This is a genomic window from Synechococcus sp. Nb3U1 (assembly GCF_021533835.1).
Taxonomy (GTDB): domain Bacteria; phylum Cyanobacteriota; class Cyanobacteriia; order Thermostichales; family Thermostichaceae; genus Thermostichus.
Map to the genome: position 1 here is coordinate 627,825 of NZ_JAKFYQ010000002.1, position 115,343 is coordinate 743,167.

The window sequence follows — 115,343 nt, forward strand, 5'->3', positions numbered from 1 at the left end:
TAACCTATCAGAACCAGCCACCGAGACCGCTAAACCGAGCCGCCGCATGGGGCTTTCGCAGCCGCGCGGGATCCCGAAAAAACCCACGGGCATTGAGGGCTTCGATGACATTAGCCACGATGGCTTACCCTTGGGCCGCACCACCTTGGTCAGTGGCACCTCCGGCACCGGCAAAACCCTGTTCGCCATTCAATTCCTCTACAACGGCATCATTCAATATCAAGAGCCGGGCATCTTCGTCACCTTTGAGGAAACCCCCATCGATATTATTCGTAACGCCTCCAGTTTTGGCTGGGATCTACAGGCGTTGATCGACAAGGGGCAACTGTTTATTCTCGATGCCTCCCCCGACCCAGAAGGCTACGAAGTGAGTGGCAACTTCGATCTGTCTGCCCTGATCGAGCGCATTCAGTACGCCATCCGCAAGTACAAAGCCAAACGGGTATCCATTGACTCGGTCACCGCCATCTTTCAGCAATACGACCCTGCCGGCATAGTCCGGCGAGAACTGTTTCGCCTCACCGCCCGCCTCAAGCAGACCAACGTCACCACTGTCATGACCACAGAGCGCACCGACGAGTACGGGCCGATTGCTCGCTTTGGAGTGGAAGAATTTGTCTCCGATAACGTTGTGGTTTTGCGCAACATCCTGGAAGGGGAAAAGCGGCGGCGTACCATCGAGATCTTGAAACTGCGGGGCACCACCCACATGAAGGGGGAATACCCCTTCACCATCACCAACGACGGCATCAACATCTTCCCCTTGGGGGCCATGCAACTGACGCAGCGCTCCTCCAATGTGCGGGTATCTTCCGGCATCGAAAAGCTAGACGAAATGTGCGGGGGCGGCTTCTTCAAAGATTCGATTATCCTGGCCACCGGCGCCACCGGCACCGGCAAAACCTCGCTGGTGAGCAAGTTTCTCGAGCGGGGCTGCCTGGATGGGGAACGCTGCATTCTCTTTGCCTACGAAGAATCGCGGGCCCAGCTTTCTCGCAACGCTTCCTCCTGGGGCATCGACCTAGAAGAGTTCGAGCGGCAGGGTTTACTGAAGATCATCTGCGCCTATCCCGAGTCCGCCGGCCTAGAAGATCACCTACAGAAGATCAAAACCGAAATGATGGGGTTCAGCCCATCCCGCATCGCCATCGATTCCCTTTCGGCTCTGGCACGGGGGGTGAGCCAAAACGCCTTTCGTCAGTTTGTAATCGGGGTGACCGGCCTGGCCAAACAAGAAGAAATCACCGGCTTTTTCACCAACACCACCGACCAATTCATGGGATCCCATTCCATCACCGAATCCCACATCTCCACCATCACTGACACGATCATCCTGCTGCAGTACGTAGAGATCCGGGGCGAGATGGCCCGCGCCCTCAATGTCTTCAAAATGCGCGGCTCCTGGCACGATAAAGGCATCCGCGAATACTTGATCTCCAACACTGGCATCCAAATCCGCGACTCCTTCCGGGGCTACGAGCGCATCATCAGCGGATCCCCGACCCGCATTAACGTGGATGAGAAAAACGAGCTCTCCCGCATTGTGCAGAATGTTCAGGCTCTTGACGAAGACGGGTTTTAAACAGGCACTGAGTCCTATCGCTCCAGCAGGAGGCTTTATGGCCCCCATCCCACTTCTGAAAAAGCTGAAATGGCCTGCTCAAGCCGGGAAGCGTTGAATTTGGAAGGATCAGCGAAACAGCTTCTTGGAGAACACCGCAGTTGGGGAAGATAATTACTGGCAGGAGCAGGGAAAGGATGCCTCAGCTAATGAGGGACATAAGAGGGACATAATGAGATACACAGTGGATTCTGCTCTGAAACGAGCAAACCCTGATCCGCGCAGGACTTGAACGGGATCCCTGGCAAACATGGATCGGCTAACACAGACATTTCCCGACAGTCAATGGCGAATCGGTGGTAACCCCCGAATAAATTGGGTAGTATGCGTCTAGCAGTGGCGCAAAGGGCGGTATTTCCCGGAGTGTTTAGCTTTCTCGGCGGTTCCAAAACCCAAACCATGCTTGGGGTGGATATCAACCCTGAGCGCATCGCGGTCGCCCAACTGAAAAAGCAGGGCAATGGTCGCTATCGTCTGGCCCACTACCACAGTGTGGAAATGCCAGAAGGAGCGATGATCGAAGGGCGCATCCTCGATCCGGGCACGATTGGCTTAGCCCTCATGAATTTGCTGAACGAGAACAAAGTTCCTACCAACTTGCCGACAGCGACAGCAGTGCCTGTGCGAGAAGCGATTGTCCGTTTAATTCGCTTGCCGGCTGACCTGCCCGCAGATGAGTTGCGTCGGGTGGTACTAGAGCAAGAAGCTGAGCTGTACATCCCCTACCCTCGAGACCAAGCGGATGTAGATTACCAGCCCTTGGGCCTGGATCTTTCCCAGGACGGCATCGAACGTATCGAAGTGTTGTTGGTGGCCATTCCCAAAGAGGTGGTAGACAACTACTTAGAGGTGCTACGGGCGGCCAACCTGAAGGTGCGCTGTGTGGAGCTAGCTAGCTTTTCTCTGATTCGCACCATCCGCGAACAACTGACCCAATACGGCCCCCAAGAGGCGGTGTTGCTCAGCTCGATCGGCTACGAGAGCAGCGAGATCAGCATTTTGGTGAACGGGATCCCGCAATTTACCCGCACCGTTAATATTGGTACCATTCACATGCGGCAGGTCTTGGCCCAGTCCCTGAACTTGCCGATTAGCCGCACTGGCGATCTATTGCAGTCTCTGAAGCTACCCCTGATCAGCCCAACGGATGTGTTATCTACCGGAGAGCAGCCCATTACTGGTAACCCTGGTGTAACAGCAGTCATGCGGGTTATCTCCGATTTAGCGGATGAGATCAAGCGCTCCATTGACTTTTTCATCAATACAGAAAGCAGCGCTCCAGTCATAAAGGTGCTCCTGGCTGGCCCTGGAGCCAGCATTGGGCAAATTGATGGGTTCCTATCTCAGTCGTTGAGCATGGCGGTGGAATTGGCGGATCCCTTCGGGAACATTACCGTGCCGGATTCTTTAGAGCTGCCCTTAGAGGAACGCCCCGCCATGGGAGTAGCCCTGGGGTTGTCTCTACGGGAGTACAACAAGTAGAGCTAGCGGCCTATGGGTCAGCACAGATTACCGAGATAGATCACTGATGCAATAGTGCGCAAGGCGGTCAGGAAAGATGTACACACCGGATATTAACTTCCTTAAAGAAAGACCTGATGTCATCGACACATCTCGGACAGATGGAGGGAAAGTGCCTGGGCCTGGGGGGGGATCCCAGAACTGGATCCCGGCCATTGGCCTTGGGGCGGTGGCGGCGGCGGTGGCAATTGGGGCTTTTCTGTATTTCCAAGACAGCTTCAGCCGTCAGTTGCAAACCCTGCAAGCGGAGCAAACCCGGCTCAACAACGAATTGAGTACGGCTAATGCGGAGTTGGCCCGTCTACAGGCTCTTGACCAAGAGCTGCAAACCATTCGTGCCCAAACGGAAGGATTCCGCTCGTTCTTGGGATCTGTCCAACCTTGGTCGGCTATTCTAGAAGACTTCCGCCGTAGGGTTCCAGGTCAAGGGGTATGGATAACGGGTGTGAGTGCCTCCGGAGATACCCTCAACGTGCAGGGGGGGGCGATGGATTTTGCCCAAGTAAATGATTTCTTGCTCACCCTATTGGATTCGGATTTTGTCACGGGTGCTGTGATCAACCGCAGCGAGCGTATCGATGGCACGGATACCACCGAACCCAGTGTCAACTATGGTCTGACTGTGACGGTTCGCACCCTAGGGGATCCCGATCCAGAATTTACCCGTGAATTGGAGTTGCGGGGTGCCACTGGTTTGGTCGAGAAGATTAGAATTTTGCGCCAAGTGGAGGCGAACTAATGGCCGGACAATACCCAGTAGACAGTTATTACGATGAACAGGTTGTGGCGGCTCCGGCGGGCCCCCCAGTTTTGTTGGGAATAGAGCTGACCCCGATTCGGATTGGGTTGCTGATTGGGGCCTTGGGCATTGGTACAGCGGGGGTTTTGGCCTTTACCCAACTGCGCCCACTGATTGAGCAAGTACAAGCCGTGGAAGAGGATGTAGCCAACAAAACCACGCAACTGCAAGGGGTACAGGGTCAGATTGCCAGCCTACAGGATGTCCCCAATCAGATCGAGAGGGCTCGCGTGGAGCAGCGACAGATCAGTGCGTTGCTCTCGACTCCTGAGAATGCCGACACCCAGTTACTTGACTTAAATCGTCTGGTTCAAGGACGAATTGGCAGCGAGTTGCGCAGCTTTAACCCCTCTCCGTTAGGGCCAGCTTCTTCGGCGAATCCCGAGGTTCCAGCCATTATTGCTCCGGCCATCCAGGTGCAAACCACCCGTGTCAGCCTACGTGGCCCTTACACAGACGTAATCAACCTGATGGGGGATGTAGAGCGGTTGCGGACGCTGTTCCGGGTCAGCAATATCACATTGCAACCTATCCCTGATACCGGTGAGTTGAACAGTTCATTCGACCTAATTGCCTACATCTACAATAGTGAGATTCCTCTGGGCACTGCTCCAGCTCCTGCAGGAGGAGAAACACCGACTCCTTAGCCCCCAACAGGGTTACAGCCCTTTCTCTGGTCACCTAGCCCAGCAAATCTTACCAATCAGTTGCTCATCGCGCCAGCAGGCCGGAGGCCTTGCAGGGGACGCAAGCGCAGGCATCGTCACAGGAAACCCCGTGAAAGAGCTGTAATTGCTGACTTGGCCTAGCCGTTTGTAACTGGCAAAGGGATCCTGCGGCGGCGGGATCCCTTTTTGATGGATGGATAAAGGGTAGGAGAAAATTGGCGACAAAGCACAGGTAGCGTTGCTTAATCGAAGATCCAGGAAAAATTTTCTGTGAACTAGCTACAGATAGTGGCAAATGCCAATATTTCGGGTTTGATTAGGGAAGCACTGGGTGAACGAGTCAGAGGAGCACCCGTGGTGAGGTTAAGCAAGAACACGGTAGGGCGAACTGAGTGAGGTGTGAGGATGATGAACCGTCGAGTAGCTTATGGGTGTGCATTGAGCTTGATCCTGTCATTGCCCATGTTGGCTATGGAAAGTCGGATCGATGAAGTTGTAGCTCAACAGTTGACCTCCGCAAATCCCCAAAGCATCAGCCGTATCAAGGATATCCGCTTGGTGGCCAATGGCAACCGCATGAAACTCGAGATTGATACAGTGGGGGGAACTCGCCCGCAGGTGTTCTTTACCCAGCAAGGCCAGTCTTGGATCGGCGATATCACCAATGCTCAATTGGATATGGGTTCAGGTAGCTATCGCGAAGAGTCGCCGTTGCCGGGGGTGAGCTTTATCGAAGCCAAGCAAGTGGGCAGTGACAGTGTGCGGGTGCAAATTGCAGGCACGTCAGCAGCTCCCCAAGGACTATTGGCTCAGCGCAGCCCTACCCAATTGGTTTTCGACTTTGAAGGATTGCCCTCTGCTCAAGTGGCAGCTGCTCCGGGTCAAGCAACAATACCAGTCATGGCTCCCCAAGCTCCTGTTGCTCAACCGCCCGCGCCTCAACCTATTCAACCCATTGCCCAGAGTCCCGCCCAAACACCTCCTCAGCCCCCTGTCAGCGCTCCTGCAGCTCCTGCCTCGCCGATAATTTCTCAGGTGCCCTCAGTAGGGCAGTTGAACCAACCGCAATTGCCCCCAGGCGCTATTGATACTAATGCTTCTCAATTTCAGGGTAGAGCAATGGCTCCTCCAGCAGGAGATCTGGCTGTCGGAAGCATTATTCCTGCTCCACCTCCAATCGATTTAGGATCCAATGCCAACATTACACTGACCTTAAAAGATGCTCCAGTTGGAGATGTGTTGAGTCTATTGGTACGTCGAGCTGGATTAAATGTGGTTCTGAATGACATACCTCCTGATATGACTATTTCTCTAGATGTGGCAGACTCGCCTCTACAGGAAACCTTTAACTTCATTTTGCGACTGAAAGAGCTTCAGGCCTCTCGCTCAGGTCAGACTGTATTTATCGGCAGTGCTCTGCCTGGAGTTGGTCAGCAGATTGTAAAAACATATCGTTTGAATCAATTAAGAATAGAAGAGACGGAACAAACTTTTGACCTTAATGCTTCAGGTACAGCTGGAGGAGGAGGAACTGTAGAAATCAATGCTACACAATTAAGCATCACCCCCAGTGCAATCAGAGATAGAATCCAAGGAATTTTAGAAGCATCGAACATACCTTTAACTCAACCGTCAGCGATCCAGGCAGACCCAAGAACAAATTCACTAACTATTGTTGCCACACCTACACAACATGATGTGATTGCGGCTTATCTTGCCCAAATTGATTTGAGAAGTCGCCAGGTTTTAATTAGTGCCAGATTCATTGAGGTTAACCTCAATAATGGTTCTGATCTAGGAGTTGCACTGGGTAGTGCCTCTGGCAACTTTGCTCTAGGATCTGGAGACAACACCAACTTTGGTGGAACCCCTCTTAACCAACCCGCAGGATCTTCAGTTCCTAACGTTGGTGTTGTTCCTGCCTCAGGAACTGGGGGCTCGCTTGTGTTTAACACCCTAAATCGGTTGCAACAATCCCTAGCAGCACGCATAGATGCAGCTATTTCTTCAGGGACAGCTAAGACATTAGCTGATCCAAAGGTAATCGTTGCTAATAATACTGGTGCAGCTATTATAGTTGGCCAAGAAGTTATAACTAACAGGAGATTGCAAACAGATCCTGCTACTGGTACATCGACCGTCGTCTTTGAAAAAGGAAATGCAGGAGTTAACTTGATTATTCAAAACGTCAGAATTGATGACAATGGATATATAACATTGAATCTTCTCCCTCAGATTTCCTCTATTGACAGTCAAATTACGCTTTCTGATGGAACTGTGATTAGCTTGCTAAATCAGCGCTCTGTCGGAACCTTGCAAACTAGACTTAAAGATCGAGAAACACTGTTCGTTGGAGGGTTAATACAAGAGGAGGATCGTGTATCCGTGGATAAAGTTCCACTTCTTTCCGAGATTCCTCTGCTTGGTTCTCTTTTCCGTAGACAAAGCACGACCAATAATAGAAGTGAGGTTGTTGTTTTGATTACCCCATTTATCTTGGAAGAATAGAAGAAATATGAGTTTTTACTTGATTTTTCTTAGAGATCGATCTTAGAGATTGAGTAGATCATGAGTGATTTGTGAATCAATGCTGAGGCTAGACTCTCGCTATCGATTATGGATTAAGCTGGGATCCTTGCTGCTCAGCTTTGGGCTGGCTTTTGGATTGGCATGGGCTGGGTTGGGTTGGACTCAGCCTCAGAAATTATCTTTATCGGTACAAGGGCAGAGTTATCCGCAACTGGTAGAACAGGCTCGTCCTTTGGTTTGGCAAGCCTTGGGGCAACAGTTTCAGGCGCAATCGCAAGCGGAGCAAGTGACTCTAGAGGTGCTGGGACAAGCCGGGGAGCAGCAAGTACCCCTATTCACGGTGCGTATGCCCCGCAGTGCTTGGCAGCAAAACCTGTCTCCCTCTCAACTGGAACAATACAGCACGTTTTATCCAGATGCCTTGGCTCTTTTGCAGCCTCGTGCCCCTGTGCAGCAAGCTCAACTGGAATTTACAGCTCCTCCTCCAACGGGCATTTCTCTGGTTTCTAGCACTCCTTCTCCTGGTCAAAGAGGGATCCCGATTGATCAACGCATTCATCTGCGTTTTGATCAGCAGCTCCCAGCAGGCCTAACCAGTTTGGCTTTTGGTATTCAGCCGCCTCTCGAAGTCGCTTTTGACATTCAAGGCAATGATCTGATTTTTCAGCCGTTACAATTGCTCAGCTACAGCACCGATTACAAGGTTTTGTTGCCTGCTTCTGGGGAGCTGGATTTGCAAAAACCCGTAGAGCTAACCTTCCGCACGGAACCTCAGTACACCTATCAGCGGGATATTAAACCCTTGCTAGAAGCTAGTTGCGTGGGTTGTCATCAGCAGGCGGGTCGGATGCGACGCAGCTTGTTGGATAGCTATACAGCGGTGATGCGTTATGTGACACCCGGTTCGGCAACCAGTGAGTTGCTGAAACCCCGCTGGTTAGCGCGTCATGCTGTCATTCAACGGGCGGCAGGGATCCCTTTGAATGGAGGGGGAACAACGACGGTAGATGCCTTGAGCTTATTGTCAGAAGGAGAAGGAGGGGCTGAACCAACACCAACTGCTGACCCACAGGGGGAATCTCCGGGATCTTTTATCGGGCGCAGTGGATCCCCGGAATTGGCTTACATTCGCCGCAACGGTACTAGTGTGGATCGTCTAGGCCACCTTAGCCCTCACGAAATTCAGATATTGCGTACCTGGATTATTCAGGATCAGGCTGCTGAGACCTTCTCGGGATAGAAAGAACTGCAGGTCGTGTCGAGATCATCCTCCTCAGGCCATGAGCCAGGAATCGAGCATTGGGTTGAAGGAGGCCCCCCCGGCTTCTAGCCCTAGGGAGGATGTCAGAATGGGGATAGCTTGTCCTACGGTTGTTCACATGACCTTTAGCCTACGCCAGATAGGGGATCCGATCCTGACTCAGGTGGCAGAGCCGGTAACGGAGTTTCGGGATCCCGGCCTACAACACTTGATCGAGATCATGTTGAGCACCTTGAAGACCTCCAGCGGGGTGGGGTTAGCCGCTCCTCAGGTGGGATCCTCGCTGCAGGTGATCCTCGTTGCTTCGCGCCCAACCTTGCGCTACCCGGAGGCTCCGCAGATGGAACCTTTGGTGATGATCAACCCTCGTCCCTTGGCGGCTAGCCCCGAGCAGGTGCTGGGGTGGGAGGGCTGTTTGAGTGTACCGGATCAGCGGGGGCTGGTGGCCCGTTCCCGGGAGGTGGAAGTGGAGTACTACACCCCGCAGGGATCCCGGCAAAGGGTGGCGTGGCAGGACTTTCCGGCGCGGATTTTCCAGCATGAATACGATCATCTGATCGGTCAAGTGTTTTTGCAGCGGCATCCGCAGCAATTGCTCTCGGAAGCTGAGTATCAAGCGCAAATTTTGGGGCAACCCGCAACCGCTGCTTGAGGAGGCCGAGCATGCCGTATTTGGTCATTTACGATGGGCTGTGCAACCTCTGTGCCAACGGGGTCAAGTTTTTGGAGCAGCTGGATCGCGGGCAACGGTTTTGTTATGCCCCCATGCAAGAGACGTCCACCTTGGCTGAATGGGGGATCCAACCGGCAGACGTTGAGCTGGGCATGATTCTGATCAACCTGGAGCAGCCCGCTCAAAGGTGGCAGGGATCTGCAGCAGCGGAGAAGATCGCAGAACTGCTGCCCGGTGGAGACCTGTGGCTTTTTCTGTACCGAGGTATCCCGGGCTTGAAAACCTTGGGGGATCGGGGCTACGAACAAATCCGCGATCACCGCTACGAGTGGTTTGGCCGCCGCGACGCCCTTTACTCATCTGCCTACCCCGTCTGTGCTCACTGTCAGGATCGGGATCCCGTTTCCACATCAGACTGAACATGCTTCATTTGACCCAGCAACTGCTGCATCGCTATGCCCAGGGGGAGCGAGATTTCAAGCGATTGGACTTGAGCCAAGCAGGTTTGCGGGGAGCCGATCTGCACGAGATCAACCTGAGCGGAGCCGATCTTTCGGGGCTACGTCTGTGCGAGGCTGTGCTCTACCGGGCTGTTTTGGTGGGAACCACCCTCTGGGAAGCCAACCTGCGCCAGGCAAACCTGCAACAGGCTAATCTCTGTCGGGCTAATTTACGTCAAGCTAACCTGTGGCGAGCCCATTTGAGTCGTGCCGATTTGAGCAGTGCCCGCTTGAGTGGAGCCATCCTTTGCTGTGCCGATCTCAGCTACAGCCGCCTGGAGGGATCCCATCTGCAGGGGGCGGATTTACAGCAGGCCAACCTCAGCCATGCCGATTTGGGTAACGCCAATTTGCGCCAGGCCCATCTCAGAGGGGCTGATCTCAGCTATGCCCGTCTCACGGGTGCCGATTTGCATCAGGCCGATCTGACTGGAGCAGACTTACAGGGATCTCTGCTGCGGGGCGCTCACCTGACCCCAGAAACCCAAATAGCCGAGAAATGGCGACAGGTATGGCAAATAGTTAACCAGGATCGAGAAGTGCAACATCTGGTGGGAAAGGATCTGGCCGGGGCCAACCTGCACGGGGTCTATCTCCACTCTGCTCAACTGGATCGGGCCACCCTCACCGCAACGGACTTTAGCGGAGCCATTCTCCACACCACCTCCTTGCAAGGGGCTGACCTGAGACAAGCTCGCCTACTTCAAGTGGATCTGGAGGGATCCGATCTGCGCGGGGCCAACCTCGCCCATGCCGATTTACGCGGCGCTAACCTACGTGGATGCCACCTGGAGGGGGCCGACCTTACCGGATCCGATCTGCGGGGCGCTGACCTGGGACAAGCTATTTTGCGGGGCACTACCCTTGATACGCAAACCCAACTGGACGGCAAATCGAGGCAAGTATGGCGCATTCTCAATCGACCGCGTACCCTTTGGTCATTGCCCCAAGCCAATCTCGCGGATGTCTATTTGCGCCGCGCCTATTTGCGGCAAGCCAATCTCGCTGGGGCGGATCTGCGAGCCAGTGACCTGCGGGAGGCAGATCTAGAGGAAGCTAATTTAAGCCAAACTGACCTGCGGGGCACCAATCTGCGGGGGGCCAACCTGAGTGGGGCGCAACTGAAGGGATCCCTGTTTGACGAGTACACCATTCTTTAGCTTTACGGTGGGTGAACCGCAGGTCGTTCCCAGCCCGCACTCTATCTGAATTGGGTTTGCTCAATACCACTCTCTAGAGCTAACCGGAGCGCCGAACAGCCACAAGCTGCCGGTTGTGGTTACAGAGAGTCAATCGGCCTGGATCTGATGGATAATGGGATGCCCATCTTTGCGGGCAACCGGGTTTTTCGGGATCCCTGCTGTGTTGTTATTGGATCGCTCTCCCCTCACCTTTTCCCCTGATGAAGCGCGGGAGAAATTGCTGTATCTGCTCACCCAATTGGCCTATCGCGAGGGATCCTTTACCCTCACCTCCGGGCGACAGAGCGATTACTACATTAACTGCAAACCCGTCACCCTGCACCCGCAAGGAGCCTATTTGGTGGGATCCCTGTTGCACGGGCTGTTGCCCCCCGAAACCGAAGCAGTGGCAGGGATGACGTTGGGAGCCGATCCGATTTTGACGGCAGTGGGTTTGGCCTCTTTACAGCGGCAGCCGGCAAATCTACCCGCATTGATCGTGCGCAAGCAAGCCAAAGGGCACGGTACCCAAGCCTGGCTAGAGGGGCCACAACTGTCTCCAGGAACTCGCATCTGGGTTTTGGAGGATGTGGTCACCACCGGTGGATCGGCTCTCAAGGCAGTGGAACGGGTGCGGGAAGCAGGTTATCGGGCGGAAGGGATCCTCACCTTGGTGGATCGTTTGGAGGGGGCGGAGGCCTGCTACCAAGAGGTTGGCATCCCGTTTCGGCGCTTGCTGACCATCGCGGAAATTCGCGCCTACTACCGAGCATTGTCCAACCCAGCAGGCCATGATCCCTGTTAAGCTCTACTTGGTGTTGAGCCGGCCAATCCAACAGGCTGACATCCTACCGACGCTGTTGCTACGCATACAGCGCTGGGTTCCTCTTTCATCCAGCCGACTTGCCCAAACCAATGGCTTGATTCAGATAGGGGCCGTTCTGTCCAGAGGCGTTGATTTCCGTATGCCCTACGGTATTTATTCCAGCCAATTTTAATCCCTTCTGCAAAATGTTCCACGCTGCATTCTCATCTCTGCATCTGACAGAGCCGCAGTGGGGACAAACATGAGTGCGGGTGCTGAGCGTTTTGTGAACGGGCTGTTTGCAGTCGAAGCAATCAATCGTGGTGTTCTGGGGTGGAACAGGTTGCTGCACTTTGCCAAAGATTTGAGCGTAGTATTTCACCCAGTCCACAAACAAACTCCAGGCTGCATCGCTAATCGATTTAGCCAAGTGATGATTGCGAACCATGTTCTGCACCTGTAAATTTTCGTAGGCAATGAAGTCGCTAGACATCACCAACGCACGGGCTTGTTTCACAGGCCAGTCTTGACGCTGCCGACTTACTTTCAGGTGTTGTCGTCCCAGACGATTGATTGCTTTTCTGCCATTCTTAGATCCTTTCTGCTTCTTAGAGACTCGACGCTGCAAACGTTTCAGCTTGCGCTCCGATTTCCTCAAGAACTTAGGATTTTCTACCTCAGTTCCATCGGTTGCCTTGTAGAAATACTTCAATCCCAGGTCAATACCAACGGCTTTACCTGTGGGATGAATGGTTCCTTACTCGCCTGTCTCGCCATCGAATTAAGCTTACCTGCCCATTCAAATTCCTTGGCCAATACCGCACAGAGTTTGGAGAGATCGTACTGATTTACCCCTTTGATATCCATCCGGTGGCGCAAACACCTGTTACGAATGAATTGAGCCGTTCTAATCCCATCGTCAAGTGCTGCAAACTGAATTGGATTCCCCCTGAGCTTGGTTTCCAGAACGCTCATGAGCGACAAGACTTGAATCTTATGAGCTTACTTATGAGCTTACTTATGAGCTTATTTCACCATAACCGGGAGAACCAATGTATGTCCGATAGATTATTGTCCGGCTTCGTACCTACGCCGGACTCGCATTTATCCCAACACTATGCCTCCGGCAGGCTACGCCAGAGTGCGGGCCTTCTGCTGCATGTGGGTAATGACAGCTTGATCCAGCGATAATCATTGCAGCTCATGCGGTCTAATGTCTTGTTTGACAAGCATTCTAGGTCGCCTCAGATCCTCCGTGAAGTCGGGAAAAGCCGTATGCTATCGCCTGCTTATTCTGCTCTGCCCAACCGTGCTCCCCTGAGTTTGCCCCATGGAGCCCGGGTGGCGGTGTATGTGGTGATGAACATCGAACATTTCACCTTCGGTAAACTGGGCACAGCCATTCAACCCCATCTCACCAGCCCTCCAGAGATCGCCAATTATGGCTGGCGGGACTACGGCAATCGGGTCGGGATTTGGCGGCTATTTGAGCTGTTTGCGGAGTTGGGGATCCCGGTCACTGCCGCTTTGAATGCCGAGATGGTGGAGCTTTACCCGCCGATTATCGATGGGATCCGTCAGTACCAATGGTCGGTGATGGCCCATGGCTGGAACAACTCCACTGGGCACAGCGGCATGGCGCTGGAGGTGGAAGAGGAGCTGATCGAGCGCAGTCTAGAGCTTTTGGACAAAGTTTCTGGAGCCCGTCCTTGGGGTTGGCTGACACCGGGGTTTTCTATTACCGAGAACACCTTTGCGCTGTTGCGAGCCGCCGGGATCCGCTATACCACCGACTGGGTAAATGATGATCAACCCTACTGGTTAGAAACCGCTGCCGGCCCGCTGCTGGGGATCCCTTACACCCTAGAAACCAACGACATCAGCCTTTGTCTCAGCGCCCGCTTGCCCGGAGAAGCCTTCGCTCAAGCCCTGATCGATCAATTTGATCAACTGTGGCGAGACGGGGAACGATCCCCCCGCATTATGGCGATTGGGCTGCACCCCTTCATCGTTGGGCAACCCTTGCGCATGGGATCCCTGAAAAAAGCCCTAAAATACATCCAATCGCACCCCCACACCTGGCTCACCACCAGTGATAGCCTCCACGAGTGGTACATCCAAGCCTGCCCCGCTCCCGAACCAGTCTGACCCCATTTCAACTCCAGCTCACCCTTTGCCAGTGTGGGATCCCACCTCGCAATAGCCGAAGAAACGGCTACAGTAACCTGGAAAGCGTTCCGCTCTTTGGGTGCCATGACTCAGCAATTAACTCTCGCCGGACTGGGATCCAACTCGAACGGCGGGCCACGTCTGGGGCAGGTGATTGCCACCGATTTGCAGGGGGAGATGCAGCGCTCCTACCTAGAATATGCCATGAGCGTGATTGTGGGGCGGGCTTTGCCGGATGTGCGGGATGGCCTCAAGCCGGTGCACCGCCGCATTCTTTACGCCATGCACGAGTTGGGCCTGACGCCGGAGCGTCCCTATCGCAAGTGTGCCCGTGTGGTGGGGGATGTGCTGGGGAAATATCACCCCCACGGGGATCAGGCGGTGTATGACGCGCTGGTGCGCATGGTACAGGAGTTTTCCAGCCGTTACCCCTTGGTGGCGGGGCACGGCAACTTTGGCTCGGTGGATGACGATCCGGCGGCGGCCATGCGCTACACCGAGTGTCGGCTGGCAGAGGTGAGCCATACGGCTCTTCTGGAGCAGGTGGGGGAAGAGATCGTCGAGTTTATGCCTAATTTCGACGGATCCCAGGCGGAACCCACCGTTCTGCCCGCCCGTTTGCCGATTTTGCTTCTAAATGGCTCTTCGGGCATTGCCGTGGGCATGGCCACCAACATCCCTCCCCACAACTTGGGGGAATTGGTGGATGGCTTATTGGCGTTGATCGATAACCCCGATTTGGAGCCGGAGGCTCTGCTGCAGTGGATCCCGGGGCCAGATTTCCCCACTGGAGGCCAAATTGTCGATAGCCAGGGGATCCGCGAAGCTTACTTGACCGGACGTGGATCGATCCCGATGCGGGGGGTGGCGCAATTTGAGGAAATTCAACCGGGCAAAGGCCGGCATCGGCGGCCTGCCATCATCATCACGGAGTTTCCCTACCAGGTGAACAAAGCCGCCTGGATCGAGAAGGTGGCGGAACTGGTGAATCAGGATCGCATCGCGGGCATTGCCGATCTACGGGATGAATCGGACCGCACCGGTATTCGTGTTGTGGTAGAGCTGAAGCGGGAAGCCAACCCACAGGCGGTTCTGCAGCAGTTGTACAAACTCACCCCTCTGCAGAGCAACTTTGGGGCAATTTTGTTGGCCTTGGTCAACGGAGAACCGCAACAACTGAGCCTCAAAGGGATCCTGCAACACTTTCTGGCCTTCCGAGAAGCCACTCTGAATCGCATTTTTCGTGCCGAACTGCAGCGGGTGCAGCGCAAAGCCGAAGAGGTGGAAGGGATGTTGCTGGCCTTGGCGGATCTGGATCGGGTGATCGATTTGCTGCGCCAAGCCCCGGATGGCTCCACCGCCAAAGGACAACTGCAAACCCACCTGGGGTGTACCCCCCAGCAGGCGGATACAATTTTGGCCATGCCTCTGCGCCGCCTGACGGGATTGGAGCAGGAACGTCTGCAACAGGAACACCGCGCATTGCAGGCCCGCATCGAAGAATTACAAGGGCTACTGGATGACCGCCGTAAACTTTTGAATTACCTGAAAAAAGAGCTGCGACAGCTGAAGAAAATCCACGCGGATCCCCGGCGCACCCAGATTCTTTCCGCCGCGGAGTTGGAAGCGGAAGTGGCTCAAATTCCCACCGGCGAAGATAGCGAAGACACCCATTTCCTATTGCAATTTACCCGCAAAGGCTACGTGCGCCGCCTTCCCTTGCCCAACCGTCGCTCCCGCAGCAACCCCGCCCAACGGGAACTGGGGGAGGATGGGCTGACCGGCCTGGAGTCTGTGGCTTTGCATCAGGAAATTTTGGTGTTAACCGCCCCAGGCAGAGCCTTTACCATCCCCATCGAAGGGATCCCGCTCAGTACCGGGTCATCCCGAGGTGTACCGTTGCTGACCCTATTGCCTGCTCCGGAGCCGATTGTCGCCACCTGGACGCTGGATCCTAACCAAGTGGATGCCGCACTGGTGTTGCTCAGCCGGCAGGGACGGATCAAACAGGTGGCTTTGGCGGATTTCGTCGGCCTCACCCAACGGGGATCCACCGCCCTGAAGCTGAAAGACGACGACAAGCTAGGTTGGGCTGCCATTCACGATCCCAGACAAGACGGCTGCACGGTTATCCTGGCCACCTCAGGAGGGCGGTTGTTGCGGCTGCCCCTTAACGGCGAGCAAATTCCCCTGATGGGCCGGGTGGCGATGGGCAATCAGGCTCTACGTTTGGGCCGCAAAGAACAGATCGTCGGGATGACCCTGCTTCCTCCCGAAGGGATCCTGGTTTTAGCCAGTCAATCGGGGCACCTGAAGCGGCTGGCCCTGAGTGAGATCCCGACGATGGAGCGGGGCATGGTCGGGGTACAGGCCTTTAAGTTTGCGAGCAAAACCGATGCTTTGGTGGGACTCGTGGGCCTAACGCCAGACCCGAATCGGTCAGGGCAACCCCAGGTGGATCTCTTCACCGAGTCGGAACGGATCCACTCGTTTCTGCCGGAGGAGATCCCTTTACAAAATCGTGCTGGCGGCGGATCCCCGGTGTTGAAATCGGAGCGAGCCACCGGGCTGCACTTATTTTGGCCCCAGTGGTTACCGGAGTGATGGGTCGGTCTTGGGGATCCCAGAGGGGCTATCTGGCTATGGCTTGGATTTTTGCGTGGGCGGAGGGGAAGCAACAGTCTCATCTGGAGCAGGGGGATCCTCCGGTGCTTCTGGATGACGTACCGGCTCAGGAACGGTGCCCCCCGCTTTGAGAATGAGATATTGCAGGGTTTGATGCAGTTGTTCCAGTAGGGCGCTGATGGCGTGTCGAAAATCGCCGTGGTCTGCACTCATTCGTTCCAGTAGGGCGCGGGTGATGTCCTGAAAATCCCTCAGGATCTGCTGATGCTGGGCGATGACTTGCACCAATTGGCTTTGCTCCTTGACCAAATCCCGCAAACAAGAGCGCAACTCGTCCATCTGGTTTTGCCAAAAAGCTTGCCCTTCCCGCAATTCCATGACACTGGTACGCAAGTCGGCGGTAGAGTCTCGTAAAGCTTCACTGTGGCGGCACTCGGCTTCCAACTGTCGTTGCTGCTCTTGCTGCTGCTGGCGCAGTTCGGAGTTGGCCTGCAGATTGGCTTCCGCGGCTCTGAGCAGTTGAGCCAGTCTGACCGCGGTGGCGGCCCAGCGCTCCTCCGGCAGGAGAGGTTGACCTTGGCAAGCTCGCTTGCAGAAATACTTCACAGTTGCTATTTCCTGTATCGAATGGAACCAAAAGCTGGACACAAACCTGCAAATCGGGATCCGCCCCAGTTGTGCCCCGATCATATACCGAAGCTGAGATGGTGACGGTGCCACACCCCAGGGATCCCGACCCGCCCTTTAGGATGGAGAAGCACAATCGAGGTGAAAATGAGGTGAAAAAATGCCCTCGTTAGCCAATCAGGTGGTGTTGATCACCGGAGCCTCCGCCGGAATTGGGGAAGCCGTCGCTCTAGAAGCCGCCAAACAAGGGGCCCGATTGGTACTGGCGGCCCGTCGGGAAGGGGTGCTGCAAACCGTTAAAGATCTGGTGGTGGGGCGCGGGGCTGAAGCGCTAATCGTCCCAACAGATATGGCAGATACCAGCCAAGTGGAAACCCTGGCTCAAAAGGCCTTGGATCACTTTGGCCGGGTGGATATTCTGGTGAACAATGCCGGTTACGGTCAGATGGGACCGGTAGAAGAAGTGGATGTAGCGGCGATGCGGCGGCAATTTGAGGTGAATGTGTTTGGCCTGCATACCCTTACACGGGCTCTGTTGCCCCAAATGCGCGAACGAGGCAGTGGCCGCATCCTCAACCTCAGCTCTGTGGCCGGTCAGATGTCCATGCCCTTTAGTGGTGTTTACAACGCAACCAAATTTGCCGTTGAGGCTCTCAGCGATGCTCTGCGGGTGGAAGTGGCCCCTTTTGGCATCAAGGTGATCTTGATCGAGCCGGGGCCAGTGGCCACCGAGTTTGGCCGCGTGGCAGAAGAAGCCTTCGGAGCGGTCGTCAACCCCAATGGCCCCTACAAAGCGATTCTGGAAAATACCGCCGATATGGCCAGCTCTTTTAACAAGATGGCCTGGCCGGTGGACAAAGTGGTGGAGCCGATCATGAGGGCGATGACCGATCCCCACCCTTCCGATCGCTACACCGCCTTTACGGGGGGTAAAGTGGCTCTAGGTCTCATGCGGTTGTTGCCGGCGCCTTTGGCGGATCAAATGTGGCGGCGCATCTACAAGTTGGATCAGCTGGGATCCCCTGAATCGGCCTAGTGGCAGGCTTTTTGGGGGCATACGCTTTGGGACTGAACTCTGGCCAGGCTCCCATCGGTGCCGGGGCGGGGTTGTATCTACCTGAGTCGGCAAGTTAAGTTTGTTAAAGGACTTTTAATCGAGCGGGTGTTTCCTCATTTTATGAACAAGCCTCAATCCCCCCAGCGCTGGCTTATTGCCCTGATGCTTGGTTTTTGTCTCTGGCAGGGATCCGGACTGACGCTGCATCCTGCCCCCGCCCATGCAGCCTTGGCCTCTGCCCTCACTTATGATCGCTTTTTGCGCTATGTCGAGGAGGGGCGTGTTACAGATGTGCGCCTCACGGACAACAACCAGGTTGCGGAAGTTACGGCGGTAGATCCCCAAACCCAGAACCCTACCCGCTATCGGGTCAACCTGCTGCCCAATACCGTGCCCCAACTGGTGGAGCGCCTCACCGCCCAAGGGATCGAAGTGGGGGTGGTGCCTACCCGCGATGGGGGTGCCTTCTGGGCGATTCTCGGCAACCTGCTGATTCCGGTGCTGTTGTTGGGCGGCTTGTTCTTCTTCCTGCGGCGGGCCAGCGGGGGAGCCAGTGGCCCTGGGCAAGCGATGAACTTCGGCAAATCGCGGGCTCGCTTTCAGATGGAAGCCAAAACCGGCATTAAATTCGACGATGTGGCCGGGATCGAAGAAGCCAAAGAGGAGCTGCAGGAGGTGGTCACCTTCCTGAAGAAACCGGAACGCTTCACGGCAGTGGGAGCCAAAATTCCCAAGGGTGTCTTGCTGGTAGGCCCGCCAGGAACCGGCAAAACCCTCTTGGCCAAGGCGATCGCCGGGGAAGCAGGGGTACCTTTCTTCAGTCTCTCTGGCTCCGAATTTGTGGAGATGTTCGTCGGGGTGGGGGCTTCCCGGGTGCGCGACCTCTTTAAGAAAGCCAAAGAAAATGCTCCCTGTATCGTCTTCATCGACGAAATCGACGCTGTCGGTCGGCAGCGGGGGGCAGGCATCGGCGGTGGTAATGACGAGCGGGAACAAACCCTGAACCAGTTGCTCACGGAAATGGATGGCTTTGAGGGCAACACCGGTATCATCATCATTGCGGCCACCAACCGCCCCGATGTGTTGGATGCGGCTCTATTGCGTCCGGGGCGGTTTGACCGTCAGGTAACGGTGGATCGGCCCAGTTTCAAAGGGCGTTATGAGATCCTGCGGGTGCATGCCCGCGATAAGAAGCTGGCGGAGGATGTCAACCTAGAGGCGATTGCCCGCCGTACCCCTGGCTTTGCCGGTGCGGATCTGGCCAACCTGCTCAATGAAGCGGCAATCTTGGCGGCCCGTCGTCAGCAAATGGCGATTACCAACCAAGATATTGACGATGCCATCGACCGCATCACCATTGGCTTAACCAAACCTCCCCTGTTGGATGGCAAAAGCAAGCGCTTGATTGCCTACCACGAGTGTGGCCATGCCCTGCTCATGACCCTGCTGCCCCATGCGGATCCCTTGAATAAAGTGACGATCATCCCCCGCTCTAGTGGGGCCGGTGGTTTTGCTCAGCAACTGCCCAACGAAGAACAGATCGACTCTGGCCTCTACAGCCGTGCTTGGCTCTTGGATCGGGTTGTTGTGGGCTTTGGCGGTCGGGCCGCAGAAGAGATCGTCTTCGGCTACTCAGAGATCACCACGGGGGCCAGCAACGACCTGCAGCAAAATACTGGTTTGGTGCGACAGATGGTGACCCGCTTCGGTATGTCGGAGTTGGGGCCCGTTATGTTGGATCCCCCCAATAATGAAGTGTTTTTGGGCGGCGGCTGGACAAACCGTACCGAGTACTCAGAAGATGTGGCCTCCAAGATCGACCGGCAGGTGCGGCAACTGCTGGAGAGCTGCTACCAAAAAGCCAAGCAAATCCTGATGGAAAATCGGGCTTTGTTGGATCGGTTGGCGGATACGCTGGTGGAACGGGAAACCCTGGATGGGGATGAGTTCCGGGCGATCGTGGCGGAATATGTGCCTATTCCCGACAAGTCTGGGTTGCCCAATCCGAAGCTGGCCTAAGGGATCCCATCAAAATTGTTGGGTTGATTAACTTGGGAGGGTAGTTGTTGGGAGCTTAATCCTGGCGGCTGCCCTTCTTTTCTTGTCTTCTTTGTTCAAATTGTCGTTTTTGATTTTTGTCTCGTCAGGTTGTCTGATGCTCACCTCTCCTTCTGCTCTGCCTGTTCACCTCTACCGTTGTCTGAGCTGTGGGCAGGAAGGCTTAGCTCAATCACCGGAGCGCGAACAGGGCCAGCCGGATCGGATCTACTGCCCCAGTTGCGGTCAGATTTACCCACTACTGGCCTCTGGCGCTGTGGACTTTATCGGCAATCCACCGGATCTGCGCCTGAGCTTAGCCCAAGCGATTGCCCATTCCCCTGGGTTTGCTTGGGGTTACGACCGGCTGTGGCGGCCCTGGGCGCTGTCTCTGCTGACGGGGGAAAGTTTTGGCGCCGAACGGGAGGGCAAACTGCTGACGGAGTGGATAGGAGCAGCGAATCCTGTCCTGGATTTGGGCACCGCCGGGGGGTACTGGAGCCGGTTGATCTTGGCGGCAGATCCACAGCGGACGGTGATGGGCTTGGATAATGCGGCGGGGGTATTGGTAGAAGCTGCTCAACAGGCCCGACCCGATTGGCACCACTACAACCTAGTACGGGCTCGCGCCGAACAGTTGCCGCTAGCCTCCGGAGCCTTTGGGGCAGTGATCAGTGGGGCCAGCTTGAATGAGTTGCCACTGGATCCCTCTTTGCAGGAGATCGCGCGCATCTTGAAACCAGGGGGCGTGTTTGTATCTATGCATAGCCAACAGATTCAGGGATGGGGACAAACCCTACAGCAATGGCTTGGGGCAACAGGCTTGCGCTTTTTCTCAGAATCGGAGCTACAACAGCATTTGCTCCAGGCGGGGTTGCATCTGGAACGTTATCTCAGTTTTGGATGGGTGGCTTTTGTGCGGGCGGTGCGCTCCTGATCTGCACGCTGCTCCAGAATATGGGTAGAATTGAGCACTCCAGACTGCTATAGGGGGATCCCTTGCACGAGATTTCCATCACCTGGGCTGACTACCACCGCAAAATCGAGGAGTTGGCCGTCAAAGTTTACGAAAGCGAGTGGGAGTTTAACCAAATCGTCTGTATTGCCAAAGGGGGCTTGCGAATTGGCGATACCTTGGCAAGACTCTTCGATCTGCCACTGGCAATTCTTTCTGCTTCTTCCTACTCTGGCCCTGGCAACCGCCAACGGGGAGTCTTGACCTTCTCGCGTGACTTGGCTATGACCACCGCCAATTTGGGGAGCGAGATACTGCTGGTGGATGATTTGGCGGACTCCGGTGTGACTCTCAAGCGGGCCGTCCATTGGCTCAAACATCATTACGGCTTCTACATAGAGGAAATTCGCACGGGTGTGCTGTGGTACAAAGCAGCTTCGGTGTACCAGCCGGATTACTATGTGGATTACCTGCCGGATAACCCCTGGATCCATCAGCCCTTTGAACCCTACGAGCAACTGACCCCACAACAACTGGCGCAAGCGCTCCGGGCTTCTAGTTAATTTTCAATGAATGAGAGTCGCAATTAATTGACCAATCAACTGGATTGGCGTTGTTGGTGCAGTTCCTCGAAGGCTTGTAAAAAGTCTTCCTGTCGAATCACCAAGGTCTTGGCGTCTACGACTTCTGCTCCAGCCCGGTGACGACGAATCGCAGCAATGGCGGCTCGGTTACTCAAAAGGGCCAGATCGGCACCGCTCCAACCTTCGGTACGCTCAGCCCAATTCCCCAGATCCACATCGGGCCCCAGAGGACGGGTGCAATTGTGCACGGCCAAGACTTCCCGCCGCCCCGCTTGGTCAGGTAACTCAACGCTCAGATGTAGTTCCAGCCGACCAGCCCGGGTGAGGGCGGGATCCAAACTGGCTTTGCGGTTGGTGGCGGCCACTAGCAGTACCCCCTGACTGGGGCGGATCCCGTCCAGTTCCGAGAGCAGTTGACCCAACACCCGGTCGCTGACGCCACTGTCGCCAGAGTAGCTCCCCCGCGCCGGAGCCAGGGTATCAATTTCATCGATAAACACCACGCAGGGAGCACACTGACGGGCACGGGCAAACAGCTCTCGCACCGCTTGCTCTGAGGATCCCACCCATTTGCTGAGCAACTCTGGGCCAGATACCGCGATGAAGTTGGCTTTGGCTTGGGAGGCAATGGCTTTGGCCAATAGGGTTTTACCTGTGCCCGGTGGGCCGCTCAACAGCACTCCTTTCGGTGCTTGCGCTTGAGCCTGTTCATAAAGTTCTGGGTGCAGCAGGGATCCCTCGACGGCCTCTTGCAAAATCTGTTTGGCTTGGCCCAATCCGCCGATCTGATCCCAACTTACCTGCGGCGACTCGATCTCCACCGACCGCAACACCGCCGGTTTCACCTGTTGCAAGGCCAGTTGAAAATCTGCTGCCGAAACCGAAAGTGATTCCGGTACTGCAGAGCCCAGATCCGGTATTTGTCGCCGCAAAGCCGCATAGGCCGCCGCCTGGCACAAACCGCGCAAATCTGCCCCGACGAAACCCAGGGTTTGATCCGCTAAATTATCCAGATCGACATCCGCCTCCAGAGGCATGTCGCGGGTATGGATGGCCAGAATTTCCCGCCGTCCCTCCCGATCTGGCACCTTAAAGATCACCTCCCGGTCAAAGCGTCCCGGACGGCGTAGCGCTGGATCGATGGCATCGGGTCGATTGGTAGCGGCCAGCACCACTATGCCCTTTTGGGCAGCAAACCCATCCATCAAGCCCAGCATTTGCGCCACCAAGCGTTTTTCCACCTCCCCTTCTACCGCCGCTCGGTTCGGGACTAGGGCATCTATTTCATCAATGAACACCAAACACGGGGCTGATTTGGCGGCTTTTTCAAACACCTGCCGCAAGCGGGATTCTGCTTCACCATAGTATTTACCGATGATCTCAGGGCCAACAATGGCAATGTAATTCACCCCCAAGCTTTCGGCTAGAGCGCGGGCGGTCAGGGTTTTTCCAGTGCCAGGGGATCCCACTAGCAGTACCCCTCGGGGCGGCTCCAGGCCCAATTTGGCCAGCAGTTCCGGTCGTTTCAGGGGGATCTCCACCATCTCCCGCAGAATTTGCAGTTGTTCCTTCAACCCCCCCACATCCTTGAGGCGCGGCCTGCCATCCGAAGGGGTTGGGGCTGGACTGGGGGCCGTCGAAGCGGAAGGAGAAGAAGCTTGCTGAACTTGGGGTTCATTGCTCCAGGAGGAATCCCCCCCTCCTGTTGCTGTTTGCACACTACCGCGGCGGGGAGGAATAGAACCAGAGCGGGGAATAGAGCTGCCGAGGGAACGACTTTGAATGCGCACTTCCGTTCGCAGTTCCCCGCTTTGTTTTTTTTCATCCAGCTTCTGAGCCAGCTCGATCAACTGCTCAATGCCCTGCACAAAGTCGCTTAAATCCGCCATAGCTGGGACTTCCATCCACACAAGTTGACTTGCAATGGGATCTGCCAAAAGTTCTAGCCTCCCCCCAGTTGGGCCTGTTCAGGTTTGGTGAACGGGATCCCGGAATGGCTAGATGTTTAGTATGACACCATTCCCTCAGCCTGCTGTCAGAATTGAGGGGCAGCAAGGGCAGAACGGAGACCCTAGGCTACGAAGTCGAAGCCACCCCCGCTTCTGGAACGGCTTTTGAGGGTGAGCCCATCTGCTCTCGGATCCAGCTCAGCCAGAGATCCAATCCTTCCCCCGTTTTGGCCGATAGAGGAAAAATCGGCACGGAGGGGTTGATCTCGCGGATATTGGCCTGAATGCGATCCAGATCAACGTCTAACACGGGGGCCAGATCCACTTTGGTGATCAGCAGGCAATCCGCCGCTCGAAACATGATCGGGTACTTGAGGGGTTTGTCTTCCCCTTCCGTGACACTGAGCAGGGCGACTTTGGCGTGCTCCCCCACCTCAAACTCCGCCGGACAGACCAAGTTGCCGACATTCTCCACCAAGATCAAATCCAGCTGCCGCACGTCCAGCAGTGATGCCAATTGGTGCAGGCCCCCCGCCACCATGGCCGCATCCAAATGACAGGCCCGCCCCGTATTGATGGCAATCACCGGGATCCCGTAGCGACGCAGCCGTTCCGCATCCAGATGGGTGGTCATATCCCCCTCGATCACGGCGATGCGCAGTTGATCGGCGAGGACGGCCAAGGTTTTTTCCAACAGCGAGGTTTTGCCCGCCCCCGGCCCGCTCATGAGGTTCAGACAGGTGACTCCCCAAGTATCGAAATGCTCCCGATTGTGGTCGGCCTGGTGTTGGTTGGCGTGGAGGAGGTTAATCCCCATATCCAGCACTTGATGCATGGTAGAGCCTGTGAAAGTAGGGTTCAGAGGGAGAAAGCCCTAGGAAGAATGGGCCTGGGCCATTTCAGGAGTAGGGGTGGGGTTAGCCGAGAGTTTGCGCACCTCTGAACAGAAGGAGGCCATGCTGAACCCTCCGAACCGCTTGACCGTACTGGCCCGCAATCGCAGGTTAGGGCTGGCAAACCAAATGCGCTCTTCCGATTCGGTCATCTCATATTCGGTGTAGAGGGTGAGAGCACCATCGGATCCCATCACGTAGGTGCCCGCCACCGGCACTTTCTCGGCATAGCCCTGATCCCGCAACAGTTGCCCGCGCATCGGATCGCTCTGATCGGGGATCGGCACCAGCACCACATCCCCTTTGTACTCTTCGTTGTCCCATTCCTGTTCGCCGTTCCATTGCACACGCGCTGCCCCAACAGATCGCTGCGGATCCACCTTGAACAGCTCACAAATGCGCAAGACTGCCGGATCGTCTGCAGCAAGGGTGGCGATCTGTACCTTGGACTTGCCTCCCTCCGAGCGGCGAAAGGCAAGATGATGGCTGGTACGCTGGCTCATCCATTCCCCGGCACTCAGGGCGAAAAACTCCATAACGGTCATCATGGCCGACGCGGGATCCTCTATCGATGGAACAGGATTTGCTGATTTTAGCTTGCGTTGCAACCCAAGACTCACTCCTGCCGGTTTTGATGTTCCCGCCAGAACTGTTCTGCAAAAGCCACCGTCGGATGGATGGGAGCACGCGGATGACTCAGGAGTGGCATATTAGCTTCTTCAGGGGTGCGATTGCCCTTGCGTTGGTTACAGCGTTCACAGGCAGTGACCACGTTGTCCCAACTGTGGGATCCCCCTTTGGAAAGGGGCACCACATGATCCAGGGTGAGGTGGTTGGTGCTGCCACAGTATTGGCAACTGTGGTGATCCCGCCGCAACACTTCCCGCCGATTCACAGGGGGCACTCGCCAAGTGCGTTCTTTGCCTTTGATGGTGAGACGAATGTGCTCGGGCACCTCAATTACATGGCTAGGGGAGCGCACCTTCCACACCGGTACGTTCATCATCGATAGCGGCTCCGCCTTGCCTGTCAGCAGCAGCACAATCGCACGTCTAATGTTGACTCGGCTGATGGGCAAATAGTTTTGGGAGAAGACGACGATCGACTGTTCCAGAATGTGGGTAGCGGCAATCATGGCTTAGCTCCTCCATTTGCCGCCATTCTCCTGAGGAATCTACCGAATGGCAAGCTTTTCCCCGCATTGGAATGAACTTGCAGGAGAGGTGCCTCAACCAAGTCAAGCGGGTGTTGGATAAGTGAATGTAAATTACATTGTAGTCTTGTGTACTATAAGTGCCCAGGTCTTTGTGTTTTATCCTCTGACTTCTAGGCCAAACTCGGCATAGGGCTGGAGTGGCATAGTTACGGTGAAAGTGCTGCCCTTGCCTGGCATAGATTCAACGCTGATTTGCCCACGCATATTTTCCACAAGAGCTTTGGCAATTGTCAGGCCGAGGCCCATTCCCCCCTGCTGGCGGCTGCGGCTGGGGGAAACGGAGTGAAACCGCTCGAAAATCCGTGACTGCTGATCTAAGGGAATGCCAATGCCCTGATCTTGCACATGAAATAAGGCTTGGTCGGCGGATCTCTCTAAGCGTAGGGTAATGGGGGCACCGGGATCCGAGTAGCGAATCGCGTTGGAGATGAGGTTCAGCATCACCTGTTTGAGGCGATCCCAATCTGCTATCACCGTTAGAGGGGTAGGGGAATTTTCCACTCCAATTGGGTTGGGGCCGAGTTGTTGGGCCAAAGCGCCAATTTCCTCCAAGAACCAATCCAAACGCAAAGGTTTCAGTTGCAGGCGTGATACTCCTGCTTCTGCTCGTGCCAAATCCAGCAAATCCTTGAGCAGGCGCACCACCCGCTGCGTCTCTTCCAAAGAAAGGGTGAGGTTTTCCCGCTGGTGATCCGTGAGGTTATCCCCGCGCCGCAGGGTGCTTTCCAGGTAGCCGTGCACGATCGCCAAAGGGGTACGCAACTCATGAGAAATGTTGCTGAGCAGTTGTTTTTCCTGATCCCAAGCTGCCGAGAGACGATTCAACATACCGTTAAAAGATTCGGCCAGTTGCATGACTTCGGTAGGGGCTTTCTCCAAAATCAGACGGGCTTCCGGCAGCGTTTGGGGGGAAAGGCTGGCAGAAAGCTGGCTGATGCTGTGCAAAGGCTGTAGGGAGCGGCGGATCAACAGGGATCCCAAAAAGGCGATCAGGGTGGCGGTAGAAACCCCAGACAACACCAGTGTGCGCAAAAAGGCCAAATACACTTCGTAGGAATCGGTGACATCTGTAACGGTCGTAACCTTGAGACCATTGGGATCGCTCGGATCCAGGGGTTGCTGACAGAGGATGAAGTAGTAGTCCCGATCCCGCATCAGGGTAGGTACAGCGGGCGGAGTAATGAGCACCTGCGGCTGGCTGTCGAAATTGAGAGAGGTGGCCAAGATATCTCCGGCTGCATTGGTGACCTTAAACCAACGATCGGAACGAGTATACTTGTCGATGGTGCGTTGGATAGCCTGTGCCTCTGGGTAAAACTCTCGGTAGGTGGCCACATCCTGCTGAAAGACCATCACCGTCATCTCATGCCAACGGTTCGTCCGCACAAACAGGTCATACCGCAGACGATAAGTGGCGATCCCCCCGGTTACTCCCAAAACCGCCAGGCAAGCCCCTGTGGAAATCAACACCAACCGATTTTGCAAAGACCGCCAGAGAGAGAAGAGCACCCTGTTGCCCCACCGCGACGGATTCACTCTATCGACTGGGGCTGATGTTCGTCTGAAACTCAGATGAGAATTTACTGAATATTTTAAGAAGTTTTAAGAAAATGTTTTAGGAGATGACTGTCGAGGAGAAATCTCCACCCAGACCGGGAAATACCCCAACAATACAGGGATCCCAGACATTCCAGAGTTTCTTACGATCGGGGAAAGAAGAGATGGGCTAGTATCCGGGTGATGGTCGGATCCCGTTTGCCCCATGACCTACCCGCTCCACGTCGCCTTGATCTGGCACCAGCATCAGCCTCTTTACAAAAGTCCGGTGGCGGGAAAATATCGCATGCCCTGGGTGCGCCTGCACGGGATCAAAGATTACCTCGATCTTGTTCTGCTGTTGGAGCGGTTTCCCCGCCTGCACCAAACCGTCAATCTAGTGCCCTCCCTGATCATACAAATCGAAGAGTACGTGGCGGGTTCGGCTTTTGATCCTTACTTAGAGCTGACCCTAACCCCGACAGAAAAACTGAATACTGAGCAGTTGCGTTTTGTAATCGAGCGCTTCTTCGACAGCCACTACCCCCACATGATTGAGCCTTATCCCCGCTATCGACAGCTCTACGAGCAACGGGAATCCCAGGGGGTGAACTGGTGCCTGCAGTACTGGACTCAGCAAGACTTCAACGATCTGCTGGCCTGGCATAACCTGTCTTGGTTTGATCCCTTGTTTCAGGAGGATCCCGAGATTGAGGGCTGGATCAAGATGGGATCCGGGTTCACCCTGGCGGATCGACAACGCATCTATGCCAAGCAACAACAAATCCTCAGTGCCATCATCCCCCAGCACGCCAAAATGCAGAGCAACGGGCAACTGGAGCTGACCACCAGCCCCTATACCCACCCCATTTTGCCCCTGTTGGTGAGCGAACGATCAGCGCGGGTGGCTCGACCGGGCTTGCCCTTACCCCGCTACAGCTTCCACTGGAAACAGGATGTTCACACCCACCTAGAACGGGCTAAGCAAGTCTACCGAGAGCGTTTTGGCCGGGATCCGCGCGGGCTGTGGCCCTCAGAGCAATCCGTGAGTCCGGCGATTTTGCCGCTGATTCAAAAGCAAGGCTTCGACTGGATTATCTCTGATGAAGGGGTATTGGGCTGGAGCCTTGGGCATCCTTTTCACCGCGATGAACAGGGCCATATCCTCGAGCCGGATCAACTTTACCGGCCCTATCGCCTGGAAACCGAACTTGGGGAGCTGGCGATCATTTTTCGGGATCACCGCCTTTCGGATTTGATTGGCTTCAGCTACAGTGCTATGTCCGCCGATGCTGCTGCCAAAGATCTGATCGGGCACCTAGAAACCATTCGCAATCGTCTGCCGCAGGATCAACCCTGGCTGGTGACCATCGCCTTAGATGGAGAAAATTGCTGGGAATACTACCCCCAAGACGGTAAGCCCTTCCTAGAAAACCTCTACACTCGCCTCAGTCAGCACCCCTCCCTCCGTTTGGTGACGGTGTCTGAGTTTTTGGATCAATTTCCCCCCACCGAGTTTTTGTCGGCAGAGCAGCTACACAGCGGCTCCTGGATCGAGTCGGATTTCACCACCTGGATCGGGGATCCCGTCAAAAACCGCGCCTGGGAACTCCTCGCCCAAGCCCGTCAAGTGATTCAGGATCACCCCAACGCCAACCCGCAAGCTTGGGAAGCCCTCTGGGCCGCTGAGGGATCCGATTGGTTTTGGTGGTTTGGCATGGGCCATTCCTCCGCCCACGATGCCGTTTTCGATCAATTGTTTCGGGAACACCTACAAGCGCTCTACAGCAACCTGGGAGAAACGATCCCGACGGTGCTGTACTTCCCCCTTGAAGACCACGATGGCCTGGGGGATCGCCTGCCGCAAGGATTTATTCACCCCACCATCAATGGCCGTCCGGCGGAACGAGAATGGACCCAAGCGGGGCGAGTTGAGATCGGGGGGGCAAGGGGCACCATGCACCGCAACAGCACTGTTCGTCGCCTCTGGTACGGCTTTGACCACTTCAACTTCTATTTGCGGCTGGATTTCAGCTCGGCCATCCAACGGCCCAAACACCTGCAAGTGCTGTGTTTTTATCCCAACCGTATTACCATTAACAGCGCCATTCCCCTCCAGGCTTTGCCAGAAGAGGCTCCCCTCAACTACCACTACCGGCACCTGTTACAGCTGTTTTTGCCCCCACCCAGTACTGGCCAACATCCGACGGAGGTGTCAGTCAAGCTTTTAGAAGCAGGCGAGTACCACAGTTGGCATGCCATCGATCATCAAATTCAGGCGGTGGTGGATACTTGCCTAGAGGTGGCAGTTCCCTGGAGCAATTTGGGCACCCAGCCGGGGCAGGAAATGCAGTTCATCATTGTGGCGGCGGAACGGGATACCTTCCAGGAGGCAATCCCCCCCAAGGCGACCATTGCCCTGCGCATTCCCTGAGCCTGTTTTTCTTCGTAGGATCCCTGGCATGTTGCGCGATCTCTACCCTCCCATCCAGCCCTATGATCAGGGCATGTTGGTGGTTTCGCCCCTGCATACGCTGCACTACGAGCAATGCGGGGATCCGGCGGGTAAACCGGTCATTTTTCTCCATGGAGGGCCGGGGGGCGGCATTGACCCCGTGTATCGGCAGTATTTCGATCCCCAGCGTTGGCGGGTGGTGTTGTTCGATCAGCGCGGGTGCGGGCAAAGTCGCCCCTATGCAGAGCTCCGGGAGAATACCACCTGGGATCTGGTGGCGGATATCGAAAAGCTCCGCCAGCACCTGCAGATCGAGCGCTGGGTGGTATTTGGGGGCAGTTGGGGGAGTACCCTTGCTCTCGCCTACAGCCAAACCCATCCAGAAGCCTGTCTGGGGCTGATTTTACGGGGCATTTTTTTGCTGCGCTCGTTCGAGATTCGCTGGTTTTATCAATCAGGAGCCAGCCACCTCTTCCCAGAAGCTTGGCAGCATTACTTGGCGCCGATCCCGCCCGAAGAACGGGACGACCTCCTGGGGGCTTACCATCGTCGCTTAACCCACCCTGATCAAGAGGTGCGCTTGCAGGCAGCGCGGGCTTGGGCCATTTGGGAGGCCAGCACCAGTAAGCTAATCCCTAGCCCTGATCTAATCCAACGGTTCGGACGGGGGGAATTTGCCGAGGCCTTTGCCCGCATCGAGTGTCACTACTTTGTCCATCGAGGTTTTCTGGATCCCGAAGATCAATTGCTCAGGGGTGTGGGGCGGATCCGCCACTTGCCGGGGGTAATTGTGCAGGGTCGCTACGATGTGGTGTGCCCGCCTATTTCTGCCTGGGAGCTGCACCAGGCTTGGCCCGAAGCGGAGTTTCAGGTGATCCCGGATGCTGGACACTCCATGACCGAACCTGGGATCCGCTCCGCCCTGATCGACGCTACCGATCGATGGGCTGGCCTTTGAAACCCTGAGAGGATCCGGGACAACCTGAGTTCTGCTGGGGATCCCAAAAGATTGAAGAATTGCAACACGAATGCCAGCAAAAACCTGGGATCCAGTCCAGAAGCACGGCCAAGCCTATCGACAGTTGCCGATTTTGGGTTTATCACTGAGGGAAGGGTGGCGCCAAACTGCCCCAGTCAAGCTTTCCGCCGTCTTGATTGAGACTTGTGCGGTCTCCGAGCTCATTCTTTTTTTGCCGTTTCCAGGGTCGATCCATGCAGAAACCAACCCATCTGTTCAAGCTTGCCCTAGCCCTGCCCGCCTCCTTGTTGCTGGCAGATGCAGTTGTGGCCTACCCCTGCGACTCGGTTGGGGGTGAAGCCTACAACTCCTACAGCCCCACAGTTCAGGTCACCAGCCACAGCGCCAACGGCTTTACGGTTCAAGTGGTTCCGGCTTCCTTCACCAATGCCATCGCCAATGGTTTCATTGGCATTGCTATCGAGGCAGTGGAGGATCAGCCAGCCCAAACTGCGCTTGGCCGTCGGTTGTTGGGATCCGCTCCCACGGTTCGGGGTGTACGAGTGGTGGGGCTGCTCAATGATGGCCCTGCACAACTGGCAGGCTTAGCCCATGGAGACATTTTGATTGGGGTGGATGGCGAGCGGGTCACCTCTGTGCAGCATGTGCAGCAGATCATCCAAAATATCCCGGTTGGCCAATCGGTGCCGATTACCTTCCGCCGCGGGGGACGGGTGCTGTCTACGGTGGTGGCGGTGGGAGATGGCCGTGTGTTGCGGCCCCTGATGTTGCAGCAGCAGTGATCCCAATGATCTTGGTGATCTTGTAGATGTAGAGGTTGATCTGAGAGAAATGTGGGCGGTCTGGGTGGTTTGTGGCTTGAATGGGCTGCTTTTCATTGCCTTGATCGCTCTTGTTCCTATGGTTTGGGCCTTGAGATCGGCCCTCTTGGCCACTGCTCAGGCCATGGATGAGTGGAGCGAAGCGGCTCAAGGGGCTTTGGCTCCCACTCCCGCCGAGTTATTGCGCCTGAAGCAAAGTTTGCAAGAAAGTCGAGCTACCCTTACCCTCTGGCAGCGGCGGTTGCAGTTTTGGCAGGGGATCCGCCGGATGGTGTTTTGGGTTAAGGACAGATTTTATCCGAGATGAGCGATAGTTCGTCCCTAGCCAATCCGATCCGACTGCAGGTGATGGCCAATGCCCTGGCGGGGATCGCTGAAGAAATGGGGGCACGCCTGATTCGCGGTTCCTATTCCGCCAATATCAAAGAGCGACGAGATTGTTCCACGGCTTTGTTCGATGCTCAGGGATCCTGTATCGCTCAGGCGGCTCATATTCCGGTGCATTTGGGGGCGCTCTCGGAGGCAGTGCAGGCAGTTATCGCAGCTGATCCGCGGTCAGGGGATGTGTTCGTCCTCAACGACCCCTATCAGGGGGGATCCCATTTGCCGGATCTGACGGTGGTGACGGCTATTCCTGCCTTGGAGGCAGCCGCTGTCATTTGTGCTTACGCGGTCAATCGTGCCCATCACGCCGACATTGGCGGCATGCGTCCTGGGTCTATGCCCGCCGATTCCACAGAGATTTGGCAGGAGGGCCTGGTGATCCCGCCGGTACGGTTGGCTCGCCTGCAGGCATCGGGAGCTTTGGATTGGAACGAGGATCTGCTGCGCCTGATCTTGGCCAATGTGCGCAATGCCGAGCAGCGCCGTGGAGATTTACAGGCCCAGGTGGGAGCCAACACGATTGGCTTAAGACGGTTTCGGGAGCTGCTGGCCCAGTTTGGGGAGACAGAAGCTTGGCAGTTGATCACCGGGGTGATCGATTACAGTTGCCAGCGGATGCAGGCCCAAATTCGGGCCTTGCCGGATGGGGTCTATACGGCAGTGGATCAACTGGAGGGCTACGGGGATCCTCCAGAGCCGATCTGGATTCGCGTCCAAATTGAGGTCAAAGGAGACAGCCTGCGGGTGGATTTTGCGGGTACGGATGCGGCCACAACCGGAAACCTGAATGCCCCTTTGGCGGTAACCCGGTCGGCGGTATTGTTTGCTCTGCGCTGTTTGTTGGATCCCTCCGCCCCCAGCAATGCCGGGTTAGAAGCGCCGATCGAGATTGTTGCTCCCTCGGGCTGCCTGGTGAATGCTGAGTTTCCGGCGGCAGTGGCGGCGGGCAATGTGGAAACCTCGCAGCGCATTGCCGATATTGTGTTGCACGCCTTAGCCCCTGTGGCGGGATCCCTGAGCATTGCCCAAGGGCAGGGCACCATGAACAATTGCGTGCTAGGCAACCGCCACTTCACCTACTACGAAACCCTGGGGGGTGGACAAGGTGCCAGCTCCCTTCGGCCCGGCCCGGACGGGATCCACGTCGGCATGAGCAACACCCTCAATACCCCGATCGAGGCCCTAGAAATGGAGTATCCCCTGCGGGTGATCCGCTACGAGTTGCGCCAAGACTCCGGTGGCCATGGCCGACAGCGAGGCGGCTGGGGACTGACCCGTTCCCTGCGGGTTTTAGAAGATTGCACCCTGTCTCTGCTTACCGATCGTCGCCACCACGCCCCGCAAGGGGAAGCCGGTGGGGGTTCTGGACAGGTAGGGATCAATCTCCTCAACGGGGATCCCTTGCCCAGCAAAATTAGCCGACCTTTACAAGCGGGGGATGTGATCACACTGCACACTCCTGGGGGGGGCGCCTGGGGATCGATAGATTCCACAGCGGGGGCGGAGACTAACGGGATCCCGTGCTCAGACAGCGGAGGTGAGTGAGGAATAATTGCTCACAGCGGCGCAACACCTCATCCCGACTGGCGAAGTGCTCCAGCCTTTGCACTTCTTGACCTTTCTCAAACAAAATCAAGGTAGGCAGAGACTGCACCTGATAGCGACGAGAGAGCAAAAAATTCTCATCCACGTTCACCCGCACCACCTTAACGGCCCCCTCCCATTCGGCTGAGAGACGCTCGGTAATCGGCTGGATGAACCGGCACAACCCACACCAAGGAGCGCCGAAATCCACCAAAACCAATCCAGCACTCGTCAAAAGTTCTTGATTAAAGGTATCTAATGCGACTTGCAAGATCGCGGCTCCCAAACTAAAGAAGTTCTTTGGGATCATGCTACCAGGCAACTTGGCTGGCTGCAGACACCATTTGTGTATGGAAGGCGTAAAGAATCAATACAAAGCTGAACACACCCAGGTAGGCCCAGCGGAAAAATTCTCGCGGGCGCAGTTGCTGCCGCTGCTGTAGAATCGCCAAGCCGGGGATCACGGAGGTGCGGGCCTTGAGCTCCCGGAAGGATTGGCCATATTTCCGCTCCAGTCGGTGATCCCCGTGCCAAACCGCAAACAGATGATAAGCAATTAAACCTACTGAGGCCACCACCATAAAACTGGATCCGATCCAAAGGGAATGGGCCACACACCAAATCACTTGGCCGACCATTTGCGGGTGACGGGTGATGCGCGTGATCCCCGTCTCAAACAGATAAATTTTCGGTTTTTGAATGGCGGCAATTTCCAGCAAGTTAAAGGTGGCTGGGTACAGAAAGAAAAAAGAGAGCGCCGATAAGATCACCACGGTGGTGTGGATGCCGGGGACAGCTTGTAGATTCCACAGGATAACCCCGTCGTAGCGATGGTTAAAAAAGTAGATCAACAGCAGCAGCGCCAAACTGATGCTCACTAAAGCGAAGAGGACTCGATACAGGCGGGCTCCGATCCACTCCTCTCCCCAAGGACGCAAATAGGCCAATCCGCTGTGGGCACAGGCAAAACCCAGGATTAGGGCCAGCATCGTCCAATGGGATCCGTAGGAGGTTAGCAGGAGATCGCCGGATAGGGTGAGCTGCATGGGTGGTTTGCTCCTCTTTCGCCACTGCCTGTCTTATGCTTAAAGATAAGTTACATTGGGCTTCCCATGCTTAAAACCTTTTTTCTGCGTCTTGTTGGCCTGCTCTTATCCGTAACCCTTTTGCTGGGCTTGGTGAATCCAGAGGCTCAAGCGGCCCGCCTCACGGGCAAGTATTACGAAGACGGCATGACGATGATTCAAACCCTGCGCACCGTTCTTTCGGAAGGGGATCCCTTGATGAACCCGGAAGAGGCTCGCGCTGAGGCGATGGAGGCGATTCAAGAATTTTCTGGGCGCTATCACGGCCAACGCTACGATAAGCTGCAATCTTTCACCACCCTGCGCACCGTGTTTAATACTCTGGCTTCCCAGTACCGCATGTCTAATCGTCCGCTGAAGCCGGAGCGAATGGAGCGGGTATTGATGCAGCTGGATCGGGCAGAAGTGGCGTTGCGGCGGGAAGGCTAAGCCAGAAGCTGATGATTTTGATGAATCTGATCCCGATCACAGGCAGACTTCTCTCCCACCTCCTAGAGTGATCTTGATCAAACTGGCTCAGGAACTTCTCATCAACCCTTCAGTGCTCTTCAAGGTTCGGATCTGAAACTGAGAATCAGGAGGGCTAGACAGTTTTGCTGAGGATCCCTCGGCCTGGAGAATTTGGGAGGTTGTCATGCGCAAGACTCAATGGATGGTTCTTTCGGCGGTATTGGCTGTTGGGATCGGGTCAGCCATTCTCACTCGAGTACAAACCCCTACGGTTCAGGCCCAGACAGCGGTGATTGCCTTCGGAGTAGAGGCGGGATCCGATGGGCCTTTTTTTGCTCCTGATGGCCTGGCCATTCGGGGTTACGACCCAGTGGCGTACTTCATCGATGCGCAACCGGTACAGGGTTCTGCTGAGCACGAATGGGCATGGGGTGGAGTGACCTGGAGGTTTGCCACTGCCGACAATTTGGAGCGATTTCGCAACAACCCGGAGCGATTTGCGCCCCAGTATGGAGGATTTTGTGCTTGGGCGGTGGCCAATAACTATCTTTACCCGGTCGATCCCTTCGCTTGGCGGATTGTAGACAACAAACTCTACTTGAATGCCAATCAGCGGGTGCAGCGCAACTGGGAACGGGATATTCCGGGATTTATTGAGAAAGCCGATCTCAACTGGCCGGGCCTCCAAAATCCGTAACCCTGCGGGCTGACGATTACATTGAAGCATTTACACTGACATTGGGACGCCACTGTTTCAGGCGGTGCGCAACAGCACCTTGATCCCCACCCGGTAGATGCCGCTCTCGCAGAGTTCCAGATGGCCCCCCATCTGGCTGAACAACCGTTCGCTCACCCGCCAAGCGGCGCTGACATCCGGTTCGATCGGCACATGGCATCGTCCCTCTAGGCTCCATTCCAAGCACAGTTGCCCTTCTCGTTCGGGAGAGAGATAGGCTTGCAGGGCCATTGAGCCGTAGCGTAGGGTGCGAATGCCCCATCGACACACCCCTAACAAAGCCTGCACCAAGCCATAGGGATCCGCCCAGACCGTCAAGGTTTCAGAGAGAGGGGGTAGATCCGGGACTTGAGGTTCGGTTTCATGAACACGTGGATGCAACGCTGGCCACTCGTAGCGGATGCCCTGATCCTGTGCCTGGAGACGGGTAAGGCTATGTACATCCTGCAAGATTGGGTAGAGCGGAATGGGCTCTGGCTGTAGGGGTTGAATGGGTAGATGGTGGCGAGCAAGACGGGTGTATTCCTCCAGGAGCTGAATTAGTCGAACCACACCCTCTTTGGCACTTTGAATGTATTCCCGTTCCTCTTCCGGGGAATCACAGAGATCGGACAACACCAATTGCAGGGATCCCATTTGGCTGCTGAGGGGGTTGCGCAGCTCGTGGCCAATACTGAGGAGCAACTCCTGTTGAAAAGCCCGCATCACTTCTGATCGTTCAAAGGCAAACTGCCAATCTACTGCCTCTTTGCTAGAGGTCAGGAGGGTATCTTGGGGGCTATCCGGTTTAGAGCCAGCTGAGCGCAACGATTTCCTCACACAGAGAAGGTGACCAGGAGAGCTGAGGATCCCGCTTGTTGTCGAGTTTTGCTCTCGAACCAATCTAACCCACACGGATCCTATCCTGAATGCAGAAACCAGGCCAACGGGATCACCCTATGAACTGGGCATGAAATGGGCACTCACCACCCGCTCGATCCCCGCCAGATCCGCGTGAACTTGAATCTGCTGGTAACACCCCAGAGCTTGTAACTGCTCCACCACCCAGCAGGCTTGTCCCTGCATCACCTCCACTGCCCAAAAGGAGTTCGGGGCCAGATACTCAGGCGCTCTTTGGATCAGCACTCGCAGAGCATCCAATCCATCCGGGCCACCATCTAGGGCTTGCTGGGGTTCGTGCCAACTCACTTCCGGCATCAGGTTAGAGATTTCGCTGGAGGGAATGTAGGGTGGGTTTGAAAGTAGGCCGCGCAGCCGATTTCGCCAGGGATCCAAAGGGACAAACCAAGAACCGGACAGTAACTGCACCCGTTTCTCTAGGGTATGAGCGGCCACATTGGCTGCTGCTACTCTCAACGCCTCTGGGCTGGAATCGACCGCCAAGAGCCGCAGATCGGGGTGTTGACGGGCCAAGGCAATGGCAAGGGCTCCACTGCCGGTGCCTAGATCGACAAAATAGGATCCCTGGGGCAAAGGGTTGGCTTGCAGCCAAACAGAGGCCTGCTCCACCAGCAGTTCCGTTTCCGGGCGCGGGATCAACACCGCCGGGGTCAACTGCAGACTCAACCCCGCCCACTCAACCTGCCCCAACAGGTATTGCAGGGGGATTCGTTCTTCCAGGCGCCGTTGCCAAAGAACTTGTACTTCCTCTAAGGGATCCCAATCCCAAGCTGAATCCTGCTCCCCAAGCTTGACCACAGGAGCCTGGCCCATAAGCCGCTGCAAGGGCCCCCAGCCCAGCTTTTCCCGAAGCAGAATATCTACCTCTTCTCGGGGGATCCCAGCCGCTTGGGCTGCACCCATGGCTTGTAAACGCCACTCCTGTAGCCTGGCAACTGCCGACCCTTCCGGTAGGGATCCCATATTCATATTCAGAAGCCATCAGGGATGTTGTTGTTTGGCCTGCTGCCACAGGGCTTCTAGCTGTTCTAGGGTGCGGCCCTTGAGGACATTGGAGAAGCCTGCCCCATTATTGAGAGGTTGAGCATGGTCGGTAGGATCTGGAGGAGTTAGAGGGCCACCGGATCCCGCATCTGCCTGTTCTCGAGCCAATTCTTCCATACGCAAAAACCGATGGGCAAAGCGCAGGTTGGTTTCTGTCAAAGCTTGGGCGGCATCCAGCTCATACCAACGGCCCAAGTTGACCAGCGCAAAAAAGAGATCTCCCAGTTCCGCCTCTTGGCGAGAGGGATCCGGATTAGCCTGCCCCAGTTCTTGGCGCAACTCGGCTTCTTCCTCTCGGATTTTGGCCCAGATTCCTTCTACCTCCGGCCACTCAAACCCCGCCCCCACCACTTTACGAGAAATCTTCAGGGCAGCCATTAAAGGGGGCAAACTTTGGGCGTAGTGCAGGAGTTTTTGGCCGAGGGTTTGATCCGGTTGCTCAGTTTGCTTGATGTCTTCCCAGGTTCGGTGCAGCTCGGGTAAATCTGCGATCACAGCATCCCCAAACACATGCGGGTGACGACGGATCAACTTATCGGCAATGCCCGCAGCCACAGCTTCTAGATCAAAGTGCTTCTGCTCAGCAAAGATCTGGGACTGCAACACCACCTGCAACAGCAAATCCCCAAGCTCATCGGCAATAGCAGCGGGATCCCCGGCTCGAATGGCGGCTACCGTTTCATAGGCTTCTTCAAGAATATAGGGGGTGAGGGATTCTGGGGTTTGGGCGCGATCCCAGGGGCATCCTTCAGGGGCACGCAACTGAGCGACAATAGCAGCCAAACGGCTCATGTGCTGGACAGAAGAGCAACGCTCCAGGTAAAGATGGGTAAAACGGTCTGATGCTTGCGGATCCCAGCTTTGTAGCGTCAGTGGCCCAGCCACCACCTCTAGGTCTTCCGCGAGCAAGGTCAGAGATCGGCCAGGCGCACAAACCGACCGTAGAGCGTCACGTAGTTCAGTTGGATCTTTCCCTCCACAGCTTTTCAGCAACAGGGATCCCTGCCCAGCGATCGACCACTGCGCCAGATGGTTTTGCCAATCGGGCTGAAGACTATCCAGCGTTTGCAGCATGGTCAAAAGGGTAGGTACGGCCCAAATCCAAGAGACGGCTGAGCTGCTCGAGATCGATAAAACTCAGTTCCAAAAGGATCATCAGCAACGGCCCCTGCTGACGATGCTGCAATTTTTTGGCGAGGCTTAGTTGGGAACGGTCGATAATACCCGTTTCCAGTAGATATTCTTCAAGAGCGGGTGGGGGGATGGGATCTAGCATGGTTCTTTTGGGGTGCTGGGGAGGGGACAGGGAAGAAACTGAGAAGATAGCAAACTTATGTAATTATTCTTAACACTTTTCAAGAAATTCGGCAAAGGTCAGGCTGGCGAATGGGCCAAAGGGGAGATTGCCAAGCTCTTTGTGGGCAGTTCCCCGATAGGAACCCCCTCGAATTGCGAGGGCAAATGAGACTTCTGTATCTAGGGACACAAAAAATGGATGGGAAGGGGTCACGGAATAATAGCAGGTTTAGGGTCGATTGACAGTATCTTAAGGTGTTGCCGATTTTTTCTCTTCCGAGAAGCTACTTAGCCTTGACAAGGCGTCACTTTGTTGTTCCATCAATTCCAGAATTTGGATAAAAAATTTGCATTGACCCTTCAGGGATCTGATTCGCTGCAATCTCGAGAAACCTGATCAGCAAAGGCTTTCAGATTTTTTGCCTCACCGGCCTGGCCCCTCTGGGATCCCCTCTGATACCTTGGTTTGCTGTGGATCACGGCCCAAATATTCACAATTCTTTAATCTCAGTTAAGCTAGAGATGGTTGTGTGCGCGGAGCCGCTCATGTCAGAGGTTCAAGGTCTGCTGCCGGTGGGGGCGACGGTTCAGGTGGTGGAGATGCCCCCGTATCTGAAAACGGCTGATCCGATGCCGATGCTGCGCTCGGCCAACCTGATCCAACTGCACGAGCAAGGGGTGGTTTTACAACGGCGGCTCTTGGGTACCTACAGTGTGCAGTTTGCCAATGGCATTTTTTTGATCGATGGGAAATATCTTGCTCCAGTGGGATCCTCTTCTTGAGGCACTGCTCTCTTTTCGGGGCTGACTGGGATTTGTTGGCTGTTCTTAATCTCAAGGAACCGTAGGCCTTTCTGGAGAAGTGAGTCTTAAACTTGCCGGCGGACTTTCGCGGTAGATTAAAGTGTGCTGGTTGTGATTGAGTCAGAATCTGGCTCAATGGGTGGGAGCCACCCCGAGGCCTGTTACCCTGACCCTTTTCTCTGCATTCCGTTAGGCTAGCGTTGCTCATGCCCAAAGTTATCGTCACGGATCCCATCGATCAGGCTGGAATCGATATTCTCTCCCAAGTGGCCCAGGTGGAGGTACAAACGCAACTCACCCCCGAGCAGTTGATCGCAGCCATTCCCAACTACGATGCCATCATGGTGCGCTCCGGTACGCGGGTTACCCGGGAAGTCATCGAGGCGGGCGTCAACCTCAAGATCATCGGTCGTGCTGGGGTAGGGGTAGATAATATCGATGTGCCGGCGGCAACCAAAGCCGGGATCCTTGTCGTCAATTCCCCGGAAGGCAACACCATTGCTGCTGCCGAACACGCCATCGCCCTGATGATGGCACTCTCCCGCCATGTGCCGGATGCCAACGCCTCGCTCAAATCCGGCCTGTGGAAACGGCAAGAGTTTGTTGGGGTAGAAGTTTACAAAAAAACGCTGGGGATCGTCGGGCTGGGCCGGATCGGCTCCCATGTGGCCCAGATTGCCAAAGCCATGGGCATGAAGTTACTGGCCTTTGATCCCTACCTTTCCATGGAGCGAGCGGAGCAGTTGGGGGTGCGCTTGGTGGACTTCAAAACCCTAGTGCAAGAATCCGACTACATCACCCTGCACATTCCCAAAACCCCCGAGACCACCCATCTTTTTAATGCAGAAACCTTCAGCCTAATGAAGCCGACCGCCCGCTTGATCAACTGTGCCCGGGGCGGGTTAATTGATGAGCAAGCCCTGTACGAGGCCATTACCTCGGGTCAAATTGCTGGGGCGGCACTGGATGTGTTTGCCTCCGAACCTCTCAAAGAGTCGCCGCTATTTTCCTTGGGCAAGGAAGTGCTGCTCACTCCCCACTTGGGCGCCTCTACCGAAGAAGCGCAGGTGAATGTGGCCATTGATGTGGCGGAGCAGATCCGGGATGTGTTGTTGGGGTTGCCAGCCCGTTCGGCGGTGAATATCCCCGGTTTACAGGCGGAGGTGCTGCAAAGCCTCAGGCCCTACCTGGACTTGGCGGAAACCTTGGGCAACTTGGTCGGCCAATTGGCCGGGGATCGCGTCAGCCAGTTGGAAATCCGCTTGCAGGGGGATTTGGCGGAAAAAGATGGTCAACCAATTATCGTTGCTGCTCTAAAGGGGTTGCTCACCCTTGCCTTGCGGGAGCGGGTCAACTATGTCAATGCCTCTATCGAGGCCAAAGAGCGGGGTATTCGGGTGGTGGAAACCCGGGATCCGGCCCTCAAGGATTATTCGGGATCCCTGAGGTTAACCGCCCATGGCCCCAATGGGATCCGCTCGGTTTCCGGGGCACTCATCGGCGAACGGGAGGTGCGGGTCACTCAGATCGACGAGTTCCCGATTAACGTTCCGCCTTCTGCCAACATGCTCATGACCCTGCACCGGGATATGCCGGGGATCATCGGTCGCATCGGGGCGCTGCTGGGGGCCTACAACGTCAATATTGCCAGTATGCAGGTGGGGCGTAAGCTGATTCGGGGTGAAGCGGTAATGGTACTCAGCCTGGATGATCCGCTGCCGGATGGGATCATCGAGGAAGTACTGAAGCAACCAGGGATCCGGGATGCCTTTGTGGTCAATCTCTAATCCCCCAGATGGCTGGAGTTAGCCCACCGACTAACCTTCGCAGAGGCCAGAATGAGATCTGTATCCAGTCGGATCTGGACAAGGGATCCAACAGGGGGAGGCAGCTCTGGCCTACTGGGTAAGTCCAGTCCAGTGCTCGAAGTGGAAATTCGGGCCTTGCCAGCACGGCAACGGGAAGCTTTGGTGAAGTTGAGGAGCCTGGGGGATCTGACCGCGTGGCTGGCCCACTCGTAGGAACCCTAGTAGAAATTGATCTTAAGGAGTCAAGTCTTGTGCAAGTAGAGGTATTGGCAGAACAAGCACAAAGCTGTGCAAAACGTCTGGGGATCCATCAATTTGATCTGTACGGGGCGCAGGTGGATGAAACCAGCGTGCAGGTGGATCAAGGGGATCCCCGCCAGGTGAAAGCCTCCAATCGCTCTAGCGTGACGGTGCGGGCCTGGAATGACCAAGGGCAGGTGGGAGTAACCTCCACGACTGATGTGGATGAGGCGGGCTTAGAACTGGCTCTGCAGACGGCTTTTGAGGCCAGCCACTTTGGCCTACGGGAACATGCACCCCAATTTAGCCCCGAAGCCACCCTGCCCATTGCCCAACCCTCCAACGACAAAGCGCCACTGGCTCTGGCCAGCGACCTCTTGGAGCAATTGGTGGCCGCCGAAAAAGAATTGCTGGGATCCCATCCTGCCATTCAGGGGGTGCCCTACAATGGCTTAGCCCAGCGCCAAATTGATCGCTTTTACCTCAATAGCGAACAAGCCCTACGGCAGGAAGGCCATACCCTCACTTCGGTGTTTCTCTACAGCAAAGCCGAGCAGGAGGGCCGCAAACCCCGTAGTGGGGGAGCCCTGCGGGTCAGCCGCAGCCTAGAGGAGTTGGATATTCAGGGCTGTGTCAAGGAAGCTGCCGAGAAATTGATCAGCCACCTGGACTATGAGCGGATCCCTTCCGGCAAATATACCGTGGTCTTTTCCGGAGAGGCGTTTCTGAGTTTGCTAGGGGCGTTCTCCAATTTGTTCAATGCCCAGAGCATTTTGGATCATCAAAGCCTATCCACCCCAGAGTCTTTGGGCACTGTGGTGGCCTCACCGCTGCTCTCGGTGTGTGACGATGCGTTGCACCCAAGTAAGGTCGGGGCGATTAGTTTTGATGGGGAAGGCACCCCTACCCGCCGGATTCCCTTGATTACCAATGGTGTGCTCACCCACTTTCTCCACAGCGCTGGCACGGCCAAACGGTTGGGCGCTCAGCCGACTGGACATGCCAATATCGGCTCCAAGGTCACGGTGGGATCCCATTACTACCATGTGTTTGCTGGATCCCCGCCGGAAAGCACCTATGACCTGTCTACTGCCGAGAATGTTGTCTGGATCGATGAACTACAAGCCTTGCACGCTGGGGTCAAACCCTTGCAGGGATCCTTCTCGCTGCCTTTTCAGGGCTGGTGGGTTCGCAATGGGGAGCGCATCAGCATTGAAGCGGCCACAGTAGCAGGGGATTTTTTGCAGGTCTTGAAATCCATTGTTTATGTGGAGCCCGAGCCACAACTGACTCCAGGGGGTTTGTGCCCGCGCATCTGGGTTACCGATCTCTCCATTACTGGACAATGAAACTCACCCGTATCGATCTCAACAGTTGGCTAATCCAGACCGAAGGGCAAACCCTGCTGCTGGATCCGTGGTTGGTGGATCCCTTGGTATTCCTGGGGTTGCCCTGGTTCATCCGCATCCAGCACCGCAATCCGCCTCCTTTCACACCGGAAACCCTACCCCAAGTCGATGGCATTCTGCTCAGCCAAGCCCAGCCGGATCATTGCCACCCCCCTACCCTGCAACGCTTGGATAAACGGATCCCCGTTTTGGCCTCTCCGGCAGCGGCCAGTGTAGTGCGTGGTTTGGGCTTTGCCTCGGTACAGGCTCTGGCTCCCTGGCGGTCGGTGCAGTGGGGAGATGTGCGTATCACGGCGGTTCCTGGCGCTCCCCTGGGGCCGATCCGCGAACTGGGCTACCTGCTTGAAGAAGAGAAATCCCAGACTCGGCTTTACTACGAACCGCACCTGTCCGAGCCGGATATCCGCCAACGACTACAGCAGGAATTCCATCCCATCTATACGCTGCTTATTCCGGTGGTGGGGCAGGTTTTCCCCCTTTTGGGAGAGGTAATCATGGGGCCAGAACGGGCCTTGCAAGTGGTGGAAGCGCTGCATCCCAGACAGGTGGTGCCAACGGCGATGGGAGAGGTGGTTTACTCCGGCTGGTTTGCTTCCCAAATTCGCACCCTCGGCAGCTTAGAGGAATTTCGGGAAAGGCTGGGATCCCTAAATGCCTACGCAAGAACCTCCATCCAGTTGTGTTGCCCTGCCCCCGGAGAAACAGTGACTTTGTCCACATCCACAGAGGCGATGGCATGAGCACTTCTTCTCAAGCTAGCCCCCCCAGGGATCCCGGCCCCGATCTGCTGGTCGTTTTGCGAGAGGACTATGCCCGTTTTCCAGAAAATCAGACCTACTCTATTTATGATCCGCAGGTGTATTTCAAGGATCCCGTAAATGAATTTCGTGGCCTGAGTCGGTATCAACAGATGATTGCTTGGATGGGACGTTGGTTTCGAGATATTCGCCTCGATTTGCACGAGATTCAGCAAACCGGCGCTCAGATCCGCACCGAATGGACCTTGAGCTGGTCGCTACCTTTACCTTGGCATCCCCGTCTGCAGATCCCGGGTTGGACAGAGTTGCACATCAATGAAGCTGGGCTGATTGGATCCCATATTGACTATTGGCGCTGTTCCCGTTGGGATGTCTTGGGTCAAGTGTTCTGGCCCAGGGATCCCAGCAGATCCCGTTAGATGATCAATTCGTCTGCTAGAATCACAAAGCTGACTTTTTAGCCCTAGCTGAGTCACGCCTTTTGGAGAGATGGCCGAGTGGTCGAAGGCGCAGCACTGGAAATGCTGTGTGGGGCAACTCACCGTGGGTTCGAATCCCACTCTCTCCGTCTCTAATGGGTCGTTGCCGCAACTCACCGTGGGTCAGGCCATCCGGCCCGCTGAAGCGAACAAATCCCACTCTCTCCGGGATTAAAGTCCTGCCCCTCTTTGGTCTCGATCAAACCCACGCAACCAGAATAGGAAAGCAAGCTTGGCAGAGCTATCAGGTAGGCAAGCCTTGGGTATTTAGGGTGACCCTCCACTGGCAGGGATCCGACTGTGGAACTCTAGGCTTGTGCCCCTCTTCCATCCAGACCTCTGATAGGTGTATCCAGATTAATCTCCTCTTGTCTTGCTGCTCAAAAGCGAAGCGAAAACTGCGGTCTCCCTCGAACGCAAGCGCGGCGGATCCCTCGGCACACTCAGGTTACCTCTCTACAATGAGAAACATCCCGCAACCCATAGCAAAAACTGGGTGGTAGGGGGCTGGCGCTTTTGTTATCCTGTCGCATAAGTTCCCCCTCTAGCCCGACTCGGGATCCACAGGGGCAATTTGGCAGATTCTGCCCGGCACTCGACGCTGGCGAAACCCGCAACTACTGGCGCGAACGTGGCGTAGCTGTTATTGGCAGGCTTGGAGAGAGGATATCACCCGATGTTTACTTGGCTCTGGACGAAACAGTTTTCTCGAATGAACCAGAGGCTACAGACTTTGGAGTTAGCTCGTGAGGAAAACCTTTTATCCCCTGATCTGAGCGCTCAAACCCTGCAAGTAGCCCCTGACTTTTGGGAACGGCAACATCAAGCCTTTGTCTACGTGGATAAGCAAATTCAGAAGGTGAGCCGTCGCAGCAAGATCTGGGGGGGGATGGCGTTGCTGGCCATTTTGGCGGATGCAGCGTTGGTGGTAGCAGGCCTGACAGCGATTCAGTCTTTGCAGCAGGTGCGGGCCGACCAGAGCTTAACTCGCATTTCCCAGCAGGCGACTGTCCCGGATCCTGTTCAGCAAGCCTTTGATGATCTGGTAGCTCAACTGCCACAGATGAGCGTGGCAGAGCGGTATCGTGCCCTAGAAGCTCTAAATGCCCTCTCGGCTATCTCGATGGCTCGCAGTGGCAGTGGGTATTACTACGGCAGTTCAGGAATGTCTGTATATGGCTCTGCTCCCACAGCGGCAGCTAACCCTCTCGAGGCTCAACTGCAAACCATTTACCAACTGGGTCAAATGCGCTCGGTGGAGGCTGTGCCGGCTTTGGTGACCAAACTTTCGGATGGTGATGCGGCGGTACGGGAGGCGGCAGCTCGTGCCCTGGGGCAAATCGGGGATCCACGCGCCCTCGATCCGCTGCATAATTTGCTGGCTCAAGAGCCCAATGAATTGGTTCAAGATGCAGCGATTGGTTCGATTGCACAAATGCTCCGCTGAGGAGCGTTCTTGGGGAATAGCCGGTTGGTCGTGTAGGTTGTGTGTGGTCTGGGTTGAGGCATTGGGGATGAACATGGGTATGACAGGCAGGCTGGGTAGGCTGCTGGGAGCTGCTCTTTTGGTTTGGGGATCCGCACAACCTGTTTGGGCACAGGATCCCTTCCGCGAGGGGGCCAATGCGCGGCAGATCAGCCCAGAGGTGGCGGCGGCCTTTGAAGAGTTCTTTTGCGCGGGGCGCTATAGCCAAAGTCGGGAGAAGTTGGAAACTGCCAGAGAGGCATCTCCTGAGGAACCGATGGTCTATGCCCTGTTGGCGGCACTGGCCTATCAAGAGGGGGATATGCAGGAGTTTGCTCAGTTGGCCACCCAAACTCGGCAGGTGGCCGCAGAGCTGAAGAAAACGGATCCCCTGCGCGGCAATCTTTACGAAGGTGTGGGCTATGGGCTGGAGGCAGCCAATACGGTGGTGCGGGATGGCGTGGTGATCGGCTTGCCCAAGGCTCTGCCGACCCTGAATCAACTGTTTGCCTCCATTCGAGCAGCACAGGCGGTGGATGGCAGCGATCCGGAACTGAACCTTTTGAATGGCTATATGGATCTGTTGCTCACCTACCGGGAAAAGGCCCTGAACCAATTTCAGTTGGCGGCCCCCCAGTATATGTCCTACCGCGGGCAAGCCTTGGCCTATCGGGATATGCAGCGCTACGCAGAGGCCCTTGAGGCGGTGGATCAGGCGATTGCCACTTCCTGTGACAACCCGGAGTTGTACTATTTGAAGGCGCAAATTTTGGTCTCTCAAGGGGAGGATCGCGAGGCGGTACCCTTGTTTGACCAAGCTTTGCAAGCCTCTGCCCAATTGCCGGAGCCGCTGGTGGCTCAAATTCAGATGGAACGGGATCGCGCCGCCCAACGAGGAGGATTGACCGGTCAGTTGCCCGCTACGGCTACCCCATGAGTTTACGAATTAGTGGCAAACGAGAACTGCAAACCCCAGAGGGTTTAGCGACCCGGCCCACACCTTCTCGGGTACGTCAGGCCCTGTTCAACATTTTGCAAGGACGGGTGGAAGGCTGCCGCTGGCTGGATCTCTGCTGTGGAGCAGGTACGGTGGGGGCAGAAGCCCTGTGCCAGGGGGCTGCTTTTGTGGCCGGCATTGAAATTGCCGCTCCTGCCTGTCGGATCATCCGGGCCAACTGGGCCAAAGTGGCGCAGCCGGAGCAAGCTTTTCAAGTGATTCAGGGGGATGCCCGCAAGTTGCTCAATCGGGGGTTGGCATTGGATCCTTTCGATTACGTTTATTTTGCTCCCCCCTATGAGGCGGGGCTGTATACGCCCCTGCTGCCCCTCATCCCACCCCTGCTTAAGCCAGAACAAGGGATCTTGATTGTCGAGCATCGCACCGGTTACGAACTTCCCGAACAAGTGGGATCCCTGCTGCGGTCTGACCAGCGCACCTACGGGCAAACCACCCTGGCTTTTTACCGTGACCTTGCAGACTGGCTCTAGCTGGGGAAAGGGGTGCTGACGAAGCCAATTTCCAGCAGTTGTTGATAGGCTTGGCTCCCCAGTTCGCGGGTTGGTCCCTGGCTGCCGATCACCTGGATCAGACGTCCCACCGCTTCTTCTGGGCGTCCTGAGGCTCGGTAGACAACGGCCAAATCGTAAGCAGCTTGATCCCGTTCTTGAGCGGCAACACGGGCCAGTTCCCGCTGTTCTTCCGAAATGCGGTTTTGGATCCCGGCGAAGGCCCGCGACAGCTCCTGATGATAGTTGGAGCGCTGGTTGTAGGCATCGAACACCTGTTGTAGGAGTTCAGCAGCCCGGTCGTAGTTTTGCGCTTGCAAGGCGGCGTCGGCTTCTGCAGCCAGTTGCTCAGCTCGTAAAACGCTGAGGGTGCTGCTGGGTTGCTCTAAAGCCCGGAACTGCTGTGGATTGGGGATGAGCTGTTGCCCAGATGGGGAGGGCAATTGCTGGGCGGTAGCCCAAAAGCCGGAACCGACCCCAAGAGCAAGACCCAAGAAAAGGCCAAGGAACAGACGTGTCCAAGAACGGCGCAGAAAGTCAAACCCATGTCCAATCATTTGCAGGTAGTCCTCAAAACCTTTTTTGACCCGTTCCAATTTACCTCACTCTCATTCCCCCAGTGCTGCCTCCATCCGTATGGAGAAACCTGTTGCTCAACCCTTGACGGAGCGGGGCTGGGGGGGGATGGCGCTGCTAGGCCTAGGCATTGGCGCTGCTTTGCTGTTGGCGGTGTCACTAGCTTGAACCGCTTCAGATTCCTGGGTGGATAGGGCTACTTCCGGCAACAGCGGCAAGTTCAGGATCAGCTCATACATGTGGATGTATTCCAGCGCCGACCATTGCCAACTGAAGTTGGTGGCCATGCCCCGCTTTTGTAGCGCTTGCCAGGTCTCTTTATGCTGGAAGGCTTCCCAAGCCCGTGCCAGGCAAGTATAAAAATCCAGGGCTTCGTAGCGATCAAAACAGTAGCCGGTACCAATCCCCTTGCTGGGCACATGATGGCTAACGGTATCCACCAACCCCCCTGTGCGCCGCACAATCGGTACACAACCGTAGCGCATGGCGATCATCTGGCTGATGCCACAGGGCTCAAAGCGGCTGGGCATCAGAAAAGCATCCGCTCCCCCGTAGATCAACTGGGCCAATTTCGGTTGGTAGCCCTGCTGATAGGACATTTTATTGGGATGGCGTTCGGCCATTTCCCGAATCCGCCCTTCGTAGTAAGCTTCGCCACTGCCTAGCACCACACATTGAGCATCGCTGTAGGCCAAAAAGCGATCCAGAGCTTGAACCAACAGATCAATACCCTTTTGCTCCACCAGACGGGCTACCATCCCCAGCGTGAATACCTCTGGATTGGCCGCCAAACCCGCCTGAGCCTGTAGAGCCGCTTTATTCGCTGCTCTTCCCTGCAAATCTGAGAGGCTAAAGGTGGCGACCAGGTTGGGATCCGTACTGGGATCCACTTTGTTCAGATCAATACCATTCAAAATGCCCCGTAGGCGTTCCCCTTTCCAGGCCAGCAGATCCTGTAAACCCTCACCGTGCAGAGGGGTGCGAATCTCCATCGCATAGGTGGGAGAAACGGTATTCACCTGATCGGCGTAGAGGATCCCAGCAGCCATGGCATTGTGGGCGGAAAAATACCAGGGCAGCCAGGTCATGCGTTCCAGTTGCCAGCGCCAAGGCCCTTGATAGGCCAAGTTGTGAATGGTGAACACTGTGCCAATGTCAGAAGCTTGGTGCATCCAGGCCGGGATCATGGCTGTGTGCCAATCGTGGCAGTGAATGATATTCGGTTTCCAGGGGTAGTAGGTCCAGGCAAACTCGGCAACAGCGTTGGCAAAGAAGGTGAAGCGCCAGAACTCATCCTCGCCGTAATAAATGCGATGGGGGGCAAAAGCATAGTGACTGACCAAGTACAGTGGCACATCAGTCCCGGGCAGAACGCTCTCATAAATCTCGGCCACTTGACCCATCACTTGTTTGGCCCAAATGGGTGCTTGGGAGCGCCGGTATTGATCCGACTTCTCCCCAAATTGATCCCACAGGAAGCCATAAAACGGCATGATGATGCGTACATCCTGGCCTAACCCCCGCAAAACCGAGGGCAGGGATCCCACCACATCTGCCATGCCCCCCACCTTGGCCAGTGGTGCTGCCTCCGCCGACGCGAACAAAATCCTGGCTTGAACCACAATGACCTCCGTATTGTTCCGGATCCCAGCCCAGTTGCCTATAGCCAAAACCCTTCCCATCCTAAAACAGAAGGGATCCCTGCACCGGATGAGCAGTGGCTGGGCATAATTCTGAGATTGTGTTGCAGTTTCTTGATATTTCGTAAGATAGAAGGACGGTGACGCTCAGGGATCCTGGGCGCCGCCTGATCGCACTTCATTCGTTGTTATTCCGGAGACACTCATCTTATGACCATAGCGGTAGGACGCGTGCGTCAGGAGCGAGGATGGTTCGACATCGTCGACGACTGGCTCAAACGCGACAGATTTGTCTTTATCGGCTGGTCCGGCCTGTTGCTGTTCCCCTGCGCCTTCTTGGCCTTGGGCGGCTGGCTGACCGGCACCACCTTTGTCACCTCTTGGTACACCCACGGGTTGGCCAGCTCCTACTTGGAAGGGGCGAACTTTCTGACAGTGGCGGTTTCCTCGCCTGCCGACAGCATGGGGCACAGCCTGTTGCTGTTGTGGGGGCCAGAAGCGCAAGGGGACTTCACCCGCTGGTGCCAAATCGGGGGGTTGTGGACGTTTGTTGCCTTGCACGGGGCCTTTGGGTTGATTGGCTTCATGCTGCGGCAGTTTGAGATTGCTCGCTTGGTGGGGGTACGCCCTTACAACGCCATCGCCTTCAGCGCGCCGATTGCAGTGTTTGTGAGCGTATTTTTGATGTACCCGTTGGGGCAGAGCAGCTGGTTTTTCGCCCCCAGCTTTGGGGTAGCGGGGATCTTCCGGTTTCTGCTGTTTTTGCAAGGGTTCCACAACTGGACCTTGAACCCGTTCCACATGATGGGTGTGGCGGGTGTGCTGGGAGGGGCCTTGCTGTGTGCCATTCATGGGGCGACGGTGGAGAACACCTTGTTCCAGGATGGGGAAGGGGCGAACACCTTCCGGGCGTTTGAGCCGACGCAAGCGGAAGAGACCTATTCGATGGTGACGGCGAACCGGTTTTGGAGCCAGATTTTTGGGATTGCTTTTTCCAACAAGCGGTGGCTGCACTTTTTCATGTTGTTTGTGCCGGTGACGGGGCTGTGGATGGCCAGCATCGGGATTGTGGGGTTGGCGCTGAACCTGCGGGCGTATGACTTCATCAGTCAGGAGACGCGGGCGGCGGAGGATCCTGAGTTTGAGACGTTCTACACCAAGAACATTCTCTTGAATGAGGGGATCCGGGCCTGGATGGCGCCGCAAGACCAGCCCCATGAGCACTTTGAGTTCCCTGAAGAGGTGCTCCCCCGCGGTAATGCCCTCTAAGGTGAGCTACTAAGTTTTAAGTTTTTTGCCACGGATCCACCCCTGGCGAGCCCTGAATGGGTTTTGAATCAGTTTGAATTAGTCAAGTTTGCAATGTTTGGGGATCCTACAGACCTGCGGGCTAAGGGATCCCTGTTTTTTGGGATCAATTTGCCAAGGTAACTGCCGCTTGCACCTGCCCCCGTGCCGCGAGGGTGGATCCCTCCACCGCATCCAAAGCATCCAGAAAGGCCACCGCAAAACTGCCTGGTTGGCTTGCTCGTTCTGCCGCCAGCTCTGCTGCCACTGCAAAATGGGTATGGGCCGCCACCAAAGCCGTGAACGGATCAGAAGCTACCGCTCCATAGGCTGCAGCCAAGGCTCCCAAAGCACAGCCAGCCGCCGTGACTCGCGTCAAGAGTACATTCCCCCCGGCAATACGGACTAAGGTTGGGGTTTGGGTGGCACCAACCCGGCCCACTACGTAATCCACAGCGCCAGAGGCCGAAACTGCCCCAGCATAATCCAGTAACTTTACAGCAGAATCCATGGCGGCACTGGGATCCGCAGTGCTATCTACACCCCGCGCACCTTTTCCTAACCCTGCCAAGCCGAGGATTTCAGAAGCATTGCCACGAATCATCGCCGGATGATGCGCTAACAGCTCAAGAGCCACTCCCCCCCGCCAGGGCAACCCCCCCGCCCCAATCGGATCCAAGACCCAGGGTTTCCCTGCTTCCTGGGCTGCTGCGGCTGCCAAGCGCATTGCCTCCACCTGAGCTTGGGTAGGGGTACCTAGGTTGATCAGGACAGCATTGGCCACTCGCGCGAACAAGCCCGCCTCTTCCGGGTTGTCTACCATGGCTGGAGAAGCTCCCACCGCCAGCAAGGCATTGGCCATAAAGTTGGTGGAGACGCTATTGGTGAGGCATTGCACCAAAGGACACTGCGCTCGCAAGGCCACCTGAGCGGCGATCACATCTTGCAGGGTGGGCGCATGAGGAGTGAAAGCTGCCGAGGTCATGGGAAAGTTGTGAGTGCTGTGTATTTAGTTTAGTTAGCGGGAAGGGATCCCTTCCCGCAGACGGGCACGAATCGCTTGCCAAACCTGTTCTGCCAATTGGGGCAGACGGGTTTCCGATAGGATGGAGACCCGCACATCTGCCTGGGCATAAAAGGGCTGCCGCTGCTCCATAAGCCTGTGCAGAGTTACTTCCGGATCCGGCGTTTGCAACAGGGGGCGTTGGCCGGGATCCTTAAGCAGCCGTTCCCAAATCAGCGCGGGAGCCACATCCAGCCAAATGGTGAGGCCGTGGTGCAAGTAGCTCCAATTTTGGGGCCGTAGGACAATACCGCCTCCCGTGGCGATTACCAGCCGCGTGTAGCTGCTCAACTGGGCCAGCACCTGTGTTTCCAGATCCCGGAAAGCAGCTTCTCCTTGGTCAGCAAAAATCTGGGGAATGGGGCAACCGGCTATCTGCTCCACCAGCGCATCCGTATCGAAAAATTGAAATCCTAACTGTGTCGCCAGCTCGATCCCCAGAGTCGATTTGCCACTGGCCATCATACCAATCAAGTAGAGATTAACCCCCTGCAATCGCTCAGCTTCTTCTGGATGAATCATGATGAATCATGTGGATGAATCCTGAACACTTAGGAAAACTAAACATAGCCATGCTCGGCCAGAAATTCCAAAGAAATGGCACTTTCGGGTGAACCTAGACCCAACAATTTTTCCACATATTTGCCCAGCATATCTGCCTCCACATTCACCGGATCCCCAACTTGCAGCAGAGACAGATTGGTATTGCGGTAGGTTTGGGGAATCACAGCCACACTAAACCAGCATCCCCCCTGACGCACTTCCGCAATGGTGAGGCTTACCCCATTCACTGCCACACTGCCCTTGGGCACGATGTATCGACCGATATCGCCGGGAACCTTGAAACTCAGCTCCCAGGCATTGTTCGTTGCCACCTGATCCCACAGTTGCCCAACCCCGTCAATGTGGCCGCTGACAAAGTGCCCTCCCAGCTTATCCCCCACCCGCAGCGAAGGTTCTAGATTGACAGTGCGCTGGCCGGATCCCTGGCCCCAGATCGAGCGACGCACCGTTTCTGGAGACACATCTGCCAAAAAGCCATCAGGCAGAATCTCTACCACCGTCAGGCAGAGGCCATCCACAGCGATGCTATCTCCGTAAGCCAGTTGGGGCTGCAACTCTGGGCAGGTGATCTGTACCCGCGAAGGGCTAATCAACTGGGCTGTACCCATCCTTTGCACTAAGCCCGTAAACATTCAGATGTGCCTCCCCCTTTAGGCTTTGCTGGCTGCTTTTTTGGTTTTCTGTTTTTCCCGTTCTTTGGCACGTTTCTCAGCGGCTTTGGCAGCCTTTTCCGCAGCTATTTGTGCTTGCCGAGCCTTTTCTTTCTCTTCCTCGATTTTTTCTAGGTAGTAGTGATAATCTCCTTGATAAGAGATTAACTCGCCATCACGGATTTCTACAATTTTGTTGGCTACCTGAGAAATGAAGTAGCGATCATGAGAAACGATGATCACCGTTCCATCATAGTGCTGTAGAGCCTCCTCCAACATCTCTTTAGCTGGAATATCCAGATGATTAGTAGGCTCATCCAAAATCAGCAGGTTGGCTGGTTGCAACAACATTTTTGCCAGTGCCAAGCGAGCCTTTTCTCCTCCGCTTAAGGCTATCACTTTCTTAAAGACCGTATCACCACTGAACAAAAATCGACCCAGCAGAGTCCGCACTTCTTCGTTTTTCCAGTCGGGCACCTCGTCGTGGATCGTGTCCATGACAGTTTTGTTTAGATCTAGGGCCTCTGCTTGGTTCTGCTCAAAATAGGAGGGAATAACATTGTGCACCCCCAGCTTGACAGATCCCTCGGTAGGCTGCTCTAGGCCTGTGATCAGACGCAGAAGCGTGGATTTGCCAGCTCCATTCGGCCCTAAAAAGGCAACACGATCTCCCCGTTCAATCAACAGATTTGCCCCTAAGAAGAGGATCTTATCCCCATAGCTGTGGGTTAAATCCTTGATTTCTACCACCTCACGGCCACTGCGAGGGGCAGGCGGAAAGCGGAACTTAAGGGTGCGCACATCACCAACAGGAGCCTCGACGCGCTCGATCTTCTCCAGTTGCTTTTCACGGCTTTTGGCCTGGGTGCTGCGGGTGGCGCTGGCCCGGAAGCGATCCACAAAAGCTTGCTGCTTTTCAATTTCTTTTTGTTGCCGTTCGTAGGTAGCCTGCTGGGCTTCCCGTTGCTCGGCTTTTTGTAGAAGATATTGAGAATAGTTACCCAAGTAAGTGGTGGATACCCCTCGCTCAGTTTCAACAATTTGGGTGCAAAGTCGATCCAGGAACTCCCGATCATGAGAAACAATTACCATGGGGATAGTCAGGCTCTTCAAATAAGTTTCCAGCCACTCGATGGTTTCCAAATCTAGATGGTTGGTCGGCTCATCCAGAAGCAACAAATCCGGTTTTTGCAATAGGATTTTTCCTAAGCTCATGCGCATCTGCCAGCCCCCACTAAAGGCACTGACTAAGCGATCACCGTCTTCCGGCTCAAACCCCATTTCCGGCAAGATTTTATCAATGCGGGCATCCAGTTCATAACCATGCAAACTCTCAAATTGTCTCTGCAGGCGATCCATGCGGTGCAAGAGAGCTTCCAGCGTATCGGGATCCGCCTGTTCCATTTGCCGAGTAACTCGGGCCAGCTCCAATTGGATGCGATTTTCTTCCTCAAAAACCGTCCAAAACTCCTCCCGTACGGTGCGAGCAGGATCCACCTCAAACTCCTGGGTGAGGTAGGCAATGTGCAGGCTGGCGGGGCGAATCACTTCTCCGGCGGTGGGCTCTTCCTGACCGGAGATAATCTTGAGTTGGGTGGTTTTTCCGGCCCCGTTCACCCCCACCAAGCCGATGCGATCCCCGGGTTTCACCTCCCAGTTCACATCCCGGAGCACTTCGCCCGTCGGATAGATCTTGCTGATGTGTTCCAGTCGCAGCATGGTGTTCCTTGTGTGATCGATGTGGGATCGATGCCGATTTGGCCAAAAGCAGACAGGAGGCTCCGCCCCAACGAGAGTATGGCGTTTTCTTTACATTCCCCACCTGATCTTACGCAGTCCTGGGATCCACGTCCACGCACCGATACCCAGATCCCGCCCCATGCGCCAACCGGATCCCCTGCCACGGCAGCAGAGGAAGATGTAATCTATGTTACGATTTTTGGCAATTTTTGTTACACTCCTACTTGACGTGAAATAATAAAGAAGGCATTAAAGATAGATCGATTAGAGACAGATCAAAAACAGATTGATGATGTTCTCAAAAGCAGTTTTAATAATCAACTCACTCGTTGACTGATCTGGATACATTACCTGAAGTGGTTCTGAAGCGAGAAAAGAGCTTGTGCTCTTTCCCAGGAATCTTTGTTTTTAATTAGGGGTTATTGAGGAATTACTGGGGCTAAATAATTCTAATTTTTTGTTTTTTGTAATTAGGATGTAGGCGAAGAAGGAGTCATGCCAATATGGTAATCCCGCAAAAGATTATGGATTCCAAACTGTTTTCTAGAGCAATGATAGAGCCACAAGAAGATTCTCACTTGGAGCAATTCAAGCAAACAAAGCAAGATTTGGCAAAAAGGAATCGGGAATTACAGCTCCTCTATCAGCTATCTAGACTACGTTGGTCTACCACAACCCTGCGTCAGGCTCTTCAGTTAGGGGCAGCTCAAATTGCACAAGCAACCTCATTTCCGGTGGTAGCGATTGAGCTGTATGATGCTACTCGCCAGATGATGGTGTTTGAGGGCATGAGCGGGATCCCTGTGCCGGAGGGCATCTCGGTGTTGGAAGTGCCCGTTTCGGAGACCTATTCAGGCCCCGTGGTGCAGCAAAAACAGGCTTTTGTAAAAACCTTTTCCCCTAAAGAAGAGAAAGCCTGTGCTCACAATCGTTGGCTCAGTCAGCTGAAGATTGGCACCTTGGTCTGTATCCCAATGCTATTTGGGGAAGAAGCGATCGGCACCCTTAGTTTGGCTCATCCCGAACCGATTGCAGTGGATCAGGATCAGTTAGCTGGGTTGATCAGTCTGGCCAATTATCTAGCCCTGTTGGTGCATCATAAGCAGGTGGAAGAAAATCTGCGCCAAAGTCATGAGCGCTACTCTTTGGCTCTTCAAGCCATGAAGGGCGTTGTCTACGAATGGGATCCCCGGGCCAATTCTGTGCTGCGTGAAAAGGGTTTGTATGAGCTGCTGGGCTTTCGAGAGGAGGAGGCGGAGCCAACCAGAGATTGGTGGCTTGAGCGCATTCATCCTGAAGATTTATCTGCTTGTACGGCTGAATTTGAGCAACTTTTTGCCGGTGAACAAGATCAATTCCAGTGCAACTATCGAGTTCGTCATCGCGATGGGTCTTATATATTTGTGTTGGATCAGGGGGTAGCGCTTCGGGATTCCCGGGGGCAAGTCACCCGCATCATTGGAAATACCCAAGACATCAGCAAATGGAAACTAACTGAACAAGCCTTGCACCAACAATTGCAACAAGCCCAGCTACTTGCGGAAATATCCCAACATATCCGCGAATCATTGGATCTCGAACAAATCCTCAATAGAACAGTTTCAGAAGTGCGATCCCTGCTGGAAACGGATCGGGTTATCATCTTCCGCTTTCAGCCCGATTGGAGTGGGGATGTCATCACCGAGTCTGTGGCGGATCCCTGGCGACCGATTTTGGGATCCAACATCTACGACAATTGTTTTGCCCAGTCCTTTGTTGTGCCCTACCAGCAGGGGCGAGTCAAAGCCATCGAAGACATCGAAACCTTTGGGCTTAATCCTTGTCATGTCGAGTTGCTCCGGCAGCATCAGGTACGGGCCAACTTGGTGGTACCTATCTTGTATGAGGGATCCCTGTGGGGCCTATTGATTGCCCATCATTGTCGTGGCCCTCGGCATTGGCAAGCTCACGAAGTAGATTTACTCAAACACTTGGCAGATCAAGTGGCCATCGCCATCCATCAATCTCAGCTATATCAACAGGTACGCCAGCTTAATGGCGACTTGGAAGACATGGTGGAAGATCGCACCCAACAACTGCGGCAGGCTCTCGAATTTGAATCCTTGCTCAAAGGCATCATCGAAAAAGTACGCGACAGCTTAGATGAAGATTACATTTTGCAAACAGCAGTCGAAGAATTGGGCCGTCAACTCCAGGTTATTTGCTGTGATACCACCCTTTACAACTCCGACAGCCAATCCTCAACGATCAATCACGAATACCTAGGCTCCAATAGCGCCGGACTATTGCCTGCCGTAGGCAAAGTGATTTCCTTCCAAGACCTGCCCGACCTATACCAGCAGCTGCTGCAGGGCCAGTCGACACAATTTTGCCTGTGGTTAAGCCCTTCCTCCCGCAAACCTTCTTCAGCCCCTACAGAACGATTTACAGTGCTCAGTTGTCCTCTTCAGGATAAGAACCAAGTTTTTGGGGATATGTGGCTCTACAGACCCCCGTTGGCAACCTTTAGCGATGCAGAAGCATGGATGATTCAACAGGTGGCCAATCAATGTGCCATTGCCCTCCGCCAAGCCCGCCTCTACAAAGCCTCTTTGGCTCAAGTGCAAGAGTTGGAACGTCTGAACCAACTCAAAGATGACTTTTTGAGCACTGTTTCCCATGAATTGCGCTCTCCCATGGCAAGCATCAAAATGGCAACCAAAATGCTATCGGTAGTGCTAAATCATCTGGATCTTTCCAAGGAAAAAGTAGGGATCATCCAGCGCTATTTATCTATCCTTGACCAGGAATGTACCCGAGAAACCAACCTCATCAACGATCTCCTAGAACTCTCTCGCCTCGATGCCAATACCCAACCTATCGAATGGGATCCCCTTAACCTACAAGACTGGCTACCCCGACAGTTGGCTCCCTTCCGAGAACGCGCTACCTCCCACGCCCAAAAGCTCACTCTTCTTCTGCCAGAAAAGCTGCCCACCATCATTACTTCGGTAGGTTATCTGGAGCGAATCGTTACAGAGCTGCTCACCAATGCCTGCAAGTATACCCCAGCAGGAGAACAGATCACCGTCTCCATCACCTTCTTAGTGAATACTTGGCAACTGCAGGTGGCCAATACTGGCGTGGTCATCCCCCCAGAAGAACTGCCACGGGTATTCGACAAGTTTTATCGGGTACCCAAAAATGATCCCTGGGAACATGGGGGAACCGGTCTAGGACTGGCCTTAAGCCAAAAAGTTGCCGAACACCTCCAGGGATCCCTGTGGGTAGAAAGTGAGCAGAACGAAACTCGCTTTATTCTGGAGCTGCCTCTACAACCCGTGTGAACTTTCAGTGTGAACTTTTTCTTCACCATTAACCGGGATCCCTTCAGTGGGCAGGCTAAAATCAGCCCATTCCTCGGCTGGGATCCGCCTGGCATGAGTTCTCCTGTCCGCATTCTTATCGCCGATGATCATCCCCTCTTCCGGCTGGGGTTGAAGTTTGCTCTGCAAGCGCAAGGGTTTGAAGTGGTGGCAGAAGCCGAAACGGGATCCCAGGCAGTGAACTGTTGTCGAGAGACCCCGATTGATGTCGCCATTTTGGATGTGCGCATGCCGGATGGGGATGGCATCGCTGCCTGCCAGCAAATCACTGCATTGGGTCTACCCTTGGTGGTGCTCCTGATGACCACCTTTCAGGAACCCGCCCTCATCGAAGCTGCTCGCCGAGCGGGGGCCAAAGGCTACCTCTCCAAAGAAACCGATCCGGCAGACTTAGCCCAGATGATCCTGCAAATCCTGGCTGCACCGGAACAAGACTGGTTGCCTGCCAAACAAGAACTGCCCAAACTGACCCCCCGCGAGCTGTGTGTGCTGCAACTGATGATGGAGGGCTTAGCCAACAAACAAATCGCCCGTCGCCTGGGGTTAAGCATCGAAACCGTGAAGGAATATGCCAGCACTGCCTACCGCAAATTAGAAGCCAGCGACCGCGTGACCGCCCTATTCAAGGCACAACAACTAGGCATTTTGTAGAGCGACGTGTAGAGGGGGCTTCGGGTTCCCCCCAGAGGTGGGGATGTCTGGTGGCAATGATCACCCGCATACTGTTGCTAGTTTGGCATCTTGGCAGGGGATCCCTTGTTTTGGATGCCTTTACCCTTTTCTGTTACCTGAGATACGGCCATGCCTGCTCCTTCCACCCTGCTGCTCAAGCTCACCCTGCGGTTGCTCGGATCTTTGAAGGCGCGGGTGGACAAATCCAAAATTCGGCAGCGGGGCTTTGTCTTGCCGATTGCGATTTTAATTGTCCTTGTGCTGAGCTTGGTGACAGTCGGGCTATTGACCCGCTCTACTCAGCGAAGCGTACAAACCCAAGTTGAACGGGCTGGCCAAACCGTTAGTCGCCAGCTCAATGCAGCCATTGACCGAGCTAGGGCCAAAATCGAATTCTTAGTGCGAGACCCTCGCCTACCCAATAGTGCCCCCACCGATGCTCAGCTTTCTTCCGCGTTGATCAACGACGGGGTTCTCATTCCCGAAAACACAAATAATCCTTATATTCTGCCGGATGAGAACCAATTTGTAATTACTACAGACATTCAGGTGGAGGATCCTAACAATCCCGGAGAATTCTTGAATGTGCCGGTACGAGCACCTGCTTGGTGGTTTTTGGTGGATACCGACAACAATGGCATCAATGACTCTACAACAGTTTATACAATTCTGAGTACTCGCCGAGCGGCAGGCAATGATTTTGAAGATAACCTAACTGACACAGAACGAGCACGCCGCTTAATGATTCGCAGCGGGCCACTGCAAGGGGCGGCCCTAGAGGGGTGTAACGATAGCCCAACGGCCCAAACCGTCAACCCCAACGTAGGGGATTGGTTCCAGCTGGGCTCTGCCTTGTACAAGCCTTTTCAGGTTTATGCAGTCACTCTACCGATTCAAGGTGCTGATTCCACAACTCGCGCTATTTCCGCTTTGCAATTCCAGCAGGATCGGCGGCGGGATGTGTTGAACAAGTGGGGAGCCTTTAGCCGGGGAGATATGGAGTTTTACAACACTCCTGGCTATAACTGGAACGGAGCGATCTACGCTGGCGGCAGCCTTTTCTATCGCTACAACGCCAGTACCTTGTTCCGGGCTTTTACCATTAGCTCGGAGGGATCCTGTTTCTACCTACCTGTAGATAACTCCGAAATTAAAACCTTCGGAGAACTGGTGGCTGGAGCCATTGGCTTTGCCGGACAAGCAGCCAGTGATAATATCCGCTTTGATGCCCATCCCGGATTCATTGGTGTTGTACCTGGATTCTTCCCCAGTTTGAACAACCAGAATTTCGACTCTGTTGCCAACAGTGCCGAACCGGAAAACGTAGCCCTAGATCCTCTGGAATTGTACCTGTTTGGCCGTAATCGTAACCGAGGCACTTATGCCCAGGATCAGGCAAGTTGGAATACTTCCCCAGTGAACTCGAAGCGATCTCCGGCAGCTGGGAATCCAGGTCGAGTAGAAGCTGGGGGATTCGCATTCGGGGGGAGCCAGGTATGTCCTCCTTACGTGGATGATGTCTATCGAGCGGATAGTCGCTTTGGCCCCAAAGCCAGCTATGATCGCCCTCCCACTACGCCAGATCCGGTTACAGGTTGTGATGTGGATACCTTTGCCGAAACCTTTGGGCAAACTGCTGGTGCCCTAATTGGGGGAGGAGCAGTCAATAACCAAGGGGAATCCCTAACAACCGATAATCCACCTCCAGGGGCATTAACGGAAGTCGGGTTGGATGGCTATTGGGAACGCCGCTCTCGTCTAGAGGGTTTACGAGTCATAGTTGGGCAACGGCTGGAACTCACTCGGACAGATTCTTTGCCTCTACCTTTGGTGCCTACCCCTGCTAATGCTGATGATCCCAGCAACTTGCAGCCTATTTTCATCAGCAACGAAGCTCGCCAGCGCTTAACCCTAAGGGATAACCCCGCATCTGTACAGGCTACAGCGATTTATCACTATAGCCAAAATGACGGTCGCTTCCCGGTGGCCTGCCTAGCCACAGTGGCACATCCTGGATCCGTAGATAGTTTGAGGAGGGCTTCTACTTTTCCTACGGGCAACCAAGCCACCCAGCTGGGGATTAACTTCTTTACGGGGCAGGGCACCAACACCTGGGAATATGATCCGGCTCCGATGCAGGCTCGTCTTGAGTCGGGTACTCCTCTTTGGAATGCGCTGACTAACCTAGCCAATTTCGCCGGGGATCCACAGGGGGCTTTTCCTCCTACTCAAGAGCCAGGACGGATTCACCCAGATCCGTTTATGACGGCTTTCGGGAATTTCTCCGAGTTACGACGGATTATTGACAGTGGCGTAGCCTATGCCAACCTGAGCTTGGCCGATCAAACCACAGTTCAGACAGCGGGTTGTATGTTGGGGATGCTAGCGGATAACATTATCCGCATTGAAAATGCCGCCGCCGCTGGAGATGGCTCTGCCCAGCGCCTACTGAGTGAAATCAACGATAGCCGTAATGGATTGCCGATCAATAATGGCAGTCACCGCTTTTATCTGCCGTTACGCTATATTTTCCCGACGGCTAGCTTTGATCAAACGGATGCTTTGGAGCAGCAGCGGCGTGCGGCCTACAGCTTCTTGCCAGCTACAGTGAGCTACCTGGCTGTCACCGATTTGGCTCAGGTGGCTCTTACGCCTCGCGCCGGAATTAACAACTGGGCATTGCCCCATGCACAACAGAATTGCCCTGATGGATCGGCTGGCATTGAGCCTGGCCCCAACAGCAACCAGTTTGATCTAATCCGGATTGGTACGCAATGTCATCGAGTGCCCTTCAAGGATTCCGTCTTTTATGACGGTCGGGAGGCGATGGCGGTTCGCAACTTGAATATTGATTTGGCTTTGATTACGAACAATGTCGATGGTCAGTCGAATGGCTTAATAAGCGGAGATACCTGGCTACCCTCTGGGATCCCTGTTGCAGGTCAACCGGATCGAGAAGGGGGGATTCTTTATGCCTTCCGGGAAGATGCTCTTCGGGAAGATGCCATTGCTCGCCCAGCCTTGGGTGGTTTTGCCGGGTATTTGGCGAATTGGCAAGCCAGCACTGCCAATGGGGTGCTGGGTAGTACTGGGGTGATGAATGCTGGGCAGCCTGGTCGAGGGGTGGCCAACGGACAAACCGTTTGGGATCCCCCTATTTCCAACGTGGCTCCTGATAATACGGGCTTGAGCCCCAAACCTGTAGATTACTTTGCTGATCCGGATCGACGACCCTATGGGTTCCGGCTACGGAATGGGGCGGTGCTGCGTCGGGGAGGCTTGGATGCGGATGAAGCTGTATTTGGGATGTCCTTTATTTCCGATAATCCCGTTTACATTCAGGGTAACTTTAACCTGCACCAAGATGCCAATGGGAATCGCCTAGAAGAATTTGACGAATTGCTTACTTTTGGTGGGGATGGCCTCTACAACAATTTCTACGGGCGGGAACGGGAAGACGAGAATCCTAACTTTGCTCGCGCTGTCGGGGACTTATGGCGAGCCACCGATGTGCTAGGCGACTCGGTGAATATCCTCTCAGCCAATTTCTGCGATGGCAGCATCGAAGATGGGTTTATCCAAGACGGCACCCTGAATGGGGGTGGATCCAACTTTGTTGCAGATCGCGATTATCAGAGTGGGCGGGCTTCTTCTCCTCGGCGCAACCAATACTATGGCTGTACTGAGCCGAACTTAGGCGCCAATACCTCCTTTATTAACCAAGCCCTGGTACGGCGGGGGAACAACTGGCCAGCCAATGACCCCAACGATATAGAAGCTGGGGTGCGGCGGTTTGATAACACCAATGGCGTGCAGGAACTGGGACTCAATACTACCCGGCCTGGGCATCCAGAGGTGTTCTCCCGCGATACGGTGACCACCAGCTTCGATGGCACCAACGATAATTCCCTAGGCTTGGGTAACGGGCGAGGTGGTGGTATCAACCGCAATTTGCGACCCACAGATCCGGGATATGCATCTTTTGGCACTCGCATTTCCGCCTTGGGTCATCCGGTGGTGGATACTTCCCGTTGGCTGCAAGTTGCTGCTCAAGGCCGTTGCCCCATACCCAATGGTTCTGGATTGTTGGCGGAATACTACAATGGCTGGTTAACCAATCCTGCCTCCAGCGCTACTCTCTACAATCGGGCTACTTCTTTTACCGGGGCAGGTTCAACCACATCCGCTTTGATGACTGTTCCCGGCGTGAACTTGGGCTATCTCAGGGCAGTTCGTTGGCCAGATACGGTATATCGTGCCCAGGGGGTACCCGATGCTATTAATACGCAAGCGTGCGACCTGACTGGAACAAATAATAATGGAAACTGGGGTTGTATTAAAGATGCTGTTGTTGCCGGAAACACTACAGCTTCAGTAGGCCCCTTTGCTCGTAGCGGTGGCGCCTTCCCTAATTGGGGGGGCTTCCAGTTCGTCTTTGGGAATATCAACAGTCTTGATTCTAACTCCCCCTTCAAGCGGCGGCTCTACAACAATGTGGCCTGTAATGGTAGCCTTCTCGATGGTCTTAATCCGCTGTGTCTCAATACTGATGCTGGGCGCTTCTTCTGGATCCCTTCTTGTACTGAAACTGAGAGTTTGCCCTCTGTGCCTCTTGCGGGTTTTGATGACGCTGCAGATATTGCTCCTGACATTACAGATCCAGGTCAATTTAACTTCTTGCGGTCTTGCTGGCGCAGAAGAAACGTTTCTGGCACTGGCAACCAGCAGGGGAACAACTTCTTTGTCGTGCGTTGGGTCGGTGAACTGTTCCCGGTCTTTCCAGGACAGGTAGATTATCGCGTCACTACCGATGATGGGGTGCGGTTCTCCATCCGCAGTAACCCAGACTACTACGCCAACCCCGCCAACGATCTAACGGTTCCGACCATCACGGTATCCACCCAAGAGAGCTGGGGAGGGCCCACCGAACAAACCATATCCCCAACGTTGCAGTGTTCTCCTAACCCTAACCAATCTCCATATTTGATCGAAGTGCAAATGAATGAGAACACAGGCAATGCCTTTGCTAGGCTTTCGACTCGGCCCAAGGGAGCGCCAGATTCATCCTTAGAGTTTTATGATCTGCGCTACCTCAAACCTGTTAAGCCTGTTAACTTCCCGTGTGTTCCTAATCCAGTAGATAAGCTTACTTTTAATGATCCGCCCCTAAAAAACCAGGCCCGTTGCACCACTGATTGCATCACTATTACCCTAAAGAACACAACTCCCGCCTGTCCGGAAGCTCCTGACCGTTGTGGTCAAGTCTTGACTGGAGAGATTACCAAGCAAACAATTTGCCCTGATCCGAAGGATCCCAACAACAAAATTTGGACTACACCAAACTCTGTCACTTGTAACATTATAAACAACTGGGGCAACTTCAGCAATTGGGAGCCGCCTTGTACTGTTGCTAATGGTGGCACCAAGGTTACTCAAACTCGTTCGAGAAAAGGTGTAACCACCTGTAAAGACACTCCAATTAGCGAAACCCAAACTCAAAACGTGACCTGTCCGCCAGTGTGTAACTACACTAATTTTTCGGATTGGTCGCCTGCTTGTCCAACCTTGGCTTGCGATGAAACCCTAGATATCAACCAAACCAGAACAAGGACTCTGATTGCTGGTACCAGTTCTCCTCAGGGTTGTAAACCCACTGATACTGAATCTAAACCTATCACTTGCTATGGCCCACCCTGTGGTCCGAAGGTATTTGCCCCTCCGGGATACAATCCCAATTCGCCTTTTGGCACTCCCAATACGGTAGCTAGCCGTCCTTCTACCATTGAGCTGCGGCCCGTTTGGGAAGTAGAAGCTGATCCAGATCCGGAGACGATTTCTGTTGCTTCTGTGCAGGTGCCTGAGGTTGCTTCTGCCGCAACACTTCATATTCAGTCTGATGCCAATCAACTGACTCAAGGCTCTGAACAACCCTCCTTCAAGTGGCCTTCTTTGGGGCAAGTGGTGGGTTCTGTGTTCGACTGGGTCTTTGGCGAACCTGCCTATGCTGCCCGCCGTGGCATTCCGACAGGACTACCTACTGCAATCTCTAATCCGCAACGGGATCCAGGGATCCGTCCGGCAGAAAAGCCTGCCCAGCCCTTACCTTCTCCTTTAGCAGGAAAGGGTACAGATGCCAGAGCTATTCAGTTGCGCAGTACCTTTATGGGTTGCCCTGAGGATACACCCAGCGGCATTGATGGTGGCTTTTGGGTTCCGGGCGTATTCCGGCCTAACTTTAATACCACCTTTAAGTACACGGGCTACACAGGCGATAGCCGCCCCAGCACCCTACGGTTTGATGACCTCAACGGGGATGATCAGCTCAACTACTTAGATGCCAATGCTAACGGTGTGTTTGACGCTGGCGATACTTTGGAAACCATCATTGATCGGGATCCGCTTTTTGCTTATAACTTTAATGGCAATTTGAAAGCCAATAACTTCCCAAATCTCAGCAACCCGGTGGATATCCACCCGCAAATGCGCCTCAACCCCTACGCACGAGTTCGGGATAACAACGACCAGAGCTATAACAATCCTGCCGGGAGCAACATCACCTACCTAGATGGATATTATGTGGATGATGTGGGGCCAGATGATGCCATCCGTAACGGGCTGTGCTTCTATGTGCGGGGGAATGGTGTAGGTGGCCAGGCAGAGATCCAGATCGACCGGAATGGCAACAGTGATGGTGGCTTGGCTTGGGTAGCTGTAGAAGCTCTGACGCTTGACCTCAATGCCAACTCCACAGGTTTTGGTGGTACTAACCCGATCTTGGGTGTAGTGCTTGATGAGGTGAGTCGGCGACCGATTCCAATCCCGCTATATCAAGGACTGACTACGGAGCCTCGGCGGCGAGACAATACTGGAGCCACTAACTATCAGTTGCAGCCAGCCGTGGAATCTCGAGTCAATACCATTGCTATCAGCGGTATTGTTCCTTCTCGGCAACTCCAGCCCAATGGTGGGATCCCGAACTTCCTACGATTGAATGAGCTATGGACGGGGCAAAATCTGTTCTTCAGCGGATCGATGATCCAATTGAATTACAGCACCTACTCCACTGGCCCCTTTCTACAGCAGAGCTTCGAACCCCCTGATCGGGTAACACCAGATGCAGCTGGGGTACAGGGCTTCGACTACTACTTCCCCCCCAATCGACGCTTTGGCTATGATGTCGGCTTGCAAATTGCTCGCCGTTTCAGCCCCGTATCGGCCCGATTCCAGTTTCCCTCCAATACTCGAACAGAGTTTCTAAGAGAACTGGATCCCCAAGATCCTTACGTCCGTCGGCTGCGTTGTGCATTGCAAGATCAGACAGGCGTTACCCTGGAAGGTGCCGCTCAAATCGGAGGTTGCGGGGAGTTTAATTAATCCGGTAGCGACTCTGAGACTTGTGGGTAAAGTAAGAGTGGGTGGGTGGTTTTTGTAGAGGGTTGTTAGGGAGAATCCGGTAATGGCTCAGCATATGGGTTGGCAAAGCTTCCACCGCCGGTGGCAGTCAGGCGGGTTCTCCTTAATTGAGGTGTTGGCCTCTGTGATCATCGTGGCTATCGCTATGGCGGCTCTTGCCCCTGCACTGACCCTAGTGGCCTATCGTCGGGCGATGTCAGAGCGAGTGGAAGTAGCCAGTCAATTGGCACAGGCGGAGATCGACCGGATCCGCACTCTAGTTGACTTGGAGGTAGCGCCTAATCCCAGTGCCTTTCAAGACCCTTTTCTTCAAGCACAATTGCTCGCAAGTTTGCCAGCAATAGGTGCTGACCCTTTGGAAAACACCTCACCTCCAGCAGATATGGACAACGATGGAGGAGACTACTCCATTCGACTGGCTCAAGTTCAGTTACCGGGTCGTAATCCCGAAGAATACGTCATTCAGAGCTTCCGAAATGCTGGAGCAGACTGCATCAGTCGCCGAGATAATACGGTCATTGCTGGAGTACCCTGCACCTTCTTGATGGGGGTGCGGGTTTATCATCGCTTCTCGTTTGATCAGGGTAGCCGTCAAGCTCTCCCTGGATTGAGAACGGAAACCGTTTCTGCCAACCAAAACCTAGCCAATGCAGATGTGTGGCTATATCCTATGGCAGGTTCGATTGTTGAAATCAATTTGGCAGCCGATTTAGGTGATGTTTGCCGAGGCATTTTGGCAGTGACAGCAGACCCCACTGGCAATTGTGATGCATTCCCTTTGCCTAACCCTTGACTTGCTTGTTAACAGAAACTTCGATTGTGTTTTGTGTTTATTGATGGCGGTGCTTCTTTATGTTAAAAGTCTTTCGCCAGAGAACTAGCCGAAATTGGGGCTTCACCCTGATTGAATTACTCGTTGCTGCTTTGATGGCTTCGATATTTCTTTTGGCAACTGGCAGCATCGTCATTCAAACCATGCGTGTCGATCGGGAAGAAACAGGGCGCACTCAGGTGCAAGCTGAATTAACCCAAGTTATGCAATATATTCAGCAAGACCTAGCGGAAGCCCTCTACATTTACAACGATGCAGAACCTCCGAGTGGAGATGGGATCCCGGATTTAATCGAGAACCTCTATGATCCAGGCTGGATTAGACGTCCAGCAGGTAGTGTGCCAGTGGTTGCCTTTTGGCGGCTGAATCCTATTCCTCAAGGTTGCTACCAGGCTGGAGCAACTCTGCAACAAATCCGGGAAGGTCGCGTTAATCTTAAGGAACAGCCGACTGGCATTAACGATCCAGACTGGGAAAATATCCGCCGCCGCCGCAACGTCTATAGCTTGGTGGTCTATTACTTGCGGCGCAACTACAACAACACTGGTAACTTGGCTGATGGCTCAACCACTCCTTGGGAGGGTAATGCCCGCATTGTTCGTTTCGAGTTAAGACCTTTTGACAACAACTGTACACAGCGCAGTGAGTATTTTACACAAGATCCTGATCCATTCTTAGCTGGCTTCTTGAGCTGGCCTTCTACCGATCCACCCCAAACACAGGTCGCTACTGCTGATGCCACTGCTCCTGGTGCGCCACGAGTTTTAACGTTGGCTGCCAACATTTTTAGTAGCCGCCAAGGGAGTCCACAGGTTGCGCCGGCTTGTCCTCAGGGCTACGTATTTGGAGGAGGGAAGCCTGCAGCCGTTACATTTAGTGGTCTTGATAATGGCCAAAATGATTCGAGCTTTTATGTCTGTGTTCGCCGAAGCGCGTCAGCGAACCTACCTCAAGATGTTTTTATCAACCTCACTGCAACGTCTATGGAGCGCTCAAATCCTGGCCTGTTCCGGCGATATATTCAGAACGCAACCAGTGTTGATGCTGAGCAGGTTTCTCGATACTTGACAACGATGCAAACTCAGGTTTTGTCTCGCGGTGTGTTTAATCGGCAAGCCTGAACTACTCAATTAAGTGGGAGTAAGTGCTAATGTTTGCACCTATCAAGATGTCTAGCCTGTGTCGAACTGCTCGCGTAAGAGGCTTCACTTTAACTGAGCTTTTGGCCATCATTGTTATCGTCGGTATCTTGGCTGTCATTGCTATTCCCTCTGGAATCAACATATGGGCCCGGATCCAGCTCGATGATGCTCAGAACCGAGTGGAGCGAGCTTTGCGAACGGCTCGCAGCAATGCAAGAGCATCGCTACAGGGTAGAGCATGGGTGGTTGCTGTTGACAATTCTGATCCCAACGTACCGACACTTGTTATTGAAGATGAGAATGCCCTTTGTGATGAGCCTATCTCTTGCCAGCGAGTTCGCCTCAACAATTATGTAACAGTCACCAATAACTTTGGTGGTGGAAGAGCTGTTTTTGACTCTGAGGGTAGGGCTCGTTCCTTGGGCCGCTTTGTTGTCAGTAGCACCTACTCGCAAGGTGAAAATCGCTGTGTTGTGGTCAGTACGTTGCTTGGCTCTATTCGCAAGGATAACAACCCAGCTTGTGCCGGTGAAATGGATACGGAAGAGGCTAGTTAGGTATCACATTTAGCTATCAATTTTGTTAATTTATAATGTCAATATAATGTCAATTTAGCTCTCAATCCACTCCAAAGGGTAATGAGGGTAATGGGGTAATATAGTCAGGCAGCAGCACATCAACACTCATTGGATACTGCATGACTGGTTTCTTGGCGCTTGGGCAGGAAGACAGCCTCAAAGTGTTTCCTTGGCAAAATCATCACCCTGCTCTGCTGGTGTTAGCGGATGGCACCGTCTTTACAGGTTGGTCTTTTGGGGCGGCGGGTACCGCCATTGGTGAGGTGGTCTTCAACACGGGCATGACCGGCTACCAAGAGGTGATTACGGATCCCAGCTACCGGGGCCAACTGATCACTTTTACCTGCCCGGAATTGGGCAATACCGGTGTGAACGACCTGGATGAAGAGTCGGCGCTGCCCCAGGCTAAGGGGGTGATTGCTCGCAATGTATCCCGATGGGTCAGCTCTTGGCGAGCCACCCAGAGTCTGCCGGAGTATCTGCAACATCGCGGGATCCCGGGAATTGCTGGTGTGGATACCCGCGCTTTAGCCCGGCGGCTGCGTTCCCAAGGGGTGATGAACGGGGCGATTTCCACCGAGATTTTGGATCCGCAGGTGTTGCTGGAGCAAGTTCAGGCGGCGCCTTCTATGCAGGGGCTGAGCTTGGTAGCGGAGGTAACCACTCCTCAGCCCTACGAGTGGCTGGAACCCACCCCCGCTGACTGGGATTATGGGCGGAGCCAAGGGCTCCCTGTGCCGGCTCCACCGTTGCGAGTGGTGGCTCTGGATTTTGGCATTAAGCGGAATATCCTGCGGCGTTTGACCCGTTATGGCTGTCGGGTGATGGTGTTGCCGGCGGATGCTACGCCGGAGCAGGTGCTCAGCTACGCGCCGGATGGGGTGTTTCTTTCCAATGGGCCAGGGGATCCCGCTGCAGAAACTCAGGCCATTCGTACCGCCCAAGCGCTGCTGCAAACCCAAAAACCCCTGTTTGGCATTTGTCTGGGCCATCAGATCCTCAATTTGGCCCTAGGGGGATCCACTTTTAAGCTCAAATTTGGCCATCGCGGGCTGAACCATCCCTGTGGGTTGGAGCAGCAAGTGGAGATCACTAGCCAAAATCACGGCTTTGCAGTAGATGCCGATTCCATTCCGGCTGAGTTGGCGCAGATCAGCCATTTGAACCTGAACGACCGCACCGTGGCCGGGATCCGACACCGGCAGTTGCCCCTGTTTTCGGTGCAGTATCACCCGGAGGCTAGCCCTGGCCCCCATGATGCCGATTACCTGTTTCAGGAGTTTGTGGAGTTGATGCTGAAGCATCGTTCCCGGTCTGAGGCTCAGTGAGGGATCCCTTGCGTAGGGCAAGGGCATGGCGGGCCTCTTCGCGGTCATCAAAGTGAATTTTTTGGGTGCCGAGGATTTGATAGTCTTCATGGCCTTTGCCAGCGATCACTACTGTATCTCCCGGCTGGGCAGAGAGGATGGCCTGCTGGATGGCTTGGCGGCGATCCTTCTCGACTAATTTAGGCGATCCTGGGATCCCGGCCACAATATCTGTCAAAATCTGCTGTGGATCCTCGGTTCGCGGGTTATCGGAGGTAACAATCACTTGATCTGCCCATGTGGCGGCGATGCGGCCCATTTGCGGTCGTTTGCCCCGATCCCGATCCCCGCCACAGCCAAACACGCAGATGAGTTGCCCTTGCACCTGGGGCCGGATAGCCCGTAATAGGTTATCCAGCCCATCGGGGGTATGGGCGTAGTCCACAATCACGGTAATGTCTTGCCCCGGCACTGTTACCCGTTCCACCCGTCCCGGCACTCCGGGGAAGTGAGGCAAAGCCGCTTGGATCTGATCGGGGCGGAGGCCCAAATGGAGGGCAACTCCCACTGCTGCTAGCAAATTGGAAAGGTTGAAGGATCCCACTAGGGGGGCTTCTACCCCAAAAGCACCGATGGGAGTGTGCAACTGGGCGCGTAGCCCGGTGGCGTGTAGCTCCACATCGGTCGGCCACAATCCCGGTATTTCTGTCAGAGGTTGTAAAGAATAGGCCCAAGGCTGGAGCTCAGCCCGGCCTGTCCAGGCTGCTAACAGGCGCTCGCCACCGGCATCATCTCGGTTAATGAGAGCCCGCCCCTGGAGATACTCCGGCCTGAACAGGGTGGCCTTGGCCTGCCAGTAGTGCTCCATCGTCGGGTGAAAGTCCAGATGATCCTGCGTCAGGTTTGTCCAGGCAGCCGCCTGAAAGGGACAGCCCCACACCCGATCCTGGGCTAGGGCGTGGGAACTTACCTCCATCACCGCCACTTGTGCCCCTGCAGCGTAAGCCTCTTTTAGGCTGCGCTGTAGCTCGAGCGGGAACAGGGTAGTGTGGGGGGCCATTTGGCTATGGCCAGGCCAGCGATTGTAAAGGGTGCCCAGAAGAGCGGTGGGCTGGCCTGCTGCTTGCAGAAGATATTCGATCAAATGGGTGGTGGTGGTTTTGCCATTGGTGCCGGTGACCCCTACCAGGGTGAGATGGCGAGCGGGAAAGCCATAAAAAGCGCCAGCCAACTGAGCAATGGCCTTGGAGAGCACCCCACTGGGCAGAAGGAGGATCGGTTGTGGGAAAGATTTCTGGGAGGGCAAAGTTCCCCAGACCTCTTGGGAGATCAAGGCTGCTGTGGCCCCGGCCTGTAGAGCCGCGTGCACAAACTGACCCCCATCCACCTGAGTGCCCAATACCCCCAAAAACAGATCCCCAGCCTCCACCTGGCGAGAGTCGGTACAGAGACCCTTCACCCTCACCCCGTCTAGCGATCCCTGGGCCAAGTGCGGTTGAATCCCCGCCTGTTTGAACAAGTCCTCAAGATCGATCCCAACAGCTTTACCAACGGCTTCCATCACCCTTAGCCCCCATATCCCTGGAGCCTACGCTATCTCTTGAGTCACTCGCCTGACTAGGGGTAGTTTGCCATCCGTATCAGACTTGTGAGAAAGTGTATAACTACACGACTGAGCAACCGCAAAAACACTAGGATCCCGAAAAGCCTGATCTATAATCTGGCTAGCCTTTTGCTTTCCATCCTGTTCCCACCCTTCTGAGGAATTGAGTCATCTATGACTGGCTTTTCTCCTATTCCCGAGCCCCTCAGCGATATGACCGGATTATTGGGGGAAAGCACCGCCGGAGCCGTGGTTTCGCAGGCCAAAGAGCCCATCCCCTTGGGACAGCAGTTGGTACAGGCTGGCCTATTGACCAAGGCTCAGTTGGCCCAAGCGTTGCGTGAGCAGCAACAAACCCATCTGCGCTTTGGCGAGGTTTGCTTAGAAAAACAGTGGATTTCACCGCAGCAACTGTATCAATTCACCTCCAGCCAATCCCTCTGTTTGGGGGAAATTTTAGTGGCCCGTGGGTACCTCGAGTTTGATCAACTGCGCATCGCCCTAGCCCAACAACGACGCTATGGGCGCAAATTGGGGGAAATCCTGATCTGGAAAGGCTGGATCCAGCCGGCAGCGCTGGAGCAGATCCTGAGCGAACAAGAACAACTGCGGGGTATGTCCGGGGTCAATGCCTGGCAAGCCCTGAGCCGCTCTCTGCCGGAGGGGTTCGACCAGGTGGAAGCCGCCGAAGTGGATGACTTGGAAGAGCTGGTGGATTTGGACAGCGCCCCCCAGATGGGGGATTCCGGACGAGCAGAGTTGGTGGTTCGTGGATCCCTGGCATCTTTGGCGCCTACTCCCGAACCCGTAATCCTGCCGGAGCCAACGGAGATCCCTTTTTCTGACTTGGAGCTGGAAACGGGCACTCCCACCACCCAGTTGACGGGCTATCGCAACCGCGTCGCCGCTCTAGAACTGGAACTGGAGTTGCAGCAGCGGGAATGGGATGCCAGCATCCAGCGCATGAATGAGCAGGTGCTGGAATTTCAGCGAGCCTACCAAGAGCGCATTCAAACCCTGGAAAACCGCCTGCAGCAAGTACAACAGGAACGTTCTGAAGCGGAAGCCGAGTTGGTGCGGGTGCATCAACAGCAGGTGTTTCAGTTGCGAGAACTGCTGGCAGAACGGCAGGCGAAGTTGCAAAGTCGGCTGGATCAACAATCTCAGCAGGCTAGTGCCCATGCGGCTTTGGTGAGTAGCTATCAGCGGCGCATTCAGGAATTGGAGGCTCAGCAGGCTAAGTTGCGGCAGGAGCTTGCCCAAGGGGAGGAATCCCAGCAGATCCAGTTGGTGCAGTTGCGGCAGGCGCTAGAAAAAGAACGGGCAGCCCTGGCCGAACAGCAGCAGCAAGCTCAGCAGCAGGAGATTTTGGTGCAGCAGCTATACCGCAACATCGACGAGCTAGAAGCCAACCTGGCTCAACAGGCAGAAGCTCACGCTCAAGAGCGGCAAGCCCTACTGCAACAACATCAGGAGCAAATCAACCAACTGCAGGCCCAACTGGCGGAGCAGCAGCAGGCCAGCCAACAGGCCCAGCAAGCCCGCCAAGAAGTGGATCATCTGCGCACCCAGCTCCAGAAGCTGAGCCAAACCCTGCAACAGATGCAGCCGTTGCAGCAGCGCTACCAAGCCCTGACTCAACAGGTGCAGCCGCTGGTACAAAAGCTGAATCAAGCCAAAGCGCACATCGCCAAATTGGGGGAAGCCCTCCAACGGTCACAAACCTCGCAGCAGCACTACCAACAACTGGCTCAAAAACAGCAGGCCCAACTGCAACAGGCACAAGCCACCACCGCCCGTCTGAGCCAGGAGCTATCCGCCATTCAAAAAAAATTGGCCACCCTTTCAGAGCAGCAGCAACTGGCTCAACAGCTGCGGAATGCCCAGCAGTTGATGCAATCCTATCGCTACAGCTTGGAAACCCTACAACAGGAACTCAAGGCGGAGCAGATGCGCAATCGCTTACTGCAAGCCCAACTGGAACGTCAGCAACTGGCTTTGGCTTCCAGAGGGAGCCAAACACCCGCAGTAACGGTAAACTCTAGCGACGATGGCACTCTACAAATCGATTCGGTGACGGGATCCCTGGTGCTCACCCCCTGGGCCCGGCAACTGTTTATCCGCCTGCGCAAAGCCGACTTGATCACCCGCCAGCAGGTGCAGGAGGTGCTGGAGCTGTGGCAGCAACAGCGGGGAAAGTTGACGGATATTCTGACCTCCCACTTGGGTTTGCAAACGGCCACAATCCGGTTTTTTAGCGATGAAGGGTATGCGGCGCGGTTGGGCGGATGTCGGCGATTGGGAGAATACCTGCAGGCGGCTGGATTGGTGAGTGCCGAAGATCTGCAACAGGCTCTACAAGTTCATCGTCAAAGTGGCCTGCGTCTGGGGGAAACGCTCGTCCAGCAGGGATTGATCCGGCCCAGCACCGCCAACTATTTTGCCCATACCTTTACCCAGGCCCAACAAACCGAGCGCCCTTCCTAGAGGTCTTCAAGATTACCCAGATAGCTTGGGCCAGATCTTTTGGGTGTTTGGATTCGGATACCAGAATACAGCTTTTTCCAGCATTATCTGATATATCGGATTCAGGTCAATCCCTTGCTCCATAAGGTTTTTTGCTGAGTTCAAGAGCCTGTGTGAAGCCGGAAAAGGCTGTAGCTTCAAACCAGATTATCCAGTTGCTCCAGCAGAAAGGACTCTGTCCCGCTAACGCGACCGGGATCCGCCAATTTTTGCAGAGAAAGCCGCGCATCATCCCGCACCCCCAAGTCCGGATCGCCACTGGCGCTGGCCAACAGGTGTCCTGTCAAGGTTTGGTACAGGGTCTGATCGGCAGCGGGATCCCCATCCCCAAGGGCCTGTTTCAGCTGTTGCCCCAGGCTCCCCAAGCTCCAGGCACAATTGCCTCGCACGGGTGCAACCGGATCCCCAGCCAAGCCGCGGCAGAGAGCCATGACAATCTCAGGCAGGGCTGAGCCGGGTAATACTTGTGCTTGGGCCAGTTGTCCGAGGGCACTGGCGGCCCACAGCCGTACCGCGGTGATATCCCCTGCCAACACTTCGATCAACACCGGGTAAGCGCGGGGATCCCTAGCATTGCCCAATGCCCAAACCAAGCCTTTACGCACATAGCCGTTCCACTCCCAGCGCAAGCCCTCGATCAACACTTCCACCCCACAAGGTGCGCCAGGCTTTGGCGCACAGGGAGCCGGGTTGCGTCCCAAGGCATAGGCGGCTCCCACCCGCACCAACGGACAGGGATCCCGTACCAACGCCAACAGATGCCGGATCGCACGAGGTTCTTCAACATCACAGAAGGCGCGCGCCGCCTGCATCCGCAAATAGGGGTCGCTATCCTCCAGTTGCTGCAGCATCAACTCCACATCCACATCTGGGGGTGGATGTGGTGGCAGTTCGTCCAGCGGTTCTAGGGGGGAAAAAGCGTCTTCGTACATGAAAAGGTGCCTTTGGCAGATGAGGCCGCTGGCAGAGGGGGCAGGAGCGCTAGGCTACGGCGAAGGCCACTAAGAAACGCTGTTCCCTAACTAGGAACACCGGAGCGGCCAACCCTTGCTGCCGCCCATCATAAACTGCTGGGATCCCCAGTTTGTTGTTCTTGCGCCTGTTGAGGGGAGACTACTGCTGGAACCGTGAGCCATTCTTCCCCCTCAATCACCCGTGCAGAGCGAATTACATCTCCCACCTGCACCTTATCCACCCATTCCATCCCTTCAACGACGTAGCCAAACACGGCGTAACGCCCATCCAAAATCGGCAGGGAGGACAGGCTGATATAAAACTGAGAAGAGGCCGAATCCAGCGGGCTAGAACGGGCCATAGCCACCGCCCCCGAACGATGGGGCAACACCAACTGGCGCAAAGCGGCGGGATCCTCAATCAAGGTGTTGTAGCGAGGCTGCGGTTCCCCCTGCACTTGAATTTCCAGAGGAAGGGTACGCACATGGTTGCCCCCTGGCTCCATTGCCCCTCCTGTGCCATCCCCACGGGGATCCCCACCCTGCACCACAAAGGGTTGCGGATCTTTCTCCACCCGGTGGAAGGTGAGACCGTTGTAAAAGCCGCGCTGCACCAAATCCACAAACTGGCCGCCGGTGAGAGGGGCAGCCTCTCCGTGGATCTCGAGGGTCACCTTGCCCAACCCCGCCTGAGCGGTTTGCAGCTCCAATTCCACCACGGCTGTGCCCCGCAGTTGCGGGCGATCGGCATAGGCAACCGGGATCCCTTGTTCAGCGGGGGATCCCAGCGGTGGGGTAATGCTCCGACAACCAAGCATGCCGAGACAGAGATGCCCCAGAGCCAAGCCCAATCCCGCTCTGTTCCCGTTCATATGTGCGATCTCCCTCCCCAATGTCCGGCTGATTCAGCCGCCCCTATCATCGAGAAACCCCGATTGGGGGCGGATCCCAGCTCTCAAATCCGCTGCGTTAACCCCAATTGCAAGGTGACACTTTGGGCACCATTGCTCACCCCCACACCGTAGGGACTAATGGAGGTGACCCGCCACTCTGCCTTGACCGCCTGACCCACCGGCACCTGCCGCACCACATTGTCGATCAAAATCAGAGCCTTAGGAGCGCCCGGATCGTGGATCAACCCCACCAGTTTCATCTGCGGCACCGGTTGGGGCGGGATGATCCGTACTGGCACCGGAGGAGGAGCTGGGGGTGCAGAGGGTGCAGAAGCAACGGGAGAGACAGCCCGGGCTGGGGCAGATTCTGTGGCGGTAGCAGTGGCCGTTATTGTAGTTGCTGATGGATTTTCCTCAGTGACCTTGGGTAAATCTTCCGGCGTGAACGGGGTTTCGGATTCTTGCCCCAACAGAGAGGCTGGTGCTGCCAGCAAGGGATCCCTCTCTAAATCGTCCTGCAAATCGTTGGTATCCTCCGCCAAAAAGGGCAATTCCCCCTTGGAGAAAACCCATGGCTGTGGGCGTAAGGTCACCCAAAAAGCCAGCCCTGCCACACAAGTAGCAGCCAAAGCCATCCCCAGCAACATTCCTCCAGCAGCATGAGACCGCCGGGAACGCAACGGGGGCCGCGTGCCGAAGTAGGGATACTCCTCAACGTCTGACCCCCCTTCGTCGAGGCTGCGTTCTAGATCGTCGAATAAATCATCCAGCAAAGAATCCGCTTGCCTAGCTTGGCCAGACCTCCAGGGGGAACGACGACCCCCGGCTGAAGCATCATACCCAGACATAGAACCTCCCAAACCGAAACGGCGGGGATCCTGAAGAGTTGAGGCACTCAGCCGCAGCTGCCCTATTCACCCAAAGGCGCTCAGAGGAGTCGCATTTCAGGGTACTCAGTCAAAAGCGCATCTGCCGACAGGGTGTCTCCCTCCAACTGCGGCGTCCACAGCACTTCAACGGCCACAACCCGCTCTGCCGAGAGGGATGCCAACTGCATGAGGCACTGCCGCAGCTCCGCCACGGAATTAACTACAGGTAGTGTACTCGAACCAGCTCGATACGCCACTAGAAGCGTAACAACCAGATATTCCCCCACTTCCGGGATCCGATTGGCATCTCCTTCTAGCACCGGTTGTGCAGCGCGCTGCAGTTGGTTGTTGCGGTTGCTGAGGCTCTCGATGCTGAACTTGCTGCGCTCTTGTAAAGAGGCTTGGTAAAAGAGGGATTCGGCACGAGACAGAGGGAACTGGCCGGCTTCGGCGTGGCCATAGGCCCAGTAGTCGCTGTAGCGCATCAGGCTGAGGCTGACATTCTGCAACAGCTGGCTTAGCCCCTCTGGGGATTGGGTATCCGATTCCAAAGCCAGCATGTCGATGTCTTTCTGCAGTTGCCGGGCACTGGCCAGCAGGCCCACTTTCACCTGGGCAACAGTCACTTGCGGATCGCGGATGCCGGTGCTGTCTTCTCCCCCTTCCATGTCAGCAGCAGAGTGCAGGGTGCGAACCAAGAAGCTACCTGCCCCGATCAACAGCAGCAGGGTAAACAGGCCGCCCCCACCCCCACCCCAGAAAAAGGGCAACAGCAGTGGAAACCCAAAGCCACCCCCATAGCCACCGCTGGGATACACAGGGGCCGAGCGCGGGCCAATGGAGCGAGGAGCAGAGAAAGTCGGAGCCCGGAAAGAGCCACCCCCTATCCGACCTCCACTGCGCGCCCAGACGGTGCTCATTGGGGCCAAAGCTAGGATCAACGCCAAAGCCACAGCCAGCATCGGTCGGCAAAAGCGTCCCAGTCGTTTCAACATGTTCACGGTATTTTCATCCCACCAATCTTCTCTAATTGTACGACCTCTCCCCGTCAGGAGCAGGGGAGAGAACCGATCCTGGGTTTTTAGGGATCCGGTTTGCTCGACCAACCCAACAAACCCAACCGATGAATCCCGCCAGAGCCGTGTTACCGTCTGGGAGGTTGCCAACAGGAGGGGCAATGCAAACCCAGGTAGCAGTTCAACCCGAGGCTCAGTTCAAGGAACAGCGACAAGAATCCATTCACCCACCGACCCAGCGGCAGATTCGGCTGCTGGTGCTGGATATTGACGGCACGATTGCGGGGCGTTCCAACCAGGTTTCTGGGCCAGTGCGGGAGGCGATCCAAAAGGCCAAGGCAGCCGGGGTACGAGTTGCTATTGCCACTGGGCGTATGTATCGCTCAGCAGAACGGTTTCACCATGCCATTCAGGCGGATATGCCTTTGTGTAGCTATCAGGGGGCATTGATTCGGGATCCCGCCAGCCAAGAAACCTTGAAGCACTGGGCCCTGGACTGGGAACTGGCGGAAGATTTGTTGCAAAGATTGCAGGATCACCCGCTGGTGGTACACCTCTACATTGAGGATCAGCTCTACCTACGGGAGCTTAGCCCCCTCAGCCAAGCCTATGCCCAGCGCTCCCAGGTGCCCTTTCAGCTGCTCTCCTGCGAACAATGGGGACAACGGCCCACCAAGGTGCTGGCCATGTCGGAAGATGTCGATTTGATCGACCAATTGCTGGGATCCCTGCGGCAACAGTATTCCCGTGAGCAGCTCTATCTCACCCGTTCGGAGCCTTTTTTTCTGGAAGCCACCCACCCGGCGGTGAACAAGGGCAATGCCGTTCGCTTTCTAGCGGAGGAGATGCTGGGGTTATCGGCGGATCAGGTGATGGCAATTGGGGATAGCGATAACGATATTGAGATGATTCAGTACGCGGGGATCGGGGTGGCGATGGGGAATGCCTCTGCCGCCCTGTTGCCCCATGCCGATTGGGTCGCCCCTCTGGTGGATCAAGATGGGGTGGCGGCGGCGATTGAGGCATTTATCCTCAGCCCTTAACTTAAGTTGCGAGTTCTACTGGGATCCATCAATGGTTGGTTTGGCTTCTCCCCCCTTTCCACAGCCGATCCTACGCCCAGCCCAGCAGCAGGCGTTGGCCTACCAATCTGGCGCGCTGGGGATTGCCGCCGTGCCTGGCAGCGGCAAAACCTTCATCCTGGAGCTGCTGATCTCAGATTTGATCCTCAATCGTGGCATCCCACCGGAGCGGATCGGGGTGTTCACCTACATGCGCTCAGCCCGGGGCAATTTGATCAGCCGCATCAACCAGCGTTTGCAGCAGGCGGGCTACCTGAACCGCTTTACCCAAGCCTTCACGTTGCATTCTCTGTCGTTGCGGGTGTTGCGAGAGGCCCCGGGGGAGGAACTGTCCATTTTGGAGCAGTACGAGCGGGATCGCCTCCTCAGCCGCTTATGTCGCGCTTGGCTCACCCACCATACCCAGTTTTGGGATCCCCTCATCCCCACCGACGATAACCCGCAAAAGGTGGCCCAAAACCGGGCCCGTTTCCGGCAGAGTTTTCAGCAGATGGTGCAGGCGGTGATCAGCACGGCCAAAAATCTGCGTCTCGCCCCAGGAGGGATCCCATCCGACACCCAAGGGTACCTGGCTTGGGCCGCTCCCATCTATGCCAGCTATCAGGCAGAGTTGCAGCGGCTGGGCAAACTGGACTACGACGATCTGGGCTGGCAGGCGGTGGAGCTGATCGATCGTAGCCCGGAGGTGCGGGCACAGGTACAGGACTGGTACGACTATCTGTTTGAAGACGAAGCCCAGGATAGCTCTCCGCTCCAGGAAGATCTGCTGCGGTTGCTCAGCCAGCGCACTGGCAATTTGATCCGGGTTGGGGATCCCAACCAGAGCATTATGGGCACCTTCACCACCGCTGAGCCCCGCCTGTTTCGCGCCTTTTGTCGGGCTAGTCCACAGGTGATTTTGCAAGAGTCCAGCCGCAGTGCCCCCCAGATCCTTGCTTTGGCCAACCGTCTTGTGGATTGGGTGAATCGGGAGCACCCCCTCACCCCTCTGCGCACCGCCCTTGCCCCCCAGCACATTCAACTGGCCTCCTCCGGTGGTCAAAACCCTCCGGCGAGTGAGGGTCAGGTGGAGTTCCAATCGATACGGGGATCCCCGGATGAGGAATTGCAACAGGTAGTGCTGCAAGCCATTCAAGCTACGCAAGCCTTCCCCGAGCATACCGTTGTCATTCTGGTGACCACCAACGAGATGGGGGGCAAAGCCCTCAGCTACCTGCAGGAGATGGGGGCCGAGCGGGTGGTGGATCTGTTGCGCAATAATCCCAGCCAGCGACGGGTGCTGCTGCAGTTGAAGGGGGTGATCGATTTGTTCGCGGTGCCCACGGCTCCCATGCGCTTGGCGGCGGCGGTGGAGTATCTGGCGGATTGGGCCGGGATCCCGCGGGCTGATCTGGAGCCGATGTTGAACTGGATCCGCGCTTCACTACCGGAGCGCTTGTTGTTTCCCTATTTTGGCGAGGATCCCTCCCTCCCTTATGGGCCAAAACTCGCGACCCTGCTGCGGACCCTTGCCGGTTGGCTGCGGGCGGGCCGTTCCCCTTGGACGGAGGTTCTAAATCTGGTCATCCAAAGCCTCTATCGCAAGCCAGAAGAATTGTTTGTCGGGCGCTACGTCATCGATCAGTTGGAGCAGGTGCTGGGATCCCTGCCGGAAACCGATTGGCAGGAGATCGCCCAGGAGTTCCAGGTGATTCTGGATCACCGCCTCAACAACCTGCCTTCTGAAATCCTCGCCTTCAACCCAGAACCGGGCAGCATTACCGTCACCACCCTGCACCGCTCCAAAGGGTTGGAATGGGATCAGGTCTTCATCCCGCAACTGTCGGCTTACGAGTTCCCGACCCATTACAGGGATCGCCGCTTCGGGTTGGCCTTTTTGGAGGATGTAGATATGCAGGCCGAGGCGCTGGCACAGTTGCGACAGCTCAACCCCAAAGGCAGTTGGGAGCTGCAGGCGGACTCCGCCACCGAACAAGCCTTTCTGGATTTGGCGGCAGAGCGGTTGCGGCTGTTGTATGTGGGCATCACCCGCAGCAAGCGGCGGCTTACTCTCTCGGTTTCCAGTCAGTCGCGCTTCGGCAGTGAGCAAAGTTCTTCTCTGCTGTTTCGAGTGCTGAATCCTAAGCCGACGGCTGGGTAAACAACACCTTGAGACCAGCCACCCAATCGCTTGTGCATCAACAGCCTGCTAGCATGGCTAAGCCCGATACGCTTTGTGGCGACAGGGCAGTTTTTACAGCCATGGGTACTCTGCCATGCAACCTCGGCGTATCGCCCGCGAACTGGCCCTGCTAGGGGTCAACCAACTGCCGGCCACGGCGGCCAAACTGAACGAAAAACAATTGGAGGATTTATTGCTAGCAGCGGTACGAGCCTTGAGCGAAGAAACCCACGAAACGCTCTCCACAGCGGCGGCAGAAATTCAACGCAGTGACCGGCTGCTACACGAGAGCGATCCGCTGCTCTTGGTCGATACGGAAGATCCCAACGAAGTCGGGGGATCCCGTTCCTCCAGTCGCCGCATCCAACAGGTTCAACGGCAGCTCAAACACCTGCAAACCGCCCTCAGTGGAGCCAATGCTCAACCGGCCCAGACTCTACACAGCGAACTGGTGGGGTTAACCCATCAAGCGCAAGTCGCCCTCAGCAACGCCAGCCAATCCTTAGAACACCTGGAACACCGATTGAACAGTGTTCGGCAAATTTTGGATGATGTCATTCAACTGGCGCAAGGGGCGATCAACCGGGTGGGGACAGCCTTGTCTATGCCCGAACTGTTGTACATCACCCAATCCCCAGAGGTACGTGCCTATGCTTTGCAATTGTTAACGACTCTCCAAACGCATAAAGAATCCATTGATGCTCGCTTGCAGGCGGCTTTGGTGGGTTGGCAACTGCAGCGCCTGGGTCGGATCGAACGAGATATCCTGCGCCTAGCGGTGGTGGAAATGGAAATTTTAGCCAGTAGCCCCGTTAAGGTCGCCATCAACGAAGCGGTGGAATTGGCCAAGAAATACGGGGATCCCGAAGCAGCTACTTTTATCAACGGGGTGCTGCGGCGGGTGGTGGACGGCCGGATGGAGGCCCAGTTGCTAGGTCGGGATCCCTCCAATCCGGCTTTGGGTTCCGGGAGCTAAGCGGATCACTGCCCGGATCTGAGGAAGTTGGCCGGATCTTGATCCCGTCGGTGCTGAGTGGGAATGGGGATCCCTTGCCCATCTCCTACCAAGGCTGCCGTCGCCTCCAAAGCCTCTCGCAAGCGCTTGGCCGCATAAATCGACATATCCCGAGGCACACTAATCCGATCCCGCAGGTAGCGCAGAGCCGAGTCGGATCCTGGTGGCGGCAGGCACACTTGCTCCGTCATCAGATGGGTCAGAGCTGCCCGTAGGGCTTCATCCACCAACCCATCTTCCGCTGGATTGATACGAATCAAGTTGGCCCGATGCTTGAGCACCCGATGTAGAGCCTCCGCTCGAGCACTCTCTGGCTCTGGATACGCCACATCCGGCAACCCCATCCAGGGGCCATGATCCACCCGCTGCTTGTTGAGCAACATTTGCGGCTCCCCATTTTCCCAACAGCCTCCCATCTGGGGTGGCAGATCATGCACATGGGTGTGAAAGTCGCTCTGGGTACCCCGGTAGGTGGGGCGGCTCTCCAGGCCTGCAAACCAGGCTTGCAAATGGGGGTTCTCTTCCCGTAGCGCATAGCCTTTGTAGTAATACAGGCTGGCGTTCATCCGCTCCAGAAAGGGGGTAAAAATCACATCCGCAACCCCGAATTCCTCTAGAAAATAGGGGCCAGGGGTTTGGCTGAGGGCTATCTCCACCTGTTGCACCACCTGGGTAAATTGGACTCGATGCTGTTCTTCTTGAGAAGTGCTGCGAACCGGTGAGCACAGCCACTGGCACCAAGCCCGAAACAACAGCCGTTCCAACTGCCGCAACGGCAACACCCGCGGATCCCGCATCCCCTGCCCTAGAGGGCCATAAACCCGTTCCAAAGCCAGCAAAATATCATCGCTTTCGGTGAGCAACTGCCCCTTGAGTTCCAGAGCAGGCAACATTCCAGAAGGCACTTTGCGCTTGTACCAACTCTCCTTTTGCCCATAACAAAACATCGTGACTTTGTCGACACGATAAGGGATCCGCTTTTCTTCCAGCCACAGCCAAACCTTCTGGCAGTAGGGGCACCAGGCGTGGTTATCTCGGTAGAGGGTCACCTGTACCTCTGCCTCCGAGTGACCAAACAGCCTCAGGCGCGCTTGCGCATTGGTCGGCCCATTCACCCGATCTAGCTGAAAGGTACTTAGGGCTTCTAGTTCTGTCCAACTGAGAGGGGGACGAAGCATGGCAAGGAAATCCGTGAACCGCCTAGCGCCGAATCAAAGATTATGGCGTAGGTTGCCTATCTAGTAGCTAGCGCAACAGTAGAAGACTGGCGTCCTTTTCTACCACATCTTACAGCTAGACAATGGGCGGAATCCCCAGTCCCTGAGGTCAATATACGCAGTCCTTTAACCTTTCCTTCCCCTTCAGCTGTGTACTCGAGCATGGTGCAAAATTGCCCCCATCCTACTTGGGCTATCCCCTTGGCAAGATAGTGATTCTGCATCAGGTTCCGTACGGATAAGTTTTCCACCACGATGACTTGGTTTTCGTTCACTATCCTGCGTGATAGCTTATAGTGAACATCTTCCCGGACACAGGCTATTTTGTGATGCACAGTAGCGAGTTGTCGTCTCGTCTTATTCCGGTTGTTAGATCCTTTCTGGCGACGGGATAAACGCTTCTGTTTTTGCTTGAGATTACGCTCGTGCTTCTCTAGCCAGCGGGGATTATCAAACTTTGAGCCATCACTAGTCATAGCAAAGTGGGGCAGTCCTAGGTCAATACCGATAGCTTTTCCTTCGCTAGACTGACTGGGAGTATCTTTCCCGTCATCTGCCAAAAATTAGAGCGCGGGACTTAGAGCCTCTCCCACGCCCCTACCATCAGTTAAGACCTGAAATTAGGGATGAAAGCTGCGGCTGGGTTTGGCCTCACTCCAGGCGCATCCATCCAGGGCAATGCGCTCCACTTCCGAGGCCAGTTTGAGAGCCTTGAGGGCCTGCTCGCCCCCGACCGAGGGTTGATTGCCGCCGCGCACACAGTTGATGAAGTGCTCTAGCTCGGCGTGCAGCTTATCGATGTTGTCTGTATGAACCTTCTCGATCAAACAATCCCGCTGGTAGGGCATTTGGCCATAGTCGCTAGTGGAGCTAGCGGATCCCTGACGATACACCGAGATCTCATTGTCTAAAAAGTCGGCTTCCACGAGCGCATTTTTGCAGTGGACGGCTATTTTGCGCACCTTGCGATGGGTAACTTTGCTGGCGGTGAGGGTGGCGATGGCTCCGTTGGCAAAAGTGAGGGTGGCGGTGACGTAGTCCAGGTAGCCCAGCTTCGAGGCGCGGTTGCCACTGGCGGTGACCTGAATCACGGGGGAAGCGATTAACTCTAGCAACAGATCGATGTCGTGGATCATCAGATCGAACACCACCGACACATCACTGGCCCGGTCGGAATAGGGGCTGAGTCGATGGGCCTCAAACGCCAAAGGCTCCTCGGTTTGCAGCACCTGGCCCAATTTCTGAAAGGCGGGGCTAAAGCGCTCAATATGGCCCACCTGCAAGATGCAGTTGCAATCGGCAGCGCGGTTGACCAAAGATTCCGCTTCGCTGATGTTGGCGGCAATGGGTTTTTCAATCAGAACATGCACCCCTGCCTCCAGGCAGGCCAGACCCACCTCATGGTGCAGTACTGTCGGTACGGCAATGGCGACAGCGGCCACGTGGGGGAGCAGTTCTCGGTAATCTTCGTAGAAATGAATGCGATGGCGACTGGCCACATCCAGGCCCCGTTCCACATTCACATCCGCCACCCCCACCACCTGCACATCCTTCATACGGCTAAAAACGCGGGTGTGATGCTGGCCCATGTTGCCTACCCCGATTACGCCGACAGGAACAGCTTGCCCGGTATAAGCCAGCGGGCTTCGAGGGGAGTTGGCAGGACTCGGGCAGGATCGGGCCATGACGTTTCCACTACCTCCACCAAAAAGGTTTCGTGAGGCTCCACCGACGTTTTTGAGTAACGGAGCGTAGCGTTTTCACGAAACAAACTTCACAAAGCTTACCATGCTTATTTCTTAAATCCAGTTCAAGCCTGGGATCGGCGGCAAACGCAGCGGCGTTCGCTCACAGGATTCGGGGCTGAAACAAAACAAGGGGAGCGGTGTAGAGCGAAACCACATGCGGGCATAGAAGCCACTGGGGCTGAGGGGCAAACCCAACCAAATCGGGAAAAAGAAAACAAACGTTGCCAAAACCAGCGCCACCGCCGTAAGGCTTGCTCCCCGCCAGAAGCGTCGGTAACTTCGCCAGCCCAGTAGCACCAACCAGGCCAAGGCCAGCGTGCTAAAGGCCAGGGCACTCATGTAGTGGTAGATGAACACGCAGCGGCTGACGATGAACCAGGGTAGGTAGTTGGCGGCATAGCCGATCAAAATGAAGGCTTCAATGCCATGAAAGCGGCGGATCCCGCGCCCAACCAAAACCAAAATGGATCCCGTGCCCAGCCACCACAGCCAGGGATTGCCCAAGCCCTGCACCGCCCGCCAGAGGTTGTCTTCGCTGCTGAAGTAGTAGCCTACGGAACGGCCCATGATCGGCCACGACCAAGCCCCCGCCGAAGCCAACCGAGTCGCCAACCAAGGGCGCAACGCTGGGAACCAAGCTAGTAGGGATCGCAAACTGGTGGAGCAATAGGGATGCACAGGGGTTTCTTCATTCACTACCAAACTGCCTATTGTCTGCCCGCTGTAGAGCGATTGGTTAATGGCCACTAAGGATCGAACATAGTTTTGGATGCCAGTGGGGCTCCAGTCAAGGGTTAGGCCCAGCTGCGGGTTTAACTGCAAATGCGGGATCCATTGCAGGGCATAGAACACCAGTGGGGTGAGGATGAAGCAGAAGGCATAGTGCCACCAATGCAGATGGCGGATCTGGAGCAAAATGCCCAGGCGCGGGATCCACCGGGGGCGCAGCCAGATCACCCCCCAAACGAGGATCCCCAGCAGTGCAAACATAAAGGCAAACCAGAGGCCATTCCACTTCACGGAAGCCGCCGCCCCCAACATCACCCCAGAGCCGGTAAAGTGAATCGCCCGTTGCCAGCCGCGGCGCTCCAGCCCCCCTAGCAAGAGAATGGTTGCTGCTAGGCCAAAGGCGACGAGGTAAACGTTGATTAGCCCGAAGCGGGATTCCACCAAAAAGATGCCATCCGTCAACAACAGCGCCCCACTCAGCAGCGCCAGCCCGACATGGTAGGTGAGGCGATAGGTCAGCCCCGTCAGCAACAGCGGGATCAAGGATCCACAGAAGGCGGTAGCGAAGCGAAACCCCCATTCATTGCGGCCAAACACCTGAATGCTGAGGGCGATGAAGTATTTGCCCAGGGGTGGGTGTACATCGAAGGAAGGCTTGCCATCCAAGTAATTTTGGGCAAACTCCGGGAAATACACCTCGTCGAAGACAGGGGCAGGAAACTCATCCAGCCGCCACAGGCGCAGCCCCAACCCCACCACAAAGATCGCCAAAGCCCCCCACAGTAAGACCGCCCGGGATCCGGATCCCTGGAGCCCTTCTGTGGAGGAGGTGAGGGCCGTAAAGCGGGGGGGAACCTCTGTCCGGGAGGATGTTGTGGAAGGAACATCCTCTAGGGGAAGATCATCCTTTTCGGGATCCTGAGAGGGAGGGATGGGCTCCGAAGTCATGGGCAACATGTGGGCAAGACTGCAGCAGGGATCCCCAGGATCCCCAGAGTTACTCTAGCCTCTTCCCTGGATCTCGCCTTGCGGTTGAGGGCTAACCCATCTGAACAAAATGGCCGAAGCGATTGAGAAGGATTGAGAATACTAAATAGCCTCAATTTTCCCAAGGGATCCAAGTGAGGGAGATAGAGTAGAACTGTCGGGTTGGGTCAACCATCATGCCCCTCTTCATGGCACTCTTGGTGCTGCTGTCGTCGGTATTTGGGTTGGGATCCCTGCCGGCCCAAGCCCAAGCCGCTGCTTGTCCCCATGCCACCCTGCGCTTGGAGTCCATTCTGGCGGTGGATAGCACCCGAGTCTGTGAAGCGGCAGCCCCCTGGGCAGCCAGAGGCTTTCGGGTATTGGTTTATCTGACGGATGCACGGGATCCCACTGAAGATGCCTGGTTTGAGCGGATTGACCGGGTAGAGGCTGCGGCCGGACTGCGGGATCTCTCGCAAGCGGATTTTTACGATCGCAACGGGCTAACCCTGGCCGCTAGCACCGACACCACCCTGCCCTGGGGCTTCAACATCACCTACGGCGAAACTCTCTACGGCACCCGTCTCGACACATCCGACCGCGAGTACGAACGCATCAGAAGTGAAGTGCGCGCCCTACTTCGCCGCGGGGATCCCTCGCAAGCCTTGATCACCGGCCTGACGGAGAGTTACACCCTGGCCTATCCTCCTCCTGTTTCTCCCTGGCTGTTGGGGGGGGTGGGGGCAGGCACCGTGGCCGTGATTGGCAGCATGATCTATCTGCCCAAACAGCGCCGCCGCCAACAACTGCAAAACCAGCTCCAAGCCCTACAGGCTCCTGTTGCCACCTTGCTCTTGGCCTTAGAACAGCTGCTGCCCGGCGACAAACCGGAAGAGATGATCTTCTACCGGCTCTTTTTGATATTGGGGGGGGATCGCTACCCCTATCTGGGATCCCAAATTTTGAATGCCCTACAAGAGTGCCGTCGCTCCCTTACCCAAGCCTTTTGGGTACAAGGACAACTGTCCGGCCAACCCGCCACTACCATCCCCGAATTGGAGCAACAGGTAGAAGCCTGGGAGCGCCTCTACGTCAGTTTGGTGGGTAGCCGCGAGCATCTGCTCAACCTCACAGAAGAGCAACTGCAAACCCTGCTTAACCCGGTGCAATTTCTGCCCTCCAATCGCGTCAGCGGGACGGAGTCCAATCGCGTCAGCGGGACGGAGTCCAATCGCGTCAGCGGGACGGAGTCCTTTCGCGTCAGCGGGACGGAGTCCTTTCGCGTCAGTGCGCCGCAAGACGATCAGCGCCAGGGATCCCTCAGCCATCAACTGGAAGACCTGCGCCAACAGTTGGAAGGCCGTCCCTTAAAAGTGAAGCTGCTGCGGGTGGATCCCAGCCAGTTGGATGCCGACGGTATTTTGGGCCTGATCGACCAAATTCAGCAGGATCTCAGCCGACTACAAACTGCCCCTACCCGCTTGCCCGCCCAACTGGCCACCCTAGAAAACCTGCTGCGCCAACCTCCAATCAGGATCCCTGGACTGACTGGGCTGCTCAGCCAAGCCCAAACCCTGCATCAGCAGGGGTTGGATCTGGACGGCCTAGAATTGACCGAAGCCGGGATCCGGCTGATCGAACTGCTCGCCCACATCCAAGACTGGCAGGCAGAAGGCTACCGCTTCCCCACTCAAGCTGCGGATTTCGCCCAACTGGATGCCGCCCTGGGATCCCTGAGGCAACTGGGGCCAACTCAAGTAGCGAGTGCCATCCCCACCCTAAAAAACGCCATCCACAGTCTGGAAAACCATTGCCGCAGCCACATCCAACAGCACCAAAAAAACCAGAAAGATCTCACCCGAATTCAAAGCCAGTTCCAAGCCCTTAGCCAGCAGCGGTTGCCGGCCCTAGAGCGGCGTATGGCTACTGCTCCCAAGCGGATAGGGATGGGCTTCCCCCCCTACGAAGACTTGAATCAAGCCAAGCAACTGCTCCTTTACGTGGAACAAGAAGGGATCCCAGCCATTCAAGGCTGGAACAGCCTCGCTGTTCCCGTCAGCGGGACGGAGTCCTTGCAACAATTTGAGCAAGCGGCGCAGGAGATAGAGCGCGTTCAACAGGCATTGCAGCGCACTCAGGAGATCCTGGCTCGCCTAGAGCAAGCGCTGCGCCAAGCGGAGCAACAGAGCTACGACCGGGGAGGCAATACGGTGGTGGTGGTCAACTCCGGATCCTTTGGGAAAACTCGCTCCAGTGGTTCTTGGGGTTCTTCAGAGATGGGATCTTCTGGCAGTTCCTCGAGATCTTCTAGCTCCTCCTCCCGGCCCTCCTCCGGGGGCAGCTCCTCTCGCCGCTCTTCTGGGGGATCCTCCCGCCGCCGGTAAATGACCGAGCAACGGGGAGACAAGCTCCCGTGGCCAAGCCAGAAGGGGGCGGGAATAATAGCTGACGGAAGCTCCCTGATTGACCGATTGTGCATCACCTGTTTTTGCCAGGCTTTCTACCCCATGCGGGGAGCCATCGCCCTGGGATCTTGTTCCGTTCGCTGGCTAAGATTTTCCCGCTAATCCTGTTGGTGCTGTCGTTGGGATTGGTCTCCTGCGGGGTATCCAGTCTGGTTCCCCCGCCTCCCCAAACGGGATCCTTTTCTATTCAATGGCGTTTTCTGGGGCCCTCTCCGACCCCAAGCCAACGGGTGCTGTTTGAACGGGCGGCCCAACGCTGGCAAAAACTGATTGTGATGAAACTGACCCCGGTAGCGCTACGTTTGGCCCCCGACCATTGCCTGCCCGGATCCCCGCCGTTGCAGCAACAGGTGGATGATCTATTGATTGATGTTCAGGTATTGCTTATTGATGGCCCCGGCCAGGTGTTGGGGTTAGCCAGCCCCTGTGTCTTGCGCCAAGCGGATCAAATGCCGGTGTATGGCTTTATGCAGTTGGATCAAGAAGATGTGGAGGAGTTGGAGGCATCCGGTCACCTGGAAACGGTGCTTTTGCACGAAATTGCCCATGTGCTGGGGTTTGGATCCCTTTGGCAACAGCGGCATCTGCTGGCCGGATTGGGATCGGCGGATCCCCGCTATTTGGGGCAACGGGCCAATGAGCAGTTCAGCCGTTTGGGAGGTCTCGGACTCACCCCCCTAGAAAACGAAGGGGGGGACCTCAGCCGCGATGTGCATTGGCGTTCTGTAGATCTCAGAGGAGAGTTGATGACGGGATCCCCTGGCCAAGCCCTGAGTGTGCTGAGTTTGGCCGCCCTAGCGGATCTGGGCTACCAGGTGAATTGGAGTGGGGCGGATCCGTTTGAATTGTCCCAGGGATCCCACCCTCCTACTGAGTCCCGTACTACCGGATTCCACTACCGGGAATGGGTTTACCCAGGGCCGTTTTGGTGGGTGGATGACCAGGGATCCCTAACCCCTCAGCGCACCAGGCGTGGGTAGAGTCGTCCCCCTACCGCCGAAAGCACCGCTGTAGCTACAGCCAAGATCGACAGGTTCATCCAGAAGGGATAGACACTGCCATCCACCGCCAGCATCAGGCCCCGCAGCGCATCCACCAAATAGGTGAGTGGGTTGAGCAAGGCCAAAACCTGTAGCCAACCTGGCATCAACTCAATCGGGTAAATGGCGTTGCTGGCAAAAAACAGGGGCATCGTCAGCAATTGCCCCACCCCCATAAACTGCTCGTGGGTGCGCACCCCGCAGGCCACGATCAACGAAAGCGCCGAAAACACCCCTGCCCCCAACATCACCGCCAGCATCACCCCCAGCAGATGCAAGGGATCCCAGTTCAGCCCCACCCCCAGAGCAATCGCCAGTCCATACACCACCACCGCCTGCGACAGGCTGCGGATCCCGGCGGCAATCCCTTTGCCCAAGATCAGAGCTGAGCGGGGGGTCGGGCTGACCATGAGCTTGTGCAAAATCCCCAGATCCCGCTCCCAAATCACCGATAGACCCGTGAAGATGGACATAAACAAAATGCTCTGGGCCAGGATCCCGGCGGTCATGAATTCCAAATAGCTGAGATCGCCGGTGGGAATGGCCCGCAACCGTCCAAACACCTGCCCAAACACCAGCAGCCACAGAGCGGGTTGTACGGCACGGGTCAACAGTTGGCTGGGATCATGGCGCAGTTTGCGGATCTCCAACTCGGTGGCCACCAAGGTTTTATAGAGAAACCCCAAGGGGTTAAACGATGAGGTCGGAAGGGGGTGTTGGGATCCCTGCTGTTCAACCCAATCGTTGCGCCGTGTGTCGCGTAGCTGAGGTGTCACGATAATTATTGCCTCCTGGAGTCCCGGAACCGGGCACAGCCTCGCTAAGATCGTTCCCGGTGTAGTGGATAAACACGTCATCTAAAGTGGCATTGGCCTGGGGAATGCCTGCCTTGAGTCTCTCTGGGGTATCTTGGGCCACGACCCGCCCCTGGTGCATGATGGCGATGCGGTCACAGAGACTATCCGCCTCATCCATGAAGTGGGTGGTGAGAAAGATGGTCGCCCCCCGCTCCTGCCGCAGTTGCAAAATCAGCTCCCACATTGCTTTGCGCGCTACGGGATCTAGCCCCACGGTGGGTTCATCCAAAAACAACACTTTCGGCTCATGTAGCAAGGCTTGGGCGATCTCTAGCCGCCGAATCATGCCGCCGGAATAGGTGCGCACCAGCTTATCCTCTACGCTCTCCAGCCCGACATAGCGCAAAATCTCCTCAATACGGGGGCGGCGCTGTGCCCGGGGCAAATCGTAGAACTTGGACAACAGCAGCATGTTCTCAAACCCGGAGAGGGTGCTATCGGCGGAAAGGGCCTGGGGCACGTAGCCGATCAGTCGCTGTACCATGGTCGGCTGCCGCTGCACATCGTATCCGCCAATCGTGGCCCTGCCGGAGGTGGGGGCGAGCAGGGTGGTGAGTACCTTGATGGTCGTGCTTTTCCCGGCGCCATTCGGCCCCAACAAGCCAAAAATTTCCCCTGCCCCGACGGACAAGGCCAATTGATCCACAGCCGTGAAGGAGCCAAAGCGGCGGGTGAGTTGGTGGGTGATGAGAATGTTCATGCTGTCTGCGAATCCCTCCCTTGGAAGCGCTCGGCTTCTTCAGACAAGCTTTCTGCCAACAGCGTGATCCCCGCTTGAATTTGTGACCGTTGGGAGGGCAATAAGCGGGCCAAACGGCTGGCCAGGTAGGCCTGGGTAGCAGCCAAGGCCTGTTGCAGTTGCGCCTCCCCTGCTGCTGTCAGGCTTAGCTTCAGCCGCCGTCGCTGCTGTGGATCTTCGGTGCGCTCTACCCAGCCCCGCTCCACCAGCCGCTGAATCATGGTGGACATCGTGGGCAAGGAAACATCCAGATAGTCCGCCACCTGGGAAAGGGATCCCTGAGGGCAGCGCTGCAAATAGATCAAGGCCCGCAGTTGCGAAAGCGATAAGAAGGGGGCTGCCTGTCGTCGCATTTCCGCCCGCAGCTGCCGCACCACCTGGGGAAGCATCTCCATCAGAGTGGCCGCGCACGCTTCGCAGGAGAGGGCTGGAGCAGAGAGGGTTTCTAGCACCATGGTTGGCCATCCAGCTTCGGCTGCCTTCGATTATAAGGTTTGCTGAGCTAATGATTAGAACCTGAAATGTTAATTTTTGAGATATATCTGTCTCCGTCTGTCTCAGGACATCTGCCTGTGGGGGCTGTAGTTCCTCAGGGATCCCGCGCTAGGGGGCGGGGGTGGCGGCGGGAATGCGCAGCTCAACCGTGGTATCGAGGCGAGAAGGAGGGGGCGGGGCTTCTCCTGCTGCTGCTTCTAGGTATTGGGCAAGGGGGTGATTTTCCTGCCAACGGGATCCCACCTCACTGGCCATTTGCGTCACCTGAATTTGATAGAGCTGCGCCAATTCGGCGGCATTGAGGTTGCTGCGTTCCACCTGATCACGGCTGGCCTCGGCTAGGACTTCCACCACAAGGTTCCCTTGCTCATCAAATCGCCACAGTTCCAGGCGGCTGCGAGAGCGCAGGCTCAGCTCCGTCGGCGAAGCAGGGCGAGTCAGGACATCGACTCGAGCAATCACAATCGCTTCTAAACCCAGGTAATCGAAGAATTGGGCGACCGCTTCCGGCTTGCGGCGATCCCACTCAAACAGCTCGTAGATGGGCCAGCCCACCTCGCGCAGGATCGGCTGAATGCGGCGATTGTCTAGGGGCACCACCGTCTCACCATCCGGGATCAGTCCCAACCGCACCGCCTCCAGGGTCAGTCGTTGCCCCAAAAGTTGGGTTTGCTCCAGCCCCCCCACCCCCAAAATGCCAAGGCGACGACGGGGCTGTGGTTGAATAGGCACCTGCAGAACCACATCGACAGGGGTGGTCAGGCCCGCCTGCAGCAAGATCTCCTTCTCGGCCAACTCGTAGTCAGGGTGCCACACCGTCAGTAGGCGCCGCCCAGCCTCCGCGTGGTTCAGCTCAAAAGCGCCCCGCTCATCGGTTTGGATCGGTTGATTGGGGTTCTCGCCCCCCTCCAGCTGCACCTGTGCGCCCACAACCGGCTGCCCGACACTATCGCTTACCTGCCCTACCAATCGAGCGGATCCCTGTGGGCTGTTGCGGGAACCGTTGCCGTTCGTCTCTGGGGGAGGGAAGGGCGGGTTTTGAAAGGGAAACAGCGGTGTGAGGCGCGGAATCGGGGTGGCCGGGGCTTGCGCCAGCGCTCCTGAAGCCAACACTAACCAGCCACAAAGGGCGAGGAGGCCTGAGCTGATCATTGCGACAAGTCGCCGCTGGCGCGAATCCTGGGGGGAAGGGAGGGAGAAGAAGAGAGACATGGGCAAGGTGGCGATCGGTAACGTCAGGCGTAAAGCCTTGCTGAAGGGATCATGATGGATCATGATCCAGAAAAGGGATTGCTGGCTTGCCATTGATTGACGAAGACAGGCACCATATTGCGTACCTGCAGGCGAAACAACCCCGCCGCCGCATCTTCAAACAGGGGATCCCCACCCACATCATCCCGTCCGTAAGCTTCGTAGTAGCGAGCCTGATCCCCAGGCTGATCCTGCTGCAAGTCCACCACCACCACCAGCCCCCGGCTGCGCAACTGGTTGGGGGTAAAGTTGGGGATCTCTACCGGCACCATCGGGGCGACGAAGCGCAAAGCCGTATTCAATAGAGAACTGCCCTGGCGGCTGTAATCCCGTGAGATTTGCATCTGGGTCAAGAGAATGTAGCGCAACCCCAAGGCATCACCAATCACCTTCAGCTTGGCCAAGTCAGGGGTATAGCGTTCATCCCGATCCAACAAGGTGAGGCCACGGGTGAGGGGTAAGAGCGGCTCAAACTGGGGATCCGGCCCCAAAGGCCCATTCAGCAGCATCACCTGCCGCTGGGGTTGCAATTCCTTCAGGGCAGCACTGAGATGACGGGCCAGCTCGTCTGAATAGACAGGTTCATCCGGCAGCAAGCCAATGCCTTCCGGCTTGTGAACGGGATCCCCCGGCGGCAGACGAATGTCTTGGGTAGCTACAAAGCCAGCACGTACTTCCACCTGCGTACTGGTTACCGGAAAACCCGGCACTTCCACATCCACCAGGTACAGTCCCGCCGGCAATTCCGGGAGTACATAGCTGCCATCAGCGGCAATACGAATCTGCTGTTGGGGCTGGGTAGCGGTGGCAGTTAGGTTCAAAACCCCCGTCTGGATGGGTTTCCCAGCAATATCTAGCACTCGCCCCGTCACCACACCCCGATTGGCTGTGGCTGAGACTTCCAGGGATCCGCCATTGTCGGCAACTGCCGCCCGGGCTTGGCCTTGAATGTCCTCCAGCCAGCACAAAGCCGGGATCCCGGCCGAGACGACTAGCAGATCCCGCGTTCCCAACACCGCCAGTCCCGTCGGTTGTCCTTCTAAGCGTAACGAAGCTTCCAATCGCCCCGTCTCCAAATTCACCACCTGCAAACGGTCGCTATCCCGAGAGGTGACATAGGCCCAACGACCATCGGGAGATAGCACCAGCCGAGTCGGTCGCCAGTCCAGTCCAATGCGCTGCAGGGCTTCGCCACCTCGGTTTAAGTCCAGCACCGTCAGATCTTGACTGCCGGAGTTGAGCACCACCAAGCGTTGCTGTCCCGAATCAAGCGCCAACATCTCCGGAGTATCTCCACCCCGCCAACGGGCCAACAGCTCGCCATTGTCGGGATTGACCACCACCAAACTTAGGGGATCCTCCCCGGCTAAGCCCACAAATAGGGATCCCCGCTCCGGGTCATAAGCCAACGCCAAGGGTGGCCCCGGCATCGGCAAATGACGGGCCTGCGGCTGATCAAGGTGAATCACGGCCAAACTTTGGGCGGAGGGCATAGAGGCAAAAACCCGTCCTGTGGCCGGATCTAGGGCAATATCCAACACCCCTGCCGCCAATCCATAGGCTTGAATGAGCTCCCCGGTGAGCAGGTCGATGGCCACCAGCCCCGGCGCATTCGGGCCAGAGGCATAGAGCACCTGCCGCGCCCCATCCACCCGCACAATACTGGGTGCAAAACCCACCGACACCTGCCACAAGGGATCCCCGCTGGCCAAGTCCAAAAGGGTTACTGCCTGCTCCTCTAGCAAGCCAACAGCAACCCAACCCTGCTCCGGCACCAGATCGATCCGGTCGGCGGAGCTGCTCAAAGGCAAGAGCACATCCGTCTTTGCTGCCCACCCGTTCTCGTCTGTAGCGGATTGCTCAAGCGCAGATGGAGAGCCTGCTGCAGGTGCGGAGATCTCTTGTCCCAGCACAGGGGATCCCAACCCCAGTACGCCGCTCACCACGACTAGCCATTGCCACCACATTCACCTTCTCCGTTTCACAACCCAGCGGGCTGCAGACTTAGCAACTACTTGCTCAACCAGCATAGCCAACCCACTCCATCCGCTCAGTGTCAGAAGACCCAAACAAATTTTGACAGGTTACACAGACAAACTTAGAATGGATATTCGCTGGTTTTGTCAGGATCAATCATGAAGGTGCGGCCCTCCGTCCGTCGGATCTGTGAAAAATGTCGTGTCATCCGCCGCCACGGTCGGGTGATGGTGATTTGTTCTTCTAACCCGAAGCACAAACAACGGCAGGGATAAGGCTTTTCGGTTTTCCAGAGTTGGGTCGTCCACCCCAAGATTGGGCATGCTTAGCCTAAGGCCGCACAGAAGCTGAACATCTTAAGCATCTCTTTAGGCTGCAGCCGGTTCACCTGAATGATCTAGCCCGAGAATAGCGGATCCGCCGCAGACCACACCTCAGTTTATTCGAGTTTGTTTGGAAGGTATCACCAACTATGGTACGGATTGCGGGAGTTGACATCCCACGCGAAAAACGAGTTGAGATCGCCCTCACCTATATTTACGGGATCGGCTTAAGTCGCGCCCGCCACATCCTGGCAAAGACCGGGGTTAATCCAGACACCCGCACCCGCGACCTGACGGATGCAGAGGTGGCGGCTCTACGGGCAACCGTGGAAGGCGACTACCAGGTGGAAGGGGATCTGCGTCGGCAAGAGTCGATGAACATCAAACGGTTGATCGACATCGGCACCTACCGAGGCCGTCGCCATCGCATGGGCCTTCCCCTCCGAGGCCAGCGCACCCGCACCAATGCCCGCACCCGCAAAGGGGCGAAAAAAACGGTGGCCGGGAAGAAAAAAGCTCCTGGCAAGAAATAGTAGCTGGGCTTTGGCAAAAGGCAAGCCTATCTCAATCCCGGATCCCAAACAGTTGATAATAAGGACGCACAGGTACATGGCTCGGCAGCAACGGCGCGGACGTAAGGTCAAAAAGAACATCCCCAGCGGGGTGGCTTACATTCAGTCCACTTTCAACAACACCATCGTCACGATTACGGATCCCAACGGCGATGTGGTGTCCTGGGCCTCCGCAGGATCTACCGGGTTCAAAGGTGCCAAAAAAGGTACCCCCTTCGCGGCCCAGACCGCCGCAGAAAGCGCAGCGCGTCAGGCGATGGAGAACGGCATGCGCCAAATCGAGGTGATGGTGAGCGGTCCTGGCTCGGGTCGAGAAACGGCGATTCGGTCTCTACAGGCAACGGGCTTGGAAATCACCCTGATTCGGGACATCACTCCCATCCCCCACAACGGATGTCGTCCCCCCAAGCGGCGGCGCGTCTAAAAAAAGAATCCCATGATCCCGGCAGGACTTTGCCTGGGATCCCTAATCCCTATAAGGGATGACTGACCTAAGAGAGTTACCAGTTTTCCAGAATTTTTCCAGAATCGAGCCAAACGGACGGGGCCCTATGATGCAAACCAGTCGAACACTTCACAACTTGGGTAGCAAGGGGGGATTTAGCAGTGCTGCCTACCAAACTGAGTGCGTCGAATCCCATCAGGATGCTGCCGGTGTTCACTACGGCAAATTTGCCTTGGGGCCATTGGAGCGAGGCCAGGGGATCACAGTGGGCAATGCGCTGCGCCGGGTTCTACTCTCTAACCTGGAAGGGACAGCGGTGACGGCGGTTCGTATTGCTGGGGTGAGCCATGAATTCTCTACGGTGCCAGGGGTGCGGGAAGATGTGATGGAAATTCTCCTGAACATGAAGGATCTGGTATTGCGTTCTACGGCTCCAGAAAACCAAATGGGCCGTTTGGTAGCCCAGGGGCCAGGGGAAGTCACCGCCGAGAAGCTGCAACTCCCCAACGACGTGGAAGTGATCAACCCCCGTCACCACATTGCCACCCTCTCAGAAGGGGCGATTTTGGAAATGGAGTTCATGATTGGCCGCGGACATGGCTATCGCGCTGTGGATTATTCCGATAGTCAGGCCATGGCCATTGATTTTCTCCAGATTGACTCTGTTTTCATGCCGGTGCGCAAGGTGAACTACTCCGTGGAAGCGGCCCGCGTTGGGGAATCCTTGGAAAAAGATCGTCTCACCCTGGAGATCTGGACCAACGGCAGCCTCACCCCCCAGGAGGCCCTTAGCCAAGCCTCGCGCATTTTGGTGGAATTGTTCTTGCCGCTGCAAGAGGTCAGCTTCGATGCCCCCGTTGCGCCCCAGCAGACGGAAGACAACCAGAAAAATCAGATCCCGATCGAGGAGTTACAGCTGTCGGTACGTGCCTACAACTGTTTGAAACGGGCTCAGATCAACACCGTCGCCGATTTGTTGGTGTACACCGAAGAGGATTTGCTCGAGATCAAAAACTTTGGCCAGAAATCTGCCGAAGAAGTGGTCGAAGCACTGAAGCTGCGCTTGGGTCTGACCTTGCCGCGTGAAAAGGGTAAGGCTTAGAGATCCCGCCGCCCCGTTTATAGATTGAGATGGATTGAGTCAGGATAAGGTTTACCATGCGTCACCGTTGTCGTACCCCCCACCTGAATAAACCGGCTGACCAGCGCAAAGCCCTGTTGCGAACGCTGACCACAGCTCTGTTACGGGAGGGGCGCATCATCACCACCAAAGCCCGCGCCAAGGCGATTCGGGCCACCACCGAGAAAATGATTACCCTAGCCAAAGACGGCTCCCTGGCTGCGCGTCGGCAGGCCATGGGCTATGTCTACGATAAGGCCCTGATCGGATCCCTGTTTGAGCAGGCTCCTGAACGCTATCGGGATCGGGCCGGTGGCTATACCCGCATTCTGCGCACCGTGCGGCGGCGGGGAGATGGGGCGGAAATGGCTGTGATCGAGCTGGTCTGACAGACAAGGGATCCCATGCAGTACCGTCGCATCGCCCTTAGAGTTCAATACCTCGGCAGCGCCTTTCATGGTTGGCAGCGTCAGGCGGCCCACCGCAGCGTGCAGGGGGTTTTGGAAGAGGCGATCGCTTCTCGGGCGGGGCACAAAGTCATCTTGCATGGGGCCGGACGGACGGATGCAGGGGTGCATGCGGCTGGGCAAATGGCCCATTTTGACACCACCTCTACCATTCGCCCCAGCGATTGGAGCAGGGTTTTGAATGCCTGTCTGCCGGAGGATGTGGCGGTGCTGGCCTCGGCGGAAGTGCCCGATTCCTGGCATGCCCGTTTTTCGGCAACACGGCGACGGTACCGTTACCTGATCCTGAACCGGGAGCGCCCGGATGTCTTCTGGCGGTTGTTCAGTTGGCATGTGCGCTGGCCCCTTCAGGTGGAACGAATGTCAGAAGCCCTCAACTCACTGCTGGGGGAGCACAGTCTGGAAGCCTTTCGCTGCACGGGATCCAAACGAGCCCACTCTACAGTTCAGGTGCAGGAGGTGCTTTGCCAACGGTTGGGGGAGATGGTCAGCATCGAAGTGCAGGCCAGTGGCTTTCTCTATCGCATGATGCGGCTGTTGGTGGGATCCCTGCAGGTGGTGGGTCGTGGCGAACTCAGCCCAGAGGGTTTTGTGCGGCTGTGGCAACAGAACGACTGGAGCCAGATGCGCACCCGCTACAGTGCCCCGCCGCAAGGGTTATGCCTGACGGATGTGGGCTATGCTGCGGATCCTTTTGGCCAGCTTTTTGCCCATTCCCCCCCGTTTTGGGTTCTGCCGCTAGCCGCTCCTCCTCCGACTCTCGCTCCTCTTGCCCATTCCTTCGGTTGATCTTTTCCTTTTCCTGCTATGAACAAAACCCCCCTTCCCACCCCGCAAACCACGACCCCTCGGTGGTACCTAGTGGATGCCGCCGATCAGCGACTGGGTCGCTTGGCCACTGCTGTTGCTACCCTGTTGCGGGGTAAACACAAGCCCGACTTTACCCCTCACCTAGATATGGGTGATTATGTCATTGTGATCAATGCTGAAAAAGTGGCGATCACCGGCAGAAAGCGCACCCAGAAGATTTATCGGCGCCACTCTGGCCGTCCTGGTGGGATGAAAACCGAAACCTTTGCTCAACTCCAAGCCCGCTTACCGGAACGGGTGGTGGAAAAAGCCATCAAAGGTATGTTGCCCCACACCCGCTTGGGCCGCCAACAGTTCACCAAGCTGAAGGTCTACGTTGGGCCACAGCACCCCCACGAGGCACAACAGCCTCAGGTTTATCCTCTCAACACGATCCCAGGAGCAAAAGCATGACGCAAGCGAGCAGCAGCCCAGCCGTCTATTGGGGAACCGGACGCCGCAAAACCGCCATTGCCCGTGTCCGTTTGGTGCCGGGTACTGGCCAGGTCACGATTAATGACAGACCGGGCGACCAGTATTTGCAGTACCAGGAACTATTGTTGGCCAATGTGAAGGGGCCGCTGGAGATTCTCGGGTTGGAAAACGCCTACGATATTCTGGTGCGGGCCCACGGCGGCGGAGTTCATGGCCAGGCGGATGCGATCAAACTCGGGGTGGCACGGGCCCTGTGTGAGATGGATCCCGCCAACCGTAGCCCCCTCAAAGTGGAGGGCTACTTGAAACGGGATCCGCGGGCGGTGGAACGGAAGAAGTACGGCTTGCGCAAGGCCCGCAAAGCCCCCCAATACTCGAAGCGTTAATTCTTGGTTAGGTTGGGGATTGACTGGGATCCTTGTCATTGTTTTTCATGGATGGACATCAGGTCAACTTGGAGGTTGTCATGCCGAAAAAAGGATTGCACCCGCAGTGGTACCCGGAGGCCAAGGTGATTTGCAATGGAGAGGTGGTGATGACTGTGGGATCCACTCAGCCGGAGCTGAAAGTGGATGTCTGGTCGGGCAATCACCCCTTTTTCACGGGCAGCCAAAAGATCATTGACAGCGAAGGTCGTGTGGAGAAGTTCATGCGCAAATACGGCATGGGGGGCAGCAAAAAGGCCAAGTAGCGCACAGGGCCTGGGTGTTGTGAACAACGCTTGAATTCTTCTTGGCGCTAGGTCTATGGCTTCTGCTCAACTGATCGATCAGCTCAAAAACGTCGAAACCACCTTTGATGAACTGACGGTGCGTCTAGCGGATCCGGACGTGGCCACTGACCCAGCTGAGTTGCAACGCATCGCCAAAGCCCGTTCCTCCCTGGAGGCGACCGTTCAGGCCTTTCACGACTGGCAAAACCTGATCCGAGATCTCAAGCAAGCCGAAGAAGTGTTGCGGGAGTCCGCTTCCGATCCGGATATGGCGGCAATGGCCACGCTGGAGCTACAGGAATTGCGCTCTCGGCAGGAACAGCTCGAAGCGCAGCTCACCATCCTGTTGTTGCCTCGGGATCCCAACGATGACAAAAACATCATGTTGGAGATTCGCGCCGGTACGGGTGGAGATGAGGCGGCCTTGTGGGCAGCGGATTTGGCCCGCATGTACATTCGCTATGCCGAGAGCTTGGGGTGGTCGGTACGCTTGGCGAGCCTCTCGGAAGGGGAACTGGGGGGTTATAAAGAAGCGATCCTGGAAATTCAAGGGGATCAGGTTTACAGCAAGCTCAAGTTTGAAGCTGGGGTACATCGGGTACAGCGGGTGCCAGCCACAGAAGCTCAAGGGCGTGTCCACACCTCGACGGCAACCGTGGCGGTCATGCCCGAAGTGGATGAAGTGGATGTGGTGATCGACCCAAAAGATATTGAAATGAAGACAGCCCGATCCGGCGGGGCAGGTGGCCAAAACGTCAACAAGGTGGAAACGGCGGTGGATTTGATCCACAAGCCCACTGGCATCCGCGTGTTTTGTACCGAAGAACGGTCGCAATTGCAGAACCGGCAGCGGGCTATGCAAATTTTGCGGGCCAAGCTCTACGAGATCAAACTGCAAGAACAACTGGCCTCGATTAGCTCCAACCGGCGCATGCAGGTGGGTACGGGATCCCGCTCGGAGAAAATTCGCACCTACAACTACAAAGACAACCGCGTCACCGACCACCGCCTGAATCAGAACTTCCCTCTGCAACCGATTCTGGAGGGGGAGTTGGGGGATCTAATTCAAGCCTGTATCGGTCTCTATCAAAAAGAATTGTTGGCAGAGATGTAGTCTTCTGAGTTGTCTTTTCTAAGCCTGATCCACATGATTCATTAATGTCGCTCATTAATGTCGCTCTTCTTTGGAATAAAGCTGAACGGCCCCTAACGACAACAGTAACACCACCCCAAACAACACCAACCCCATCGCCGAGGCATAGCCCATTTCTAAATGGCGGATCCCGCGTTCGTAAAGGTAGTAGACCAGGGTGAGGGTGCTGTAGACCGGGCCGCCGCGGGTGAGCAAGTACACTTCTTCAAACACCTTCATGGCAGCAATGGTGGAGAGAATCAGCACCAAGAGTTGATAGGGGCGCATCAGGGGTAGGGTAATCCAGCGGTGTTGCTGCCAGCGGTTGGCCCCATCCAGAGCGGCGGCTTCGTACAAAGGGGTTGGGATCCCTTGCAACCCTGCCAGGTAGATGACCATGTAGTAGCCCAAGCCCTTCCAGAGGGTGACCAAACTAACGGCAAACAAGGCCCAGCGGGGATCCGTCAACCACGGGATCCACACCGCATGCCCCGCTACCAGCGAAAGGATGTGATTCAAGAGGCCATTTTCCGCGTACAGCCAACGCCAGGCCAAGCCCGCCACCACCACCGAAAACACCACCGGCAGGTAGTAGAGCAAGCGAAACATCCCAATTCCAGGCAATGACCGATTCACCAGAATCGCCAATCCCAGTGGTAGCCACACTAGGGGCGGCACCACCAAAGCCACGTAGAGCAGCGTATTCCCTAAGGCTTTCCAAAAGAGGGGATCCCAGGTCAGGCGGCGGTAGTTTTCTAGGCCAACCCAGGTGGGGGCACTGAGCAGGTCATAGCGGGTCAAACTCAGGTAGAGAGCTTGCAACATCGGCCAAAAGGTGGCAATCCCCATCAATATCAGGGCCGGCAATAGAAACAGGTAGGGGCCGGAGCGGATCCAGACCTGTTCCCCTCTCTGTGGGGACGAGGACGGAGATGAATCTTCTTTAGCCATTCCAGCGTTGGGCCGCATCCTGCACCGCTGCCTGCACCGACTTTTCTGCCAACATCGCCCGTTGCAACTCTTCGTAGAGGATGTTTTGCAAATCTGCCAATCTTTCCATCGGAGGGATCAACACCTGCGAACGCTCCAGTTGGGCGGCACTGACCAGGCGAGCTTTGTCCAACACCGTTGCAGCTGTACCCGTAAAATAGGGATCCGCCGCCGTCGCCACCGTAGAGGGTAGGGTATTGGCCAACTGGGAAAATTCCAGTTGGTTCTCGGCATTCGTGAGGAAGAGGGCCAGGTGCACCGCCCGCTCTGGATGGGGGGTTGCTTTGGGAATAGCCACATTCATCACCGCCGCACTGACGCGCCCATCAGCTCCAGCAATTTGGGGGGCCACATCCGTCACAGCGGCAATATCGGGGGCATTTTCTTGGATTTGCCGTAAAAACTGCGGCCCGGTTAGCAAAAAGGCCAGTTCCCCCGATTGATACAGCTCCAGGGTGCGGCGGTGGCTTTCTGTGAGCACCTCCCGTGGGATCCCGCCCGACTGAAATAACTCCACCCAGTAAGCAAAGGCCGCTTCTCCCGCCGGATTGTCGAACCCTGCTTTCCCGTTTTCATCCAGCAGCGGCAGGCCCATCTGCACCATCGCCTCCAGCACCTGCGCTCCATCCATGGTCAACATGAAGGCGTACTTGCCGGTGCGCTCCCGGATTTGGGGGGCGAGCTGGGCTAACTCAGCATAGGTACTGGGAGGGGTATCGGGATCTAAGCCAGCTTTTTCCAGTAAAGCCCGGTTGTAGAGGGTAATGTCACTGGCCACGTACCAGGGCAGGCCAAAGGTGACCGCGGAGCTGGATCCGGCTCGCACCAGTTGGTTGGCCCGCCAGAGGTTAGGGAAATAGGCGGCTCGCTCCGTTGCAGAGACCTGCATCTCCAGATCCACAAGAGCATCCCGTTCGGCAAGTTTGCTGGCAAAAGGCGGATTGAGGTTGACCACATCTGGGCCTGTGTTGGCGGCCACTGCCGTCAGGATTTTGGTTTCCATTTCCCCCCAGGGCACATCCACCCATTCCACACGGGTATCGGGGTATTGGCTCTGGAAGTTGGCGATCACCCGGTTTAGGTAGTCCTCGAAGGTGGGTTTCAGTTGCATCGTCCAAAAGCGGAGGCGGATCCCAGTTCCCCCATTAGACGTATTTGTACCCACGGGTCTTGCACCTCTTGCACCACAGGCTCCCAGTAGTAGGGCGGCGGAACTGAGCAAAAATCGACGACGGGATGGGATCCTCACCACAGTGTTCTCCGACCTCAGGTGAGGCTATTTTACTCCCAGCCTGCTGTTGCTTTTGCCCAAGGCCTTCTGATTCAGATTCTGAGCAGATACAGCCTTTTCCAGTGTTATCTGATACAGCAGATTCAGGTCAATCCCTTGCTCCATAAGGTTCTTTGCCTAGCTCAAGGGCCTGTGTGAAGTCGCAAAAGGCTGTAGGGAATGAGTCTGTATGAAAGCCATATGAACTGTAATGGATCTAACAGGAGTTCACCCCCCACTCTATGAAGCTTGCCCTCTTTGCCCCGACCCCGCATGGCCGCCAGATTGCCGCTCAACTGGGATCCCTTCTGACCCGCCAACCGCTCACGACCCAAGATGCGGAGTCTGATTCTAGTCCGCCAGATGCCATCCTCTACTGGAGCAAAGCCAACCCCAACGGGGATCCCCTTCCCAAGCCCTGGCAAGCCTACGCCGATCCCAGCAACCCTTCTGGGCCGGGATCCCTCTCAGAAGCAGTTGCCCACATCTGGCTGCAGGTGCAAGGGTGTCTATTTGTCTTGGCCACTGGCTCAGTGGTACGCTTGATTGCCCCTTTACTGCAGAATAAGCACAGCGATCCGGCAGTGGTGGTGGTGGATGAGGCGGGCCGCTGGGTGATCAGCTTGTGTGGAGAACATGTGGGCGGCGCCGATGCCTTAGCCCGGCGGGTGGCTGCCGCTTTGGGGGTAGAGCCGGTGCTGACGTCTGGTTCCGAGGGATTGGGGATCCCACCTTTGGATTTGCTCGGGGATCCCTATGGGTGGCGGCGGGGAAAAGGGGATTGGACTCAGGTGGCGGTGGCCCTGAGCCGGGGAGAGCCTGTACAGGTGCAGCAAACCTGTGGCACAGAACTTTGGCGGCGGGCTTGGCCTGCGGAGCAACGGCTGTTCACCCCAACGGCGCAGGCCGTGGCCCAAATTTACATCGGCGAACAGACCCTTCCCACAACAGGGATCCCAACCGTGAACTGGCATCCGCGGATGCTTTGGGTCGGGATTGGCTGTGAACGGGGCACCAGCCGAGCTTGGCTGGAGGGATCCCTGCGGCAGCTCCTCCAGGAACAGGGGCTGGCCTGGGAAGCCATTGCCGGTTTGGCCACCTTAGCGGTGAAGCAAGACGAATCGGGGCTTCTGGAACTGGCTCAGGCGTACGATTGGCCCCTCCACTTCTTTGCGGCTGAAGACCTGGCTGGGATCCCGGTACCACACCCTTCAGAAATAGTTCGTCAAGCGGTGGGTACCCCTTCGGTGGCGGAGGCGGCTGCTCTACTAGCGGCAGAGTCTCGAAGCCAGCTGCGCCAGAAGTCTGTTCACGAAACTGCGGCTCCCCAAGCAACCTTAATCTGCCCCAAACGAGTTTGCACTTCCCCCTCCAAGGAAGCCTGTACCCTGGCGATCGCCCGTGCCCCCCGAGAATACTCGCCGCGCTCTGGACACCTGTGGCTGATCGGTACTGGCCCTGGGGAGCTGGCCCAGCTTACCCTTGCTGCTCGTATGGCCCTCACCCAAGCGGATGCGGTGATCGGTTATCAACTCTACCTGGACTTGATTGAGCCTCTGTTGCACCCCGGCCAAATTCGGGATCCCTCCCCCATTACCCAGGAGATCCAGCGGGCGGAAAGAGCCATCACCTGGGCAGAACAAGGGCTTAGGGTAGCTGTGATCTCTTCTGGAGATGCGGGCATTTATGGCATGGCAGGCCTGGTGTTGCAGTGTTTGGCCCAAAAGGAATGGGATGGGATCCAACCTTCCCTGGAGGTATTACCCGGCATTTCAGCGCTACAGGCAGCAGCAGCCCAGTTGGGATCCCCTTTGATGCATGACTTTTGCGCCATTTCTCTATCAGATTTGCTCACTCCTTGGCCGGTGATCGAAAAGCGCCTCCAGGCAGCCGCCACCGCCGATTTTGTGGTCGCTCTCTACAATCCACGCTCCAAACAACGGCTGGATCCCTTCCTCAAAGCCATTCACATTTTTTTGCAGACACGTTCTGGCCATACCCCGGTGGCCTTGGCCCGTAACCTTTACCGCCCCGGACAAGCGCTCCACCTTACCACGCTTGCGGATTTGGATCCCGAGCAAGTGGATATGTTGACACTGGTGCTGATCGGCAACTCTAACACCTTTCAGTACGGCCAAAGACTGGTTACTCCCCGGGGCTACCGTTTGCGGGATCCCTGAGAAAGCACCAGTCAGCTAGAGCAGCAGGAGCCCCGCGCTCTGGCAAAGCCGTTGTGCCGGAGGCATAGGGTCGGGAGGAATGCGCGTCCGGCGTAGGCACGCAGCCGGAGAAGAATCTATCGGACATACAGACAACCTCACTCTGATGAAACAGAATGGAGCCATGAATCAAGTCCTGACTATCTTCTGCAAACTCAAGGCATCTGAACCGCAAGCCATGAAATTGGATGCGACTTGGGAGGCCTTTGTGCAGGCGTTGAACTGGGTGAACCAGAACACGCCAGAGCAGATAGTCAATGCAGTGAAGTTGCAATCCCTCTGCTACTACGAGGTTCGTGCTCGCTTTGGTCTGTCGAGTAATCTGGCTCAACAGGTCTGCAGGCGAGTGGCAGGCTCTTGTCAGGCTCTTGTAAAGTTGCCAACCAAAAGCATCGTCTGGTGAAAGTGTTTAAGGTTGGGTTTGTCACCTATGACGCCCGCATCTTCTCGTTGCGACAGAAAGACTGGACGGTTTCACGCACCACCGTTGAGGGTCGGGAGCGCTTTGAATTGGCAATCGGCAACTACCACAGAGGGATGCTAGCAGGTTCTCACCCCAAGTCTGCCACGCTAGTCAAGCGAAAAGATGGCTCCTATTACCTCCAGATAGGTCTGGAGTCGGAGCCGCCAGAGTCGCAGGAAACAGAAGCAGTTTTGGGTGTGGATTTGGGGCGTACCGATATTGCACACACTTCGGAGGGGCAGCACTGGAATGGGCAAGACCTAACCCAAAAGTTCGAGAGCACTGAGGTTCCTGGTTATCTAGCAAGATAACTGGAGGGCTACTGAAAGCCCGCGCTCTATGCCTAGCATAGAGTGTCGGGTAGTTTGATGACAGGCTGGCCTCACGACCCCGGAACGAGCAGTTTCGGGAACGGGATGGCCGTCTGATCGAGGCTCAACTGGGGTTCATTCGGGAAATACAGCGGGAAGTGGCCGAGCTGCGCCTGGATTTTCTCAACCCTATGCGCCAATACCACCCACCCATTGAACGTTAAATGGCTACAGTCAATCCATCTGCCCGGCCCTCCAAGCTAGCAGTGGTGGGGATAGCCCTGGATGGTTCCGTTGCCTCTTGGGGGATCCCACCCCTATCCGAAGCGCAAACCTTGGCCGGGGTGCCCCATCTTCTGCACCATTTTGCTGATCATCCGGCTCGCAAGGTGCCTTTGACCGGAGCTGTGGAGGGTTGGATCCCGCTCTTGAAACAAGAACTGGCCCAAGGATCTTTGGTGTTGTTAGCCAGTGGGGATCCCCTCTTTTTTGGCATTGGGAGGTTGCTCACGGAGCACTTTTGTGCGGAAGAATTAGTCTTTTATCCCCAAGTCAGCTCGGTGCAGTTGGCCCTGAATCGATTGCAAATCCCTTGGCAGGAGGCAACGATTTTCAGTGTGCATGGGCGAGGATTAGAGGGGCTAGAACCCATCCTTAAACAGGGCTCTTCCCCGGTTGTTGTGCTGACGGATCCGCAGCATTCCCCCAGCCTACTGATGCAATTGATCCAGGATTTACGCTTGCCCACTCGCTATCAAGCTTGGGTGTGTAGCCAACTGGGATCCCCTCAAGAACAGATAGTCCCCCTAGAGGCATACCAGGATCAACCCTTCCCCAGTCCCAATCTAGTGGTGCTGCGGCGGGTTGAACTGGAACCGGATCCCACTCACTGGCCGCTGGTGGGGATCCCGGATGATCAATTTCATACCTTTCCGGATCAACCGGGCCTGATCACCAAACAGGCCATTCGTCTGCTTACCTTGGGAGCCCTGCAACTGCCACGAGCAGGAGTTGTGTGGGATATTGGTGCGGGCACAGGTTCAGTCGCCATCGAAATAGCGCGATTATCGGCGGGGCTGCAGGTGTACGCGATCGAACGCAACGCCATGGGTATTCGCTTGATTGAGCGCAATATTCAACGCTTTAGCCTTGAGAATGTCCGGGTGATCCCAGGTACGGCCCCAAAGATATTGGAGTCTTTGCCGGATCCGGATCGCGTTTTGCTTGGAGGTGGGGGGAAATCCATGGAATCCCTGCTGCCCCTATTGCAGGCCCGGCTCAGGCCCCAAGGGGTTTTGGTGGCCAACTTCGCCACGCTGGAAACCTGTAGCGAAACTCTGCAATGGCTACGCTCTCAGGGCTGGCAAGTCAGGGTAGAGCACATCCAGATCTCCCGTTCGACCACCCTGGCTGAGGGGACCCGTTTTGCCCCTCTGAATCCGGTTTATTTACTGCAAGGGATCCCTTCGTCAGCTTGGGTACCACCCTGATTGTTCAGTCTTCCTGTCCGGCGCGGCAGTCACCCTACACGCAAGGGCAATGAGCTAGACACCACTGGTACGGGCCTGGGTTTGCAGCATTCTCCAGCGGGCCTCGCCGTACACTCCCGATGTAGCTCCGGCAAAGATGAGTGCTCCGCCCACACAGGTCCACAAATCCGGGATCTCGGCGAAGACCCAAAATCCGATTAAGCTAGCCCAGATCAGGCGCGAGAAATCCAGAGGCATCACCGTCGTGACATCCGCCAACTTATAGGCTTGGGTGAGGGCCACCTGCCCGATGGTACCCAACAACCCCATCGCCACCATCCACAGCCATTGCTCAGGAGAGGGCCAGGTCCATACCCAAATGGCGGCCAGAAAGGACATCGGCGTTTGCAGCAGGCCCATGTAAGCGGTAATCGTTACACTCGACTCAGTGCGCGACAGCATTTTGATCACGATTGTTACCCAGGCAAAGAGGGCCGAAGCGATCAAGGTGAGCCATATACCCAGGGATCCCCCCTGAAACCCCGGCCTCAACATCACCAAAGCCCCAGCAAACCCAAGAGTCAAAGCCAGCCAACGGTAAGCCTGCATCCGCTCCTGTAACACCAACACCGCAATCAAGCTGGCAAACAGCAATTGGGTAAAGCTCAATGCCGTGGCCTCCGCCAAGGGCAAAATGCTGGCGGCCCAAAAGGAGAGCAACATCCCCACGGTGCTGATCACCCCCCGCGATAGGTAAAGGCCCATCTTGGCGGTGCGCAACGACTGGAGCCCTGCCTGCAGCACCAACGGTGAAAGGGTGAGAAACCCAAACAGATTGCGCAAAAAGACAATCTGAAAGGGATGAATGGCAGGGGAGTTGAGCCGGATGATCGCCCCTAGAGAGGCAAAACAGCCCGTGGCCAGCAATATCAGGGCAACCCCCTGCCAAGCCTCTACCTTTCCCAGTTGCTCAAAGCGGCAGACCTGCCGACGATACCATGTCCCCAGAACCACAGCTCACACCCAAACGTTTTAAGCACTAAATAATTAGCCTAATCGGGATCTTGGGGTGGCCGGACTGTGCTCCTCCGCAAAAGATGGATACAGATGATACTGAGCTCAGGATTTCTATAGGATTTCTTGTAAGTAGCCGATCACCGTTTCGGGAGCGAGGTGGGCCATACAGGGGTGCCCTTCCACCAGGCAGCCTTCGTTCTTAAATTTCTTTTCCAAGCAAACCTGACATTTGTAGGCGGTTTGGGTGACATAAACCTGGGCCATGCGAGGTGCCCACAGCCGGACTGGGCTTGCTCCGTCCCCATCGGCATCGTTGCCAAATAGGGCAATGGTTGGACAGCCCACCGCCGCTGCAATGTGCATCGGGCCCGCATCCACAGAAATGCACACCTTGGCTCGTTTCAGCGCCCCTGCCAGTTCGATCAGGGAGGTTTTGCCCCGCAAGTCGAGCATCCCGGTCTGGGCCAACAGGTCATCCTCGCTACTACCCGCGTGATAGAGGGATCGCTGCACCTCCGGGGCACTGCCAATTAAGCCCACCTGCAGCCCTTGCCCCTCGCACCACTCGATCACCTGTTTCCAATAGTCCAGCCGCCACATTTTGGCGCTGCGGGTGGTGGTGATGTGCACCAAGACCTCCGGCACCGGAAAATCGGGATCCCGGCTGGGCAACTCCAAACGGAAAAAATCGGTCTCGACATAGGCCAAGCGGCAGAAGATCTCGGCGATGTAGTTGCTGCTGAGCACATCCCTGTAGCGCTGCAAAAACTCTGGGCTATTCCAGTCGTCATCCTGGAGCATGCGTTGCACGGGGTCAGAGCCGGGCTCCAGCTTGCGGCGAAAATCGAGGGTCAAACCGGCTCCGGCAATGTACTGGGGGCGTAAAGCCGTCACCGCTACTAGGTTCAATTCGCTAAATTCATCGCAATTCACCGCCAAAGTGTAGGATCCCGCCTGAGCCACCCGCTCTCGCACCGCAGTCGTAAGAGCTTCTAGATAGTCTGGACGGCGGCTGTAGAGGGGAAAGCTGAAGTCGATATAGGGGCAATGGATTTCGAAGTCGTGGGTGATCTCGCTGCCAAAAAAATCCAGCACACAGCCGGGGTATTTCTCCTTGAGACCTCGCAACAACGGAATGGTGACGACAAAATTGCCCACCTTCGTCGAGGAGAAGACGGCAATGTGGGGGTGTGCTCCCAGGGGCTGGTCAGCGAACCGCTGCATAGTCAAGGCGTTACACCCAAAAGGACAGCCGTTAGGCTAGCATTCCACGCGCAGGGGGCGGCCTCAAAAAATAGCAAAAAATAGAACTAGCTTTTCCCTAAGGCAGGCTGGCCTGGTTGGCATCCCAGATCACCACCACCGCGAAATTATTCAAAAAGCCGTCCACCTCGTTCATCTGGCGCAAACTGAAGGCATCTTCAGCCGTGATCACCAAGTCGTAACCAAGGGTGCGAATGGCGCGAATGTGGTGGGGGCGTTCTCCGATGCGATTCACCAGTGAGCGGGCCTGCTCTTCGGAAGTGGCATAGGCGGCGGTGCCCTCACTTCCCACAAAGGCCGCATTCAGGTCTTGGCTGAGATTGAGGGGGGTATAGACCTGGTTGCCATCGGGATCGAACAGGCGCATCGACTGGCTGGGCAGGAAATCTAGACCACGGGCATCCACGATCAGACCCGTGGTTTGTGGCCCCCACTGTTGGGCGCCCGCCTCTAACCCAGTTCCCCCGCCCGACCCTTGGCCTGGGCCAAACCCCGAACCTGGGCTCGAGCCACGCACGCCGCTTTGACCGGTGCCCGGCCCAATCACCTCTCCCTGCCGGGATCCTGAGCCACTGCCGCCGGGGCTGGTGCCAAATTGCTGTAACAAATCGAGGTTGAAGACAGGGCCTTCCGCCAGTTCAGTATCCAGGGGATCCACCGGATCCACCACTTCGTCGGATCCCACCACACGCCAAGGGGCTTCCGCTGAACTGGGTTGCTCCACAACTGGTTCGGCTTCGGGGGAAGGGGTTGGAGGGGATCCCCCTTGCAGGCGGTAGATGACTCGGGGCGTGGGGGCGGTACTGGGAAACAAGGTTTGCGAATGAGCCGTTCTAATCTTTGGTGCCGAATCAAATCCCGCCAGGAGGATCCCCAAGAAAACCAGGCCAACATTGCCCAAAGGTTGCCAGTTCCACCACCGCATCACAACACCTCCTGTGCAGCTCACCCTCCCCCCATCCTACTGACCTAAGGCTTATCTGGCAGGGGATCCCGCGCAATCCGGCCCTCCTAGAGGTGCAGCTGCGGATCCTTATTAGAGGTTGCATTTCTATTGACCCTTTGCCCACAGAAAACCCGTTTTGATCCCCAGCGATCCCCAAGCTCTTGACCCCCAGTCCGAAATACGTAAACATGAGTTCATAATTTCTTTGATCCCCGTTGATCCCCAACCTACGGTCATCAGCGGCTGGGAAGCCCAAGCAGTAGGCTAATCACGTCAGTGGGCCGGAGGCCATACCGGCCCCAAGCTGGGAGCGGCCTTTCCGTCAGAAGCTTGAATGTTCGCACAAAGCCCGATTTGTTGAGGATAGGAGACCCCGACCATGCCACAAGAGCGGATTCCATTAGAGGAAATGACTATCCGGCAGCTGCGAGAAGAGGCAGCCCGGTATGAAATTCCCAAATATAGCCGTATGACCAAGGATCAGCTGGTGCTCGCCATCCGGGAGGCCCAGACTGTTCGCAGTGGTCGTCCCACCGATGCCATGCCAGAACCCAGAGGACAAGAGCCCGTGAGCGGAGCCAAATTTAATAGCCAAACCGATACCAAGCTGCACCTGGCAGATGTAGACCAAACCCTGGGGGATTTGCCCGGTGGCTACGGTGAGAGCCGCATTGTGCTGCTGCCCCGGGATCCCCAGTGGGCCTACACCTATTGGGATGTGCCCAACGATGCCAAAGAGAGCAAGCGCCGGGAAGGGGGCCAGCAGTTGGCCCTACGCCTTTACGATGTCACGGACATTGATTTCAATTACCAATCCGCCCACAGCATGCAGGAATATCCCTGTGATGAGTTGGCGCGGGAATGGTACCTGCCGATTCCGGTGAGTGATCGTTCTTATATTGTGGAAATTGGCTACCGGGCTGGGGATGGCCGTTGGCTGGTGTTGGCCCGTTCTGCTGCTGTAGCGGTGCCCCCGGTTTATCCCTCCGACTGGTTTGAAGAGCAATTCCTGACGGTGCCCTTCGATATGGCTCTGCAAGGTCGCACCCTGTACCAACTCAATGAACCCTACAAGCGCAGTGCAGGGGGCCTGGGTGTGGTGGCCTACAAGGGCAATGAACCTCAGCAAGGTGCCGTTACCGATCGCTTCTTTGAGATGGTGGGGGGCTTCGAATCGATGCGGGTGGCCGGATCCCTGTTTGGTAGCCACCAGATGGGTAGCCGTCAAATGCTGCCGGAAGAAACCCTTAGCTCGTTTGTCATCCCCTCCGGGGTGGGTATGATGTCCATGTCCATGGCGGAAGTGCCTGCTGCTCCCTGGATGGCCTCTGGGTCTGGTTTGGGCCTCTTCTCGGGGGCTTCTGAGGTGATGCCACAGCGCTCTCGCAAGTTCTGGTTGGTGGCGGATGCCGAGCTGATCGTGTACGGGGCTACGGAGCCGGATGCCACGGTTACCATTGGCGGGCGGCAGATCCAGCTGAACCCGGACGGCACTTTCCGCTTCCACATGGCCTTCCCGGATGGCAACATCGACTTCCCCATCTTTGCGGTAGCCGCGGATGGCGAACAAAATCGGGAGATCCACCTTACCTTCGACCGCAGCACGCTGGCGCGTCGCACCAACACCAAGGAAGAAGCGGTAGAGGAATTGTTGCCCTAAAGTCTCCTTCAGGTCTTGTTCAGCTTACATAGGCTCTCCTTGGGAGGGCCTTTTTTTGTGAGTTGAAGGGGCGCATCAGGGATCCCTGCATTTTCTTACAGATAAGAGGGTTGTACCCGGTGAGCCAGTTGCTGTAGTTTATCCAGCACCCGCCCTGAGCCAAACAACTCCTGGGCCAGTTGGATCCCGTCCTTCAAGGATTGGGCATGGCCCAAGTGCCAGAGGTAGCTACCCCCATTCCACAGGGCTGCGGGGGATAGGTCGCAGGGTTCGCCCGCCAGCACCTGCCGCAGCTGCTGGATCAGATCTTCTGAGCTACCCAAGGGTATTTCTGAGCCGGCTAAGTCATAATCACGGGCTTTCAAGAGCAGTCTTTCTCCACTGTGGTTGAGAATGGCCACCCGATCTCGCGGTAGGTCGCAGCTGCCCTCGAGCCCTTTGACAGTGGTAAAGGTAGGGATCCCACGTAGGGCAAAAAGCTCTATCATCGTCGCCTCGGTGGGGGGATGCACATACCCGGCAATCAGGTGAAAAGGGCCGCTATAGGGAGTCCAAACCAGCTCCAGGGTGGCCAAAGGGGGGCGTTTGCCAATCTGATCCCGATAGTCCATCAGGGCTTGGGCTTGGGGAAAGCAATCCGGCAAATATAAGAACCCCAACCCGGTTTGCTCCAGTAATTGCCCCACCCGTCCCAAAGAGAGGCCGCGCCATTCCACTCCCAAGCCGCGCCAGATCGCCTCCAGCGGTAGACCATATTTGGTAGGGCACAACCCTGAACCATGCAACAGCACTGCCGATCCTGCCGCCGCCAATAACAAGGCCACCAAAACCCCCACGGGAGCGGTACGAGAGCGCCCATCATAGGGGTGCCCAAAGATGATCAAGGGGCCTGGCAAATCCCGTTCCGGCAGGAGCGGCCCATGTTCTTCGTAGGCATCGAGCATTCCCGCCAGTTCCTCTGCCGTGGGACGTTTGATACGATGGGCAATCAGGAAGGCGCCAATTTGTGCGGGGGTGGCCTCACCCGCCAGGATCATTCGGGTTGCGGTCGCCGCTTCAGCACGGGTGAGATCTTTGTGGGTGTGAGCGCCACTACCAACTTTTTTCAACAGTTCCCGAAATTCGTGGCTCATAGAATCAGCGACCGTTACAAAGTCTGCAACAGCTTAGCGGATAGGTGGGATGCATTTGTGCCAGCCATCGGCACAACCAACTGGGCTGCCAATTGCAAAAAACGCTGAATCGGCGGGATCCGGTGGCGGTCGGTGGTGGTGACCATGACAACTTTCCGTTCCAACAGGGGGGCTTCTGTGGGTCTGACCTGCAAATCCGGATCAGAGTAACAATCCACCAGCGCCGATTGGGGTAACAAGGCAATTAACTGCCCTTGTCGCACCACCCCCCGAAAGGCATCGAGGGTATTCAATTCTAGGGCTACCTTTAGGGACAACCCTTGCTGGGCCAGATGGGATCCCACCAGCGAGCGCATCGCATAGCCATCCTTAAACACCGCCTGCGGATACTCTGCCAGCACCTTCCAGGGGATCCGCTCATACTGGCTGAGGGGGTGACAGGCGGTCATCAGCACTTGAATCGGCTCAGAATACAACGGCTCCACCACCATTTCCGCACCACGGGTCATCAGGGGGTTATCCATCACCAGCGCCACATCCACCAGGCCATCTTTCAACACCTTCAAAGCGCGGTCGCTACCTAAGGCTGTCACCCGCAACTGCACCTCTGGGTATTCCCGACAAAACTGTTGCAGCACCGGCGGCAATTGATGGGCGATCAGAGAATGGATCCCGGCGATGCACAATTCCGTTTGTTTGCCCTGCAG

The 115,343-nt window shown here is 56.0% G+C and carries 99 protein-coding genes, 1 tRNA gene and 1 pseudogene (1 of these 101 only partly in view); 61 read left to right on the top strand and 40 right to left on the bottom strand.

The genetic code is table 11. From position 1 onward, the window contains the following. The first annotated feature begins 46 nt into the window (after positions 1–46). From kaiC to pyrE, 10 genes are all read left to right on the top strand, one after another. Positions 47–1,582, top strand: coding sequence for a circadian clock protein KaiC (gene kaiC, locus L1047_RS13520; RefSeq protein ID WP_235279694.1), 1,536 nt, complete (start codon positions 47–49; stop codon positions 1,580–1,582). 363 nt (positions 1,583–1,945) lie between these two features. Next, complete coding sequence (pilM, locus tag L1047_RS13525; RefSeq protein ID WP_235279485.1) at positions 1,946–3,103, top strand: type IV pilus biogenesis protein PilM; 1,158 nt, start codon at positions 1,946–1,948, stop codon at positions 3,101–3,103. A gap of 151 nt (positions 3,104–3,254) precedes the next feature. Continuing rightward, on the top strand, positions 3,255–3,881 hold the full coding sequence (locus tag L1047_RS13530) for a PilN domain-containing protein (RefSeq protein WP_235279486.1): 627 nt from the start codon (positions 3,255–3,257) through the stop codon (positions 3,879–3,881). Continuing rightward, positions 3,881–4,588, top strand: coding sequence for a hypothetical protein (locus L1047_RS13535; RefSeq protein ID WP_235279487.1), 708 nt, complete (start codon positions 3,881–3,883; stop codon positions 4,586–4,588). The genes L1047_RS13530 and L1047_RS13535 overlap by 1 nt, the downstream gene beginning before the upstream one ends. A gap of 426 nt (positions 4,589–5,014) precedes the next feature. After that, on the top strand, positions 5,015–7,117 hold the full coding sequence (locus L1047_RS13540; RefSeq protein WP_235279488.1) for an AMIN domain-containing protein: 2,103 nt from the start codon (positions 5,015–5,017) through the stop codon (positions 7,115–7,117). Between the two features lie 79 nt (positions 7,118–7,196). Further along, entirely contained in the window at positions 7,197–8,378 is a 1,182-nt protein-coding gene (locus L1047_RS13545) for an Ig-like domain-containing protein (protein WP_235279489.1), read from the top strand. A 139-nt stretch (positions 8,379–8,517) separates the two neighbouring features. Further along, positions 8,518–9,051, top strand: a complete 534-nt coding sequence (gene def / locus L1047_RS13550) for a peptide deformylase (protein ID WP_235279490.1) — start codon at positions 8,518–8,520, stop codon at positions 9,049–9,051. A gap of 11 nt (positions 9,052–9,062) precedes the next feature. Then, the gene (locus L1047_RS13555) at positions 9,063–9,491 is read left to right on the top strand and encodes a thiol-disulfide oxidoreductase DCC family protein (protein ID WP_235279491.1); all 429 of its coding nucleotides are present in this window, start codon (positions 9,063–9,065) and stop codon (positions 9,489–9,491) included. Between the two features lie 2 nt (positions 9,492–9,493). Next, positions 9,494–10,732 carry a pentapeptide repeat-containing protein gene (locus L1047_RS13560; RefSeq protein WP_235279492.1) on the top strand — a complete coding sequence of 413 codons (1,239 nt, stop codon included), beginning with the start codon at positions 9,494–9,496 and terminating at the stop codon, positions 10,730–10,732. 202 nt (positions 10,733–10,934) lie between these two features. Next, positions 10,935–11,558 carry an orotate phosphoribosyltransferase gene (pyrE, locus tag L1047_RS13565; RefSeq protein ID WP_235279695.1) on the top strand — a complete coding sequence of 208 codons (624 nt, stop codon included), beginning with the start codon at positions 10,935–10,937 and terminating at the stop codon, positions 11,556–11,558. 85 nt (positions 11,559–11,643) lie between these two features. Here the strand turns inward: pyrE and L1047_RS13570 are convergent, their stop codons facing one another. Then, positions 11,644–12,270: a transposase gene (locus L1047_RS13570; protein WP_235279493.1), complete on the bottom strand. Its 627-nt coding sequence runs from the start codon at positions 12,268–12,270 to the stop codon at positions 11,644–11,646. A 563-nt stretch (positions 12,271–12,833) separates the two neighbouring features. Between L1047_RS13570 and L1047_RS13575 the strand changes: the two genes are divergently transcribed. Together L1047_RS13575 and L1047_RS13580 are read left to right on the top strand one after the other, a co-directional pair. Beyond that, positions 12,834–13,706 carry a polysaccharide deacetylase family protein gene (locus L1047_RS13575; protein WP_235279494.1) on the top strand — a complete coding sequence of 291 codons (873 nt, stop codon included), beginning with the start codon at positions 12,834–12,836 and terminating at the stop codon, positions 13,704–13,706. A gap of 105 nt (positions 13,707–13,811) precedes the next feature. After that, positions 13,812–16,331, top strand: coding sequence for a DNA gyrase/topoisomerase IV subunit A (locus tag L1047_RS13580; RefSeq protein WP_235279495.1), 2,520 nt, complete (start codon positions 13,812–13,814; stop codon positions 16,329–16,331). A 36-nt stretch (positions 16,332–16,367) separates the two neighbouring features. Here the strand turns inward: L1047_RS13580 and L1047_RS13585 are convergent, their stop codons facing one another. Then, the gene (locus tag L1047_RS13585; RefSeq protein ID WP_235279496.1) at positions 16,368–16,958 is read right to left on the bottom strand and encodes a hypothetical protein; all 591 of its coding nucleotides are present in this window, start codon (positions 16,956–16,958) and stop codon (positions 16,368–16,370) included. Between the two features lie 181 nt (positions 16,959–17,139). Between L1047_RS13585 and L1047_RS13590 the strand changes: the two genes are divergently transcribed. From L1047_RS13590 to L1047_RS13605, 4 genes are all read left to right on the top strand, one after another. Next, positions 17,140–18,015, top strand: coding sequence for an SDR family NAD(P)-dependent oxidoreductase (locus L1047_RS13590; protein WP_235279497.1), 876 nt, complete (start codon positions 17,140–17,142; stop codon positions 18,013–18,015). 141 nt (positions 18,016–18,156) lie between these two features. After that, positions 18,157–20,055, top strand: coding sequence for an ATP-dependent zinc metalloprotease FtsH (gene ftsH, locus L1047_RS13595; RefSeq protein ID WP_235279498.1), 1,899 nt, complete (start codon positions 18,157–18,159; stop codon positions 20,053–20,055). 136 nt (positions 20,056–20,191) lie between these two features. Next, the gene (locus tag L1047_RS13600; protein WP_235279499.1) at positions 20,192–21,010 is read left to right on the top strand and encodes a class I SAM-dependent methyltransferase; all 819 of its coding nucleotides are present in this window, start codon (positions 20,192–20,194) and stop codon (positions 21,008–21,010) included. 62 nt (positions 21,011–21,072) lie between these two features. Then, a complete protein-coding gene (locus tag L1047_RS13605; RefSeq protein ID WP_235279500.1) occupies positions 21,073–21,591 on the top strand; it encodes a phosphoribosyltransferase in 519 nt (172 codons plus the stop codon). Between the two features lie 35 nt (positions 21,592–21,626). Here L1047_RS13605 and L1047_RS13610 read toward each other — a convergent pair whose 3' ends face one another. From L1047_RS13610 to L1047_RS16675, 5 genes are all read right to left on the bottom strand, one after another. Further along, complete coding sequence (locus L1047_RS13610; RefSeq protein WP_235279501.1) at positions 21,627–23,501, bottom strand: AAA family ATPase; 1,875 nt, start codon at positions 23,499–23,501, stop codon at positions 21,627–21,629. A 187-nt stretch (positions 23,502–23,688) separates the two neighbouring features. Further along, complete coding sequence (hypB, locus tag L1047_RS13615) at positions 23,689–24,396, bottom strand: hydrogenase nickel incorporation protein HypB (RefSeq protein WP_235279502.1); 708 nt, start codon at positions 24,394–24,396, stop codon at positions 23,689–23,691. 39 nt (positions 24,397–24,435) lie between these two features. After that, on the bottom strand, positions 24,436–24,999 hold the full coding sequence (locus tag L1047_RS13620; protein WP_443081731.1) for a phycobiliprotein lyase: 564 nt from the start codon (positions 24,997–24,999) through the stop codon (positions 24,436–24,438). A 71-nt stretch (positions 25,000–25,070) separates the two neighbouring features. Next, complete coding sequence (locus tag L1047_RS13625) at positions 25,071–25,589, bottom strand: HNH endonuclease (protein WP_235279504.1); 519 nt, start codon at positions 25,587–25,589, stop codon at positions 25,071–25,073. Between the two features lie 177 nt (positions 25,590–25,766). Continuing rightward, the gene (locus L1047_RS16675; RefSeq protein WP_235279505.1) at positions 25,767–27,179 is read right to left on the bottom strand and encodes a HAMP domain-containing sensor histidine kinase; all 1,413 of its coding nucleotides are present in this window, start codon (positions 27,177–27,179) and stop codon (positions 25,767–25,769) included. 253 nt (positions 27,180–27,432) lie between these two features. Here L1047_RS16675 and L1047_RS13635 point away from each other — a divergent pair, with 253 nt between their 5' ends. The 5 genes from L1047_RS13635 to L1047_RS13655 all read left to right on the top strand — a co-directional run bounded on the left by L1047_RS13635 (position 27,433) and on the right by L1047_RS13655 (position 33,390). Beyond that, on the top strand, positions 27,433–29,640 hold the full coding sequence (locus tag L1047_RS13635) for a glycoside hydrolase (protein WP_235279506.1): 2,208 nt from the start codon (positions 27,433–27,435) through the stop codon (positions 29,638–29,640). Positions 29,641–29,668: 28 nt separating this feature from the next. Beyond that, the gene (gene pip / locus L1047_RS13640; RefSeq protein WP_235279507.1) at positions 29,669–30,619 is read left to right on the top strand and encodes a prolyl aminopeptidase; all 951 of its coding nucleotides are present in this window, start codon (positions 29,669–29,671) and stop codon (positions 30,617–30,619) included. Between the two features lie 254 nt (positions 30,620–30,873). After that, on the top strand, positions 30,874–31,422 hold the full coding sequence (locus tag L1047_RS13645; protein WP_235279508.1) for a PDZ domain-containing protein: 549 nt from the start codon (positions 30,874–30,876) through the stop codon (positions 31,420–31,422). Positions 31,423–31,552: 130 nt separating this feature from the next. Then, a complete protein-coding gene (locus L1047_RS13650; protein WP_235279509.1) occupies positions 31,553–31,768 on the top strand; it encodes a hypothetical protein in 216 nt (71 codons plus the stop codon). After that, on the top strand, positions 31,765–33,390 hold the full coding sequence (locus L1047_RS13655; protein WP_235279510.1) for a hydantoinase B/oxoprolinase family protein: 1,626 nt from the start codon (positions 31,765–31,767) through the stop codon (positions 33,388–33,390). The genes L1047_RS13650 and L1047_RS13655 overlap by 4 nt, the downstream gene beginning before the upstream one ends. Here L1047_RS13655 and L1047_RS13660 read toward each other — a convergent pair. Together L1047_RS13660 and L1047_RS13665 are read right to left on the bottom strand one after the other, a co-directional pair. After that, positions 33,353–33,700: a thioredoxin family protein gene (locus L1047_RS13660; RefSeq protein ID WP_235279511.1), complete on the bottom strand. Its 348-nt coding sequence runs from the start codon at positions 33,698–33,700 to the stop codon at positions 33,353–33,355. The two genes, L1047_RS13655 and L1047_RS13660, sit on opposite strands and share 38 nt — an antisense overlap. A 40-nt stretch (positions 33,701–33,740) precedes the next feature. Next, positions 33,741–34,475: an NnrU family protein gene (locus L1047_RS13665; protein ID WP_235279512.1), complete on the bottom strand. Its 735-nt coding sequence runs from the start codon at positions 34,473–34,475 to the stop codon at positions 33,741–33,743. 66 nt (positions 34,476–34,541) lie between these two features. Here L1047_RS13665 and psb27 point away from each other — a divergent pair, with 66 nt between their 5' ends. Then, positions 34,542–34,943: a photosystem II protein Psb27 gene (gene psb27 / locus L1047_RS13670; protein ID WP_235279513.1), complete on the top strand. Its 402-nt coding sequence runs from the start codon at positions 34,542–34,544 to the stop codon at positions 34,941–34,943. Between the two features lie 205 nt (positions 34,944–35,148). After that, positions 35,149–35,661: a YHS domain-containing (seleno)protein gene (locus tag L1047_RS13675; protein ID WP_235279514.1), complete on the top strand. Its 513-nt coding sequence runs from the start codon at positions 35,149–35,151 to the stop codon at positions 35,659–35,661. Between the two features lie 57 nt (positions 35,662–35,718). Here the strand turns inward: L1047_RS13675 and L1047_RS13680 are convergent, their stop codons facing one another. From L1047_RS13680 to L1047_RS13695, 4 genes are all read right to left on the bottom strand, one after another. After that, positions 35,719–36,507 carry a sensor histidine kinase gene (locus tag L1047_RS13680; RefSeq protein ID WP_235279515.1) on the bottom strand — a complete coding sequence of 263 codons (789 nt, stop codon included), beginning with the start codon at positions 36,505–36,507 and terminating at the stop codon, positions 35,719–35,721. Positions 36,508–36,636: 129 nt separating this feature from the next. Then, positions 36,637–37,569 (bottom strand): peptide chain release factor N(5)-glutamine methyltransferase, encoded by a 933-nt coding sequence (prmC, locus tag L1047_RS13685; RefSeq protein WP_235279516.1) that lies wholly within the window; start codon positions 37,567–37,569, stop codon positions 36,637–36,639. A gap of 12 nt (positions 37,570–37,581) precedes the next feature. After that, on the bottom strand, positions 37,582–38,718 hold the full coding sequence (gene mazG / locus L1047_RS13690; protein WP_235279696.1) for a nucleoside triphosphate pyrophosphohydrolase: 1,137 nt from the start codon (positions 38,716–38,718) through the stop codon (positions 37,582–37,584). Then, positions 38,699–38,920: a DUF2949 domain-containing protein gene (locus L1047_RS13695; protein ID WP_041438119.1), complete on the bottom strand. Its 222-nt coding sequence runs from the start codon at positions 38,918–38,920 to the stop codon at positions 38,699–38,701. The genes mazG and L1047_RS13695 overlap by 20 nt, the downstream gene beginning before the upstream one ends. 566 nt (positions 38,921–39,486) lie before the next feature. On the opposite strand from L1047_RS13695, the gene L1047_RS13700 reads away from it, so the two are divergent. The 10 genes from L1047_RS13700 (at position 39,487) to rsmD (ending at position 47,391) form a co-directional block, all read left to right on the top strand. Beyond that, on the top strand, positions 39,487–39,723 hold the full coding sequence (locus tag L1047_RS13700) for a DUF3148 domain-containing protein (protein WP_235279517.1): 237 nt from the start codon (positions 39,487–39,489) through the stop codon (positions 39,721–39,723). Between the two features lie 227 nt (positions 39,724–39,950). Continuing rightward, positions 39,951–41,531 (top strand): phosphoglycerate dehydrogenase, encoded by a 1,581-nt coding sequence (gene serA, locus L1047_RS13705; RefSeq protein WP_235279518.1) that lies wholly within the window; start codon positions 39,951–39,953, stop codon positions 41,529–41,531. 51 nt (positions 41,532–41,582) lie between these two features. Continuing rightward, positions 41,583–41,765 carry a hypothetical protein gene (locus L1047_RS13710; protein WP_235279519.1) on the top strand — a complete coding sequence of 61 codons (183 nt, stop codon included), beginning with the start codon at positions 41,583–41,585 and terminating at the stop codon, positions 41,763–41,765. A gap of 38 nt (positions 41,766–41,803) precedes the next feature. Further along, on the top strand, positions 41,804–43,141 hold the full coding sequence (locus L1047_RS13715; protein WP_235279520.1) for a TldD/PmbA family protein: 1,338 nt from the start codon (positions 41,804–41,806) through the stop codon (positions 43,139–43,141). After that, on the top strand, positions 43,138–43,941 hold the full coding sequence (locus tag L1047_RS13720) for an MBL fold metallo-hydrolase (RefSeq protein WP_235279521.1): 804 nt from the start codon (positions 43,138–43,140) through the stop codon (positions 43,939–43,941). Before L1047_RS13715 ends, L1047_RS13720 begins: the two co-directional genes overlap by 4 nt. Then, complete coding sequence (locus L1047_RS13725) at positions 43,938–44,378, top strand: DUF2358 domain-containing protein (protein ID WP_235279522.1); 441 nt, start codon at positions 43,938–43,940, stop codon at positions 44,376–44,378. Before L1047_RS13720 ends, L1047_RS13725 begins: the two co-directional genes overlap by 4 nt. Before the next feature lie 64 nt (positions 44,379–44,442). Further along, a tRNA-Ser gene (locus L1047_RS13730) sits at positions 44,443–44,527 on the top strand. A gap of 587 nt (positions 44,528–45,114) precedes the next feature. Further along, complete coding sequence (locus L1047_RS13735; RefSeq protein WP_235279523.1) at positions 45,115–45,885, top strand: HEAT repeat domain-containing protein; 771 nt, start codon at positions 45,115–45,117, stop codon at positions 45,883–45,885. 79 nt (positions 45,886–45,964) lie between these two features. Continuing rightward, positions 45,965–46,840 carry a Sll0314/Alr1548 family TPR repeat-containing protein gene (locus L1047_RS13740; RefSeq protein WP_235279524.1) on the top strand — a complete coding sequence of 292 codons (876 nt, stop codon included), beginning with the start codon at positions 45,965–45,967 and terminating at the stop codon, positions 46,838–46,840. Continuing rightward, positions 46,837–47,391: a 16S rRNA (guanine(966)-N(2))-methyltransferase RsmD gene (gene rsmD, locus L1047_RS13745; RefSeq protein ID WP_235279525.1), complete on the top strand. Its 555-nt coding sequence runs from the start codon at positions 46,837–46,839 to the stop codon at positions 47,389–47,391. Before L1047_RS13740 ends, rsmD begins: the two co-directional genes overlap by 4 nt. Here rsmD and L1047_RS13750 read toward each other — a convergent pair. Next, positions 47,388–48,005, bottom strand: coding sequence for a hypothetical protein (locus tag L1047_RS13750; protein ID WP_235279526.1), 618 nt, complete (start codon positions 48,003–48,005; stop codon positions 47,388–47,390). The genes rsmD and L1047_RS13750 overlap by 4 nt on opposite strands. Positions 48,006–48,062: 57 nt before the next feature. Beyond that, positions 48,063–49,607 carry a glycogen synthase GlgA gene (gene glgA / locus L1047_RS13755; protein WP_328286074.1) on the bottom strand — a complete coding sequence of 515 codons (1,545 nt, stop codon included), beginning with the start codon at positions 49,605–49,607 and terminating at the stop codon, positions 48,063–48,065. Positions 49,608–49,835: 228 nt separating this feature from the next. Here glgA and psbD point away from each other — a divergent pair, with 228 nt between their 5' ends. Beyond that, a complete protein-coding gene (psbD, locus tag L1047_RS13760) occupies positions 49,836–50,894 on the top strand; it encodes a photosystem II D2 protein (photosystem q(a) protein) (protein WP_235278340.1) in 1,059 nt (352 codons plus the stop codon). Positions 50,895–51,039: 145 nt separating this feature from the next. On the opposite strand, the gene thiM is transcribed toward psbD, so the two are convergent. From thiM to L1047_RS13780, 4 genes are read right to left on the bottom strand one after another with little or no spacing between them, the layout of a single operon-like run. Beyond that, positions 51,040–51,897 carry a hydroxyethylthiazole kinase gene (gene thiM, locus L1047_RS13765; protein ID WP_235279527.1) on the bottom strand — a complete coding sequence of 286 codons (858 nt, stop codon included), beginning with the start codon at positions 51,895–51,897 and terminating at the stop codon, positions 51,040–51,042. 33 nt (positions 51,898–51,930) lie between these two features. After that, positions 51,931–52,497, bottom strand: coding sequence for a shikimate kinase (locus L1047_RS13770; RefSeq protein ID WP_235279528.1), 567 nt, complete (start codon positions 52,495–52,497; stop codon positions 51,931–51,933). A 38-nt stretch (positions 52,498–52,535) separates the two neighbouring features. Further along, positions 52,536–53,171: a riboflavin synthase gene (locus L1047_RS13775; RefSeq protein WP_235279529.1), complete on the bottom strand. Its 636-nt coding sequence runs from the start codon at positions 53,169–53,171 to the stop codon at positions 52,536–52,538. 18 nt (positions 53,172–53,189) lie between these two features. Continuing rightward, on the bottom strand, positions 53,190–54,908 hold the full coding sequence (locus L1047_RS13780) for an ABC-F family ATP-binding cassette domain-containing protein (protein WP_235279530.1): 1,719 nt from the start codon (positions 54,906–54,908) through the stop codon (positions 53,190–53,192). A gap of 572 nt (positions 54,909–55,480) precedes the next feature. On the opposite strand from L1047_RS13780, the gene L1047_RS13785 reads away from it, so the two are divergent. From L1047_RS13785 to carA, 7 genes are all read left to right on the top strand, one after another. Then, complete coding sequence (locus L1047_RS13785) at positions 55,481–58,255, top strand: GAF domain-containing protein (protein WP_328286075.1); 2,775 nt, start codon at positions 55,481–55,483, stop codon at positions 58,253–58,255. Positions 58,256–58,348: 93 nt separating this feature from the next. Beyond that, the gene (locus tag L1047_RS13790; RefSeq protein ID WP_235279532.1) at positions 58,349–58,945 is read left to right on the top strand and encodes a response regulator transcription factor; all 597 of its coding nucleotides are present in this window, start codon (positions 58,349–58,351) and stop codon (positions 58,943–58,945) included. 150 nt (positions 58,946–59,095) lie between these two features. Further along, positions 59,096–66,340, top strand: a complete 7,245-nt coding sequence (gene hpsA, locus L1047_RS13795) for a hormogonium polysaccharide biosynthesis protein HpsA (RefSeq protein ID WP_235279533.1) — start codon at positions 59,096–59,098, stop codon at positions 66,338–66,340. Between the two features lie 82 nt (positions 66,341–66,422). Further along, entirely contained in the window at positions 66,423–67,172 is a 750-nt protein-coding gene (locus L1047_RS13800; protein ID WP_235279534.1) for a prepilin-type N-terminal cleavage/methylation domain-containing protein, read from the top strand. Between the two features lie 59 nt (positions 67,173–67,231). Further along, positions 67,232–68,332 (top strand): prepilin-type N-terminal cleavage/methylation domain-containing protein, encoded by a 1,101-nt coding sequence (locus tag L1047_RS13805; protein ID WP_235279535.1) that lies wholly within the window; start codon positions 67,232–67,234, stop codon positions 68,330–68,332. 29 nt (positions 68,333–68,361) lie between these two features. Further along, positions 68,362–68,910: a GspH/FimT family pseudopilin gene (locus L1047_RS13810; protein ID WP_235279536.1), complete on the top strand. Its 549-nt coding sequence runs from the start codon at positions 68,362–68,364 to the stop codon at positions 68,908–68,910. Positions 68,911–69,050: 140 nt separating this feature from the next. Continuing rightward, on the top strand, positions 69,051–70,259 hold the full coding sequence (carA, locus tag L1047_RS13815) for a glutamine-hydrolyzing carbamoyl-phosphate synthase small subunit (RefSeq protein WP_235279537.1): 1,209 nt from the start codon (positions 69,051–69,053) through the stop codon (positions 70,257–70,259). On the opposite strand, the gene L1047_RS13820 is transcribed toward carA, so the two are convergent. Continuing rightward, positions 70,171–71,799 (bottom strand): UDP-N-acetylmuramoyl-L-alanyl-D-glutamate--2,6-diaminopimelate ligase, encoded by a 1,629-nt coding sequence (locus tag L1047_RS13820; protein ID WP_235279538.1) that lies wholly within the window; start codon positions 71,797–71,799, stop codon positions 70,171–70,173. The genes carA and L1047_RS13820 overlap by 89 nt on opposite strands. A 216-nt stretch (positions 71,800–72,015) precedes the next feature. On the opposite strand from L1047_RS13820, the gene L1047_RS13825 reads away from it, so the two are divergent. Further along, the gene (locus tag L1047_RS13825) at positions 72,016–74,328 is read left to right on the top strand and encodes a hypothetical protein (RefSeq protein ID WP_235279539.1); all 2,313 of its coding nucleotides are present in this window, start codon (positions 72,016–72,018) and stop codon (positions 74,326–74,328) included. Between the two features lie 176 nt (positions 74,329–74,504). On the opposite strand, the gene L1047_RS13830 is transcribed toward L1047_RS13825, so the two are convergent. The 4 genes from L1047_RS13830 to L1047_RS13845 form a co-directional block, all read right to left on the bottom strand. Next, on the bottom strand, positions 74,505–75,299 hold the full coding sequence (locus L1047_RS13830; RefSeq protein ID WP_235279540.1) for a HEAT repeat domain-containing protein: 795 nt from the start codon (positions 75,297–75,299) through the stop codon (positions 74,505–74,507). 128 nt (positions 75,300–75,427) lie between these two features. Beyond that, positions 75,428–76,192: a peptidylprolyl isomerase gene (locus tag L1047_RS13835; protein ID WP_235279541.1), complete on the bottom strand. Its 765-nt coding sequence runs from the start codon at positions 76,190–76,192 to the stop codon at positions 75,428–75,430. Positions 76,193–76,275: 83 nt separating this feature from the next. After that, the gene (locus L1047_RS13840) at positions 76,276–77,061 is read right to left on the bottom strand and encodes a hypothetical protein (RefSeq protein ID WP_235279542.1); all 786 of its coding nucleotides are present in this window, start codon (positions 77,059–77,061) and stop codon (positions 76,276–76,278) included. Between the two features lie 80 nt (positions 77,062–77,141). Next, positions 77,142–78,260 carry a DUF1517 domain-containing protein gene (locus tag L1047_RS13845; protein ID WP_235279543.1) on the bottom strand — a complete coding sequence of 373 codons (1,119 nt, stop codon included), beginning with the start codon at positions 78,258–78,260 and terminating at the stop codon, positions 77,142–77,144. On the opposite strand from L1047_RS13845, the gene L1047_RS13850 reads away from it, so the two are divergent. The 3 genes from L1047_RS13850 to nusB all read left to right on the top strand — a co-directional run bounded on the left by L1047_RS13850 (position 78,260) and on the right by nusB (position 82,317). Continuing rightward, positions 78,260–79,141: a Cof-type HAD-IIB family hydrolase gene (locus tag L1047_RS13850; RefSeq protein ID WP_235279544.1), complete on the top strand. Its 882-nt coding sequence runs from the start codon at positions 78,260–78,262 to the stop codon at positions 79,139–79,141. The two genes, L1047_RS13845 and L1047_RS13850, sit on opposite strands and share 1 nt — an antisense overlap. A 31-nt stretch (positions 79,142–79,172) precedes the next feature. Then, complete coding sequence (locus L1047_RS13855) at positions 79,173–81,320, top strand: ATP-dependent helicase (protein WP_235279545.1); 2,148 nt, start codon at positions 79,173–79,175, stop codon at positions 81,318–81,320. Positions 81,321–81,435: 115 nt separating this feature from the next. Beyond that, entirely contained in the window at positions 81,436–82,317 is an 882-nt protein-coding gene (gene nusB, locus L1047_RS13860) for a transcription antitermination factor NusB (RefSeq protein ID WP_235279546.1), read from the top strand. Between the two features lie 5 nt (positions 82,318–82,322). Here nusB and L1047_RS13865 read toward each other — a convergent pair whose 3' ends face one another. The 4 genes from L1047_RS13865 to L1047_RS13880 all read right to left on the bottom strand — a co-directional run bounded on the left by L1047_RS13865 (position 82,323) and on the right by L1047_RS13880 (position 86,998). Continuing rightward, positions 82,323–83,534 (bottom strand): glutathione S-transferase family protein, encoded by a 1,212-nt coding sequence (locus L1047_RS13865; protein ID WP_235279547.1) that lies wholly within the window; start codon positions 83,532–83,534, stop codon positions 82,323–82,325. A gap of 56 nt (positions 83,535–83,590) precedes the next feature. After that, positions 83,591–84,133 carry an RNA-guided endonuclease InsQ/TnpB family protein gene (locus L1047_RS13870; RefSeq protein WP_235279548.1) on the bottom strand — a complete coding sequence of 181 codons (543 nt, stop codon included), beginning with the start codon at positions 84,131–84,133 and terminating at the stop codon, positions 83,591–83,593. A 60-nt stretch (positions 84,134–84,193) separates the two neighbouring features. Further along, positions 84,194–85,258, bottom strand: a complete 1,065-nt coding sequence (locus L1047_RS13875) for a Gfo/Idh/MocA family protein (RefSeq protein WP_235279549.1) — start codon at positions 85,256–85,258, stop codon at positions 84,194–84,196. A gap of 114 nt (positions 85,259–85,372) precedes the next feature. Next, on the bottom strand, positions 85,373–86,998 hold the full coding sequence (locus L1047_RS13880; protein ID WP_235279550.1) for a phospholipid carrier-dependent glycosyltransferase: 1,626 nt from the start codon (positions 86,996–86,998) through the stop codon (positions 85,373–85,375). A 215-nt stretch (positions 86,999–87,213) separates the two neighbouring features. Here L1047_RS13880 and L1047_RS13885 point away from each other — a divergent pair, with 215 nt between their 5' ends. Together L1047_RS13885 and L1047_RS13890 are read left to right on the top strand one after the other, a co-directional pair. Continuing rightward, a complete protein-coding gene (locus L1047_RS13885; protein WP_235279551.1) occupies positions 87,214–89,400 on the top strand; it encodes a hypothetical protein in 2,187 nt (728 codons plus the stop codon). 89 nt (positions 89,401–89,489) lie between these two features. After that, positions 89,490–90,461 carry a leishmanolysin-related zinc metalloendopeptidase gene (locus L1047_RS13890; protein ID WP_235279552.1) on the top strand — a complete coding sequence of 324 codons (972 nt, stop codon included), beginning with the start codon at positions 89,490–89,492 and terminating at the stop codon, positions 90,459–90,461. On the opposite strand, the gene L1047_RS13895 is transcribed toward L1047_RS13890, so the two are convergent. From L1047_RS13895 to L1047_RS13915, 5 genes are all read right to left on the bottom strand, one after another. Further along, positions 90,440–91,297, bottom strand: a complete 858-nt coding sequence (locus tag L1047_RS13895) for an ABC transporter permease (protein ID WP_235279553.1) — start codon at positions 91,295–91,297, stop codon at positions 90,440–90,442. The genes L1047_RS13890 and L1047_RS13895 overlap by 22 nt on opposite strands. Beyond that, the gene (locus tag L1047_RS13900; RefSeq protein WP_235279554.1) at positions 91,254–92,078 is read right to left on the bottom strand and encodes an ABC transporter ATP-binding protein; all 825 of its coding nucleotides are present in this window, start codon (positions 92,076–92,078) and stop codon (positions 91,254–91,256) included. The genes L1047_RS13895 and L1047_RS13900 overlap by 44 nt, the downstream gene beginning before the upstream one ends. Continuing rightward, positions 92,075–92,572: a MarR family winged helix-turn-helix transcriptional regulator gene (locus tag L1047_RS13905; protein ID WP_235279555.1), complete on the bottom strand. Its 498-nt coding sequence runs from the start codon at positions 92,570–92,572 to the stop codon at positions 92,075–92,077. The genes L1047_RS13900 and L1047_RS13905 overlap by 4 nt, the downstream gene beginning before the upstream one ends. A gap of 148 nt (positions 92,573–92,720) precedes the next feature. Then, positions 92,721–93,887, bottom strand: a complete 1,167-nt coding sequence (locus L1047_RS13910; protein ID WP_235279556.1) for a carboxypeptidase-like regulatory domain-containing protein — start codon at positions 93,885–93,887, stop codon at positions 92,721–92,723. Beyond that, on the bottom strand, positions 93,884–95,830 hold the full coding sequence (locus tag L1047_RS13915; protein WP_235279557.1) for a carboxypeptidase regulatory-like domain-containing protein: 1,947 nt from the start codon (positions 95,828–95,830) through the stop codon (positions 93,884–93,886). The genes L1047_RS13910 and L1047_RS13915 overlap by 4 nt, the downstream gene beginning before the upstream one ends. Before the next feature lie 168 nt (positions 95,831–95,998). On the opposite strand from L1047_RS13915, the gene rpmJ reads away from it, so the two are divergent. The 10 genes from rpmJ (at position 95,999) to prfA (ending at position 101,877) form a co-directional block, all read left to right on the top strand. Continuing rightward, positions 95,999–96,115, top strand: coding sequence for a 50S ribosomal protein L36 (gene rpmJ, locus L1047_RS13920; RefSeq protein ID WP_011433187.1), 117 nt, complete (start codon positions 95,999–96,001; stop codon positions 96,113–96,115). Positions 96,116–96,312: 197 nt separating this feature from the next. Beyond that, positions 96,313–96,696, top strand: coding sequence for a 30S ribosomal protein S13 (gene rpsM / locus L1047_RS13925; RefSeq protein WP_235279558.1), 384 nt, complete (start codon positions 96,313–96,315; stop codon positions 96,694–96,696). A 76-nt stretch (positions 96,697–96,772) separates the two neighbouring features. After that, complete coding sequence (gene rpsK, locus L1047_RS13930) at positions 96,773–97,159, top strand: 30S ribosomal protein S11 (RefSeq protein WP_235279559.1); 387 nt, start codon at positions 96,773–96,775, stop codon at positions 97,157–97,159. 130 nt (positions 97,160–97,289) lie between these two features. Next, complete coding sequence (locus L1047_RS13935; RefSeq protein WP_235279698.1) at positions 97,290–98,282, top strand: DNA-directed RNA polymerase subunit alpha; 993 nt, start codon at positions 97,290–97,292, stop codon at positions 98,280–98,282. 56 nt (positions 98,283–98,338) lie between these two features. After that, complete coding sequence (gene rplQ / locus L1047_RS13940) at positions 98,339–98,689, top strand: 50S ribosomal protein L17 (protein ID WP_235279560.1); 351 nt, start codon at positions 98,339–98,341, stop codon at positions 98,687–98,689. 15 nt (positions 98,690–98,704) lie between these two features. Next, the gene (truA, locus tag L1047_RS13945) at positions 98,705–99,556 is read left to right on the top strand and encodes a tRNA pseudouridine(38-40) synthase TruA (RefSeq protein ID WP_235279561.1); all 852 of its coding nucleotides are present in this window, start codon (positions 98,705–98,707) and stop codon (positions 99,554–99,556) included. Positions 99,557–99,574: 18 nt separating this feature from the next. Then, on the top strand, positions 99,575–100,030 hold the full coding sequence (gene rplM / locus L1047_RS13950; RefSeq protein ID WP_235279562.1) for a 50S ribosomal protein L13: 456 nt from the start codon (positions 99,575–99,577) through the stop codon (positions 100,028–100,030). Further along, positions 100,027–100,437: a 30S ribosomal protein S9 gene (rpsI, locus tag L1047_RS13955; RefSeq protein ID WP_235279563.1), complete on the top strand. Its 411-nt coding sequence runs from the start codon at positions 100,027–100,029 to the stop codon at positions 100,435–100,437. The genes rplM and rpsI overlap by 4 nt, the downstream gene beginning before the upstream one ends. An 80-nt stretch (positions 100,438–100,517) precedes the next feature. After that, positions 100,518–100,742 carry a 50S ribosomal protein L31 gene (gene rpmE, locus L1047_RS13960; protein ID WP_235279564.1) on the top strand — a complete coding sequence of 75 codons (225 nt, stop codon included), beginning with the start codon at positions 100,518–100,520 and terminating at the stop codon, positions 100,740–100,742. Positions 100,743–100,797: 55 nt separating this feature from the next. Next, a complete protein-coding gene (prfA, locus tag L1047_RS13965) occupies positions 100,798–101,877 on the top strand; it encodes a peptide chain release factor 1 (RefSeq protein WP_235279565.1) in 1,080 nt (359 codons plus the stop codon). 54 nt (positions 101,878–101,931) lie between these two features. On the opposite strand, the gene L1047_RS13970 is transcribed toward prfA, so the two are convergent. After that, entirely contained in the window at positions 101,932–102,744 is an 813-nt protein-coding gene (locus L1047_RS13970; RefSeq protein WP_235279699.1) for a carbohydrate ABC transporter permease, read from the bottom strand. A gap of 94 nt (positions 102,745–102,838) precedes the next feature. Next, positions 102,839–104,050: an ABC transporter substrate-binding protein gene (locus tag L1047_RS13975; RefSeq protein WP_235279566.1), complete on the bottom strand. Its 1,212-nt coding sequence runs from the start codon at positions 104,048–104,050 to the stop codon at positions 102,839–102,841. Positions 104,051–104,397: 347 nt separating this feature from the next. On the opposite strand from L1047_RS13975, the gene cobJ reads away from it, so the two are divergent. From cobJ to cbiE, 3 genes and pseudogenes are all read left to right on the top strand, one after another. Beyond that, positions 104,398–106,335, top strand: coding sequence for a precorrin-3B C(17)-methyltransferase (gene cobJ / locus L1047_RS13980; protein ID WP_235279567.1), 1,938 nt, complete (start codon positions 104,398–104,400; stop codon positions 106,333–106,335). 163 nt (positions 106,336–106,498) lie between these two features. Next, positions 106,499–107,106, top strand: a pseudogene (locus L1047_RS13985) (RNA-guided endonuclease TnpB family protein); the annotation flags it as partial. Between the two features lie 266 nt (positions 107,107–107,372). Then, the gene (gene cbiE, locus L1047_RS13990; RefSeq protein ID WP_235279568.1) at positions 107,373–108,638 is read left to right on the top strand and encodes a precorrin-6y C5,15-methyltransferase (decarboxylating) subunit CbiE; all 1,266 of its coding nucleotides are present in this window, start codon (positions 107,373–107,375) and stop codon (positions 108,636–108,638) included. A 54-nt stretch (positions 108,639–108,692) separates the two neighbouring features. Here the strand turns inward: cbiE and L1047_RS13995 are convergent, their stop codons facing one another. From L1047_RS13995 to L1047_RS14005, 3 genes are all read right to left on the bottom strand, one after another. Then, a complete protein-coding gene (locus L1047_RS13995) occupies positions 108,693–109,631 on the bottom strand; it encodes a DMT family transporter (protein ID WP_235279569.1) in 939 nt (312 codons plus the stop codon). A 114-nt stretch (positions 109,632–109,745) separates the two neighbouring features. Further along, a complete protein-coding gene (locus L1047_RS14000; protein ID WP_235279570.1) occupies positions 109,746–110,858 on the bottom strand; it encodes a glycosyltransferase family 9 protein in 1,113 nt (370 codons plus the stop codon). A 97-nt stretch (positions 110,859–110,955) separates the two neighbouring features. Continuing rightward, on the bottom strand, positions 110,956–111,822 hold the full coding sequence (locus tag L1047_RS14005; RefSeq protein ID WP_235279571.1) for a hypothetical protein: 867 nt from the start codon (positions 111,820–111,822) through the stop codon (positions 110,956–110,958). Between the two features lie 400 nt (positions 111,823–112,222). On the opposite strand from L1047_RS14005, the gene L1047_RS14010 reads away from it, so the two are divergent. Beyond that, positions 112,223–113,503 (top strand): DUF4912 domain-containing protein, encoded by a 1,281-nt coding sequence (locus L1047_RS14010; protein ID WP_235279572.1) that lies wholly within the window; start codon positions 112,223–112,225, stop codon positions 113,501–113,503. Between the two features lie 95 nt (positions 113,504–113,598). Here L1047_RS14010 and L1047_RS14015 read toward each other — a convergent pair whose 3' ends face one another. Both L1047_RS14015 and L1047_RS14020 read right to left on the bottom strand, forming a co-directional pair. Then, a complete protein-coding gene (locus L1047_RS14015; protein WP_235279573.1) occupies positions 113,599–114,636 on the bottom strand; it encodes an anthranilate phosphoribosyltransferase family protein in 1,038 nt (345 codons plus the stop codon). Positions 114,637–114,650: 14 nt separating this feature from the next. Next, a protein-coding gene (locus L1047_RS14020) for a LysR family transcriptional regulator (RefSeq protein WP_235279574.1) crosses the window boundary here: on the bottom strand, positions 114,651–115,343 show its 3' portion. The gene runs 252 nt beyond the window's last position; the window shows 693 of its 945 coding nt (coding positions 253–945); the start codon falls outside the window, past its right edge — the gene reads right to left on this strand; it ends in the stop codon at positions 114,651–114,653.

Bases quoted from the DNA above. Each gene is read 5' to 3' on its own strand.
- kaiC (WP_235279694.1), top strand. From the start codon at position 47: ATGGGGCTTTCGCAGCCGCGCGGGATCCCGAAAAAACCCACGGGCATT.
- pilM (WP_235279485.1), top strand. From the start codon at position 1,946: ATGCGTCTAGCAGTGGCGCAAAGGGCGGTATTTCCCGGAGTGTTTAGC.
- L1047_RS13535 (WP_235279487.1), top strand. From the start codon at position 3,881: ATGGCCGGACAATACCCAGTAGACAGTTATTACGATGAACAGGTTGTG.
- L1047_RS13540 (WP_235279488.1), top strand. From the start codon at position 5,015: ATGATGAACCGTCGAGTAGCTTATGGGTGTGCATTGAGCTTGATCCTG.
- L1047_RS13545 (WP_235279489.1), top strand. From the start codon at position 7,197: ATGCTGAGGCTAGACTCTCGCTATCGATTATGGATTAAGCTGGGATCC.
- def (WP_235279490.1), top strand. From the start codon at position 8,518: ATGACCTTTAGCCTACGCCAGATAGGGGATCCGATCCTGACTCAGGTG.
- L1047_RS13555 (WP_235279491.1), top strand. From the start codon at position 9,063: ATGCCGTATTTGGTCATTTACGATGGGCTGTGCAACCTCTGTGCCAAC.
- L1047_RS13560 (WP_235279492.1), top strand. From the start codon at position 9,494: ATGCTTCATTTGACCCAGCAACTGCTGCATCGCTATGCCCAGGGGGAG.
- L1047_RS13575 (WP_235279494.1), top strand. From the start codon at position 12,834: ATGCTATCGCCTGCTTATTCTGCTCTGCCCAACCGTGCTCCCCTGAGT.
- L1047_RS13580 (WP_235279495.1), top strand. From the start codon at position 13,812: ATGACTCAGCAATTAACTCTCGCCGGACTGGGATCCAACTCGAACGGC.
- L1047_RS13590 (WP_235279497.1), top strand. From the start codon at position 17,140: ATGCCCTCGTTAGCCAATCAGGTGGTGTTGATCACCGGAGCCTCCGCC.
- ftsH (WP_235279498.1), top strand. From the start codon at position 18,157: ATGAACAAGCCTCAATCCCCCCAGCGCTGGCTTATTGCCCTGATGCTT.
- L1047_RS13600 (WP_235279499.1), top strand. From the start codon at position 20,192: ATGCTCACCTCTCCTTCTGCTCTGCCTGTTCACCTCTACCGTTGTCTG.
- L1047_RS13610 (WP_235279501.1), bottom strand. From the start codon at position 23,501: ATGGCGGATTTAAGCGACTTTGTGCAGGGCATTGAGCAGTTGATCGAG.
- hypB (WP_235279502.1), bottom strand. From the start codon at position 24,396: ATGCATCAAGTGCTGGATATGGGGATTAACCTCCTCCACGCCAACCAA.
- L1047_RS13620 (WP_443081731.1), bottom strand. From the start codon at position 24,999: ATGACCGTTATGGAGTTTTTCGCCCTGAGTGCCGGGGAATGGATGAGC.
- L1047_RS13625 (WP_235279504.1), bottom strand. From the start codon at position 25,589: ATGATTGCCGCTACCCACATTCTGGAACAGTCGATCGTCGTCTTCTCC.
- L1047_RS13635 (WP_235279506.1), top strand. From the start codon at position 27,433: ATGACCTACCCGCTCCACGTCGCCTTGATCTGGCACCAGCATCAGCCT.
- pip (WP_235279507.1), top strand. From the start codon at position 29,669: ATGTTGCGCGATCTCTACCCTCCCATCCAGCCCTATGATCAGGGCATG.
- L1047_RS13645 (WP_235279508.1), top strand. From the start codon at position 30,874: ATGCAGAAACCAACCCATCTGTTCAAGCTTGCCCTAGCCCTGCCCGCC.
- L1047_RS13655 (WP_235279510.1), top strand. From the start codon at position 31,765: ATGAGCGATAGTTCGTCCCTAGCCAATCCGATCCGACTGCAGGTGATG.
- L1047_RS13665 (WP_235279512.1), bottom strand. From the start codon at position 34,475: ATGCAGCTCACCCTATCCGGCGATCTCCTGCTAACCTCCTACGGATCC.
- psb27 (WP_235279513.1), top strand. From the start codon at position 34,542: ATGCTTAAAACCTTTTTTCTGCGTCTTGTTGGCCTGCTCTTATCCGTA.
- L1047_RS13675 (WP_235279514.1), top strand. From the start codon at position 35,149: ATGCGCAAGACTCAATGGATGGTTCTTTCGGCGGTATTGGCTGTTGGG.
- prmC (WP_235279516.1), bottom strand. From the start codon at position 37,569: ATGAATATGGGATCCCTACCGGAAGGGTCGGCAGTTGCCAGGCTACAG.
- mazG (WP_235279696.1), bottom strand. From the start codon at position 38,718: ATGCTGCAAACGCTGGATAGTCTTCAGCCCGATTGGCAAAACCATCTG.
- L1047_RS13695 (WP_041438119.1), bottom strand. From the start codon at position 38,920: ATGCTAGATCCCATCCCCCCACCCGCTCTTGAAGAATATCTACTGGAA.
- L1047_RS13700 (WP_235279517.1), top strand. From the start codon at position 39,487: ATGTCAGAGGTTCAAGGTCTGCTGCCGGTGGGGGCGACGGTTCAGGTG.
- serA (WP_235279518.1), top strand. From the start codon at position 39,951: ATGCCCAAAGTTATCGTCACGGATCCCATCGATCAGGCTGGAATCGAT.
- L1047_RS13710 (WP_235279519.1), top strand. From the start codon at position 41,583: ATGAGATCTGTATCCAGTCGGATCTGGACAAGGGATCCAACAGGGGGA.
- L1047_RS13720 (WP_235279521.1), top strand. From the start codon at position 43,138: ATGAAACTCACCCGTATCGATCTCAACAGTTGGCTAATCCAGACCGAA.
- L1047_RS13725 (WP_235279522.1), top strand. From the start codon at position 43,938: ATGAGCACTTCTTCTCAAGCTAGCCCCCCCAGGGATCCCGGCCCCGAT.
- L1047_RS13735 (WP_235279523.1), top strand. From the start codon at position 45,115: ATGTTTACTTGGCTCTGGACGAAACAGTTTTCTCGAATGAACCAGAGG.
- L1047_RS13740 (WP_235279524.1), top strand. From the start codon at position 45,965: ATGACAGGCAGGCTGGGTAGGCTGCTGGGAGCTGCTCTTTTGGTTTGG.
- rsmD (WP_235279525.1), top strand. From the start codon at position 46,837: ATGAGTTTACGAATTAGTGGCAAACGAGAACTGCAAACCCCAGAGGGT.
- psbD (WP_235278340.1), top strand. From the start codon at position 49,836: ATGACCATAGCGGTAGGACGCGTGCGTCAGGAGCGAGGATGGTTCGAC.
- thiM (WP_235279527.1), bottom strand. From the start codon at position 51,897: ATGACCTCGGCAGCTTTCACTCCTCATGCGCCCACCCTGCAAGATGTG.
- L1047_RS13770 (WP_235279528.1), bottom strand. From the start codon at position 52,497: ATGATTCATCCAGAAGAAGCTGAGCGATTGCAGGGGGTTAATCTCTAC.
- L1047_RS13775 (WP_235279529.1), bottom strand. From the start codon at position 53,171: ATGTTTACGGGCTTAGTGCAAAGGATGGGTACAGCCCAGTTGATTAGC.
- L1047_RS13780 (WP_235279530.1), bottom strand. From the start codon at position 54,908: ATGCTGCGACTGGAACACATCAGCAAGATCTATCCGACGGGCGAAGTG.
- L1047_RS13785 (WP_328286075.1), top strand. From the start codon at position 55,481: ATGATAGAGCCACAAGAAGATTCTCACTTGGAGCAATTCAAGCAAACA.
- L1047_RS13790 (WP_235279532.1), top strand. From the start codon at position 58,349: ATGAGTTCTCCTGTCCGCATTCTTATCGCCGATGATCATCCCCTCTTC.
- hpsA (WP_235279533.1), top strand. From the start codon at position 59,096: ATGCCTGCTCCTTCCACCCTGCTGCTCAAGCTCACCCTGCGGTTGCTC.
- L1047_RS13800 (WP_235279534.1), top strand. From the start codon at position 66,423: ATGGCTCAGCATATGGGTTGGCAAAGCTTCCACCGCCGGTGGCAGTCA.
- L1047_RS13805 (WP_235279535.1), top strand. From the start codon at position 67,232: ATGTTAAAAGTCTTTCGCCAGAGAACTAGCCGAAATTGGGGCTTCACC.
- L1047_RS13810 (WP_235279536.1), top strand. From the start codon at position 68,362: ATGTTTGCACCTATCAAGATGTCTAGCCTGTGTCGAACTGCTCGCGTA.
- carA (WP_235279537.1), top strand. From the start codon at position 69,051: ATGACTGGTTTCTTGGCGCTTGGGCAGGAAGACAGCCTCAAAGTGTTT.
- L1047_RS13820 (WP_235279538.1), bottom strand. From the start codon at position 71,799: ATGGAAGCCGTTGGTAAAGCTGTTGGGATCGATCTTGAGGACTTGTTC.
- L1047_RS13825 (WP_235279539.1), top strand. From the start codon at position 72,016: ATGACTGGCTTTTCTCCTATTCCCGAGCCCCTCAGCGATATGACCGGA.
- L1047_RS13830 (WP_235279540.1), bottom strand. From the start codon at position 75,299: ATGTACGAAGACGCTTTTTCCCCCCTAGAACCGCTGGACGAACTGCCA.
- L1047_RS13835 (WP_235279541.1), bottom strand. From the start codon at position 76,192: ATGAACGGGAACAGAGCGGGATTGGGCTTGGCTCTGGGGCATCTCTGT.
- L1047_RS13840 (WP_235279542.1), bottom strand. From the start codon at position 77,061: ATGTCTGGGTATGATGCTTCAGCCGGGGGTCGTCGTTCCCCCTGGAGG.
- L1047_RS13850 (WP_235279544.1), top strand. From the start codon at position 78,260: ATGCAAACCCAGGTAGCAGTTCAACCCGAGGCTCAGTTCAAGGAACAG.
- L1047_RS13855 (WP_235279545.1), top strand. From the start codon at position 79,173: ATGGTTGGTTTGGCTTCTCCCCCCTTTCCACAGCCGATCCTACGCCCA.
- nusB (WP_235279546.1), top strand. From the start codon at position 81,436: ATGCAACCTCGGCGTATCGCCCGCGAACTGGCCCTGCTAGGGGTCAAC.
- L1047_RS13865 (WP_235279547.1), bottom strand. From the start codon at position 83,534: ATGCTTCGTCCCCCTCTCAGTTGGACAGAACTAGAAGCCCTAAGTACC.
- L1047_RS13875 (WP_235279549.1), bottom strand. From the start codon at position 85,258: ATGGCCCGATCCTGCCCGAGTCCTGCCAACTCCCCTCGAAGCCCGCTG.
- L1047_RS13880 (WP_235279550.1), bottom strand. From the start codon at position 86,998: ATGACTTCGGAGCCCATCCCTCCCTCTCAGGATCCCGAAAAGGATGAT.
- L1047_RS13885 (WP_235279551.1), top strand. From the start codon at position 87,214: ATGCCCCTCTTCATGGCACTCTTGGTGCTGCTGTCGTCGGTATTTGGG.
- L1047_RS13900 (WP_235279554.1), bottom strand. From the start codon at position 92,078: ATGAACATTCTCATCACCCACCAACTCACCCGCCGCTTTGGCTCCTTC.
- L1047_RS13905 (WP_235279555.1), bottom strand. From the start codon at position 92,572: ATGGTGCTAGAAACCCTCTCTGCTCCAGCCCTCTCCTGCGAAGCGTGC.
- L1047_RS13910 (WP_235279556.1), bottom strand. From the start codon at position 93,887: ATGATCCATCATGATCCCTTCAGCAAGGCTTTACGCCTGACGTTACCG.
- L1047_RS13915 (WP_235279557.1), bottom strand. From the start codon at position 95,830: ATGTGGTGGCAATGGCTAGTCGTGGTGAGCGGCGTACTGGGGTTGGGA.
- rpmJ (WP_011433187.1), top strand. From the start codon at position 95,999: ATGAAGGTGCGGCCCTCCGTCCGTCGGATCTGTGAAAAATGTCGTGTC.
- rpsM (WP_235279558.1), top strand. From the start codon at position 96,313: ATGGTACGGATTGCGGGAGTTGACATCCCACGCGAAAAACGAGTTGAG.
- rpsK (WP_235279559.1), top strand. From the start codon at position 96,773: ATGGCTCGGCAGCAACGGCGCGGACGTAAGGTCAAAAAGAACATCCCC.
- L1047_RS13935 (WP_235279698.1), top strand. From the start codon at position 97,290: ATGCAAACCAGTCGAACACTTCACAACTTGGGTAGCAAGGGGGGATTT.
- rplQ (WP_235279560.1), top strand. From the start codon at position 98,339: ATGCGTCACCGTTGTCGTACCCCCCACCTGAATAAACCGGCTGACCAG.
- truA (WP_235279561.1), top strand. From the start codon at position 98,705: ATGCAGTACCGTCGCATCGCCCTTAGAGTTCAATACCTCGGCAGCGCC.
- rplM (WP_235279562.1), top strand. From the start codon at position 99,575: ATGAACAAAACCCCCCTTCCCACCCCGCAAACCACGACCCCTCGGTGG.
- rpsI (WP_235279563.1), top strand. From the start codon at position 100,027: ATGACGCAAGCGAGCAGCAGCCCAGCCGTCTATTGGGGAACCGGACGC.
- rpmE (WP_235279564.1), top strand. From the start codon at position 100,518: ATGCCGAAAAAAGGATTGCACCCGCAGTGGTACCCGGAGGCCAAGGTG.
- prfA (WP_235279565.1), top strand. From the start codon at position 100,798: ATGGCTTCTGCTCAACTGATCGATCAGCTCAAAAACGTCGAAACCACC.
- L1047_RS13970 (WP_235279699.1), bottom strand. From the start codon at position 102,744: ATGGGGATTGCCACCTTTTGGCCGATGTTGCAAGCTCTCTACCTGAGT.
- cobJ (WP_235279567.1), top strand. From the start codon at position 104,398: ATGAAGCTTGCCCTCTTTGCCCCGACCCCGCATGGCCGCCAGATTGCC.
- cbiE (WP_235279568.1), top strand. From the start codon at position 107,373: ATGGCTACAGTCAATCCATCTGCCCGGCCCTCCAAGCTAGCAGTGGTG.
- L1047_RS14000 (WP_235279570.1), bottom strand. From the start codon at position 110,858: ATGCAGCGGTTCGCTGACCAGCCCCTGGGAGCACACCCCCACATTGCC.
- L1047_RS14005 (WP_235279571.1), bottom strand. From the start codon at position 111,822: ATGCGGTGGTGGAACTGGCAACCTTTGGGCAATGTTGGCCTGGTTTTC.
- L1047_RS14010 (WP_235279572.1), top strand. From the start codon at position 112,223: ATGCCACAAGAGCGGATTCCATTAGAGGAAATGACTATCCGGCAGCTG.
- L1047_RS14015 (WP_235279573.1), bottom strand. From the start codon at position 114,636: ATGAGCCACGAATTTCGGGAACTGTTGAAAAAAGTTGGTAGTGGCGCT.